The organism is Salipiger pallidus, from assembly GCF_014643635.1.
In the GTDB taxonomy this organism is placed as follows: domain Bacteria; phylum Pseudomonadota; class Alphaproteobacteria; order Rhodobacterales; family Rhodobacteraceae; genus Salipiger; species Salipiger pallidus.
Genome location: NZ_BMJV01000008.1, coordinates 1 through 110,664, shown reverse-complemented (window position 1 = coordinate 110,664; position 110,664 = coordinate 1). Strand labels below are relative to the sequence as shown.

At 65.8% G+C, this 110,664-nt stretch carries 108 protein-coding genes, 2 tRNA genes and 3 pseudogenes (1 of these 113 only partly in view); 68 read left to right on the top strand and 45 right to left on the bottom strand.

Translation table 11 applies throughout. The annotated features are described in order from the left end of the window. Window positions 1-372 carry the 3' portion of a hypothetical protein gene (locus tag IEX41_RS17605; RefSeq protein WP_188791629.1) on the top strand. The gene continues 51 nt to the left of window position 1, outside the view, so the window shows 372 of its 423 coding nt (coding positions 52-423); the start codon falls outside the window, past its left edge; the stop codon is at window positions 370-372. A 131-nt stretch (window positions 373-503) separates the two neighbouring features. On the opposite strand, the gene IEX41_RS17600 is transcribed toward IEX41_RS17605, so the two are convergent. Then, on the bottom strand, window positions 504-1,748 hold the full coding sequence (locus tag IEX41_RS17600; protein ID WP_188791628.1) for a sarcosine oxidase subunit beta family protein: 1,245 nt from the start codon (window positions 1,746-1,748) through the stop codon (window positions 504-506). Between the two features lie 189 nt (window positions 1,749-1,937). Between IEX41_RS17600 and ccmI the strand changes: the two genes are divergently transcribed. The 3 genes from ccmI to IEX41_RS17585 all read left to right on the top strand — a co-directional run bounded on the left by ccmI (window position 1,938) and on the right by IEX41_RS17585 (window position 3,977). Further along, window positions 1,938-3,170: a c-type cytochrome biogenesis protein CcmI gene (gene ccmI, locus IEX41_RS17595; protein ID WP_188791627.1), complete on the top strand. Its 1,233-nt coding sequence runs from the start codon at window positions 1,938-1,940 to the stop codon at window positions 3,168-3,170. A 97-nt stretch (window positions 3,171-3,267) separates the two neighbouring features. Beyond that, window positions 3,268-3,744 carry a Holliday junction resolvase RuvX gene (gene ruvX / locus IEX41_RS17590; protein WP_188791626.1) on the top strand — a complete coding sequence of 159 codons (477 nt, stop codon included), beginning with the start codon at window positions 3,268-3,270 and terminating at the stop codon, window positions 3,742-3,744. Next, entirely contained in the window at window positions 3,741-3,977 is a 237-nt protein-coding gene (locus tag IEX41_RS17585) for a DUF1289 domain-containing protein (protein WP_188791625.1), read from the top strand. Before ruvX ends, IEX41_RS17585 begins: the two co-directional genes overlap by 4 nt. A gap of 501 nt (window positions 3,978-4,478) precedes the next feature. Here IEX41_RS17585 and dusA read toward each other — a convergent pair. Further along, window positions 4,479-5,477, bottom strand: a complete 999-nt coding sequence (gene dusA / locus IEX41_RS17580) for a tRNA dihydrouridine(20/20a) synthase DusA (protein ID WP_188791624.1) — start codon at window positions 5,475-5,477, stop codon at window positions 4,479-4,481. Between the two features lie 501 nt (window positions 5,478-5,978). Between dusA and IEX41_RS17575 the strand changes: the two genes are divergently transcribed. The 3 genes from IEX41_RS17575 to IEX41_RS17565 all read left to right on the top strand — a co-directional run bounded on the left by IEX41_RS17575 (window position 5,979) and on the right by IEX41_RS17565 (window position 9,062). Further along, window positions 5,979-6,962 (top strand): TRAP transporter substrate-binding protein, encoded by a 984-nt coding sequence (locus tag IEX41_RS17575; protein WP_188791623.1) that lies wholly within the window; start codon window positions 5,979-5,981, stop codon window positions 6,960-6,962. A 128-nt stretch (window positions 6,963-7,090) separates the two neighbouring features. Then, window positions 7,091-7,639, top strand: a complete 549-nt coding sequence (locus IEX41_RS17570; protein WP_188791622.1) for a TRAP transporter small permease subunit — start codon at window positions 7,091-7,093, stop codon at window positions 7,637-7,639. 127 nt (window positions 7,640-7,766) lie between these two features. Beyond that, a complete protein-coding gene (locus tag IEX41_RS17565; protein WP_188791621.1) occupies window positions 7,767-9,062 on the top strand; it encodes a TRAP transporter large permease in 1,296 nt (431 codons plus the stop codon). A gap of 459 nt (window positions 9,063-9,521) precedes the next feature. Here IEX41_RS17565 and IEX41_RS17560 read toward each other — a convergent pair whose 3' ends face one another. The 8 genes from IEX41_RS17560 to pxpB are packed head-to-tail and all read right to left on the bottom strand — an operon-like array spanning window position 9,522 to window position 16,421. Beyond that, window positions 9,522-9,935, bottom strand: a complete 414-nt coding sequence (locus tag IEX41_RS17560; protein ID WP_188791620.1) for a VOC family protein — start codon at window positions 9,933-9,935, stop codon at window positions 9,522-9,524. Window positions 9,936-9,955: 20 nt separating this feature from the next. Continuing rightward, window positions 9,956-11,125: a M24 family metallopeptidase gene (locus IEX41_RS17555; RefSeq protein ID WP_188791619.1), complete on the bottom strand. Its 1,170-nt coding sequence runs from the start codon at window positions 11,123-11,125 to the stop codon at window positions 9,956-9,958. A gap of 3 nt (window positions 11,126-11,128) precedes the next feature. After that, entirely contained in the window at window positions 11,129-11,758 is a 630-nt protein-coding gene (locus IEX41_RS17550; RefSeq protein WP_188791618.1) for a GntR family transcriptional regulator, read from the bottom strand. Next, window positions 11,755-13,029 carry a hydantoinase/carbamoylase family amidase gene (locus tag IEX41_RS17545; protein ID WP_188791617.1) on the bottom strand — a complete coding sequence of 425 codons (1,275 nt, stop codon included), beginning with the start codon at window positions 13,027-13,029 and terminating at the stop codon, window positions 11,755-11,757. Before IEX41_RS17545 ends, IEX41_RS17550 begins: the two co-directional genes overlap by 4 nt. Further along, window positions 13,026-13,979, bottom strand: a complete 954-nt coding sequence (locus IEX41_RS17540; protein ID WP_188791616.1) for an NAD(P)-dependent oxidoreductase — start codon at window positions 13,977-13,979, stop codon at window positions 13,026-13,028. The genes IEX41_RS17545 and IEX41_RS17540 overlap by 4 nt, the downstream gene beginning before the upstream one ends. Next, entirely contained in the window at window positions 13,976-14,650 is a 675-nt protein-coding gene (locus IEX41_RS17535; RefSeq protein WP_188791615.1) for a GntR family transcriptional regulator, read from the bottom strand. Before IEX41_RS17535 ends, IEX41_RS17540 begins: the two co-directional genes overlap by 4 nt. Then, on the bottom strand, window positions 14,647-15,675 hold the full coding sequence (locus tag IEX41_RS17530) for a 5-oxoprolinase subunit C family protein (RefSeq protein ID WP_188791614.1): 1,029 nt from the start codon (window positions 15,673-15,675) through the stop codon (window positions 14,647-14,649). Before IEX41_RS17530 ends, IEX41_RS17535 begins: the two co-directional genes overlap by 4 nt. Continuing rightward, window positions 15,672-16,421, bottom strand: a complete 750-nt coding sequence (pxpB, locus tag IEX41_RS17525) for a 5-oxoprolinase subunit PxpB (protein WP_188791613.1) — start codon at window positions 16,419-16,421, stop codon at window positions 15,672-15,674. Before pxpB ends, IEX41_RS17530 begins: the two co-directional genes overlap by 4 nt. Window positions 16,422-16,543: 122 nt before the next feature. Here pxpB and IEX41_RS17520 point away from each other — a divergent pair, with 122 nt between their 5' ends. The 3 genes from IEX41_RS17520 to IEX41_RS17510 are packed head-to-tail and all read left to right on the top strand — an operon-like array spanning window position 16,544 to window position 19,441. Then, window positions 16,544-17,329: a LamB/YcsF family protein gene (locus IEX41_RS17520; protein WP_188791612.1), complete on the top strand. Its 786-nt coding sequence runs from the start codon at window positions 16,544-16,546 to the stop codon at window positions 17,327-17,329. Continuing rightward, window positions 17,326-18,210: a D-amino-acid transaminase gene (locus IEX41_RS17515; RefSeq protein WP_188791611.1), complete on the top strand. Its 885-nt coding sequence runs from the start codon at window positions 17,326-17,328 to the stop codon at window positions 18,208-18,210. Before IEX41_RS17520 ends, IEX41_RS17515 begins: the two co-directional genes overlap by 4 nt. Before the next feature lie 16 nt (window positions 18,211-18,226). Then, window positions 18,227-19,441 (top strand): pyridoxal phosphate-dependent aminotransferase, encoded by a 1,215-nt coding sequence (locus IEX41_RS17510; protein WP_188791610.1) that lies wholly within the window; start codon window positions 18,227-18,229, stop codon window positions 19,439-19,441. A gap of 159 nt (window positions 19,442-19,600) precedes the next feature. Here the strand turns inward: IEX41_RS17510 and tal are convergent, their stop codons facing one another. Both tal and IEX41_RS17500 read right to left on the bottom strand, forming a co-directional pair. After that, entirely contained in the window at window positions 19,601-20,539 is a 939-nt protein-coding gene (gene tal, locus IEX41_RS17505) for a transaldolase (RefSeq protein ID WP_188791609.1), read from the bottom strand. Continuing rightward, window positions 20,536-21,192, bottom strand: a complete 657-nt coding sequence (locus IEX41_RS17500; protein WP_188791608.1) for a nucleoside/nucleotide kinase family protein — start codon at window positions 21,190-21,192, stop codon at window positions 20,536-20,538. The genes tal and IEX41_RS17500 overlap by 4 nt, the downstream gene beginning before the upstream one ends. A gap of 444 nt (window positions 21,193-21,636) precedes the next feature. Here IEX41_RS17500 and IEX41_RS17495 point away from each other — a divergent pair. After that, a tRNA-Thr gene (locus IEX41_RS17495) sits at window positions 21,637-21,712 on the top strand. Window positions 21,713-22,097: 385 nt separating this feature from the next. On the opposite strand, the gene IEX41_RS17490 is transcribed toward IEX41_RS17495, so the two are convergent. The 3 genes from IEX41_RS17490 to IEX41_RS17480 form a co-directional block, all read right to left on the bottom strand. Beyond that, on the bottom strand, window positions 22,098-23,999 hold the full coding sequence (locus tag IEX41_RS17490) for a propionyl-CoA synthetase (RefSeq protein ID WP_188791607.1): 1,902 nt from the start codon (window positions 23,997-23,999) through the stop codon (window positions 22,098-22,100). Window positions 24,000-24,510: 511 nt separating this feature from the next. Beyond that, window positions 24,511-26,790: an NADP-dependent malic enzyme gene (locus tag IEX41_RS17485; RefSeq protein ID WP_188791606.1), complete on the bottom strand. Its 2,280-nt coding sequence runs from the start codon at window positions 26,788-26,790 to the stop codon at window positions 24,511-24,513. A 99-nt stretch (window positions 26,791-26,889) separates the two neighbouring features. Continuing rightward, window positions 26,890-27,087, bottom strand: a complete 198-nt coding sequence (locus IEX41_RS17480) for a DUF3072 domain-containing protein (protein WP_188791605.1) — start codon at window positions 27,085-27,087, stop codon at window positions 26,890-26,892. A 178-nt stretch (window positions 27,088-27,265) separates the two neighbouring features. Between IEX41_RS17480 and IEX41_RS17475 the strand changes: the two genes are divergently transcribed. From IEX41_RS17475 to IEX41_RS17450, 6 genes are all read left to right on the top strand, one after another. Beyond that, the gene (locus tag IEX41_RS17475) at window positions 27,266-28,186 is read left to right on the top strand and encodes a manganese-dependent inorganic pyrophosphatase (RefSeq protein ID WP_188791604.1); all 921 of its coding nucleotides are present in this window, start codon (window positions 27,266-27,268) and stop codon (window positions 28,184-28,186) included. Window positions 28,187-28,400: 214 nt separating this feature from the next. Next, a complete protein-coding gene (locus tag IEX41_RS17470; RefSeq protein ID WP_188791603.1) occupies window positions 28,401-29,273 on the top strand; it encodes an aldose 1-epimerase family protein in 873 nt (290 codons plus the stop codon). A 62-nt stretch (window positions 29,274-29,335) separates the two neighbouring features. Beyond that, the gene (locus IEX41_RS17465; RefSeq protein ID WP_188791602.1) at window positions 29,336-30,208 is read left to right on the top strand and encodes a TIGR01459 family HAD-type hydrolase; all 873 of its coding nucleotides are present in this window, start codon (window positions 29,336-29,338) and stop codon (window positions 30,206-30,208) included. A gap of 147 nt (window positions 30,209-30,355) precedes the next feature. Continuing rightward, the gene (locus tag IEX41_RS17460) at window positions 30,356-30,799 is read left to right on the top strand and encodes a MaoC family dehydratase (RefSeq protein ID WP_188791601.1); all 444 of its coding nucleotides are present in this window, start codon (window positions 30,356-30,358) and stop codon (window positions 30,797-30,799) included. 68 nt (window positions 30,800-30,867) lie between these two features. Beyond that, a complete protein-coding gene (locus tag IEX41_RS17455) occupies window positions 30,868-31,746 on the top strand; it encodes a 50S ribosomal protein L11 methyltransferase (RefSeq protein WP_188791600.1) in 879 nt (292 codons plus the stop codon). A 102-nt stretch (window positions 31,747-31,848) separates the two neighbouring features. Beyond that, window positions 31,849-32,196, top strand: coding sequence for a hypothetical protein (locus tag IEX41_RS17450; protein WP_188791599.1), 348 nt, complete (start codon window positions 31,849-31,851; stop codon window positions 32,194-32,196). 156 nt (window positions 32,197-32,352) lie between these two features. Here IEX41_RS17450 and IEX41_RS17445 read toward each other — a convergent pair whose 3' ends face one another. After that, on the bottom strand, window positions 32,353-32,640 hold the full coding sequence (locus IEX41_RS17445; RefSeq protein ID WP_188791598.1) for a DUF1127 domain-containing protein: 288 nt from the start codon (window positions 32,638-32,640) through the stop codon (window positions 32,353-32,355). 331 nt (window positions 32,641-32,971) lie between these two features. Here IEX41_RS17445 and ruvC point away from each other — a divergent pair, with 331 nt between their 5' ends. From ruvC to ruvB, 4 genes are read left to right on the top strand one after another with little or no spacing between them, the layout of a single operon-like run. After that, the gene (ruvC, locus tag IEX41_RS17440) at window positions 32,972-33,460 is read left to right on the top strand and encodes a crossover junction endodeoxyribonuclease RuvC (RefSeq protein WP_188791597.1); all 489 of its coding nucleotides are present in this window, start codon (window positions 32,972-32,974) and stop codon (window positions 33,458-33,460) included. Then, complete coding sequence (gene ruvA, locus IEX41_RS17435) at window positions 33,457-34,131, top strand: Holliday junction branch migration protein RuvA (RefSeq protein ID WP_188791596.1); 675 nt, start codon at window positions 33,457-33,459, stop codon at window positions 34,129-34,131. The genes ruvC and ruvA overlap by 4 nt, the downstream gene beginning before the upstream one ends. 4 nt (window positions 34,132-34,135) lie before the next feature. Beyond that, on the top strand, window positions 34,136-35,017 hold the full coding sequence (locus IEX41_RS17430; protein WP_188791595.1) for a GIY-YIG nuclease family protein: 882 nt from the start codon (window positions 34,136-34,138) through the stop codon (window positions 35,015-35,017). A gap of 8 nt (window positions 35,018-35,025) precedes the next feature. Then, window positions 35,026-36,066, top strand: coding sequence for a Holliday junction branch migration DNA helicase RuvB (gene ruvB, locus IEX41_RS17425; protein ID WP_188791701.1), 1,041 nt, complete (start codon window positions 35,026-35,028; stop codon window positions 36,064-36,066). A gap of 60 nt (window positions 36,067-36,126) precedes the next feature. On the opposite strand, the gene IEX41_RS17420 is transcribed toward ruvB, so the two are convergent. Then, entirely contained in the window at window positions 36,127-36,366 is a 240-nt protein-coding gene (locus tag IEX41_RS17420; RefSeq protein ID WP_188791594.1) for an Lrp/AsnC family transcriptional regulator, read from the bottom strand. A 177-nt stretch (window positions 36,367-36,543) separates the two neighbouring features. On the opposite strand from IEX41_RS17420, the gene hisB reads away from it, so the two are divergent. Then, the gene (hisB, locus tag IEX41_RS17415; protein ID WP_188791593.1) at window positions 36,544-37,131 is read left to right on the top strand and encodes an imidazoleglycerol-phosphate dehydratase HisB; all 588 of its coding nucleotides are present in this window, start codon (window positions 36,544-36,546) and stop codon (window positions 37,129-37,131) included. Here the strand turns inward: hisB and IEX41_RS17410 are convergent. After that, window positions 37,128-38,129 carry a P1 family peptidase gene (locus IEX41_RS17410; protein ID WP_188791700.1) on the bottom strand — a complete coding sequence of 334 codons (1,002 nt, stop codon included), beginning with the start codon at window positions 38,127-38,129 and terminating at the stop codon, window positions 37,128-37,130. The two genes, hisB and IEX41_RS17410, sit on opposite strands and share 4 nt — an antisense overlap. Window positions 38,130-38,243: 114 nt before the next feature. Here IEX41_RS17410 and msrC point away from each other — a divergent pair, with 114 nt between their 5' ends. Both msrC and IEX41_RS17400 read left to right on the top strand, forming a co-directional pair. After that, window positions 38,244-38,708 carry a free L-methionine (R)-S-oxide reductase MsrC gene (gene msrC / locus IEX41_RS17405; RefSeq protein WP_188791592.1) on the top strand — a complete coding sequence of 155 codons (465 nt, stop codon included), beginning with the start codon at window positions 38,244-38,246 and terminating at the stop codon, window positions 38,706-38,708. A gap of 24 nt (window positions 38,709-38,732) precedes the next feature. Further along, window positions 38,733-39,380 (top strand): pseudouridine synthase, encoded by a 648-nt coding sequence (locus IEX41_RS17400; protein WP_188791591.1) that lies wholly within the window; start codon window positions 38,733-38,735, stop codon window positions 39,378-39,380. Between the two features lie 667 nt (window positions 39,381-40,047). Here IEX41_RS17400 and IEX41_RS17395 read toward each other — a convergent pair. Beyond that, window positions 40,048-41,487 carry an aldehyde dehydrogenase family protein gene (locus tag IEX41_RS17395; protein WP_188791590.1) on the bottom strand — a complete coding sequence of 480 codons (1,440 nt, stop codon included), beginning with the start codon at window positions 41,485-41,487 and terminating at the stop codon, window positions 40,048-40,050. Window positions 41,488-41,666: 179 nt separating this feature from the next. Between IEX41_RS17395 and IEX41_RS17390 the strand changes: the two genes are divergently transcribed. Then, the gene (locus IEX41_RS17390) at window positions 41,667-42,320 is read left to right on the top strand and encodes a redoxin domain-containing protein (RefSeq protein ID WP_188791589.1); all 654 of its coding nucleotides are present in this window, start codon (window positions 41,667-41,669) and stop codon (window positions 42,318-42,320) included. Between the two features lie 60 nt (window positions 42,321-42,380). Here the strand turns inward: IEX41_RS17390 and IEX41_RS17385 are convergent, their stop codons facing one another. Beyond that, complete coding sequence (locus IEX41_RS17385) at window positions 42,381-44,018, bottom strand: MFS transporter (RefSeq protein ID WP_373285660.1); 1,638 nt, start codon at window positions 44,016-44,018, stop codon at window positions 42,381-42,383. Between the two features lie 405 nt (window positions 44,019-44,423). Continuing rightward, window positions 44,424-45,719: a serine hydroxymethyltransferase gene (glyA, locus tag IEX41_RS17380; protein WP_188791588.1), complete on the bottom strand. Its 1,296-nt coding sequence runs from the start codon at window positions 45,717-45,719 to the stop codon at window positions 44,424-44,426. Window positions 45,720-45,904: 185 nt separating this feature from the next. Between glyA and IEX41_RS17375 the strand changes: the two genes are divergently transcribed. Together IEX41_RS17375 and IEX41_RS17370 are read left to right on the top strand one after the other, a co-directional pair. Next, on the top strand, window positions 45,905-46,666 hold the full coding sequence (locus IEX41_RS17375; RefSeq protein WP_188791587.1) for an NAD kinase: 762 nt from the start codon (window positions 45,905-45,907) through the stop codon (window positions 46,664-46,666). Between the two features lie 121 nt (window positions 46,667-46,787). Beyond that, on the top strand, window positions 46,788-46,991 hold the full coding sequence (locus tag IEX41_RS17370) for a CsbD family protein (RefSeq protein ID WP_188791586.1): 204 nt from the start codon (window positions 46,788-46,790) through the stop codon (window positions 46,989-46,991). 208 nt (window positions 46,992-47,199) lie between these two features. Here IEX41_RS17370 and IEX41_RS21945 read toward each other — a convergent pair whose 3' ends face one another. Beyond that, complete coding sequence (locus IEX41_RS21945) at window positions 47,200-47,541, bottom strand: 2Fe-2S iron-sulfur cluster-binding protein (protein ID WP_373285659.1); 342 nt, start codon at window positions 47,539-47,541, stop codon at window positions 47,200-47,202. A gap of 54 nt (window positions 47,542-47,595) precedes the next feature. Continuing rightward, window positions 47,596-47,790 carry a (2Fe-2S)-binding protein gene (locus IEX41_RS21940; protein WP_373285658.1) on the bottom strand — a complete coding sequence of 65 codons (195 nt, stop codon included), beginning with the start codon at window positions 47,788-47,790 and terminating at the stop codon, window positions 47,596-47,598. 275 nt (window positions 47,791-48,065) lie between these two features. On the opposite strand from IEX41_RS21940, the gene IEX41_RS17360 reads away from it, so the two are divergent. Further along, window positions 48,066-49,091, top strand: a complete 1,026-nt coding sequence (locus IEX41_RS17360) for a hypothetical protein (RefSeq protein ID WP_188791585.1) — start codon at window positions 48,066-48,068, stop codon at window positions 49,089-49,091. A gap of 74 nt (window positions 49,092-49,165) precedes the next feature. Here the strand turns inward: IEX41_RS17360 and IEX41_RS21585 are convergent, their stop codons facing one another. The 8 genes from IEX41_RS21585 to IEX41_RS17320 form a co-directional block, all read right to left on the bottom strand. Beyond that, window positions 49,166-50,842 carry an SPOR domain-containing protein gene (locus IEX41_RS21585; RefSeq protein ID WP_229673337.1) on the bottom strand — a complete coding sequence of 559 codons (1,677 nt, stop codon included), beginning with the start codon at window positions 50,840-50,842 and terminating at the stop codon, window positions 49,166-49,168. Window positions 50,843-50,909: 67 nt separating this feature from the next. After that, the gene (gene upp / locus IEX41_RS17350; RefSeq protein WP_188791584.1) at window positions 50,910-51,542 is read right to left on the bottom strand and encodes a uracil phosphoribosyltransferase; all 633 of its coding nucleotides are present in this window, start codon (window positions 51,540-51,542) and stop codon (window positions 50,910-50,912) included. 70 nt (window positions 51,543-51,612) lie between these two features. After that, window positions 51,613-52,644 (bottom strand): adenosine deaminase, encoded by a 1,032-nt coding sequence (locus IEX41_RS17345; protein ID WP_188791583.1) that lies wholly within the window; start codon window positions 52,642-52,644, stop codon window positions 51,613-51,615. Then, window positions 52,623-53,825, bottom strand: a complete 1,203-nt coding sequence (locus tag IEX41_RS17340; protein ID WP_188791582.1) for a phosphopentomutase — start codon at window positions 53,823-53,825, stop codon at window positions 52,623-52,625. Before IEX41_RS17340 ends, IEX41_RS17345 begins: the two co-directional genes overlap by 22 nt. Continuing rightward, the gene (locus tag IEX41_RS17335; RefSeq protein ID WP_188791581.1) at window positions 53,822-55,111 is read right to left on the bottom strand and encodes a thymidine phosphorylase; all 1,290 of its coding nucleotides are present in this window, start codon (window positions 55,109-55,111) and stop codon (window positions 53,822-53,824) included. Before IEX41_RS17335 ends, IEX41_RS17340 begins: the two co-directional genes overlap by 4 nt. Further along, window positions 55,111-55,503 carry a cytidine deaminase gene (locus tag IEX41_RS17330; RefSeq protein WP_188791580.1) on the bottom strand — a complete coding sequence of 131 codons (393 nt, stop codon included), beginning with the start codon at window positions 55,501-55,503 and terminating at the stop codon, window positions 55,111-55,113. Before IEX41_RS17330 ends, IEX41_RS17335 begins: the two co-directional genes overlap by 1 nt. A gap of 416 nt (window positions 55,504-55,919) precedes the next feature. Further along, complete coding sequence (locus IEX41_RS17325; protein ID WP_188791579.1) at window positions 55,920-56,597, bottom strand: DsbA family protein; 678 nt, start codon at window positions 56,595-56,597, stop codon at window positions 55,920-55,922. Between the two features lie 49 nt (window positions 56,598-56,646). Continuing rightward, a complete protein-coding gene (locus IEX41_RS17320) occupies window positions 56,647-57,156 on the bottom strand; it encodes a DUF721 domain-containing protein (RefSeq protein ID WP_188791578.1) in 510 nt (169 codons plus the stop codon). An 87-nt stretch (window positions 57,157-57,243) separates the two neighbouring features. Between IEX41_RS17320 and mutY the strand changes: the two genes are divergently transcribed. From mutY to IEX41_RS17280, 8 genes are all read left to right on the top strand, one after another. Continuing rightward, window positions 57,244-58,341, top strand: coding sequence for an A/G-specific adenine glycosylase (gene mutY / locus IEX41_RS17315; protein WP_188791577.1), 1,098 nt, complete (start codon window positions 57,244-57,246; stop codon window positions 58,339-58,341). Between the two features lie 258 nt (window positions 58,342-58,599). Further along, complete coding sequence (locus IEX41_RS17310) at window positions 58,600-59,742, top strand: alkane 1-monooxygenase (protein ID WP_188791576.1); 1,143 nt, start codon at window positions 58,600-58,602, stop codon at window positions 59,740-59,742. 323 nt (window positions 59,743-60,065) lie between these two features. Continuing rightward, window positions 60,066-60,740: an SURF1 family protein gene (locus tag IEX41_RS17305; protein WP_188791575.1), complete on the top strand. Its 675-nt coding sequence runs from the start codon at window positions 60,066-60,068 to the stop codon at window positions 60,738-60,740. Next, window positions 60,741-62,129 carry a threonine synthase gene (gene thrC, locus IEX41_RS17300; protein WP_188791574.1) on the top strand — a complete coding sequence of 463 codons (1,389 nt, stop codon included), beginning with the start codon at window positions 60,741-60,743 and terminating at the stop codon, window positions 62,127-62,129. Further along, the gene (locus tag IEX41_RS17295) at window positions 62,126-63,388 is read left to right on the top strand and encodes a M16 family metallopeptidase (RefSeq protein ID WP_188791573.1); all 1,263 of its coding nucleotides are present in this window, start codon (window positions 62,126-62,128) and stop codon (window positions 63,386-63,388) included. Before thrC ends, IEX41_RS17295 begins: the two co-directional genes overlap by 4 nt. After that, a complete protein-coding gene (locus IEX41_RS17290) occupies window positions 63,388-63,972 on the top strand; it encodes a GNAT family N-acetyltransferase (protein ID WP_188791697.1) in 585 nt (194 codons plus the stop codon). Before IEX41_RS17295 ends, IEX41_RS17290 begins: the two co-directional genes overlap by 1 nt. Window positions 63,973-64,297: 325 nt before the next feature. After that, the gene (locus tag IEX41_RS17285) at window positions 64,298-65,077 is read left to right on the top strand and encodes an MBL fold metallo-hydrolase (protein ID WP_188791696.1); all 780 of its coding nucleotides are present in this window, start codon (window positions 64,298-64,300) and stop codon (window positions 65,075-65,077) included. A gap of 118 nt (window positions 65,078-65,195) precedes the next feature. Next, a complete protein-coding gene (locus IEX41_RS17280; RefSeq protein WP_188791572.1) occupies window positions 65,196-66,617 on the top strand; it encodes an FAD-binding oxidoreductase in 1,422 nt (473 codons plus the stop codon). On the opposite strand, the gene IEX41_RS17275 is transcribed toward IEX41_RS17280, so the two are convergent. Beyond that, window positions 66,610-67,449: a lytic transglycosylase domain-containing protein gene (locus tag IEX41_RS17275; RefSeq protein ID WP_188791571.1), complete on the bottom strand. Its 840-nt coding sequence runs from the start codon at window positions 67,447-67,449 to the stop codon at window positions 66,610-66,612. The two genes, IEX41_RS17280 and IEX41_RS17275, sit on opposite strands and share 8 nt — an antisense overlap. A gap of 356 nt (window positions 67,450-67,805) precedes the next feature. Between IEX41_RS17275 and IEX41_RS17270 the strand changes: the two genes are divergently transcribed. The 15 genes from IEX41_RS17270 (at window position 67,806) to IEX41_RS17200 (ending at window position 81,105) form a co-directional block, all read left to right on the top strand. Then, complete coding sequence (locus IEX41_RS17270; RefSeq protein ID WP_188791570.1) at window positions 67,806-67,988, top strand: hypothetical protein; 183 nt, start codon at window positions 67,806-67,808, stop codon at window positions 67,986-67,988. Between the two features lie 103 nt (window positions 67,989-68,091). Next, window positions 68,092-68,289: a hypothetical protein gene (locus IEX41_RS17265; RefSeq protein ID WP_188791569.1), complete on the top strand. Its 198-nt coding sequence runs from the start codon at window positions 68,092-68,094 to the stop codon at window positions 68,287-68,289. Window positions 68,290-68,608: 319 nt separating this feature from the next. Further along, window positions 68,609-69,472 (top strand): Flp pilus assembly protein CpaB, encoded by an 864-nt coding sequence (gene cpaB / locus IEX41_RS17260; RefSeq protein ID WP_188791568.1) that lies wholly within the window; start codon window positions 68,609-68,611, stop codon window positions 69,470-69,472. A 244-nt stretch (window positions 69,473-69,716) separates the two neighbouring features. After that, the gene (locus IEX41_RS17255; RefSeq protein ID WP_188791567.1) at window positions 69,717-71,135 is read left to right on the top strand and encodes a type II and III secretion system protein family protein; all 1,419 of its coding nucleotides are present in this window, start codon (window positions 69,717-69,719) and stop codon (window positions 71,133-71,135) included. A 23-nt stretch (window positions 71,136-71,158) separates the two neighbouring features. Next, window positions 71,159-71,818: an OmpA family protein gene (locus IEX41_RS17250; RefSeq protein ID WP_188791566.1), complete on the top strand. Its 660-nt coding sequence runs from the start codon at window positions 71,159-71,161 to the stop codon at window positions 71,816-71,818. Between the two features lie 207 nt (window positions 71,819-72,025). Further along, entirely contained in the window at window positions 72,026-73,282 is a 1,257-nt protein-coding gene (locus IEX41_RS17245; RefSeq protein WP_188791565.1) for a CpaE/TadZ family protein, read from the top strand. Window positions 73,283-73,299: 17 nt separating this feature from the next. After that, window positions 73,300-74,763 (top strand): TadA family conjugal transfer-associated ATPase, encoded by a 1,464-nt coding sequence (locus IEX41_RS17240; protein ID WP_188791564.1) that lies wholly within the window; start codon window positions 73,300-73,302, stop codon window positions 74,761-74,763. Window positions 74,764-74,769: 6 nt separating this feature from the next. Then, window positions 74,770-75,735 (top strand): type II secretion system F family protein, encoded by a 966-nt coding sequence (locus tag IEX41_RS17235; RefSeq protein WP_188791563.1) that lies wholly within the window; start codon window positions 74,770-74,772, stop codon window positions 75,733-75,735. A 13-nt stretch (window positions 75,736-75,748) separates the two neighbouring features. After that, the gene (locus IEX41_RS17230) at window positions 75,749-76,720 is read left to right on the top strand and encodes a type II secretion system F family protein (RefSeq protein WP_188791562.1); all 972 of its coding nucleotides are present in this window, start codon (window positions 75,749-75,751) and stop codon (window positions 76,718-76,720) included. 3 nt (window positions 76,721-76,723) lie between these two features. Next, window positions 76,724-77,284: a tetratricopeptide repeat protein gene (locus tag IEX41_RS17225; RefSeq protein WP_188791561.1), complete on the top strand. Its 561-nt coding sequence runs from the start codon at window positions 76,724-76,726 to the stop codon at window positions 77,282-77,284. A 28-nt stretch (window positions 77,285-77,312) separates the two neighbouring features. Next, window positions 77,313-78,161, top strand: coding sequence for a tetratricopeptide repeat protein (locus tag IEX41_RS17220; protein ID WP_188791560.1), 849 nt, complete (start codon window positions 77,313-77,315; stop codon window positions 78,159-78,161). A gap of 18 nt (window positions 78,162-78,179) precedes the next feature. Continuing rightward, complete coding sequence (locus IEX41_RS17215; protein WP_188791559.1) at window positions 78,180-78,677, top strand: prepilin peptidase; 498 nt, start codon at window positions 78,180-78,182, stop codon at window positions 78,675-78,677. A gap of 390 nt (window positions 78,678-79,067) precedes the next feature. Beyond that, window positions 79,068-79,250, top strand: a complete 183-nt coding sequence (locus IEX41_RS17210; protein ID WP_188791558.1) for a hypothetical protein — start codon at window positions 79,068-79,070, stop codon at window positions 79,248-79,250. Between the two features lie 334 nt (window positions 79,251-79,584). Then, the gene (locus IEX41_RS17205) at window positions 79,585-80,892 is read left to right on the top strand and encodes a DUF8689 domain-containing protein (protein ID WP_188791557.1); all 1,308 of its coding nucleotides are present in this window, start codon (window positions 79,585-79,587) and stop codon (window positions 80,890-80,892) included. A 136-nt stretch (window positions 80,893-81,028) separates the two neighbouring features. Further along, a tRNA-Met gene (locus IEX41_RS17200) sits at window positions 81,029-81,105 on the top strand. A 506-nt stretch (window positions 81,106-81,611) separates the two neighbouring features. On the opposite strand, the gene IEX41_RS17195 is transcribed toward IEX41_RS17200, so the two are convergent. Further along, complete coding sequence (locus tag IEX41_RS17195) at window positions 81,612-82,943, bottom strand: NAD(P)/FAD-dependent oxidoreductase (protein WP_188791556.1); 1,332 nt, start codon at window positions 82,941-82,943, stop codon at window positions 81,612-81,614. A gap of 828 nt (window positions 82,944-83,771) precedes the next feature. Here IEX41_RS17195 and IEX41_RS17190 point away from each other — a divergent pair. Beyond that, on the top strand, window positions 83,772-84,626 hold the full coding sequence (locus tag IEX41_RS17190) for a DeoR/GlpR family DNA-binding transcription regulator (protein ID WP_308421516.1): 855 nt from the start codon (window positions 83,772-83,774) through the stop codon (window positions 84,624-84,626). On the opposite strand, the gene IEX41_RS17185 is transcribed toward IEX41_RS17190, so the two are convergent. Next, complete coding sequence (locus IEX41_RS17185; RefSeq protein ID WP_188791555.1) at window positions 84,623-85,510, bottom strand: LysR family transcriptional regulator; 888 nt, start codon at window positions 85,508-85,510, stop codon at window positions 84,623-84,625. The two genes, IEX41_RS17190 and IEX41_RS17185, sit on opposite strands and share 4 nt — an antisense overlap. Window positions 85,511-85,610: 100 nt before the next feature. Here IEX41_RS17185 and IEX41_RS17180 point away from each other — a divergent pair, with 100 nt between their 5' ends. Both IEX41_RS17180 and IEX41_RS17175 read left to right on the top strand, forming a co-directional pair. Continuing rightward, window positions 85,611-86,810 carry an acyl-CoA dehydrogenase gene (locus IEX41_RS17180; protein WP_188791554.1) on the top strand — a complete coding sequence of 400 codons (1,200 nt, stop codon included), beginning with the start codon at window positions 85,611-85,613 and terminating at the stop codon, window positions 86,808-86,810. Beyond that, window positions 86,803-87,957 carry a CaiB/BaiF CoA transferase family protein gene (locus IEX41_RS17175; RefSeq protein ID WP_188791553.1) on the top strand — a complete coding sequence of 385 codons (1,155 nt, stop codon included), beginning with the start codon at window positions 86,803-86,805 and terminating at the stop codon, window positions 87,955-87,957. Before IEX41_RS17180 ends, IEX41_RS17175 begins: the two co-directional genes overlap by 8 nt. Here the strand turns inward: IEX41_RS17175 and IEX41_RS17170 are convergent. Continuing rightward, a complete protein-coding gene (locus tag IEX41_RS17170; protein WP_188791552.1) occupies window positions 87,954-89,603 on the bottom strand; it encodes an ABC transporter permease in 1,650 nt (549 codons plus the stop codon). The genes IEX41_RS17175 and IEX41_RS17170 overlap by 4 nt on opposite strands. Window positions 89,604-89,685: 82 nt before the next feature. Between IEX41_RS17170 and IEX41_RS17165 the strand changes: the two genes are divergently transcribed. Beyond that, window positions 89,686-90,567 (top strand): hypothetical protein, encoded by an 882-nt coding sequence (locus IEX41_RS17165; RefSeq protein WP_188791551.1) that lies wholly within the window; start codon window positions 89,686-89,688, stop codon window positions 90,565-90,567. 365 nt (window positions 90,568-90,932) lie between these two features. Here the strand turns inward: IEX41_RS17165 and IEX41_RS17160 are convergent. After that, window positions 90,933-91,148 (bottom strand): annotated as a pseudogene (locus IEX41_RS17160) (aldehyde dehydrogenase family protein); the annotation flags it as partial. Further along, window positions 91,146-91,295, bottom strand: a pseudogene (locus IEX41_RS21935) (aldehyde dehydrogenase family protein); the annotation flags it as partial. The pseudogenes IEX41_RS17160 and IEX41_RS21935, both read right to left, overlap by 3 nt. Between IEX41_RS21935 and IEX41_RS17155 the strand changes: the two are divergent. Together IEX41_RS17155 and IEX41_RS17150 are read left to right on the top strand one after the other, a co-directional pair. Next, entirely contained in the window at window positions 91,289-91,510 is a 222-nt protein-coding gene (locus tag IEX41_RS17155) for a type 2 periplasmic-binding domain-containing protein (protein ID WP_188791550.1), read from the top strand. The pseudogene IEX41_RS21935 and the gene IEX41_RS17155 sit on opposite strands and share 7 nt — an antisense overlap. A gap of 128 nt (window positions 91,511-91,638) precedes the next feature. Next, window positions 91,639-91,869, top strand: a pseudogene (locus tag IEX41_RS17150) (LysR substrate-binding domain-containing protein); the annotation flags it as partial. A gap of 47 nt (window positions 91,870-91,916) precedes the next feature. Here IEX41_RS17150 and IEX41_RS17145 read toward each other — a convergent pair. Continuing rightward, window positions 91,917-92,177, bottom strand: coding sequence for a DUF2312 domain-containing protein (locus IEX41_RS17145; protein ID WP_188791548.1), 261 nt, complete (start codon window positions 92,175-92,177; stop codon window positions 91,917-91,919). Between the two features lie 284 nt (window positions 92,178-92,461). Here IEX41_RS17145 and IEX41_RS17140 point away from each other — a divergent pair, with 284 nt between their 5' ends. Beyond that, window positions 92,462-92,677: a hypothetical protein gene (locus tag IEX41_RS17140; RefSeq protein ID WP_188791547.1), complete on the top strand. Its 216-nt coding sequence runs from the start codon at window positions 92,462-92,464 to the stop codon at window positions 92,675-92,677. Window positions 92,678-92,730: 53 nt separating this feature from the next. Here the strand turns inward: IEX41_RS17140 and IEX41_RS17135 are convergent, their stop codons facing one another. Both IEX41_RS17135 and IEX41_RS17130 read right to left on the bottom strand, forming a co-directional pair. Continuing rightward, window positions 92,731-94,737 (bottom strand): enoyl-CoA hydratase-related protein, encoded by a 2,007-nt coding sequence (locus tag IEX41_RS17135; protein ID WP_188791546.1) that lies wholly within the window; start codon window positions 94,735-94,737, stop codon window positions 92,731-92,733. A gap of 99 nt (window positions 94,738-94,836) precedes the next feature. Further along, complete coding sequence (locus IEX41_RS17130; protein WP_188791545.1) at window positions 94,837-95,061, bottom strand: hypothetical protein; 225 nt, start codon at window positions 95,059-95,061, stop codon at window positions 94,837-94,839. A 336-nt stretch (window positions 95,062-95,397) separates the two neighbouring features. On the opposite strand from IEX41_RS17130, the gene IEX41_RS17125 reads away from it, so the two are divergent. The 4 genes from IEX41_RS17125 to IEX41_RS17110 are packed head-to-tail and all read left to right on the top strand — an operon-like array spanning window position 95,398 to window position 97,602. Then, entirely contained in the window at window positions 95,398-96,261 is an 864-nt protein-coding gene (locus tag IEX41_RS17125) for an MBL fold metallo-hydrolase (RefSeq protein WP_188791544.1), read from the top strand. A 34-nt stretch (window positions 96,262-96,295) separates the two neighbouring features. Continuing rightward, entirely contained in the window at window positions 96,296-96,721 is a 426-nt protein-coding gene (locus IEX41_RS17120; protein WP_188791543.1) for a YeeE/YedE family protein, read from the top strand. Between the two features lies 1 nt (window position 96,722). Further along, on the top strand, window positions 96,723-97,160 hold the full coding sequence (locus IEX41_RS17115; protein WP_188791542.1) for a DUF6691 family protein: 438 nt from the start codon (window positions 96,723-96,725) through the stop codon (window positions 97,158-97,160). Between the two features lie 10 nt (window positions 97,161-97,170). Beyond that, a complete protein-coding gene (locus tag IEX41_RS17110; RefSeq protein WP_188791541.1) occupies window positions 97,171-97,602 on the top strand; it encodes a protein tyrosine phosphatase family protein in 432 nt (143 codons plus the stop codon). Window positions 97,603-97,605: 3 nt separating this feature from the next. Here the strand turns inward: IEX41_RS17110 and IEX41_RS17105 are convergent, their stop codons facing one another. From IEX41_RS17105 to IEX41_RS17085, 5 genes are all read right to left on the bottom strand, one after another. Further along, a complete protein-coding gene (locus tag IEX41_RS17105) occupies window positions 97,606-98,778 on the bottom strand; it encodes a flagellar motor switch protein FliM (protein WP_188791540.1) in 1,173 nt (390 codons plus the stop codon). Between the two features lie 98 nt (window positions 98,779-98,876). Continuing rightward, a complete protein-coding gene (locus tag IEX41_RS17100) occupies window positions 98,877-101,558 on the bottom strand; it encodes an ATP-binding protein (RefSeq protein WP_188791539.1) in 2,682 nt (893 codons plus the stop codon). Further along, a complete protein-coding gene (locus tag IEX41_RS21780; RefSeq protein WP_308421515.1) occupies window positions 101,555-102,085 on the bottom strand; it encodes a hypothetical protein in 531 nt (176 codons plus the stop codon). The genes IEX41_RS17100 and IEX41_RS21780 overlap by 4 nt, the downstream gene beginning before the upstream one ends. Beyond that, complete coding sequence (locus IEX41_RS17090; protein ID WP_188791538.1) at window positions 102,082-102,465, bottom strand: response regulator transcription factor; 384 nt, start codon at window positions 102,463-102,465, stop codon at window positions 102,082-102,084. Before IEX41_RS17090 ends, IEX41_RS21780 begins: the two co-directional genes overlap by 4 nt. A gap of 146 nt (window positions 102,466-102,611) precedes the next feature. Further along, window positions 102,612-103,919, bottom strand: coding sequence for a helix-turn-helix domain-containing protein (locus IEX41_RS17085; RefSeq protein WP_188791537.1), 1,308 nt, complete (start codon window positions 103,917-103,919; stop codon window positions 102,612-102,614). Window positions 103,920-104,159: 240 nt separating this feature from the next. On the opposite strand from IEX41_RS17085, the gene IEX41_RS17080 reads away from it, so the two are divergent. From IEX41_RS17080 to IEX41_RS17055, 6 genes are all read left to right on the top strand, one after another. Next, complete coding sequence (locus IEX41_RS17080) at window positions 104,160-105,506, top strand: substrate-binding protein (RefSeq protein WP_188791536.1); 1,347 nt, start codon at window positions 104,160-104,162, stop codon at window positions 105,504-105,506. A 128-nt stretch (window positions 105,507-105,634) separates the two neighbouring features. Beyond that, the gene (locus IEX41_RS17075) at window positions 105,635-106,666 is read left to right on the top strand and encodes a branched-chain amino acid ABC transporter permease (protein ID WP_188791535.1); all 1,032 of its coding nucleotides are present in this window, start codon (window positions 105,635-105,637) and stop codon (window positions 106,664-106,666) included. 4 nt (window positions 106,667-106,670) lie between these two features. Beyond that, window positions 106,671-107,888 carry a branched-chain amino acid ABC transporter permease gene (locus tag IEX41_RS17070; protein ID WP_188791534.1) on the top strand — a complete coding sequence of 406 codons (1,218 nt, stop codon included), beginning with the start codon at window positions 106,671-106,673 and terminating at the stop codon, window positions 107,886-107,888. Between the two features lie 10 nt (window positions 107,889-107,898). Then, window positions 107,899-108,654, top strand: a complete 756-nt coding sequence (locus IEX41_RS17065) for an ABC transporter ATP-binding protein (RefSeq protein ID WP_188791533.1) — start codon at window positions 107,899-107,901, stop codon at window positions 108,652-108,654. A gap of 83 nt (window positions 108,655-108,737) precedes the next feature. Next, window positions 108,738-109,493 (top strand): ABC transporter ATP-binding protein, encoded by a 756-nt coding sequence (locus IEX41_RS17060; RefSeq protein WP_188791532.1) that lies wholly within the window; start codon window positions 108,738-108,740, stop codon window positions 109,491-109,493. Window positions 109,494-109,650: 157 nt separating this feature from the next. Beyond that, window positions 109,651-110,664, top strand: a 1,014-nt coding sequence (locus IEX41_RS17055) for an AMP-binding protein (RefSeq protein WP_188791531.1), incomplete at its 3' end; no start/stop codon positions are given.

Below are 110,664 nucleotides of genomic sequence, written 5' to 3'. Positions count from 1 at the left end.
CCCGTGGAACTGTTTTCCACCGACACGGACTTCACCGGCACACCCGCCGTCTACCTGTTCCTGCGCATGCCGCAGGGCCGATCGCTGCAGGCCCAGGTGCTCTACGTGGCGCACAGCAACGACCTTGGCCGCTGCATCGACGACGACCGTGGCCCCGGCGGCATGCTGACCCGGGCCGAGGCCCTTGGTTGCGATGCCATCGGCGGCCTGCCCCTCGCCAGGGAGGAGGATCGCGTCACGGTCGCGCGCGAGTTCATCGACAGCTGGAATCCCGCCCTCAACGAAGGCCATGGGGCGCTTGCGGGGATGATCGGTCTGGCCTCCCCTGCTCCGATGCTGCCACCAATGCGGCGCAGCATGGTCGGGAAGTAAGCCTCCGGCCAGCTCAGCGCAGGACCGGCCCAGACGTATGCCGGGCCTGCCTGAGCGTGGAACCATGCACGCTTCGCGGCTCATCAGTGCGCCACACCAGCGGCTCATCAGTGCGCCACACCAGCGGCTCATCAGTGCGCCACACCAGCGGCGACGCTCTCGTCGATGAAGCGCCCCTCGCGGAACCGGTCCAGCCCGAATTCAGCAGTCAGCGGGGACTGCCCCGTCGCCATCAGCTCGGCAAAGCCCCATCCCGAGCCCGGAATCGCCTTGAACCCGCCGGTGCCCCAGCCGCAGTTGATGAAACAGCCCTCGAGCGGCGTTTTCGACAGGATGGGCGAGCGGTCCCCGGTCACGTCCACGATCCCCGCCCATTGCCGCAGCATCTTGAGCCGCGAGATCATCGGGAAGGTCTCGACCAGCGCCCGCACGGTTTCCTCGATATGCTGGTAACTGCCACGCTGCGCATAGTTGATATAGCCGTCGGTGCCGCCCCCGATCACCATCTCGCCCTTGTCGGACTGGCTCATGTAGCCATGCACCGTGTTGGCCATGACAACGACGTCCATGCAGGGCTTGATCGGCTCGGACACCAGCGCCTGCAGCGACACGGATTCCAGTGGAAGGCGGAAGCCAGCCTTCTCGGCCATGACGCCGGAATGCCCGGCCACGACGATCCCCAGCTTGTCGCAGGCGATGTCTCCCTTGGTGGTGGACACGCCCGACACGCGCCCGCCCTCGCGTTGCACGGAGGTCACCTCGCACTGCTGGATGATGTCCATGCCCATGTCCGAACAGGCGCGCGCATAGCCCCAGGCCACCGCATCGTGACGCGCGGTGCCGGCCCGTGCCTGCCAGAGCGCGCCCAGCACCGGGTAGCGGGGGCCGTCGATGTTCATGATCGGGCACAACCGCTTGACCTCGCGGGGCGAGATCATCTCGGTATCGATGCCCTGCAGGCGGTTGGCGTGTACCGTGCGCTGGTAGCCCCGCAGCTCGTGCTCGGTCTGGGCCAGCATCATGACGCCGCGCGGGCTGAACATGACGTTGTAGTTCAGATCCTGGCTGAGCCCCTCATAGAGCGACCGCGCCTTCTCATAAAGCGCCGCAGACGGATCCTGCAGGTAATTCGAGCGGATGATCGTGGTGTTGCGGCCGGTGTTGCCACCCCCAAGCCAGCCCTTCTCGATGATTGCCACGTTGCGGATCCCGAAGTTCTTGCCAAGGTAGTAGGCGGTGGCGAGCCCATGCCCCCCGGCCCCGACAATGACCACGTCGTAGCGTTTCTTCGGCTCGGGTCTGCCCCAGGCACGCCCCCATCCGGTGTGATAGCGAAACGCCTCTTTGGCGACGGCGAAGGCGGAGTAACGTGTCATCGGACCTCGAATCCGGGACGGGACTTGTCCCTTGCTGAAGCAAATTCAGCATAGATGTAGACATCATCGCAACCGGATCAATCTTCGGCATTTGCGACTTGTGCATGGCTTGCGCCCGTTTGGGGTTTTTTCCCCGCGCCGTCGCATATACATCCGGTCCGAGTTTGGCGAAGGTGGACCGAAGACAACATGACCCTGTTCTGGATCCTCGCGGCGGCGGCAGCCCTTGTCGTGGCAGCCCTTCTTGGCCTCGCTCTCCTGCGCGGACGCAGCGGCCCGCTCACCAGCGGCGACTTCGACATGAAGGTTTACCGCGACCAGCTGCGCGAGATTGAGCGCGACGCCGCGCGCGGCACCATCGCCCCCGAGGAAGCCGAGCGCCTACGCACCGAGATCGCCCGCCGCATCCTCGCCGCCGATGCCCGTGGCGAGACGACCGCCGACACCCCGTCCCGTGGCGCGCCCTCGCTGGTCATGATAGCGCTCATTGCCCTCGTTCTGACCGGCGGCAGCCTGTGGCTTTACACCTCCCTTGGAGCGCCGGGCTACGGCGATCTGGGCCTCAAGGACCGCATTGCCGCCGCCGAGACCTTCCGCCAGAATCGTCCCGCCCAGGCCGAGGCCGAAGCCCAGGTGCCGCAGCAGCCCCAACCGGAGCTGCCGCAGGATTACATGGAACTGGTGACCCGCCTACGCACGGCCGTGGAAACCCGCCCCGACGACATCCAAGGCCACGCGCTGCTGGCACGGTCCGAGGCAGCCTTGGGCAATTACCGCGCCGCCTACGAGGCACAATCGGCGCTTCTGGACCTCAAGGGCGACGCGGCAAGCGCCACCGAATGGGCCGACCTCGTGGACATGATGGTGCTCGCCGCCGGCGGCTACGTCTCCCCCGAGGCCGAACGCGCCCTCGAGCAGGTGATGCGCCGGGACGAGGATAACGGCGTCGGGCGCTATTATGGCGGCCTGATGATGGCCCAGACCGGCCGCCCAGACGCCGCCTTCCGGATCTGGGACCGGCTGCTGCGCGACAGCGCCGCCACCGATCCATGGGTGGGCGCCGTGCGTGAACAAATTCCCGACCTCGCCTTCGCCGCCGGTATCGACGACTACCAGCTCCCCGAAGGCGCCGCACCCGCCCTCGCCGGCCCAAGCCGCGAAGACGTGGAGGCCGCCGCAGACCTCAGCGACGAGGACCGCGCCGACATGGTGCGCGGCATGGTCGACCGGCTCGGCGCGCGCCTTGCCACCGATGGCGGCTCCCCGCAGGAATGGGCGCAGCTTATCTCGGCCCTGGGCGTACTGAATGAGACCGACCACGCCCGCGAGATCTGGACTGAGGCGCAGGAGATCTTTGCCGACAGCCCCGAGGCCCTCGCCCCGATCCGCGCCGCCGCCGAAACCGCCGGGGTCACGCGATGACCCCCTCGTTTCCTTTGACCCGTAAATATCCCGGGGGAGTCCGCGCCCCGCGGACGGGGGCAGAGCCCCCTCCCCCTTTCCGCCAGGAACCACGCCCGTGATCCACGACCAGATCGAAGACTTCGCCGCAGAGCTCACCCCGATGACCGCCATCGCCGGGCTCGACCTCGGCACGAAAACCATCGGCGTCGCGGTCTCCGACCGGCTGCTCACCGTGGCCACTCCGCTTGAAACCATCAAGCGCAAGAAGTTCACCGAAGACGCCCGCCGCCTCGCGGAGATCCTCAAGGCGCGTGAGATCGGTGGCATCGTTCTGGGCCTGCCACGCAACATGGACGGCTCGGAAGGGCCGCGCTGCCAGTCCACCCGCGCCTTCGCCCGCAACTTCCGCCAGCACTGGGATAGCCCGATCACCTACTGGGACGAACGCCTGTCCACGGTGGCTGCCGAACGCGCTCTGCTCGAGGCGGACACCAGCCGCGCCAAGCGTGCCGAGCTGATCGACCACGTTGCCGCATCGTTCATCCTGCAAGGCGCACTCGACCGGCTGCGCCATCTGCGGAGCGCCCTTTGACCGACGACATCTGGAAACGCGACGAGATCGAAAGCCCCTGCATCAAGATCTGCGTCATCCACCGCGATTCCGGGCTCTGCACCGGCTGCCTGCGCACCCGCGATGAAATCGCCGTCTGGTCCACTCTGACCACCGATCAGCGCCGCGCTATCATGTCGGACCTGCAGAACCGCGCCGGAGAGCTCGCCCGACGCCGCGGCGGCCGCAAGGCGCGGCTGAACCGCCGCGCCTGAAACCTGCGCCTTAGACCTGCGTCGCGCTCAGTCGGCGGCGAACCCGGTGATCATCACGTCACCCACGCTGGCGGCCACACCGTCCACTGCAAGCACATAGGTCTGGCCTCTGGCGTCACAGTGACGAGGGCTTCAGGAAAATCCTCGTTCCTCTCCACTGGCGCGGACGCCCGAGCGTCGGCTACGTCCTTCACTGGCAGCTCGAGCGCGAGGCGATCCTTGGAGGGGGTGTCATCCCGCACCTTGCGCACCGAAACGTCCGGCGCGCTGGCCCCGTGTCGTCGCCATCATCGCCGTCACCACCGAAGGAGGCTGCGTCAACGTCCCGAGCGCGCACGAGAAAGCAAATCCATTCACGCCTATCCAATCCGAAACCAATACCCCGTCGCCCTGCATGCAAACGGCGAAATTCAACGGTGGCTCGCCTGTTGAAACGAGTTTGTGGTCACGAATTGAAAAGCCCAGCCCGAATTGAAGATCCCGCCCGCCATGGGGTGTCGTTCAGGCCGGTTCGGTCAGCTGCGACAGGGCCAGCTCGACCACCTCGGTACCGGCTCCGTCGCGCGTCGCACGCTCGGACAGCACCCGGCGCCAGCCGCGGGCGCCCGGACGCCCCGCAAACAGCCCCAGCATATGTCGGGTAACCTGATGCAGCCGCCCGCCGGCGCTTAGGTGCGCCTCGATGTAGGGAAGCATCTCCTGCACCGCCTGCTCGGCCGACAGCCCGTGGTCGGTGCCATAGATCGCACGGTCGGCCTCCCCGAGAATATCCCAAGGGCGGTGGTAGGCCGCGCGCCCGATCATTACACCGTCCAGTCCCTGCGCAAGGTGCTGCTGCACCTCGTCAAGGCTCTCGATCCCGCCGTTGATCGAGATATGCAGATGCGGGAACGCCGCCTTCATCTCGTGCACGAGCGGATAATCGAGCGGCGGGATATCGCGGTTCTCTTTGGGGCTGAGCCCTTTGAGCCACGCCTTGCGGGCGTGGATAACGAACCGGCTGCAGCCGGTGGCCGAGACGGTTTCGAGGAAGTCGGGAAGCACTTCGCGCGGCTCCTGCTCGTCGACGCCAATCCGGCATTTCACGGTGACCTCGATGTCCACCGCCGCGCGCATGGCGGCGACGCAATCGGCCACGAGTTCAGGCGAGCGCATCAGCACCGCGCCGAAGGTCCCCGATTGCACCCTGTCGGACGGGCAACCGCAGTTGAGGTCGATCTGATCGTACCCGGCCTGCGCGCCCAGCCGCGCGGCCTCGGCCAGCTCTGCTGGATCCGAGCCGCCAAGCTGCAGCGCCACGGGACCATCGTCGCTGTGGTCAAGCAGATGCAGCGCGCCGCCCCGTACCAGCGCCGGGGCGGTGACCATCTCGGTATAGAGCAGGGTATCACGGGACAGCAGACGGTGAAGCGCCCGGCAATGACGGTCAGTCCAGTCCATCATCGGCGCCACGCTCAGGCGGGCAGCTCTCGAAAGATCCCGGTTTGCAGGGCTCGTCATGACGACATCTCCAGTCTCGCGCGTCTGTCGGCGCCCATGGGAGGGCGGTCGGGTCAGGGGATTGATCCGCCAGCTCCGCAAAGGCACCGCCGCAAGCGCCTCCCGAGGAAGCACCAAAGCCAGCTGCCCGGGGCCGACAGGGCGATGCTCTAACCGCCCGACCCGCTCATTTCAACTGTTCCCTCACCCGGGCCCCTGCAGGGCCGCGCGACATCCATGGTCCGAGTCGGCACCGCCATTGCGGTCGCCGGGATCAGCGGTTCCGGAGTACCATAGCGAAGGATTCTGCAGGCCACGCCTCGCCACGGCCAGTTTTCAGATCGACGCGAAACTACGCTAAAGCGGCCTCCCCCCTGCATCTTTGGTGAATGTTTAATCATCTCGCGGATCAGAGCCCCTAAAATTTGCCCCTCCCCTTTAATGGATACTGATGGTATACTGAAATACGTCCAAGCCGCTCGAAACGCCGGGGGGCGCCCACCAATCCAAGGGACCAATAAGATGAAACAGGGAATTATGCTTGCCACCACCGCACTGGGCCTGACGCTGGGCAGTGCTGCTGCCGCGCAGACCATGTGGGACATGTCGGTGGTCTGGCCGGAAGGCAACTTCCACACCCAGAACGCCATGACCTTCGCCGAGACCGTGAACGAGGTCACCGACGGCGACGTGCAGATCACCGTGCACTCGGGCGGCGCTCTGGGCATCCGTGGCCCGGAAGGCATGGCCGCCGTGCGTGACGGCCTCGTGCCAATCGCCGACATTCTGATGAGCCAGCAGGTTGGCGAAAACCCGGCGCTGGGTGTCGAGACCCTGCCCTTCCTCGCCCCGACCCTCCCGGACCTTGCGCTGTTGCACAAGTTCTATCGCCCGATGATCGAAGACATCGCCGAGGACATGAACCAGAAGCTGCTCTACATTGTGCCGTGGCCCGGCCAGGCCGTGTACTCGCCCGAGCCCATCGAAACCGTCGAGGATCTCGAGGGCCTGACCATCCGCGTGGTCGACGCCAACGGCGACTCCTTCTTCGGCGCGCTGGGTGCTGCACCGCTTCAGATGCCTTGGGGTGAAGTCGTTCCCTCGCTCGCGGCGGGCACCATCGACGGTGTGACCACCTCGTCCTCCTCGGGCGTCGACGGCTCATTCTGGGAGTTCATGGGCAACATGAACCGCTTCAACTGGCAGGCATCGTCGAACATCGTGACCGTGAACCTTGATGCCTGGAACGCGCTGGAAGCCGAAGATCAGGCGGCCATCGAATCCGCCGCGGCCGAGCTGGAAGGCTCCTTCTGGGAGAACTCCGCCGACGAGGACGCCGCCAAGATCGCGACTCTGGAAGAGAATGGCATGACCGTCACCTCGCCGTCGCCGGAACTGCAGGACGCGCTGCTCGACGCCGCGATGCCGCTGTGGGACGCCTTCAAGGAGCGCGTGCCCGAAGCGGCCCCGGTTATCGACAGCTACCTCGCGGTGCGCGGCGAGTAATCGCCGCCCCCGACCGGGCGGTACCCGTGGTACCGTCCGATGGCGCGGCCGGAAGATCCTCTTCCCCCCCCGGTCCGGCCGCGCCATTCCTGTTTCAAGACCGCTCAGCGGCCCAAGAGAGGGACACCATGACACACGCAGACGCGCAGCCAGGCACCAGCCGTCGTTTCGATAGCCTGATCGGCCCGATCGACGCGCTGACCCGTGCCGCCAACCTCGTGGCCGGACTCGCGCTGCTGGTGATCTTCGTCCTCATCAGTGCCGAAATCTTCGCCCGCAACGTGCTGGGCCATTCGCTTCCCTACTCATGGGACTTCTCGGCCTATGCCATGGGCACCGCCTTCATGATGGGAGCCGGCGATGCGCTGCGCCGCGGGGCACATGTGCGCGTGACCGCAGTGCTCGAAGCGGTGCCGCGCCCGGCCGCCCGTGCCCTTGAGTGGGCCGCATGCCTCGTGGGCATCGCCGCCTGCGGCGTGCTCGCCTGGGCGCTGATCGATATGGCATGGCTGTCCTTCGACCGAGGCTCCACCTCGTCGACCGTCGTGCGCACGCCGCTGTGGATGCCACAGGGTCTCGCCGCCACAGGTGCTGCCCTGCTGACGCTGCAATGCGTCGGACAGGCCCTGCGTCTTGCCCGCGGTGAGACGCTGGCCGTTGCCGAAGCGATCGACTGAGACCGCATTGGATTTCCCCCCCGAGGAACGCCGCAGGCGCCTCGCCCCACACGCGGCGCCAGCCAGCGCCTTCCGCCCTCAAGGGGTGCCCAAGCGCCCCGGCCCCCTTGCCTGAAAGGACCCCCGAATGACCAATATCGCCACCTCCCTTGTCGGCGTGATGGCCCTGCTGCTGGGTTCCGGCCTGTGGATCGGCCTCGGCCTGATTGCCACCGGCGTGGTCATGATCAGCCTTTTCCGCCCCGCGATGCCCGTCTCCAAGCTTCTGGCGCAGCAGGCGTGGAACGTTCTGTCCTCGCCTGAACTTCTGGCCCTGCCCCTGTTCATCCTGATGGCCGAAGTGCTGGTACGCACCGACATCTCTCGCGCGCTGTTCACCGGCCTGACGCCATGGCTGCGCCGGGTGCCCGGGCGGCTGGCCCATGTCAACGTGCTGGGCTGCACCATGTTCGCGTCGGTCTGCGGCTCGTCCGGCGCCACCACCGTCACCGTCGGCCGCATCACCGCGACCGAACTGCTGAACCGCGGCTATGACCGCTCGCTCGTGATCGGCTCGCTGGCCGGGGCCGGCACGCTGGGTTTCCTGATCCCGCCGTCGACCATCATGATCATCTACGGCGTGATGGCCGAGGAATCGATCCTGCGCCTGTTCATGGCCGGCATCCTGCCCGGCGCGCTGCTCGCCGTGGCCTACATGGGCTACATCGGCCTGCGCGGCATTCTCAAGCCCGACGCCATCGGAGAAGTGCCGCCCAAGACCACCCTGCGCGAGAAGCTGTCGGCTCTGAAGGAACTTGGCCCACTGCTGATGCTGATCCTCTTCGTCATCGGCTCCATGTACGGCGGCATCGCCTCCCCGACCGAAGCGGCCGCCGCCGGGGTCCTCGGCGCCATCGTCATCGGCGTGGCACAGCGCAAGCTGGACCTGCGCGGTCTGATCGCCGCCGCCCGCCAGGCGGCCGAGAACAGCGCGATGATCGGCCTCATCATGGTCGGCGCGATGTTCCTGTCCACCGCCATCGGCTACCTCGGCCTACCGCGCTACATCGCCGGCACGATCAATGCATGGGGTCTGTCGCCCATCGCGCTCATCGCCGTGCTGCTGGTGTTCTACATCCTGCTCGGGATGGTGATGGAGGGCCTCGCGATCATCGTCATGACCCTGCCGATCACCCTGCCGCTGGTCGAGGCCGCGGGCTACGACAAAGTGTGGTTCGGCATCTTCCTCGTGATCGTGGTGGAGATGGCGCAAATCTCGCCGCCCGTCGGCTTCAACCTTACGGTGATCCAGCGTCTTACCGGCGACAGCATCGCCAAGGTGACCCGGGCGACCATGCCGTTCTTCCTTATCATGGCCGCCTTCGTCTTCCTGATCGCCGTCTTCCCGGGCACCGTCAGCGTCGTCCCCGACATGCTGCGCTGAGCCTTCTTTCAAGCTGCTCCTTGTCGCCCCCGGCCCTCGTGGTCGGGGGTTTTTCATGCCATCCGAAATAGAGCGCGGCTCCCGGCGCGGCATAGCGCAGGCACCGGGTCTCTGGACTCGAGGCACTTTCCACCGGACGCATAGTCCAGTTCTTGGTCTCAGCCCGGCTAAGGTATGTCCATGCTCTCTGCTCGCAGGTGCCAGCTCTCGCTCTCCTCCCTCCAGCCGCACGACCCGAGCCCCTGCGACGGCAGTTCTCAGGCTGCCGGACGCACATTTGGCACCGTGCCGCATCTGCAGTCATGCCCAAGTCGCGCCCGGTACCGTTCCGCAGCCCTGCACTCCCACTTACTTGGCTACGGACAGCGCCACCCCGAAATGGAATACATGAAAAACCCCCGGCCACGAGGACCGGGGGTTTGCGTGCAAGGCGCCTGCCCCGCGTCATGTGCTGCCGGATCAGGCGGCGAAGAGGCCTTCGAAATCTGCAAAGCCCTTGATCTCGATCGGGTTGCCCGCGGGGTCGAAGAAGAACATGGTCCGCTGCTCGCCCGGCTCGCCCTCAAAGCGGATGACCGGCGGGATGTCGAAGGTGACGCCCGCGTCTTCAAGGCGCGTGGCCAGCGCCTTCCAGTCGTCAAGACGCAGCACGGCACCGAGGTGGGGCATCATCACCATGTGATCGCCGACCTTGCCGGTGCGGGTCACCGGGAAGGGCTCTCCGAGGTGCAGCGACAGCTGGTGGCCGAAGAAGTCGAAATCAACCCAGGTCTCGGTCGAGCGGCCCTCGGCGCAGCCAAGCACGCGGCCGTAGAAATCACGGGCGGCCTCGAGATCGGTGACGTGATAGGCGAGGTGGAAGAGAGATTGCATCTTTCAGGTCCTTTCGAAAGTCAGCAGATGGACAGGGCGCGCGGCAGCCGCGACAGCGGCTCGGCCCCGGTTTCGGTGACGATCACGGTTTCCGACACACCGACGGTGTAGCGGCCGTAATCGCGCAGCGTGATCGGCAGGTGGAACACCATGCCGGGCTGCAAGGGCGTCTCGACGCCTGTGAAAAGCGACAGGATCCCGCCCTCGCCCCAGTCGGGGGCAAAGGCGACGCCCATGGAATAGCCCGCCCGCTTGCGGAAGGCGGCGGTGTGGCCTGCGTCGTCGATGACTGCCTGCGCCGCCTCGTGCGGGGCGGCGCAGGGCGCGCCGGGACGGATTGCCCCGAGCGCGGCATCAAGGCCCCGCAGCGCGGTATCCATCATGTGCCGCGCCGCCTCTGGCGGCTGGCCGATCCAGGCGGCCCGCATCAGCGCGGCGTGGTAGCGATCATGACTGGCGGCCAGTTCAAGGAACACGCCGTCCCCGTCCTCGAGCGTCCGCCGCCGCCAGGTGGCGTGCGGAATGCCCGAGCGCGGACCGGACGAGACCAGCGGCTCCATCGCCATGGCCTCGGACCCGGCTGCGATGGCAGCCGAGGTCATCGCTGCGGCGATGTCGTTCTCGGACGCCCCGGCGCGGCAGGCCTCGAGCGCGGCGGCCATGCCGGCATCGGCGTAACTGCCCGCAAGGCGCATCGCCGCCAGTTCGGCGGGGGATTTGACCATGCGTGCCGCTTCGGCCCAGCCAGATCCGTCCATCAGCGTCACGTCGCCAAGCGCGGCAATCATGGCGTCCGACAGCGCCGGACTGACAAACCAGCCGGTGCGCTCCATGGCAATCCGGCCCAGCTTCAGCGACGCGATGAGCTTGCCCAGCACGGCAGCCGGGTCCTGCCCGTCCTGCCAGGTGCGGATATCGTCGAGCCAGGTGCCTGCGCGGGCCGAGGTTTCCTCGAGCTGGCGTACCAGCAGCACCGGTGCGCCGGTGGCGGGCACCACGAGGGCCTGGAAGGCGAAGTATCCGGCGGTCTGGCGGCCGGTGGCCCAGTAGATGTTCTCGGGGCCGGTCAGCAGCAGCGCCTCGGCACCGCCCTCGCGGATGCGTGCGCGCAGCCGGTCCAGCCGCCGGTCGTATTCCGCCGCCGGAAAGGTCGCTTCCGACCCGGTAAGCGTTGCGGTGGTGTCCTTCATGCCTCAGCGTCCCTTGAAGGTGCCCAGGAAACGGTCCTGGACGTGTTCGAAATGGCCCTGCATGAGGGCGGTTGCAGCGTCTGCGTCACCGGCGGCGATGGCGTCGGCGATCTCCACGTGTTCGCGCGCCTGCTCGGTGAAGGTGTCGTAGGTGCGCGTCAGGGTGCAGCGCCGTGCGATGGCGCGGTGATCGTCAAGGATGTTTGGCAGCAGGCGCAGCCCGGCAGCTTCGGCTACCGCCTTGTGGAACGTCCCGTCGGCCACCCAGAACGCGTCAAAGGTGACCTCGGCGCCGTCCGCGAGGCGCGCCATGGCATCGCGCAGTTCGGTCAGCCGCGCGGTGGTGCCGCGCTGCGCTGCGCGCCCGGCAGCGGCGCCCTCGAGGCGCTGGCGCAGCTGCACGATCTGCAGCAGCTGCTCGACCGTCACCGACCGCACGAGGATTACCCCGTTGGCCAGCCGGTCGACCATGCCATCCCGCTCGAGCCGCCCGAGCGCGGTGCGCAGTGGGGTGCGCGACACCCCCAGCACCTCCGTCAGGCCACGCTCGGACAGCACCGTCTCGGCGGCGATGCGCCCGGTGACGATGTCCTCGCGCAGGCGCAGGTAGGCATTGTCCGCCAACGTGCTCATGCGACCTCCGCCGCGATGGCATGCACCACGGCAGCGACGGCGCGGCAAAGGTCTGCCTCATCCATGGCCTCTTCGGGACAGTGGCTGCCGTTCCAGTTGCGGATGAAGACCATCACCGCGTCCCAGCCCGCTGCCGAAAAAGCCGCGGCATCGTGCCCGCCGCCCGACAGCATCCGGCGGGGCGCATCGCCCTGCGCCGTCGCGCCGCCCGCGACCATCGCCGCCATGCTGGACGAAAGGCGCGCCGGGGCAGACCGGCTCTGGGTGCCAAGATCGAAGCGGATGCCGGGGCGCGCGGCCTCGATCCGGGCGATCTCGGCCCGCAGCACCTCGTCCGCGGCCTCGAGCGAGGCCACGTCCGCCGAGCGCATGTCGAGCACGAAGCCCACATGCCCGGCGACCTTGGCCATGGCGTGCTGGGGTGTGGCGGCATCGACCTTGCCGAAGGTGACGGTAAGGTCGTGGCCTTCGGCGGTGAGCCGGGTCCAGGCGCTGTCCATGGCGCAGATCAGTTCGGCCATGGCCAGCATCGCGTCGGCGCGGTGGTTCTGCGGCACGCCACCCGAATGGGCCCATGTGCCGTGCACCTCGGCGGCGCGGTAGCGCAGACCGCCGCGCACCGCCTCGACGATGGCGTAAGCTTCACCGGCCTCGTCGAGGATCGGGCCCTGTTCGATGTGGAACTCGAGGAACCGCGCCGGGGTCGGCGGTGTGATGTTCCGCACCGCGTCCGGGTCAAAACCGGCTTCGGCCATGTGGTCGGCAAGGCTGCGCCCGGTGTCGGCGCGCGGGGCGTCGAAATCCTCCGGCGCCAGCCGCCCCATCCCCGCGCGCGAGCCGGCGTAGGACACGGGGAACCACACGCTTTCTTCCGCGCGGGTGACCGTCAGAACGATGTCGGTGGCCGGGGTCAGCCCCATGTCGCGCAGTGCGGTGATCACCGCGAGGCCGCCCATCACACCGGCCTGCCCGTCATAGGCCCCGCCCTGGCTCACGGTGTCGAGATGCGAGCCAATGTGCAGCGCCCGTTCCGGCGCGCGGTCGCGGCCCGGCAGCGTGGCAAAGAGGTTGCCCGCCGCATCGCGCCGGATCTCGAGACCAAGGGCGACAGCTTCCTCCTCGATCACCGCGTGGGCTTGCGATTCAAGCGCGCTGTAGGACGGGCGGGTCCAGCCGGGGCCACCTTCGGAGATGGCGTTCACGCGCGACAGCCCGCGCGAGATCGTCTTGGCAATGAGAGCTTCGGGAATGCGGATCGTGGTTTCGGTCATGCGCTTTGCTCCGCGGCCTGAACCGGAGTCAGCGTGGTGGCGGGGATGCCGCCCTGCAGCGCGGTGACCACGTGGCCGGCGGCGCCCATGGCGACGCGGCGCAGCGCCTCTTCCGTGGTGGCACCGAGGTGGGGCGTGAAGATCACGTTAGCGCACTCCGCCAACGGCCCCTGCGGCGCGGCCTTGCTGTAGACGTCCAGAGCGGCACCGGCGATGCCGCCCGCGGCCAGCACCTCGGCCAGCGCCTCTTCGTCCACCAACTCGGCACGGGCGACGTTGACCAGCACGGCGCCGGGCTTCATCACCTGCAACCGCGCGCGGTTGATGAGGTGGTAGGTGTCGGGCCGCGCCGGGGTGTGCAGCGTCACCACGTCGGCACGGGCCAGCCCCTCGTCCAGCGTCTCGACACGGGTCGCACCCTCGATGGAGGTGGCGCGGGGGGAATAGGCCAGCACCTCGCAGCCGAAAGCAGCCCGCATGATGGCACCGACGCGGGCGCCGATGGCGCCCCAGCCGACCACCAGCACGGTCTTGCCCGCAAGCTCGATGAACGGCATCGACTCGCGGAAACCGGCACGGCCGGAGCGTTCGGCCCGGTCCGCCGCGGACATGCCGCGCAGCGCGTCCAGCGCAAGGCCCACGGTCAGCTCGGCCACCGACTGGGCGTTGGCCCCCGGCGTGTTGGCGACCAGCGCGCCGTTGCGGATGGCGGCGTCCTTGTCGACGGCGTTGTGGCCGGTGCCATGCACCACCACGGCGCGCAGGCGGTCAGCGGCGTCGAAAGCTTCGGCCGGGAAGCCGGCGTCGCGGGTGATCACCGCGTCACAGCCCATGACCTCGCGCGCAAGGGTCTTGGTGTCGGTGGCAGGGCAGATGACGGGAGTGATGCCGTTCTGGCGCAGCAGGTCTAGCCCGGCGTCATGCACGGGCTGAACGATCAGACATTTCATGTGCCTGCGGTCCTTTCTGTGATGTCGGTCGCGGCGCTGTCGGCGCCGGCAAGATGCGTGACGATGGCGTCGCGCGCCTGTGTCAGGTGGGCCGTCATGAGCGCTTCGGCTCCTGCCCCGTCACCGGAGCGGACCGCCTCGATCAGGGCGAGGTGTTCGGCGCAGCCTTCGGCAAAGCGTTCGGGCACGACACGGTGATCATAGATGCAGGTGCGGCGGTGCAGCTCGGCGATGACCCGCACCATGGGCGCGTTGCCCGACGCCCCGGCAAAGGCCAGGTGCAGGTCCTGGTCCACGTGCCATTGCAGATCGTCCTGCCCCGGCCCCGACTCGAGCAGCGCGCGCACGGCCACCTCCAGCGCATGCAGCCGCGCCACGTCCATTCGTCCAGCAGCGTTACGGGCGCAGGCCGGCTCCAGCGCGAGCCGCAGGAAGAAGATCTCATCAATCTCCTCGGCGGTGATGCGGCGGACCCGGAAAAAGCGCCCCTTCTGTTCGGCCAGCCCATCGCTGTCGATGCGCCCGATGGCCTCGCGCACCGGGGTGCGCGACATGCCGAGCACCTCGCAGAGCTTGACCTCCTGCAGGGTGTCCCCGGGCTTCAGCTGCCCTTCAAGGATCATGCGGATCAGCTCGCGGTAAGCGGTCTCCGCAAGGCTGGTGCGACTCATTCGAGGTCCCCCATGACCGCCGCCGGGTCGGCGACACCGCCGGCAAGGTTGCACGACAGCAGGAATTCCGAGCTTAGCGCCGCGCGGCCCGCAGGGATCAGCCCGGCCAGCACCTCACGCAAGCGAGCGCGTTCGGCGATGGCCAGATCCTCGGCCCGGTCGCGACTGACCAGCTCGAAGCGGAAGGTGGCTCCGGTGGGCAGTTGCGCGAGGCGCGGCAGGTCCACCGAGGCGACGGTGGCGATCTTGGGGTAACCGCCAGTGGTCTGGGCGTCGGCCATCAGCACCATCGGCCGCCCCGAGGCGGGCACCTGTATGGCGCCGGGCACGATGCCGTCGGACACGATGTCGTGGCCCTGCGCGGCGCGCAACTCCTGCCCGTCGAGCGCCATGGCCATGCGGTCGCGCTGCGGTGACACGGTGAAGACCGCCGAGGTCAGCAGCGCCAGCGTGTCGGCGTCGAAATAGTCATCCTGAGGGCCCGCCACGATGCGGATCGGCAGCTCGGCCGAGGCCGGCGCAGGCACCTCGCGGGGGCGCAGGCCGATGCCTGGCTCAGCCTCGCCCACGGGCAGGGTGTCGCCCGCCGCAAGGGGGCGGCCGTCGATGCCGCCAAGGGCGAAGCGCAGATGGGTTGCCCGCGCGCCAAGCACCTGCGGCACGTCAATGCCGCCCGCCACGGCCATGTATCCCCAGACCGCGCCGCGCAGGGCGCCGATGCGCAGGGTATCACCGGCGCTGACCCGGAACGATTCATATGACGGGACGGTCTTGCCCTCTACGGTGATCTGGCACTCACCGCCGGTGACGGCGCACAGCATGTCCGCCCCGGCCCGGAACGTGCCGCCAAGTCCGGTGAATTCCAGCGCTGCCGCCTCGGGAGCGTTGCCGCACAGAGCGTTTGCAAGGTCCAGCGCAGGCCGGTCCATGGCCCCCGCCGCCGGCACGCCAAAGCGCTTGTGCGCATGGCGGCCATGATCCTGGATCGAGGTCATCGGTCCCGCCTGAAGCACGTCCAGACTCATGACAGGTTCTCCTGTTCGGGACGGGGGCTGGCAAAGGCCCTCGCCTCGTCCTCGGTGACAGGGACGAAGCGCACGCGGTCACCGGCGGCGAACAGGAACGGCTCCGCCCGGTCCGGATCGAAGGCGCGCCACGGGGTCTGCCCGATGAAGCGCCAGCCTGAAGGCCCTGCGACCGAGTTGATGCTGGCCTGCTGGCCACCGATGCCGATGGCACCTGCGGGAATGTCGAGGCGCGGAGTCGACAGGCGCGGTGTGTGCAGCGCCTCCGGCAGACCACCAAGATAGGTAAAGCCCGGCGCAAAGCCGATCATGTAGACTCGGTATTCCGCATCCGAATGCATCTTGATGAGCGCCTCGGGGGACATGCCCTTGGCCTCGGCCAATTCCTCGAGGTCAAGCCCCGCAGCACCGCCATAAACCACCGGCACCCGCCACAGCCGCCCCGGCGCCGCGCCGGTATCTAGCCCGTCCAGCAGCCCGTGCAGGTGGCGCTCAAGCGCCGCGCCGCGCAGGATCTCCGGATCGTAGCTCACCAAAAGGGATCGATAGGTAGGCACGGTTTCCAGCAGTCCGTCGGGGGCCGCCGAGCGCAGCGCTTCGGCAAGAGCGATCACGCGGCGGTTGACTTCCTCGTCCACCACCTCTCCAAACTGGACCGTCATCGCCGTGTCGCCGACGGGCAGAATCCGTACCGCCCCCGAGTGATCGTCTGTCGCCCCATTTTCGGGCGTTGTGCCGCTGTTCATTGCCAACCTTCGCTGCCTTGCTTGCTTTTTCAGTATACCAGCTGTATCCGAAAAACAAGACAGGCCACTTTGGACCCCGGCTCCAAAGCCTCGAAAAAACCTTCGATGATGAAAGGATAGGCATGACACGCACATTGGATCTCAATTGCGATATGGGTGAGAGCTTCGGCGCCTGGACCATGGGTGACGACGCCGAAATGCTGAAGATCGTGACCACCGCGAACATCGCCTGCGGCTTCCACGCCGGCGATCCCGCGGTCATGGCACGCACCATCGGGCTGGCCCGCGACGCCGGTGTGGCCATCGGCGCGCATCCCTCCTTCATGGACCTCTACGGGTTTGGCCGCCGCCGCATCAGTGGCGAGCGCCCCGAGGATCTCGAGGCGCAGCTGGTCTACCAGATCGCCGCGATGCGCGGCATGGCCGAGATCGCCGGCCACCGCATGACCCACGTCAAGACCCACGGCGCGCTGGGGAACATGGCCGCCGTCGATGCCGACCTCGCCGCACTCTGTGTGCGGGCGGTGAAGTCGGTGGACCCGAAGCTGACCTACGTGTCCCTGCCCTACTCGGAAACCTATGCCGCCGCCGAAAAGGCCGGCTTGCCGGTCGCCTGCGAAATCTACGCTGACCGCAGCTATACCGACGCGGGCGAGCTGACCCCGCGCACCCAGCCCGGCGCGGTCATCCACGACATCGCGCAAAGCACCGATCAGGTGCTTGAGATGGTGCTGAACGGCCACATCCCCACCACCGGCGGTAAGCGCCTTCCGGTGGAGCCCGCAACCCTGTGCATCCATGGCGACACCGCCGGCGCTGTCGAGATCGCGCGCAACCTGCGCACCAACCTCGAGGCAAACGACGTGACAATCGCCCCCTTCAATACCCCCGGAAAGGACCCGGCATGAGCCGCACCATCTATCTCGACGGCCAGTGGTTGCCCGAAGCCGAAGCGAAGGTGTCCGCCTTCGACCGCGGCTTTCTCATGGGTGATGCCATCTACGAAGTGACCTGCGTTCTGGATGGAGCGCTGCTGGATTACCCCGGCCACGCCGCCCGCCTGCGCCGTTCCGCCGCCGAACTGCAGCTGACCCTGCCGCTGGACGATGACGAGTTGCTGGCACTGCACCACGAGATCGTGGCGCGCAACAACATGTCCTCGGGCATGATCTACCTGCAGCTGTCGCGCGGTGCCGCCGAGCGGGACTTTGCCTTCCCGCCCGAAGGCACGCCGCCGACGCTGTTCCTGTTCACGCAGGAAAAGGACGTGCTGGTGAATCCCGCCGCGGACAAAGGCATCTCGGTCGCGCTGGTGCCGGACCTGCGCTGGGGCCGCCGCGACATCAAGACGGTGCAGCTGCTCTACCCGTCCATGGCGAAGATGGAGGCGAAATCCCGCGGCGCCGATGACGCGTGGCTGGTCGAGGACGGCTTTGTCACCGAAGGCAGCGCTGCCACCGCGCATATCGTCAATGCCGACGGCGTGCTGGTGACCCGCGATCTATCCGCCGCGCTGCTCCCCGGCGTGACCCGCGCCGCGATCCTCGAGCTGGCCGCCGAACATGGCGTGACCATCGAGGAACGCGCCTTCACCCCCGACGAGGCCCGGGCGGCGCGCGAGGCCTTCATCACCTCGGCCACCAACTTCGTGGTGCCCGTGGTGAAGATCGACGGCGAAACCATCGGCAACGGCATCCCCGGCGATCTGACCCGCGCCATGCGCGCCGCCTATATCGAAACCCGCCGCACTACCGCGCTGGCCCCCACCAAGCCCGTGGCCACCGCCTGACAGGACCCCTCATCCGATGACCGAATATCTCTCCAAGCGGCTGTCCGCCGTGCGCCCGCCCCAGACCATCGCCCTGGCCCTCAAGGTCCAGCAGATGAAGGCCGAGGGGCATGACATCATCTCGCTCGGCCAGGGCGAGCTGGACTTTGCCACCCCCGAGCACGTGGCCGAGGCCGGCATCAAGGCCATCCGCGACGGCCAGACCAAGTACACCGCCGTTGCCGGCACGCCCGAGCTCAAGGCCGCCATCGCGCGCAAGCTCAAGCGCGACAACGGGCTGGATTACGAGCCCGCGCAGATCATCGCGGGCACCGGCGCCAAGCAGCTGGTGTTCAACGCCATGATGGCGACCGTGGACGCCGGCGACGACGTGGTGATCCCGGTGCCCGCGTGGGTGTCCTACCCCGACATCGTGCGCCTTGCGGGCGGCAACCCGATCCTCGTGCCGATGACTGCCGCCGATGGCTGGAAGCTGACGCCGGATGCGCTGGCCGCCGCCCTCACCCCGGCGACCAAGTGGGTGATGCTGAACTCCCCCGGCAACCCCACCGGCGCGCTCTACACCGCCGAGGAACTGGCGGCGCTGTGCGACGTGCTGCGCGATCACCACGCGCTGATCATGGCCGACGACATCTACGAGCTGATCGTGCACGAGGGCAGCTTTGCCACCCCCGCCGCCGTGGCCCCCGACATGGTGGACCGCATCCTGACGGTGAACGGCGTGTCCAAGGGCTTTGCCATGACCGGCTGGCGCCTTGGCTACGCGGCCGGCCCCGCGTGGCTGGTGCGCGCGATGGACATCCTGCAATCGCAAAGCACCTCCAACCCCTCGACCATCTCGCAGGCCGCCGCCGCCGCCGCGCTCGACACCGACCCGGCCGAGCTGCAGCCGCGCCTGACGCGCCTGACCGCGCGCCGTGACATGGTCATGGAGGCGATCGCGAAGATGCCCGGCGTCGAGGCGGCAACGCCCCCCGCCAGCTTCTATGTCTTCCCCTCGGTCGAGGGCCTCATGGGCGCGCGGACGCCCGAAGGCGGCGTGATCGAAAACGACATGGATCTCAGCAACTACATCCTTGCCGCCGCACGGGTCGCCGTGGTGCCGGGCAGCGCCTTCGATATGCCGGGCCACCTGCGGCTGGCCTACGCCCTGAGCGAAGACCGCCTTGCCGAGGCGATGGACCGCATGGTCACCGCGCTGAGCGCGCTGGAGCTGCCTGTCAGCGCCTGAGCCAGCTGACCCGCGCCATCGCGGCGCAAAGGAAAGGGCCGGATGCAGCGTGCATCCGGCCCTTTTTGTTCATCATGACCTGCCGCTCATCGGGCCTGCCCTTGCGCCTTCGTCCGGGCCTGCATTTGGCAGGCCCGTCCGGTCATGACGCATGGCTGATCAGCGGTCGGCGATGAGGTTGATCAGCTTCTTGTGGTCCGCGTCAAAGTTGCGAATGCCCTCGGCCAGCTTCTCGGTGGCCATGGCGTCGGCGTTCATCTCCCAGCGGAAGGTCGCCTCGTCCATTTCGCGCTTGGCCACGCCGCTTGCCATGTCCGGCGACAGCTTGCGTTCCAGCGGCGCATCTTCGGCGTCCATTTCGTCCAGCAGCTTGGGCGAGATCGTGAGGTTGTCACAGCCCGCAAGCGCCTTGATCTGGTCGGTGTTGCGGAAGGACGCGCCCATCACCACGGTCTTGATGCCGTTGGACTTGTAGTAGTCGTAGATCGCGCGCACGGATTTGACGCCCGGATCCTCGTCGGGGGCGTAGCTGTCGACACCGTCGGCCTTCTTGTACCAGTCGGTGATGCGGCCCACGAAAGGCGAGATCAGGAAGGCGCCCGCGTCGGCGCAGGCAATCGCCTGGGCCATGCTGAACAGCAGCGTCAGGTTGCAGTCGATGCCCTCTTTCTGAAGCACTTCCGCCGCGCGGATGCCTTCCCAGGTGGAGGCCAGCTTGATCAGCACGCGGTCCTTCGGGATGCCCCGCTTTTCATAATCGGCGATGATTGCACGGCCACGGGCGATCGATGCGTCGGTGTCAAAGGACAGGCAGGCATCCACCTCGGTCGAGACACGGCCCGGCACCAGTTCCGTGAGCGCCGCGCCCACGGCGACGGTCAGGGTTTCGACGATCTGATCGGGGCTGAGTCCTGCGGCCTTGCCGGCGTCGATTTCACGAACGATCATCTCTTCGGATGCCGGATCCTTGAGCGCCGCAAGCACCAGCGACGGGTTGGTGGTGCAGTCGATCGGCTTGAGCCGCTTGACGGAGGCAACTTCGCCGGTGTCGGCGACCACGACGGTCATGTCGCGCAGTTGAGAAAGAACCGAAGTCATGTCTGGTTTCCTGTGGTCTTGGGTGAAAGGGTATCAAGTGTCAGGTCAGCAGGGCCGCTCCCCTCGAGGACCAGGCGGGCGTTGGGCAGATCGTTCTCCTCGACCTTGGCACGGGCCATTGCCGCGGGAAGGTGGGCCCAGCGGGTTTCGAGCCGAGCGCGAAGGATTTCGAGCGGCACGTCCAGCATGACGCTGAGATCGAACCTCGCCCGCAGCGGCATCCATGCCGGGTCGTCCAGCAGAAGGTAATTCCCCTCCACCAGGATCACTCTCGCGGACGGCTCTATGATGCGTGCCGCGGCGCGGCTGATCTCGAGGGTGCGGTCGAACACCGGAACGGCCACGGGGCGGTCCGCCGGAGCAAGCCGGTCAAGCGTGGCGGCAAGCCCGTCTGAATCGAAGGTATGGGGTGCACCCTTGCGTTTCAACCAGCCCCTGCCGTCCAGCAGGCCATCATCGTAGTGAAAGCCATCCATGGGCAGGATCGCGGCCCTCCCGGGAGACACGGCCTCGACCGCGGCGTGGAGGGCATCGGTGAGTGTGCTCTTTCCTGCCCCTGGCGCGCCGACGATGGCAACGAATGCGCGGCTTGGGCCACCGGCGAGTGCCAGAAGCCGATCCACCAGCCCATCTATGTCAATCCGCGCTGTCATCGACGTGATGCCTAGCAGCAGCCGCTAACGCTATCAACCTTCCGTGGCATGGACCTGCCCGTGAGACATCTCCGGCCCAGGAGGCGCGGCAGGTGGCGTCTGCGGAGGCGGCCCCTGCAAAGGTCGGGCCAGCCCCGCGTGTGACAAGGTGAACCGGGGCCATTTGTGCCGATCTCTGCGGTGCGTCCCCCTTGCGGTGCCAGCGGCGCGGCGCACCCCCGCTGGCCAGACGTTGCACAGGTCTAAGAGGCGGGAGGCGACGCTGCCCCTGCCTTCAGCCCCCCCGGCGTATTCTCAAAGAGATTAACAGGGGGAGCACCGTCCCATGCCAGTGCGGGTTCGATTTCAGATCACTTCTTGTCAGATTTAAGCAGGTTTTGAACCGTCAGGGCGCGCTGGCGCATTGCGCAGCCTAAACGGATCGGCTAAACGACAAATCGCACCGCCCCTATAGCTCAGCTGGTAGAGCGCTTGATTTGTAATCAAGATGTCGGGAGTTCGAGTCTCTCTGGGGGCACCACAATCTCGGTTAAGCCACTAGTCTTTAACGGATTTTCGCAGCACCCTGAAACCGTTGAGCATGTCGGAGACACGCCTGATCGTGTTCATCGCGGTGATCGCTGCGAGTGTCAGCCTCAGGCATCGGGCAGTTGCGATCCGCAGGTTCTCAGCACTTTCCCGGCAGTGCCGCCCCTTGGAGACCGAAAGCCGCTGCAGTCAGAGATGGCGTGTGCCCGGCCGACAGGATCGTCAGACCGAGGTTCAGCTGTTTGCAGGGCCTGAAGCACTGCCGCGGCGGCTATCGAGCTGCTTCTCGGCGCTGCCCCTTTCGTCACCTTCCGCCCGGCATGACGCGTTGAGAGATTCAATGTGCCGCCCCGCACGGGACGGCACGTCCGGTCTGGTCAGGCTGGGACCTTGGACGCATAACCAAGCCCTTCGAGCGCCGTGCGGATCTCGTCAAGGATGGCCGGGTCGTCGATGGTGGCGGGCATCTTGAAGGTTTCACCATCGGCAATCTTGACCATGGTGGCGCGCAGGATCTTGCCCGAGCGCGTCTTGGGCAGGCGGTCCACCACAGTGCAGAGCTTGAAGGCGGCCACCGGGCCGATCTTGTCACGCACCAGCTTGACGCATTCGCGCACCACTTCCGCATGCTCGCGATCCACACCAGAGCTGAGGCAGATGAACCCCAGCGGCAGCTGGCCCTTGAGCTCGTCCGTCACGCCGATCACAGCGCATTCGGCCACGTCGGGATGCGAGGCCAGCACCTCTTCCATGGCGCCGGTGGACAGGCGGTGACCTGCCACGTTGATGACGTCATCGGTGCGCGACATGATATAGAGATAGCCGTCCTCGTCCTTCATCCCGGCATCGCCCGTCTCGTAATAGCCGGGGAACTGAGTGAGGTAGGATTTGCGGAACCGGTCCTCGGCCTGCCACAGCGTCTGCAGCGTGCCCGGCGGCAGCGGCAGCTTGATGGCGATGGCGCCAAGTTCGCCCGGGGGGACCTCGTGGCCTGCCTCGTCGAGGATCTGCACGTCGTAGCCCGGCATCGGAACCGAGGGCGAGCCGAGTTTCACGGGAAGCTCTTCGACCCCCAGCGGGTTGGCAGCGATCCCCCAGCCGGTTTCGGTCTGCCACCAGTGGTCGATGACCGGCACGCCGAGGTGCTTCTGCGCCCATTCGATGGTGCTAGGATCGGCCCGCTCACCGGCAAGGAACAGCGCCTGAAGGTCGTGCAGCTTGTAACGGCGGATCCATTCGCCGTCCGGATCGGCACGGCGGATGGCACGCAGGGCGGTGGGCGCGGTGAAGAAGGATTTCACCCTGTGGTTCTGGATGATGCGCCAGAAGACGCCCGCGTGGGGCGTGCCGATGGGCTTGCCTTCGAAGACGATGGTCTGCGCGCCCGCCAGCAGTGGGCCGTAGCAGATGTAACTGTGGCCCACGACCCAGCCCACGTCCGAGGCGGCCCAGAAACGGTCGCCCGCCTCGATGTTGTAGATGTTCTTCATCGTCCACTGCAGCGCCACGAGATGCCCCGCCGTCGAGCGAACGACTCCTTTGGGCTGGCCCGTGGTGCCGGAGGTATAGAGGATATAGCAGGGGTGGTTGCCCTCGACCGGAACACACTCGGCAGGCTTCACGCCATACTGGAAGCCGTGCCAGCTGAAATCGCGGCCCTCGATCAGCTTGGCGACCTCCTGCTCGCGCTGGAATATGACGCAGAACTCGGGCTTGTGGCTGGCGATCTCGATGGCCTCGTCAAGCAGCGGCTTGTAATGCACCACGCGCCCCGGCTCGAGCCCGCAACTGGACGCGATGATCGCCTTGGGGGTGCAATCGTCGATGCGCACCGCCAGCTCGCTTGCCGCGAAGCCACCGAAGACCACGGAATGCACCGCGCCGATGCGGGCGCAGGCCAGCATCGCCTCGAGCGCCTCGGGGATCATCGGCATATAGATGATGACGCGGTCGCCCTTTTCCACGCCGCGCATCTTCAGCGCGCCGGCAAGGCTTGCCACTCGGTCGCGCAGTTCGCTGTAGGTCAGGCCCTTGGTGGCGTGGGTGATCGGGCTTTCGTGCATGATGGCGATCTCGTCGCCCCGGCCCGCCTCGACATGGCGATCCACCGCGTTCCAGCAGGTGTTGACCATGCCGTCCGAGAACCATTCGTACATGTCGCCGCCCTTGTCGAAGAGCGCCTTTGACGGTTTCTCGACCCAGTCGATCGCCCCGGCGGCCTCCATCCAGAAGGCTTCGGGATCCGATTTCCACGCGGCGTAGACATCCTTGTAACCCATGAGACAAGCTCCTCCTCTCGCTCTTGGGAAAAACTATGTGGCAGCACGCCCCAAGCGGGCAAGCATGTTACCGTATGGCAGGGCAGAATATCGCGGATGTTTGCGAAAACGGGCCCCCGAAGGCTTGCAAATTTTTGCAAACCATCCAAATTTTCCCTGAAATATGCGAAGAAATCCATGATTTGCAAAGTGGCAAACTTTGCAACATGCGGTTTGGCGGGCCTGAGTCGCGCGCCTTCGGGAAGCATTCTGTGGTTCACATTGGCCCCGGGCCGGGGGGCCGATGCAGGTTGCCGCAGTGCCGGACGGGATCGCTTTCCGCGCAAGCGCGTTCAGCAGATATCACCGTCAGCCCCGGGTTGGCCACGACCTCCCGCGGGCCAATTGCCCAGCCCACAGCAGCCCCTCTGCCCGCCGGTTACCCCATGGCGCAGGTCCGGACAGCACCCTGCATACGCCGCGCTCACGCGGCAGCGAGGGCGACCGTAACGGCCGCCCCGCCACGGCCATATCAGCTGTAGCTGGCCACCGGCGTACCTGCGATGGCTGCCATGTTCAGCAGCCCGCGTGAGGTGATCGACGGCGTCACGATATGCGCCCGGTTGCCGAGCCCCATGAGCACCGGCCCCACTTCAAGCGCGTCCGCCTTGAGACGCAGGATGTTGCGCACCCCGGATGCCGCATCCGCCTGTGCGAAGATCAGCACGTTCGCCGGACCATCAAGCCGGTTGTCGGGCATCAACCGCCCGCGCAGATCGGGGTCGAGTGCGGTGTCCACGTGCATCTCGCCCTCGTAGACGAAATCGCGCGGTTCGCGGTCGAGGATCTCGAGCGCGGCGCGCATGCGCGGGCCGGTGCCGTCCGCCTGGTTGCCGAACTGCGAGCGCGAGCACAGCGCCACCCGCGGCACAAGGCCGAAGCGCCGCACGTGGCGGGCCGCGCCGATGGCGCTGGCGGCAATCTGCTCGGGCGTGGGTTCTGTCCAGACCTGCGTGTCCGCTAGGAACAGTGGCCCGTCCTCAAGGATCATCAGCGACAGCGCGCCCTGCGGGTCGGCGCCGTTTCCGCCCAGCACCTGGGTGATGTAGTTCAGGTGCCAGCGGTATTCGCCGAAGGTGCCGCAAATCATACTGTCGGCCTCGCCGCGCTGCACCATGATGGCGGCAATCGCGGTGGTGTTGGTGCGCAGGATGGCCCGCGCCAGATCCGGCGTCACGCCCTGGCGCGCCATCAGCCGGTGGTAGGTTTCCCAGTAATCGCGGTAGCGCGGATCGTCCTGCGGGTTGACGATATGGAAATCGCGCCCTGGCCGGATCTCGAGGCCCAGCCGCTCGCAGCGCATCTCCAGCACGTCAGGACGGCCAATGAGAATCGGCTGCTCGGTGGTTTCCTCAAGGATGGCCTGAGCGGTGCGCAGCACGCGCTCGTCCTCGCCTTCGGCGAAAACGATCTTGCGCGACGCGGTGCGCGCGGCATCGAAGACCGGGCGCATCAGCAGGGCGGATTTGAAGACGCTCTGGTTCAGGCGCTCTTTGTAGGCCTTGAGATCCTCGAGCGGACGCTCGGCCACCCCGCTATCCATCGCCGCCTTGGCAACCGCCGAGGACACGATGGAGGACAGACGTGGATCGAACGGCTTCGGGATCAGGTAGTCACGCCCGAAGGTCAGCTGTTCGCCATGGTATGCCGCGGCGGCCTCGGCGCTGGTTGTGGCGCGGGCAAGGGCCGCGATACCCTCGACGCAGGCCACCGCCATTTCGTCGTTGATCTCGGTCGCGCCGACATCGAGCGCGCCGCGGAAGATGAACGGGAAGCACAGGACGTTGTTGACCTGGTTGGGGTAATCCGACCGGCCCGTCGCCATGATCGCATCCGGCGCGACCTTGCGCACCTCCTCGGGCATGATCTCGGGGTTGGGGTTGGCGAGCGCGAAGATGATCGGCGCCTCCGCCATCCGCGCCACCTGCTCGGGCTTGAGCACGCCCGGACCCGACAGGCCAAGGAACATGTCCGCCCCGTCGACCACGTCATCAAGCGTCCGTTTGTCCGTTGCCTGGGCAAAGCAGGCCTTCTGCGTGTTCATGTCCTCGGCCCGGCCTTCGTAGACCAGCCCATGAATGTCGCACAGCCAGATGTTCTCGCGCTTGACCCCAAGCTTCACCAGCATGTTGAGGCAGGCGATGCCCGCCGCGCCGCCGCCGGTGGACACGATCTTGATGTCCTCGAACGCCTTGCCGGCGATCTGCAGGGCGTTGGTCGCGGCAGCGCCGACCACGATCGCGGTGCCATGCTGGTCATCGTGGAAGACGGGAATGTTCATCCGCTCGCGGCAGATCTTTTCGACGATAAAGCAGTCGGGGGCCTTGATGTCCTCGAGATTGATGGCACCGAAGGTCGGCTCCATGGCGCAGACGATCTCGGCCAGCTTCTCGGGATCGGACTGATCAAGCTCGATGTCGAAACAGTCGATATTAGCGAACTTCTTGAAGAGGACGGCCTTGCCCTCCATCACAGGCTTCGACGCGAGCGGGCCGATATTGCCAAGACCAAGCACGGCACTGCCGTTGGACACCACCGCCACGAGGTTCCCGCGCGAGGTATAGCGGGCGGCATTGGTGGGGTCGGCCTTGATCTCGAGGCAGGCTTCGGCAACGCCCGGCGAATAGGCGCGGCTCAGGTCACGCCCGTTCGCCAGAGGCTTGGTCGCCCTGATCTCGAGCTTCCCCGGCTTGGGATTCTCGTGGTAAAAAAGCGCCGCCTGGCGCAGGCTTTCCTGTGTGGTATCCGACATGTCCAACCTCGCCTATGAAATTAGTTCAATACTGAACAATCTGCTGAGAGCGAGATAGCAGCTGGGCAACAAGCCGTAAACGGAAAAGGCGGCAGAGGCTCAGTAGACGACCGCCTCAAGCAGCTCGATCCGTTGCGCGGCCTCCTGCACCGTAAGATCGGTGACAGTCTCTTCGCCAGCACGCTCGGACAGTTCGCGCAGGCGCTCTTGCTGAACGGCGGTCATCGGCTCGCGAGGGTCGGGGGGCACATCGAGGGCGGCGTCGATCTGTGCGGGGTTGCTCGTCTGCGTGGTCATTCGATCATATCCTCCTGTGTGGCCTGCAAACGCATTCCACCCGGCGCATGTTCCATTCCCGCACCGGAAACGCTCGCGCAAGCCGCCCGTTGCACCTTGCTTCATGGGGTGACAAGGCAATCCCGCAGGGCTAGAACGCCTGCGAATTGCATCACGCAGCCTTAGGAGTTTTCCTGATATGACCACTCTGGTTTTCGGCCACAAATCCCCTGACACCGACAGCACCGGCAGCCCGATCATCTGGTCGTGGTACCTCAACGAGGTAAAGGGCGTCGCGGCCCAGCCCGCCCTGCTCGGCGAGCCCAACACGGAGGCAGCCTTCATGCTGACCCACTGGGGCCTCGACAAGCCGCAGATCATTTCGGACGTGGCCGAGGGCGCGCCGGTGGTCATCGTCGACACCAACAACCCCGCGGAACTGCCCGCCTCGATCAACGCGGCGGACATCCAGGGCATCATCGACCACCACAAGCTGGTTGGCGGGCTCGAAACCAAGGGCCCCATCGACATCACCGTGCGCCCGCTGGCCTGCACCGCCACCATCATGATCGACCTCATGGGCGATGACGCGGCCAAGATGCCGAAGGAAATCAAGGGCGCTGCCCTGACCTGCATCCTGTCGGACACGCTCGAGTTCCGCTCGCCCACCACCACCGACCATGACAAGGCAGTGGCCGAAAGCCTCGCCGCCGATCTGGGCCTGAACATCACCGATTTCGCCGCCGAGATGTTCGCTGCCAAGTCCGATGTGTCTGCCTTCTCGGACGCCGAGCTCATCCGTATGGACAGCAAGGAATACGAAGTCGGCGGCACCAAGTTCCGCGTCTCTGTCCTCGAAACCACCGCTCCCGAGATCCCGCTGGGCCGCAAGGACAGCCTGATGGAGACCTTCAAGACCGTGGCCGCCGAAGACGGCGTCGACGAAGTGCTGCTCTTCGTGGTGGACATCCTCAAGGAAGAAGCCACCCTGCTGGTCCCGAACGAGCTGGTGAAGGGCGTGGCGGAAAAGAGCTTCGGCGCGACCGTCTCGGGCGACACCGTGGTCCTGCCTGGCGTCATGAGCCGCAAGAAGCAGATCATCCCGAACCTCGCGGTCTGATCGCGCAACGCCGAACCGACTGTAACAAGAGGGGCGCCTACCACCGGGCGCCCCTTTTCCGTTGACATACCGCGCCGGACCGCCGGCCCATGCGGCACCCCGGCCTTCTTCTCTTTCCAAGTACGAAAAATCCGGCCGCGCCAAAGGCGCCCACTCTGGCAATCCGTGCGCCCTCTGCGCCACCGCCCCCGAAAGCCGCAGAAAGGCACCGCCCATGACCGCCTCCCCCGTCCGCATCGCCAGCGACGCCCTGAGCGCCACCATCGCCCCCATGGGCGCCGAGCTGCAGACCCTCACGACCGGCGACGGCGCGGAACTGCTCTGGAACGGCGATGCCGAGTGGTGGACAGGACGGTCTCCGCTGCTGTTCCCCATCATCGGACGCGCCCCCGAGGACCGCATCGCCATAGGGGACTTTACGGCTCCCATGGCGCAGCACGGCTTTGCCCGCCGCACCGCATTCGAGCTTGCGGGCACCACTGCCACCTCCTGCCGCCACATCCTGCGCGACAGCGAGGCGACCCGCGCCGTCTACCCCTTCGCCTTCGAACTGGCCCAGACCCACGCGCTGGACGGAGCCACGCTTTCGGTCACCACGAAGGTCACCAACACCGGCACCGATCCCATGCCCTTCGGCCTCGGCTTCCACCCGGCCTTCGCATGGCCCCTGCCCGGCGCCGCAGACCAGCCCCATGCCATCACGCTCGACAATGGCGCCGAGCCTGTGCTGGCCCGGATCGAGGACGGCCTGCTGCCCGACAGCCGCCTGCCCTCGCCCTTCACGAACGGAGACCTGATGCTCTCGCACGATCAGTTCGAAGCCGATGCGATGATCTTCCCCGAAGGAGCGGGCAATGGCCTGCGCTACGGCCCCAAATCCGGCCCTGCCCTTCAGTTCACCTTCGAGAACCTGCCCAACCTCGCCCTGTGGCAAAAGCCCGGCGCACCCTTCCTCTGTGTGGAGCCGTGGCACGGCATGGCCGCGCGCAAGGACGCCGGCCACCAGATCACCGACCGGCCCGGCACCCTGACGCTTGCCCCCGGCACCGCAGCCCGCTTCAGCTGGTCCGTCACCTGGCGGGCCTGAAGGGGTGGCCCCGAGGACGCGCGCCCCATATCAAGGGGCAAACGCATCCAACTGAGGCCATCATGACCCGGATCATTTCCAACCTTTCCGACATTTCGCAGGACTACGACGCGCTGTTCGTCGACCTGTGGGGCTGCCTGCACAACGGCGTCACCGCCTTTCCCGATGCGGTGAAAGCGCTTCAGGACTACCGCGCAGGCGGCGGCGTGGTGGTTCTTGTCACCAATTCCCCCCGTGCTCGCGCCGAAGTCTACAAGCAGCTCGGCCACTTCGGCGTGCCGGACGACGCATGGGACACCATCGCCACCTCCGGCGACAGCGCCCGTGCCGCGATGTTCGAAGGGGCCGTGGGCGACCGGATCTTCTTCATCGGCTCCGACGCGGAGCTGTCCTTCTTCGAACCGATGAAGCTCATCGACGCACCGGCGCAGATCACCCGCGTGCCGCTCGACGAGGCCAACGGCATCGTCTGCACCGGCCCCTTCGATGCGCTGGCCGATCCGTCGGTGCTGCGCCCGCAACTGCTGCTGGCCAAGCAGAAGGGCCTGAAGCTGCTCTGTGCCAATCCTGACATCATCGTCGACCGCGGCGAGGCGCGCGAATGGTGCGCCGGTGCGGTGGCCAGACTCTATACCGAGATGGGGGGCGAAAGCCTCTACTTCGGCAAGCCCCATCCGCCGATCTACGACCTGGCCCGCCGCCGCCTTGCGGAGGTCGCGCCTGACCTCGACGCGCCGCGCATCCTTGCCATCGGGGACGGCCCGAAGACCGACATCGAGGGCGCCATGGGCGAAGATCTCGACTGTCTCTTCGTGACCGGAGGCCTTGCCGCCGAAGAAACAAAGACGACCACGCAGCCCGAAGAGGCCGCGCTGGTGGACTACATCGCCCGCGAAGGCATCAACCCGACCTTCTCCATCGGCTTCCTGCGCTGAAACCCGCCCGGCTGCGGCACTTTCGTCGCAGCCGGCACATCGCCTCTTGATTTTCTGCGCTCGCGAAGTAATAAAATTACGCATCATGTATGTCTGCATGGCGATTTATTACCGGCCCGACACAGGCCGACGTTCACGGAGGCTGAGATGTTGGACAACTTCCCGCGCGGCACGATCTGCATCGAAGACATCGAGATGGGCATGACGCGCCATCTGCGCAAAACCGTCACCGACCGCGATATTGAGCTCTTTGCCGAGGTCTCGACCGACCGCAACCCGGTGCATCTTGACGATGCCTATGCCCACGACACCATTTTCGAGGGGCGCATCGCCCACGGGATGCTTACCGCCGGGCTGATCTCGGCGGTCATCGGCGAACAGCTGCCCGGCCACGGCAGCATCTACCTTGGCCAGTCGCTGAAGTTCCTCGGCCCCGTCCGACCCGGCGACACGGTGCTTGCCGAAGTGACGGTGACGGACATCGACATCGCCAAGCGCCGCGTGACGCTGGATTGCGTCTGCACCGTGGACGGCAAGAAGGTACTGGCCGGCGAAGCCCGCGTACTTGCCCCGTCGCGCAAGTTCGACTGAAGGCCGCAAAGCCTTTCCCAAGGGCGGGAAACAGGGTATCGGGCGGCGATCATTGTCGGAGACACCACATGCCCAGGACCTGGACCGCCTTTACCAAGCTTGACTCCAAGGATGCCGCCGAGGCCCTTGGCGAGGCCATGGAAGACCTCGAACCGGAACCCACGGGCGTCGGCGTCTTCGAGATCGAGGACGGCTCAGGCACCTGGGAGGTCGGCGGCTATTTCATCGAGCCTCCGAACGACATCGAGCTGACGCTTCTGTCCACCGCCTTCTCGGCCGCGCCCTTCGTGATCTCCGAAGTGCCTGACCAGGACTGGGTCGACAAGGTGCGCCGCGAGCTGACCCCGGTCGAGGCTGGGCGGTTCTTCGTCTACGGCAGCCATGACGCGGACAAGATCCCCGAAGGGGCCGAGCCCCTGCTGATCGAGGCCGCAATGGCCTTCGGCACCGGTCACCACGGCACCACCCTTGGCTGCCTGCGGGCGCTTGACCGGCTGGCCACGGAAGGCTTTGTCGGACGAAAAGTTGCCGACATCGGCTGCGGCACCGCCGTGCTTGGCATGGGCGCCGCCCGCATCTGGCCTGAACAGGTCGTCGTCGCTGACATTGACGAGGTCGCCGTGGAGGTGGCCGAGGCGAATGTGCGGGCGAACAACCTCGAAGGCCGGGTCGCCTGCTATGAATCCGCCGGTTTCGACAATCCCGAGCTGTCGGCACGCGGTCCTTTCGACCTCGTGTTCGCCAACATCCTCATGCAACCCCTGATTGACCTTGCCCCCGACATGGCGCGGCACATCAGCCCGGATGGTTACGCTATTCTCTCTGGAATCCTGACCCGTCAGGCGGACGAAGTAGTCGAAGTTTATGCCGAGAACGGCATCAATCTTGTTAAGCGGGATGAGATTGGTGACTGGGTGACACTGACACTTCAGCGAAAAACGTTCTAACGGCCGCATTTGAAGTGAAGTGAGGGCGAACGCCTCAGATTCGCCCTATTTTGTCGGCACTGCTTGATTCAACCGGTGGGGGCCGGTCGTGACGAGGTCGCCATGGATAAGGCATACGAAGAATTTGATCGGCGCCAGCGCAAGGTGGCGTCGAAACACAGCAAACTGGCACAGGGGTACGTCACCCGCTTGAACCCGAAGAATGGCACGATCGAGCATCAGCCGATCCGCCGCGTTCCCTTCGTGTCGATGAAGGGCTTCGCGCTCGCCACGATCGGGTTCTTCTGTTTCAAGGCAGTGCTGGTGGCAAAGCTCGGATTGGAAGACTATGCAGCCCATCTGGACCACCTCTCCAATGGCACTCTCTTGGAACGAATGGGTGCATGGGTCATGAGCACCGATCCCGCCACGTTCTGGATCGCCTCCCAGCTTGGCAGTTACATCACCTGAAGAATCCCTTGGCCGTGGGATATCGGCCGCTCTCTACTCTCTCACAGTTCTCCGTAGAGCACACGTCTGACGAGTACCTGAACGCGTAAAAAGGCCGCGCCTTCCATCTGGAAGACGCGGCCGTTCTTTTACGTGCCGTGCGTGTTGGGGGGGGCCTCAGTGGCCGCGAGCGACTGCTTCGATGTCGCCGCGGGTCAGGCCGATATCGTCAAGCTCGCGATCGCTCAGACCCGACAGGGCCTTGCGGGTGTCGCGAACTTCTTTCCATTCCGCGATCGTGTCGAAGACCGTGGTCACGAAGCGACCGATTTGGGTCGCGATGACGACAGACGCAGACGCGCTGCGTTCGGGGGCGGCGCCGAAGCCCGAGATGAGGACAGAGCCGATGTTGCCAGCCAGGCCGGCAGCACCGTTCTGGGCGCGATAGGAATCATATGCCGACATGGGTCATTGTCCTTGGTCAGAGTTTTCAGAATGCCTTGTTTCTAAGCGAGCAGATAGTCACACGGGCATGTTCGGGCAATCGGTATTCCTGCAAGGGTCCCATGCAGTTTTCACATGGCTCAAAAATTAGGAAAACGTTGATTTTTAAGCTTAATTATTGAGCCAAAAAGTGTCGGTTTCCGACACGGGAGTGTCGCGAAACAGCTCCTCTGCCCGCTCCGCAGGCGACATTACGGCAACGAGTTTCCGGCGGCCCGAACCGGCCCCCTTGGCGGATGTTCGCGTTTCGTGCTATCCGCAGGCAAGAACAATGGAAAAAGGCAGGGCAGGCATGAGGATTCTGGGCATTGATCCGGGCCTGAGACGACTCGGTTGGGGGGTCATCGAGGCGAGCGGAAGCCGTCTCAAGCATGTGGCGAACGGCGTCTGCGAATCCGGTACCGGCGATCTTGCACCGCGCCTTCTGAGCCTGCACATCCAGCTGACCGAGGTGTTCAACCGCTACCTGCCCGACTGTGCCGCGGTCGAACAGACCTTCGTCAACAAGGACGCGGTCGGTACGCTGAAGCTAGGCCAGGCGCGGGGCATCGCTCTGCTCGTGCCCGCCCAGTTTGGGCTCGAGATCGGGGAATATGCCCCCAACGCCGTCAAGAAGACCGTGGTGGGCGTCGGTCACGCCGACAAGAAGCAGGTGGACCACATGGTCCGGATGCAGCTTCCCGGTGTCTCCATCGTCGGCCCCGATGCCGCCGACGCCCTTGCCATCGCCATCTGTCATTCCCGCCACATGGGTGGCCGCAACCTGAGGCTTACCGCATGATCGGACGCATTGCCGGACGCATCGAATACAAGGCCGAGGATCACGTTCTGATCGACGTGCGCGGGGTCGGCTACGTCGTCTGCTGCTCTGAACGGGTGCTGGCGTCCATGCCCCGTGCGGGCGAGGCCACGGCCCTCTTCACGGACCTTCTGGTGCGTGAGGATCTGCTGCAGCTTTTCGGCTTCCCCAGCCTTGTGGAGAAGGAATGGTTCCGCCTGCTGCTGTCGGTGCAGGGGGTGGGCGCCAAGGCGTCGCTTGCGATCCTCGGGGCGCTGGGGCCGGACGGCACCAGCCGCGCCATCGCGCTGGGAGACTGGAACGCCATCAAGGCCGCCAAGGGCATCGGCCCCAAGACCGCGCAACGCGTGGTCAACGAACTGAAGGACAAGGCCCCCACGGTCATGGCCATGGGCGCAGGCCCCGTCGCCAGCGCCGAGGACGTGGTGATCGACGACGATGCGCCCACTCCCGCGCCCCCCAAGACGCCCAAGCCCGCCCCTGCCCCGCAGGCCGTGCCCGCCCAGACCGAAGCACTGTCGGCCCTGACCAACCTCGGCTACTCCCCTTCGGATGCCGCCTCTGCCGTGGCGCAGGCGGTGGGCGACGAGCCCGAGGCGACCACCTCGGGCCTCATCCGCGCGGCGCTCAAGCTGCTGGCACCGAAGTCCTGAGTGCATGCTGTTTCAGGATTTTCTCAGGCTTCACGCCCTACCTGAGGGCGAAGTTGCGCTGTGCCTTCACAAGTCCAATGATCCGGTTCGGCGCAAGGCCCTCGCCATTCTCGCAGAAGAACGGCCTGACCTTTTCGACGCGTTCCAGTCAACGCATGCTCCTGGTCCAGAGGCCACACTCCGGGCCAGGCCCTACCTTGCGTCATTCCTGTCCGCTCCAGATGGCGATGCGATATTTCTGGGAATGTTTTCCCGAGAGGCGGGGCCAGTCCTGTCGTTGAAAGAGTGGCAGGAGGACCCATTGCTGTGCGAGATGCGCGAGCGTATCGATGGGCACTTGGCACCGGCCGAACAAGGGGTTGATCGCCTCGTGGGCCGCACGCGATTTGACCTCAATCGCCTAGCGCGTTTCAGCGACTTGGAAAAGCGCCTCATCTGCCGCGACCCCGGTGGACGGGCGTACATGCGCCTTGCCGAAACGACCCCCTTGCAGGTGCGCGAGTTGCGCAGACACGCTCACGTCGCGCCACCAATGCCAGACTGGACCGAGCTCAGCCTGACACGATCCGACATCACAACCCTTCCCCGACAATGGGCTGCGACCCTGCGCCACTGGCGCGGAATCTATCTGATCGTGGACGAGAGTGACGGACAAAGATACGTAGGCTCGGCCTATGGTGCCGAGAACCTGCTTGGACGCTGGCAGCGACATGTTGCCGGAGATGTTGGAGTGCCTGTGGAGTTGCGGCCCCGCGATCCGTCCCGGTTCCGCTTCTCCATACTCGAACTCATGGCCCCAACGGCACTGGTCGAAGACGTCGTTGCATGTGAAAATAGCTGGAAGCTCCGCCTCGATACGCGTCGCAACGGCCTGAACGAGAACTGACCATGAGCATGGACCCCGATCCCACCCTGCGCCCTGCCCCTCTGCCCGAAGACGAAGGCCGCGCCCTGCGTCCGCAGATGCTTGATGATTTCGTGGGGCAAGCCGAGGCGCGGGCCAACCTCCGGGTGTTCATCGCTTCGGCCCGGCAGCGCCAGGAAGCCATGGACCACACGCTGTTCCACGGCCCCCCCGGCCTTGGCAAGACGACGCTGGCGCAGATCATGGCGCGCGAGCTTGGGGTCAACTTCCGCATGACCTCGGGGCCGGTGCTGGCCAAGGCGGGCGATCTGGCCGCAATCCTGACCAACCTCGAACGCAATGACGTGCTCTTCATCGACGAGATCCACCGGCTCAACCCGGTGGTCGAGGAAATCCTCTACCCTGCGATGGAAGATTATGAGCTGGACCTCGTGATCGGCGAAGGCCCCGCCGCCCGCACCGTGCGGATCGAGCTTCAGCCCTTCACGCTGGTGGGCGCGACCACGCGGCTTGGCCTGCTGACGACCCCCCTGCGCGACCGTTTCGGCATCCCCACGCGGCTGCAGTTCTACACGGTGGAGGAGCTCAACAGCATCGTCACCCGTAACGCCGAAAAGCTCGGCGTGCGGGCCGAGCCCGATGGCGCACGCGAGATCGCGCAGCGCTCGCGCGGGACACCGCGGATCGCCGGGCGGCTCCTGCGCCGGGTGGTGGATTTCGCGGTGGTCGAGGGCAACGGCGTGGTGACGCAGGAGCTGGCCGATGGCGCGCTGACGCGGCTGGGGGTGGATGCGCTTGGACTCGACGGGGCCGACCGGCGTTACCTGCGGCTGATCGCCGAGCATTACGCCGGCGGCCCCGTGGGGATCGAGACGATCTCGGCCGCACTGTCGGAAAGCCGTGATGCCATCGAGGAGGTGATCGAGCCGTACCTGCTTCAACAGGGCCTGATCCAGCGAACGCCGCGCGGCCGGATGATCACCCAGAGATCCTGGGATCATCTCGGGATGCCCGCCCCGAAGGCTCCGGGACAGGCGAGCGGGCCGGGACAGGCGACGCTGTTCGACTGAGGCCCCGTTCGCCCGAGGCCCCGTCGGACTAAGCTATGGGCACCCGAAATCCGAGCGCGCTCAGAACGCCTTGAAGGTCAGCGTGGTGAGCGTGCGCTCGATCCCTGGCACGTCGGCCAGCTGCTCGTTGATGTAATGGCCCACGTCTTTGCCTTCGGGGATGTAGAGCTTGACCAGAAGGTCCCATTCGCCGGACGTGGAATAAAGCTCGGAATGGATCTCGCGCAGCGCAATGTCCTCGGCGACCTTGTAGGTGGTGCCGGGGGTACAGCGGATCTGGACGAATACGCAGGTGGTCATGGTGCAGTCTCCTTTGGCGCGGACGCTGGCACAACCGCCCCGCCGCCGCAAGCTGCCGCTTGGCCCCTGCCCCGGCGCGCCCTATAAGCGGCCCCAAACCGCCGCCGCCGGAACGCTTCGGCGCGGCCCCAGTACAGCCCGATATCAGCCCGGGTCCGCCCCGGACAGGAGACCGCCATGCGCAAGGCCACCATCACCCGCAAGACCGCCGAGACCGGGATCGAGGTCACCGTCGACCTCGACGGCACCGGTGTCTACGACAACCAGACCGGCGTGGGCTTCTTCGACCACATGCTCGACCAGCTGTCGCGCCACTCGCTCATCGACATGACGATCCGTGCGGACGGCGATCTGCACGTCGACGATCATCACACGGTCGAGGACACCGGCATCGCCATTGGTCAGGCGCTGGTGAAAGCACTTGGGGACAAGCGCGGCATCCGGCGCTATGGCTCGTGCCTGCTGGCCATGGATGACGCACTGGTGCGCTGCGCGCTGGACCTGTCGGCGCGGCCCTTCCTCGTATGGAACGTCGATCTGCCGTCAGAAAAGATCGGCAGCTTCGACACCGAGCTGGTGCGCGAGTTCTTCCAGGCACTGTCGACCCATGGCGGCATCACCTTGCACATCGACGCGCTGCACGGCGTGAATTCGCACCACATCACCGAGGCCGCGTTCAAATCCGTCGCCCGCGCCCTGCGCGAAGCGGTCGAACCCGACCCCCGCAAGAGCGACGACATCCCCTCGACGAAGGGCGCGCTCTAACGCCCCAGTTCCTGCCGCAGGGTGGGCAGGGTGTCGCCCTCTGCGGGCGTCGCCTCCCAGACCGCGCGTGCGATGGCGCGGGCAAGGCAGACGCTGGCGGCATGGCCGATCTCGGCCAGCTGCATCGCCGGGGCGACCAGCTCCTGCACGCCGGTGGAGGCCGCAAAGACCAGATCCCCGTCCATCGGTGAATGGGCGGGGACAATGGCCCGCCCCATGCCGTCATGGGCCGCCACCGCCGTGCGGTGACACTGCCCCTTGTCGAGCCTTGCATTCGTCGCGACCACGGCGATGGTGGTGTTCCCGAGGCCCGCCATCGCCTGCACCTTGCGGCTTTCGGGCAGCGGCGCATAGCCCGCCGGGTCGACCCCGAGGCCGCCGAATTCGTCGCCGATCTCGAAGGGCGCCGCCCAGAAATGCCGTCCCGAGGGGGTCGTGGGGCTGCCCATCGGGTTCACCGCCACCAGCGCCCCCACCGTGATGCCATCGGCGAGCCGCAAGCTGGCCGAGCCAAGCCCGCCCTTGTGCTGCGCCGTCTGCGCCCCGGTGCCTGCGCCGTATGTACCCAGCTCGAACCGTGTCCCCGCCGCCGCCAGCGCCGCGCGGCCTAGCACGGGGTAAGGGTTCTCGGTCCACTCCTTGTTCCCACCGTTCAGAAGGTCGAACAGGATCGCCGCGGGCACGATGGGCACCCGCGCGGACAGCACCTGGAAGCCACGCCCCGCACCGTGCAGCGCGTCCATGACGCCCTGCGCCGCGGCGAGACCGAAGGCGCTGCCGCCCGACAGCACCAGCGCATCCACCCCCGGCGCGGTCTTGTCCGGCGCCAGAAGGTCCGTCTCGCGCGTGCCGGGCGCGCCGCCCATGACGGCGACCGAGGCCACCATCGGCGCATCACTGGTCACGACGCTGACCCCGGATTTCAGGCCGTCATCCTGCGCATTGCCGACCTTCAGGCCGGGAACATCGGTGATGAGGTTGAGTGGCCCCGGCTGCATCGGCATGTCTCCTGTCCTGCTGGCTCTGACTGTCCGGCAGCCGCCGGGGGGATGCAATGGGGGATGCAATCCCCGCGCCGTCATGCGACCCTCTGCCCGACACCGGAGACCACCATGCCTGATTACACAGACCTTGCCCGCACCATTGCCGCGCTCACCGAGGGCGAGACCGACGCGGTCGCCCTCATGGCCACCCTCGCCTGCGAGATCCATCACGCGGACGAGCGCTTCGACTGGACCGGCTTCTACCGGGTGACCGCGCCGCAGCTGCTGAAGATCGGCCCCTATCAGGGTGGCCACGGCTGCCTCGTCATTCCCTTCTCACGCGGTGTCTGCGGTGCCTGCGCCCGCACCGCGACGGTTCAGCTGGTCCCGGACGTGGAGGCCTTCCCCGGCCACATCGCCTGCGCCAGCTCCACCCGCTCGGAGCTGGTGCTGCCGGTGTTCGATGCGGCGGGCGAGGTGATCGCCGTGCTCGACATCGACAGCGACCGGCCCGATGCCTTCACGCAAGTGGACGCCGAGGCGCTGCAAACCATTGTCGACGGCGTTTTCCGCCATCCGGACCTTGTGCGCTAGCGCCGCCTGCGGCACAGGGGGCGCATGAGCGACATCTACAATCCACCCATGGGCGAGATCCCCATCCTGCACGCCGATCACGAGCTTCTCGTGGTCGACAAGCCCGCGGGCCTGCTGTCCGTGCCCGGCAAGGGACCCGAACTGGCGGATTGCCTGCTCACCCGGCTGGAAAAGGCTTTCCCCACGGTGCGCCTCGTGCACCGTTTGGACCGGGACACGTCGGGAGTGATGGTCTTTGGGCTGACGGCCCACGCGCAGCGCCACCTCGGGGCACAGTTCGAGGCGCGCAAGACCAAGAAGACCTATATTGCCCGCGTGGCCGGCCGGCTCGAGTCGAAAACCGGCACGGTGGATCTGCCGCTGATCGTGGACTGGCCAAACCGGCCCAAGCAGATGGTCTGCCATGAGACCGGCAAGCCGTCGATCACCGACTACAAGGTGGTGAAGGCATCAGACGAGGAAAGCCGCGTGCGGCTCTTTCCTCAGACAGGCCGTAGCCACCAGCTGCGGGTGCACATGCTGGCGCTTGGCCATCCGATCCTTGGAGATCCGTTTTACGGCCCCGAAACCGCGGGCCAGTACCCGCGCATGATGCTCCATGCCGAAGAGTTGCGTCTGAACCACCCTGACGGCGGCCTCAGCCAGAAATTCCGCGCCAAGGCTCCCTTCTGACGAACAGCCTGCCGCGGCGGTCGTGCCTCGCGCCAGTCAGGCCGCTGATTCAGGCCTGCGGCCTCCGGCTCTAGCTCCGCCCGGCGGCCGGCCCGCCACCTGAACCTTTGCATCAAGCCCGGCCAGCGCCTGCACACTTGGGTTCCGGACCAGCTGCGCCATCCACCCACCTGATTTGTCCCCCTTCCTCACAGCCTGCGCAGCACAGCCGCCCAACATCTGATCTACATCCGCCAGACTTGCGCTTGACGATTAATGAGAGTTTCCGACCGCAGTGTAATTGCCACGCCTGGATGCGCCCATGCCCGGCGCTTGACCGGCCACCGAGGTCGTCAATGTGCCCAGGTGCTCAGCAAGCCCTTGTGACGTAGGTAGCCTCGTCTCAAGCGACATCTTCCTCACAATGGAAGCTATTCGAGCTGATCTCCAGCCAAGAGCCGAAACGGATCTCGCGACGATTGCGCCACGCAATCAGCCCCCCCAAGACGCTCAACCGCCTGCCCACCAAAGTCCGGCCCCCTGCGCACCTCGATCAAGCAGACGTATTTGGGAAAAGAAGACGGCAAGGGTGCCTCCCTGCCCTTCTTCTCTTTCCAAATACGCGAAAGCCGATCCTTGCCAGAAAGATCGAAGAGGGGGCACTCCGGGCGCCCCCTCCTCAAGAAGTTTACTCCGCAGCCCAGCCGCTCACAGCCTTGATCTCGAGGAAATCATGGATCCCGAGGATCCCCGCCTCGCGGCCATTGCCCGACTGTTTCATGCCACCGAAGGGCGCACCCGGCGCACGGCTTTTGCCGTTCATCTCGACCATCCCCGACCGAAGCTGCCGCGCGAGCCGGTGACGGCGCTCGGTGTCACCGGACTGCACGTAGTTGGTCAGGCCATAGGGTGTGTCATTGGCCACGCGTACGGCTTCTTCCTCGGTCTCGAACTTCATGATCGACAGCACCGGACCGAAAATCTCTTCGTTCGCGATGGTCATGTCGGGGGTCACGTCGGCAAAGACCGTGGGGCGCACGTAGAAGCCCTTGTTGAAGCCCTCGGGGCGGCCCGGGCCTCCCGCGACAAGGCGGGCGCCCTCGGAGATGCCCTTTTCGATCAGCGCCTGGATCTTGTCGTATTGTACGGCGTTCACCACCGGGCCGATATGCGGGCCGTCCTCGGCAGGGGAACCGACCTTCGTGGATTTTGCCACCTCGGTGGCCTCGTCGACCACACGATCATAGATCCCCGCCTCAACCATCATGCGCGAGGGCGCGTTGCAGCTCTGGCCTGAGTTCTGCATCATGTGAGCGACGCCGCGTTTCACCGCCTCGTCGTCCGCATCGGCGAAGATCAGGTTCGCGCCCTTGCCCCCAAGCTCGAGGTGCACACGCTTGAGCGTCTCGGCCGCGGTCTTGGAGATCAGCCGGCCCGCGCGGGTGGAACCGGTGAAGCTCACCATGTCCACGTCCTCATGCGCCGACAGCTGGGTGCCGACCCCAACGCCATCGCCGTTCACGAGGTTGAACACCCCCTTGGGGAAGCCCGCCTCGTCCATGAACTCGGCAAACAGCATCGCCGAGAGCGGCGATTCCTCGGACGGCTTCAGCACCATGGTGCAGCCCGCGATTGCGGCGGCGCCGACCTTCAGTGTCACTTGGTTCATCGGCCAGTTCCATGGCGTGATGAGCGCGCAGACCCCCACCGCCTCGTGGATCATCCGGGTGTCGGGATGGGCGTCCGAGAACGGCTCTTCGAACGAAAACCCCTTGGCGGCGTCAATGAAGTTCTGCAGGTGAAACAGCCCCGCGCCGACCTGGCTCGACCGCGACAGCGCAATGGGCGCCCCCATCTCGAGGGTCATGGCCTGGGCCATCTCCTCGGCGCGGCGCTTGTAGACGGCCAGCAGCTTTTCGACCAGCGCGATGCGCTCGGCCGCCGGGGTCGCCATCCAGCCCGGCAGCGCGCGCGAGGCGGCGGCCACGGCAGCGTCAGTGTCCGCCTGATCGCCGAGGGATATGACGGCGCAGGGCTCTTCAGTGGCCGGGTTGATGACCTCGTGGTCGCGGGCGGTGGCCGCGTCGACCCAAGCTCCGTCGATGTAGAACTGGCGTTTCTCGATCATGTCTTCGCTCCTGCAAGAGGGTTCGGATTGGGATCTGCGGGGATTTGATCAAATTCCCGATCTCGTTGACACTCTGGCACCACGCCCCCTGCCCCGCAAGCCGCCTCTTTACATCGTGGATTCTGATTGTACCTAAGAAGGCAGCCGATCTTCATGCACCGGAAAAGGGAGCAACCGACATGGCACTGCGCATCAACGACGAAATTCCGAACCTTCACGTCAAGACCGACCTTGGCGAATACGATCTGCACGACTGGATCGGAGACAGCTGGGCAATCCTGTTCTCGCACCCCAAGGATTTCACCCCCGTCTGCACCACCGAATTCGGTGCCGTCGCGCAGCTGGCCGATGAATGGGCCAAGCGCGGCACCAAGGTGATGGGCATTTCGGTGGACGGCGTGGCCGAGCACGAGAAATGGAAGGGCGACATCGAGACCGTCGCCGGTGCCAAGGCCGGTTTCCCGATCATCGCCGATGACGGGCTCGAGGTCGCCAAGGCGCTCGACATGCTGCCCGCCGACGCCTACCTGCCCGACGGCCGCACCCCTGCCGACAGCGCCACCGTGCGCTCGGTCTTCATCGTGGCGCCGAACAAGAAGGTGCAGCTGATGATGACCTACCCGATGTCCGTCGGCCGCAACTTCGCCGAGGTGCTGCGCGCCCTAGACGGCCTGCAGAAGACCTACGGCGCGCCGCTTGCCACGCCCGCCAACTGGGAAACGGGCCAGGACGTGATCGTCGCCCTGTCGCTGGACGATGCCGCCGCCGCCGAGAAATACGGTGAGCTGGACATTAAGCTTCCCTACCTGCGCTTTGCGAAAGACCCGGCATAATCCAGCTGCCAGAACCACGAAGGCCCGCCCCTCATGGCGGGCCTTTTTCATTCGCTCAGCTCAGATGTCGAACCGGTAGACCCCGCCGCGTCCCCGGGCCAGCGAATGCCTCTCGATCATCCGCCGCGCCTTAGGCGGCTCGGCCCCTCGGTGCAGCCCCTGAAGTCGCTCGAGGCTCTCGCGATCGGCCACCGTGCGCCGCGTGTTGTGGCGGATGTACTCGACCCAAGTCGGCACGTGGTAGGTCTCCTGCCAGATCCGGGGGCTTTCCAAATCGCGCATGAGAACCCAGTTCTGCGCCCCGTCGCGGATGCGCACCCGCCGCCGTTCGGCCATCACCTCAAGGAAAGCGTCCACGTCGGCGGGATCGATCTCGTATGAGATCTCGACCACCACGGGCCCGCTGCGCGGCTGGATATCAAGCCGCAGCATCGGCTCGCGGAACAGGCCCAGCGGCGACAGATCGAGGCTGCCGTATTCCGGCAAGGGACGATGCAGTCCCACCAGCCCCGCAAGCACCAGCGTCACCGCCGCGCCTCCCAGCGCAATGGCGAGCGTCTGCCCATCCGACACCGCCCCCCAGAGCCAGCTGCCAAGCGCCATGCCCCCGAAGCTGGCCGACTGGTACAGCGCAATGGCCCGGCCCACCACCCAGCGCGGGGTTGACAGCTGCACCGTCACGTTGAACAGCGACAGCGCGATGACCCAAGAGGCCCCCGCCACCAGCAGCGCCGGCAGGCACAGCCAGATCACCGGCGCAAAGGCCAGCAGCAAGGTCGCCCCTCCTCCAGCGAAGGCGGCAGCGCGGCAGATATGCTCGTTGTCCATGGCCGCGCGCAGCTTGGCGTTGAAGAAGGCGCCAAAGATGGCCCCGACCCCGAAACACCCCAGCAGGATGCCGTAGGTGGTGGCATCGCCGCCCAGCCGCTCATGGGCCACCACAGGCAGCAGCGACAGCACCGCGACTGCGCCAAGGCCGAACAGGAATGCCCGCCCCATCACGTTGACGAGGTTCGGCGACATGGCAACGTAGCGTAGCCCAGACTGCACCGCGAGGCGCAGCGGCTCGCGCGGCAGGCTGCGGTCTGGCAGCGGCGCCTTCCAAAGCCACAGCGCGATGATCATCGCCACGTAGCTTACCGCGTTCAGCGCAAAGGCTGCCGCCGCCCCCGCCACGGCGACGATGATCCCGCCGATCGCCGGCCCGACCGAGCGCATGGCGTTGAATCCCATGGAATTTAGCGCCACCGCCGAAGGCAGCTCGGACCGCGGCACGATGTCCCCCATGGACGCCTGCCAGGACGGGTTGAAGAAGGTCGATCCGGTGCCGATCAGGAAGGTCAGGCCCACGAGCAGCCACGGCGTCATCAGCCCCACCCAGGCCAGCACCGTCAGAAGCACCGCCGAGGCCATCATGAACAGCTGCGCCCCGATCATCACGATCCGCCGGTCGTGGCTATCGGCAAGCGTACCCGCGAAGACCGCGAACAACATGGTAGGCACGGTCACCGCCCCCTGCACGAGGCCCACCATGGCGTCGCTGTCGGAAATCTGCGTCATCATCCAGCCCGCCCCCACGGACTGCACCAGCGTGCCGAGGTTGGACACGAGCGAGGCGCCCCAGCGGTTGCGGAACGCGGGAATGCGCAACACCGACAACGGGTTCGAGGACGAGGAACTGGAGGCAGACATGGGCATGGAAGGATCCGGAGCTTCGGCAACCGCCGGACCGCGGGCCTTGCCTCACACTGGCACAGGTCCCGCCAGCGTCAAGCCCCTGCCCCGCAGGCACTCGTCTGCCCGCGCTCCGCATCGCGTGCAATGAGCAGACACCCCCAGAACGCCCGACCACCGCGCAGGCCCGCAATCTGAAAAAAGCGCCCCGCGATACCGCGCCGCCCCCCCGCTTCCTTTGACCTGAAATATCCCGGGGGGCCGGGGGCAGAGCCCCCGCCGCGCGCAGCGCGCCCGGTGCGCAGTTCTTCGACAGCACACCGCAAAGGGCTGCAAAAAACGCCAAAAGCAGCCGCACCCAAAAAACCACACGAAAAAGGGGCCGGCGCGATCCGCACCGGCGCCTCTTGGAACATCAGCTCCTGAAATTTACAGCGTCGGGTAGATCGGGAAACGCTTGAGGAACTCGGTGACTTCACCGCGCACCTTTTCCTCGACCTCGGCATTGCCTTCTTCGCCATTGGCCGCGAGCCCATCGACCACTTCGATGATCCAGTCGGCAATCTGGCGGAACTCTGCCTCACCGAACCCACGGGTGGTGCCTGCGGGCGACCCAAGGCGGATGCCGCTGGTCACCGTCGGCTTTTCCGGATCGAACGGCACACCGTTCTTGTTGCAGGTGATGTGCGCCCGGCCGAGCGCCTTCTCGGTGGCGTTGCCCTTCACACCCTTGGGGCGCAGGTCGACCAGTACCACGTGGGTGTCGGTGCCGTGAGTCACGGTGTCGAGCCCGCCCTTTATGAGCTGGTCGGACAGCGCCTGCGCGTTGGCCACCACGTTCTTGATGTAGCCCTTGAACTCGGGGCGCAGCGCCTCGCCGAAGGCCACGGCCTTGCCGGCGATGACATGCATCAGCGGGCCGCCCTGGATGCCGGGGAAGATGGCCGAGTTGAACTTCTTGGCCAGCGCCTCGTCATTGGTGAGGATCATGCCGCCACGCGGACCGCGCAGGGTCTTGTGGGTGGTGGTGGTCGCCACATGCGCGTGCGGGAACGGCGAGGGATGTTCGCCCGCCGCCACGAGACCGGCAAAGTGCGCCATGTCCACGTGCAGGTAGGCACCAACGGAATCCGCGATCTCGCGCATCTTGGCAAAGTCGATCTGGCGCGGAATGGCCGAGCCGCCGGCGATGATGAGCTTGGGCTGGTGTTCTTTCGCCAGCGCCGCGACCTCGTCGTAATCGAGCAGGTTGTCCTGCTTGCGCACGCCGTATTGCACGGCGTTGAACCACTTGCCCGACTGGTTCGGCTTGGCGCCGTGGGTCAGGTGGCCGCCCGCGTCGAGCGACATGCCGAGGATGGTGTCACCCGGCTGCAGCAGCGCGGTGAACACGCCCTGGTTCGCCTGGGAGCCGGAGTTCGGCTGCACGTTGGCGAACTCGCAGCCGAAGAGCTGCTTGGCGCGGTCGATGGCAAGGTTTTCGGCCACGTCCACCCAGTCGCAGCCGCCGTAATAGCGCTTGCCCGGGTAACCTTCGGCATATTTGTTGGTCATCACCGACCCCTGCGCCTGCATCACGGCGCGGGATACGATGTTCTCGGAGGCGATCAGCTCGATCTCGTCGCGCTGGCGGCCGAGCTCGCCGGTGATCGAGGCAAAGAGCTCGGGGTCGCGGTCGGAAAGCTCTTGGGTGAAGAAGCCGTCGTCGCTGGGCGTGGCGGTCATGAGGCAGGTCTCCGGTGTCAAGGATTCGTCATGTGGCGCCTGAGTATAAGAAACCGCCGCCGGGGCAAAGTATCCAAAGCGTCATATTGACCCGATGCCGCGGCATGTCTGGCGGTACGGGAAAACTTGTGCTTGTTTCGGAACGTCCCGCCCCGTGGGGGAAACACCGCCAGCCGCAGGAAACCATGTCTCTCAAAATCGCCTTCTGCGCCTCGAACGCGCCCATCGCGCAGGCCGCGCTCGCCGGGCTGACCCGCCGCTACGGCAACCACGCCGAAGAGGGCGCCGACGTCATCGTGGCGCTGGGGGGCGACGGCTTCATGCTGCACACCCTCCACCGCACCGAGGCGCTGGCCGTGCCGGTGTACGGTATGAACCGCGGCACCGTTGGTTTCCTCATGAACGAATACTCGGAACATGCGCTTGAGGAGCGGCTGGGGGCTGCCGAACGCGCGATGATCAACCCGCTTTCCATGCGCGCACACCGCAGCGACGGCACGACCCACGTGGCACTGGCGATCAACGAGGTATCGCTCTTGCGTGCAGGACCGCAGGCGGCGCGGCTGGCAATCCATGTGGATGGCAAGCTGCGCATGCCGGAACTGGTCTGCGACGGCGCGCTGCTGGCCACCCCCGCCGGCTCCACCGCCTACAACTACTCGGCCCACGGCCCTATCCTGCCCATCGGGGCCGAGGTGCTGGCCCTCACCGCCGTCGCGGCCTTCCGCCCGCGACGCTGGCGCGGGGCGCTGCTGCCCAAGCCCGCCGAGGTTACCTTCGAGGTGCTCGATCCGGGCAAACGCCCGGTGATGGCCGAGGCTGACAGCCAGTCCGTGCGCGATGTGGTCCGCGTCGACGTCCGCTCAGAACCGTCGATTTCCCACAGCGTACTGTTCGACCCCGGCCATGGCCTCGAGGAACGGCTGATCCGCGAACAGTTCGTCTGACGATCCAGACAAGTTCGGATTGCCGAATACGTCAGGGCGGATGGAACCCGAGCCGGGCCGAGCGGGTTCTCTTTCCGAACCCCGCGACAATGCGGGACAAGCCTGACGAAAGGAGATTCCGATGAACTGGGATGTTATCGAAGGCAAATGGAAACAACTGAAGGGCGACGCCAAGGTCCAGTGGGGCAAGCTCACCGACGATGACCTTGACCGCGCCGAAGGCAACCGTGACAAGCTGATCGGTGTCGTGCAGGAACGCTACGGCATTGAAAAAGATCAGGCCGAGCGCGAAGTTGATGAGTTCTACAACAAGCATTCCGCTTGATGCATAGAGCCTGACAAGACCAGCCTGACCGCACATCAGGCTTATGCACGTACCGGCCCCGGGTTCCCTCCCCGGGGCCTTCGTGTGTCTGGGGGTATGATATGCCCTGAACGCTGCGATTTACCTGCAATGTAGTCGGACGCTCTTGCTTGCTACAGGCAACGGGACAGCACCGCGGCGGACTGGCCGGGGGAGCCATGTCGCATGGTCAGGTTTGCTGCTCGGCCACCTCGGTGATTGCTGCAAGGATGTTGGCGTAGGCACCGCAGCGGCAGATGTTGCCGGACATGCGCTCGCGGATCTCGGCCTCGGTGAAGGCGATGGTGGCGGTCAGATCGCCGGTCACCTGCGAGGGGATGTTGGCGCGGATCTCCTCGACCACCGCCTTGGCCGAGGCGACCTGCCCCGGCGTGCAATATCCGCACTTGAAACCATCGTTGTCCACGAAGGCGCGTTGCATCGCATCAAGGTTGCCCGGCAGACCGATGCCCTCGATTGTATGCACCTCGTCACCGTCATGCATGACCGCAAGCGTGAGACAGGACAGCACCCTCTTGCCATTGACCGAACAGGTGCAGGCCCCGCACTGACCATGATCGCAGCCTTACTTGGCCCCGGTCAGGCCCAGTTCCTCGCGCAGCGCATCAAGCAGCGTGACCCGGTTGTCCGCCGTGAGATCCCGGCGTTCTCCATTGACTGTGAGGCTGATGCCCGTGCGCGGCACACTGCCGCCGCCACCTTCGGCGGCGGGCGACATGAGGATGCGGCGACCGGGGTTTTGGAACATGTGAACTGGCATGAAGGCCTCCCCTTGGCTTCCGGCGGCGGCCCCCGGTGGCAGCGCCACGTGCTGACTAACCTTACCACCTATGCCGCGCCGCGCCGTTGGCCATGACGGTGCTCGCCAAGACTTGCCCGGCGGGTCGACCCTGCCTCAGGTCATTCGAGCGCCATGGCATCCGGGCCGTGAAGACGCCCTGATGACACATCTGCGGACAGCTGGGGAAACAGGCCGCATTGTTCTTCGCGGTTGGCCGCGCTATCGTCCCTTCAAAAGAGGCAGAGCAAGCCCGGATGACGGCACTCAAGAAGTATCAGCGACTGGAAGCATCGGGTCTTTGGCGTCCCGAACCCGACGCACAGCGGCGCGAGGTCGTCGTGTCGCTGGGGGATGCGTCGCTGACCATTTCCGAGTTCTCGGGGCGGCCGCTCGCCCACTGGTCGTTGGCGGCGGTACGCCGTGCCAATCGCGGCCAGATCCCGGCGATCTACCATCCCGACGGCGATCCCGGCGAAACCCTCGAGCTGCCCGAAGACGAGGTCACCATGACCGAGGCGATCGACCGCCTGTTGCGGGCCATCGAACGGCAGCGTCCCCGCCCGGGCAAGCTGCGGGTCTTTATGATTTCAGCGATTGCGGCGGCAGTGGTGGGCATTTCTGTGTTCTGGCTGCCGAACGCGCTGCTCGGGCACACCCGGGCCGTGGTACCCACGGTCAAACGTGACGAGATCGGCGAGGCCTTGCTGCAGCGCCTCACCCGCGTCACCGGACAGGTCTGCATGACCGATGAGGCCCGCCTGCCCCTGCGTCGTCTCGCCCTGCGCGTGCTGGGCGAAAACCGCATGGACGACCTGCGGGTGGTGCCGGACGGCGTGCGCGACACCGCCCACCTGCCCGGCGGGATCATCCTCGTGAACCGCCGCGTCCTCGAGGATCACGAGGATCCCGACGTCGCGGCGGGCTATATCCTTGCGGAATCGCTGCGGGCCCGGCGGTCTGACCCGCTGGGCGATCTGCTCGACAGCACTGGTCTGTGGTCCGCGCTGCGGCTGCTCACCACCGGGCGACTGCCGGCGGGATCGCTCGACACCTATGCCGAGACGCTGCTGACCCGCGCCGCCGATCCCGTGCCTCAGGATGCGCTGATCAAAGCCTTCTCTGCGGCGCAGCTGCGCTCCAGCCCCTACGCCTATGCCCGCGATCCCACGGGCGAGAGCACCGTCGGCCTGATCGAGGCAGACCCGCGCGCCACCGAAGGCAGCGCCCAGGTGCTGCCGGATTCGGACTGGCTTCGCCTGCAGGGCATCTGCGACGGCTGACAGCCCCCTTCCCCAAACGAAAAAGGCCCCGCCGTCGCGGAGCCCTTCGCAATTATCTCGACCCTTCGCGCAGCTTAGCGAAGGTAGGCCTGCGTGTAACCAGTGGCCCGCACCCGGCGCAGCGCGGATGACAGGCTCTCGGCACTGGCATAGGGGCCTACGACAACCCGGCGCAGGCCGTCCGCTGCCGGTCCAAATTTGACTGGAAGTCCGGCCCCGCCAAGCCGCGCAGCGGCGGCATCGGCCTTGGCCTTTGTGGTGAAGACGCCAATCTCCACGTAGGAGCGGCGTGCAGGCGTTGCCTCGGCTTCGGCAGTGGACCGGGTCGAGACAGCGGGATCGCGGAAGCTCAATGAGCGGGTCGGCGCGCGGGCCTCGCCATGACCGCTGCTGGCAATCACCGGCTTGTAGCCGGTGCGCGCGGCGCGGACCGGCCGCACCGGGCGCGCATCGGCCCGATAAAGCAGCACCGGATCGCGCAGCTCGCGCCGCTCGAGCGAATTCACCCGCGGCACAGTATTGGTCCAGCGCTTCTGGGTGGCGTAATAGCCGTCGACGGTCTGCCAGGCACGGTAGGCGTTCAGCCGGTCGTCTTCCCAAGCGGGCCGGTAGCCCGCGGGCACCACCGGCGGCTCGACCGACCGGGCCTCCCAGACATGCTGAGGCACGATGCGCTCATTGCCCGACCGGACCGCGCCGGATGCGGCAACAGAGCTGACCTGCGCCACCGGATCGTCCAGCTCGAGCGCGCTGTCGTCCCAGCTGCCGACACCGCCACGCTGGTTATAGTAGACGTTCTTGCCAGCGCTCGGTGCTTCGCCGCGCCGGACCTCGCTCACATAGGGGTTGGCCTGCGCGCCGCAGCGCACGGCGAGACCGCCGCGCACGGCGTTGCCGGTATAGCCCGGCGGGCAGCCCTGACCGGGTTGCAGCTGAACCACGCGGTTGCCGCCGGCGGAGGGCGTTGGCGGAACCTGCCGTACCACGGTACGGGGTGGCGGGGCCGAGGGCGGCTTGGAAGCCGGAGCGCGCACCACTTGCCGCGGGGCCGGAGCCGCCGCCGGAGCGCTGCGGCGCACCACCGGCTTGGAGGCCACTGTCTCTAGGGGGCGACCACTACGGGCCTGCGATGCGTTGCGCGACGACGACGGCACGCGCGTGGTGGAGGTGCGGGTCCGGTTGGCCTGTGCGGTGGCAGCCTGCTGTGCGGCTTGCGCTGCTCGCGCCCGATCCTGCGCGGCGGCCCGTGCGGCAGCCTGAGCCCGTGCCTCAGCCTGCTCACGTGCTTCCGCCTGAGCGCGCGCCTGAGCCTGTGCCTGTGACTGAGCCTGAGCCTGAGCCTGAGCCTGTGACTGAGCCTGAGCCTGAGCCTGAGCCTGAGCCTGAGCGCGGGCCTGGGCCTCGGCACGGGCGGCCGCCTGCGCGCGCTCGGCGGCTTGCGCCTCGGCCCTTTCGGACGCGGCAGCGCGTGCCGTGTCAGCGGAGCGGTTGCCACCCGCAAAGGTGGGCGTGAACCCGCAGACCTGATCGCGGTCGCGGGTCACTCGCGGCACCCAGACCACGGCCTCGTCCACGCCGGCCCGCACGAAGACGCAGCCACGACTGTCGGCAAATTGCCGGCCCGTGAAGCTGGCCGGCGGAAGCTCGGACGGTGTGTCGATGGTGGTGACGCCCTGCGCCATGGCCGGCACGGCACCAAAGCCTGCGCAGGCGGTGGTCAGAGCGAGGATCGCCAGTCTTTTCAGTCGCATGAAGGCCCCCAAAGGCAGTTGGGGGAATCATGCAACATCGCTTTGCCCCTGTAAAGCGGCAGGCGGCCTATTTTGTGCCAAACATCCGGTCGCCCGCATCCCCTAGTCCCGGAACGATGTAGCCCTTCTCGTTCAGGTGGCTGTCGAGAGACGCGGTGATGACCGGCACATCGGGGTGCGCTTCCTTCATGCGCTCCACCCCTTCGGGCGAGGCGAGAAGGCACAGGAAGCGGATGTCCGTCGCCCCCGCCTGCTTGAGCAGATCGATGGCCGCAACCGAGGAATTGCCCGTCGCCAGCATCGGATCGACAGCGATCACCGTGCGATCCTCGAGCGACTTGGGCACCTTGAAGTAATACTGCACCGGCTGCAGCGTTTCCTCGTCGCGGTAAAGCCCGACGAAACCGACCCGCGCGGCGGGGATCAGCTCGAGAATGCCATCGAGCAGCCCGTTGCCCGCCCGCAGGATCGAGATCAGCGCCAGCTTTTTGCCGTCGATCATCGGCGCGTCCATCTCGCACAGAGGCGTCTGGATGGTAACGTTGGTTACCGGCAAGTCCGAGGTCACTTCATAGGCCAGCAGGTGCGAGATCTCGCGCAGGAGCTGCCGGAAGGAGGCGGTCGACGTCTCCTTGTTGCGCATGATGCTCAGCTTGTGCTGCACCAGAGGGTGATCGACGACGGTAAGATGCTGCTTCATGGCCCCGGTGCCTCCTGTTTTGTCCGGTGTCCTCTGTAATGGCGCAGGCGGCGCGCCGCAACGTTGCCGCTCAGTCCGATGTGGTCTCAAGCCGCTTCAACAGTCTGTCGCGGGTGGCGACGTCGCAGAACGCGGCGTTCGCAGAGGTGCGGGCGATGTCCATGAACACCTCCTCGTCCCAGCGGAAGGTCCGGGCAAGGCCCTCGTACTCGTCCTTCATCGTGGTGTGGAAGAACGGCGGATCATCGGTGGACACCGTGACCTTCACGCCCCGCGCGCGCAGCTTTTCAATCGGATGCGCCGCAAGATTGCGGCACACCCCGAGCGCCACGTTGGAACCGGGGCAAACTTCAAGGACAATCCCGTTTTCCACAAGCTTGTCCACAAGCGCGAGATCCTCAATCGCGCGCACCCCGTGGCCGATGCGCTCGACCTTCAGGTCGGTCAGCGCATCCACCACCTCGGACGGGCCGCGCCATTCCCCCGCGTGGGTGGTCAGCCGCAGCCCCGCCTCGCGCGCCATGTCGAAACTGTAGGCAAAATCGCGCTGCTTGCCGGCGTTCTCGTCACCGCCCATGCCGAAGCCGGTGATCCAGTCCCCCGCCGTCTCGGCGGCGCAAAGCGCGGCGCGCTTGGCCTTGTCGGGGCCGAAATGCCGCACACAGGTGACGATGCCGCGCAGGGTGATGCCCATGGAACGCTCCGCCTCGTCCGCCGCCTCGCGGATCGCGGCAAGGTATTCGCGCCACGCGCCCAGATCGCCGCCACCGCAAAAATCGGGGCTGATGAAGCTTTCGGCATAGATCACACCGTTCTTGGTGCATTCCTCCAGCACGGCGGTAGTGAGGCGCGCGTAATCCTGCGGGCTTTTCAGCACCGAGGTCGCGCCTTCATAGACTTTCAGGAATCCGAGGAAATCGTCATAGGCATAATGGCCACGCTCGTCGAAGACACCATCCAGACGGATGTTCTTTTCCTGCGCCAGCCCGCGGATGAAGGCAGGCGGCGCCGCCCCTTCGTGGTGCAGGTGCAGCTCGACCTTGGGCAATTCGCGGATCGCCTCGAGGCGTTCCTCGTCGATTACAGGAAGCTCTTCCCGCATGTGTCTGACTCCACTTTCAGATGAGCCGCCACGCTGGCGGCAACGTCGGCAAAGCCGATCTGACCGATGCTCCCGGCCCCGCGCCCGGCGACCAGCACCGGCACCCGTTCGCGGGTGTGGTCGGTGCCGGGCCAGGTGGGATCGTTGCCGTGATCGGCGGTAATGACAAGGATATCGCCTTCCTGCAAGCGCGGCAGGATGTGCCCCAGCCCCTCATCGAACCATTCCAGCGCCCGGGCATAGCCCGAGACGTCGCGGCGGTGCCCGAAAAGGCTGTCGAACTCGACGAAATTGGCAAAGATCAGCGATCCGTCCTCAGCCTCGTCCACCAGGCGGCCAAGGTGGTCCATCAGCGTGGCATCATCGCCTTTGTGCAAGTGGTCGATGCCCTCCATCGACAGGATATCGCCCAGCTTGCCCACCGCGTGCACAGGGTGTCCCGCCTCTTGCACCCAGTTGGTGAGGATCGGCTGCGGCGGGCGGATGGCATAGTCGTGCCGGTTGCCCGTCCGGGTGAAGGGACCCTCCCCCACGAACGGCCGCGCGATCACCCGACCCACCTTCATCTCGTGCACCAGCGGCGCCACCGCCTCGCACAGCGCCAGAAGGCGATCGAGGCCGAAATGCTCTTCGTGGGCGGCGATCTGAAAGACGCTGTCGGCAGAGGTATAGCAGATCGGCCAGCCCGTACGGATGTGCTCGGCCCCGTACTGGTCGAGCATCACGGTGCCCGACCCGTGGCAATTGGCGAGCGTGCCTTCGGTGCCGGCCAGCCGAGCCACCTCGGCCATCAGGTCCCGCGGGAAGGCAGGCTGCTCGTCCGGGAAATAATGCCAGTCCCACGGCACCGGCACCCCCGCCAGCTCCCAGTGGCCAGAAGGCGTGTCCTTGCCGCGCGAGGTCTCGGTGGCCGCGCCCCAGAGGCCCGTCGGCTCGGCCCCAAGCCCTGGTGGAAGCGTGCCCCCGGCCAGCGCGCAGGCCCGCCCGAGGCCGAGGCTGTCCAGAACCGGCAGGCGCAGGGGGCCGCTGCGGCCCTGCTCGGCGCGGCCCTCGGCGCAGGCTTCGGCGATATGCAGCAGCGTATTGGCGCCGGTGTCCGGCAGGCCGTCGTTGAAATACTCGGCCGCATCCGGCGCGCCGCCGATGCCCACCGAATCCATGACCACGAGGAAGGCTCTCACCCGATGCGCTCCTTGATGAGGGATCCCGGCGCGCCCGCCGCGCCAAGGCTGATTGCCCGCTGCACCACCGCCACGGCGGCATCCGCCTGATCCTCGCGGGCGGCGTGGACGCGGGCGAGCGGCTCTCCGGCGCTGATCTGCTGTCCGATGCGCACCACCGACGACAGGCCCACGGCTGGGTCGATCATGTCGGTCTCGACCGTGCGCCCGCCCCCCATGCGCACCACCGCAAGGCCGAGCGCCTCACCGTCGATGCTCGTGACATGGCCGGAGGCGGGGCTTGGCACTTCGCGGATGACCGTGGCCTCGGGCAGGTAGCCCGCCCAGGCCTCGACGAAATCGGACGGCCCGCCAAGGCCCTGCACCATGCGCCCGAACCGCTCGGCCGCTGCGCCGGTGGCCAGCGCCTGTCGCAACGCCTCCTCGGGTGCGGCGATCCCTGCCCGCTCGAGCAACGGTGTGCCCAGCGCCAGCGCCATGGCATGGAGCGGCCCTTCCTCGAGGCCGGTGAGCACCCGCATCGCCGCCGCCACTTCGACGGCGTTGCCAAGCGCGTCGGCGATTGGCTGGTCCATGTCAGTGATAAGCGCGGTGGTCGGACAGCCTGCCGCGTTGGCGGTGGACACCAGTGCCTGCGCCAGCGCGCGCGCGTCCGCAAGCGTCTTCATGAAGGCGCCCGACCCAAGCTTCACGTCCAGTACGAGGCCATCAAGCCCCGCCGCCAGCTTCTTGGAGAGGATCGACGAGGTGATGAGATCGAGGCTTTCGACCGTAGATGTCACATCCCGCACCGCGTAGAGCCGTCGGTCCGCGGGCGCGATCTGCGCCGAGGCCGAGACGATGGCGCAGCCCGCCTCGCCGACCACGCGGCGAAACAGCGCCTCCTCGGGGTCCACTTTGTAGCCCGGAATGGCATCGAGCTTGTCGAGCGTGCCGCCGGTGTGGCCAAGGCCGCGCCCCGAGATCATCGGCACGAAGACCCCGCAGGCCGCCAGCGCCGGGGCAAGGACGAGCGAAACGCAATCGCCCACGCCGCCGGTGGAGTGCTTGTCCACCACCGGCCCGCCGAGGTCCCAAGACATCACCTGCCCCGAATCCCGCATTGCCAGCGTCAGCGCAACACGGTTCTCGTCAGAGAGCCCCCGCACGCAAACCCCCATGGCAAAGGCCCCTGCCTGCGCATCGCTCACCGACCCGTCCGCCAGCCCGGCGGCAAAGCCGCGCAACGCCGCGGTGCCCGGCTCCCCGCCGCGCCGCAGGGCCGCGATCACCTCGCGGGCCGCCATCAGGCGCGGTCCATGTCGTCCGGACGGAAGGCGCCGGGCAAAAGCTCGGCCACCGTGGTGACAAGCGTCTCTCCGGTCAGCGTGGCAAGGGTCACCGTGACCCCGCCCCGCGCAAACTCCGAGATCTTCTGGCGGCACCCCCCACAGGGCGGCACAGGGCGCGGGCTGTCGGCAACGACATAGACCTCGGAAATCTCAGTCTCACCCGCCGCGACCATGGCAGCGATGGCACCGGCCTCGGCGCAGGTTCCCTCGGGATAGGCGGCATTCTCAACGTTGCAGCCGGCATGAACGGCACCAGAACGTGAGCGCACTGCGGCCCCGACCTTGAAGTTGGAATAGGGTACATACGCATTCTCGCGCACCGCGCGGGCGGCCTCTTCGAGTGTCATGCCTCAATCTCCTGCCTCTTCGGTCCCTGCATGTTTGAAGCCCGCTCCCGGCGAATGCAAGGCCCGCCCATGGCCCGGGCAGGATGCCTCCTGAGAGGATATTCGTAGCAACTGGAAATATTGCTGGTAACGCCGGACGCGCTCTGAACTTCCATTTGCCGCGAAGTATCCCGGGGTGAGGCCGAAGGCCGCGATGGCAGTCCCCCTACAGGGCGTTCTTCCCGCACCTAACACCATGCCGAAGACAAAAGCCCACCCTCAAGCGGTCTTTTGCAGACATGCGCCGACCTGAGCGGCCAAAGCCCGCCGCGTCAGGTTCACCCCTAAACGGCATCGCTCCGGCGCAAAAACGCCGCCCCGGGACAGGGCGGCGTTCTTGGCATCTTGAAAGCATGGGGTCAGTTGCCCATCACCGATCACTCGGCGGCGGAGACTTCCTCATCCAGCAGTTCGGAGAATTCCGAGTAGGGCATGTTGCTGTGCAGTTCGCCGTTGACCACGAAGGACGGGGTCGAACTGAAGCCATCGGCCTCCACGTTGCCCTGATACCATTCCACCAGCGATTTCAGCTGCTCGCCGTCCTGCATGCAGGCATCGAGCGCATCTTTTTCGATCCCGGCCTGCAGGCCAATCTTGCGGATGGCGTCGGCGACATCGGCTTCGGAGGATTGGCGGGCCCATTCGTTCTGGGTCGAATAGATCATGTCGACGATGCCGAAATACTTCATCTCGCCGCCGCAGCGCGCCATCAGCGACGCCCACATGTCATACTTATTGAAATAGGCTTCGCGGAAGATGAACTTCACCTTGCCGGTGTCGATGTAATCTTCCTTGATCTGCGGGAAGACCTCGGTTTCGAACGCGGCGCAGTGCGGGCAGGTGAACGAGCCGTATTCGACCACGGTCACCGGCGCGTCGGCCTGGCCCAGCACCATGTCGGTGACTTCTGCGGTCTCGGGGGCGGTCTCAGTCGCGGTCTCGGGGGCGGCCTCGGTGCTGTCTTGCGCCATGGCAGCGCCGGACTGGGTGACGAGGGTGCCGGTACCGGCGGCCAGAAGGGCCGCGAGCGCTGCGGTGGTCAGAACACGGTTCATGGATCTTCCTTCGTTCAAAGCATATCGCGGCCCCATCAGGTCCCGCGGATCAACGTTGCGATTTAGATATGACATTCGCCCCGAGCCGCTCCAGCGCGGCCCTCAGCCCGTCGTCCGCCACTCCTTCGGTGGCGGTGTGGGCCTCGGCACGGAATTTAGGGGCGGGTTCGGCGGGGGCATGGCGCTTCTGGCGATGCTCGAAGGCGACCTTGCCGTCAGCAAAGCCGGTAGCGGCGGTCTGGGTCACCCGAATGGCCGAGATCGCGGCATAGCCGTAGATCGCGTTGACCTTGTCCTTGAGCGCGGCCTTTTGCATCTCGAGCACGGGCGCATTGGCCCCGGTGGTGAGCAAAGTAAGCGTCGCACCAAGGCCGCCACGGCCATAGCGCACCTCGACAGGGCGCGAGATGGCGGCGATGTCGGGCCCCGCGATCTCTTCCCAGTGGGTCAAAAGGCGCGATTGCGCGAAGCCGCGGCTTTCGCTGGCGCGGCGGATGTCGCCCTTCATCAGGCCCGAGGCCTGAGCAAAGCCGTATGTGGAACTGCCGCGCTTGCGCATCTTGAATCCTTCCCCTTGAGCCTATCTTAGTGGCCGCACCAGCGGACGCCAATCCGTATCGACCCGATGAAGGATAAGTTCAACAGAATGTCAGACGCCCGTGACACATCCTGTGACCCCGCCGGTGCCTCCGGTCAGCCGGGCCGCGTCGGTCTGGCCAGCGATCTGCTCGATTGGTACGATCGCCACGCCCGTGCGCTCCCCTGGCGCATCCCGCCTCTTGCGCGCGTGGCAGGGGTCAAGCCCGACCCCTACCGCGTCTGGCTGTCCGAGATCATGTTGCAGCAGACCACCGTTCCGGCGGTAAAACCCTATTTCGAGAAGTTTACCACCCGCTGGCCCACGGTCAGCGATCTGGCCGCCGCCGAGGATGCCGATGTCATGGCCGCCTGGGCTGGACTTGGCTACTACGCTCGCGCCCGGAACCTGCTCAAATGCGCCCGCGCGGTGGCATCGGATCATGGCGGGATCTTCCCGCAAAGCTACGAGGGGCTGCTGTCGCTACCGGGTATCGGCCCCTACACGGCAGGGGCCGTGGCGGCCATCGCCTTCGATCTGCCCGCCACGGTGGTGGACGGCAACGTGGAGCGGGTGATGGCCCGCCTGCACGATGAGCACACACCGCTGCCCGAGGCCAAGCCCATCCTTACCGAAATGGCAGCGTCCCTGACCCCGCAGGCCCGCCCCGGCGATTACGCGCAGGCGGTGATGGACCTTGGCGCGACGGTCTGCACGCCCCGCAACCCGGTCTGCGGGCTTTGTCCGTGGCGCCGGTCCTGCGCCGCATGGGATGCGGGCACCATGGCTGAATTGCCGAAGAAAACCCCGAAAAAACGCAAGCCCACCCGCCACGGCATAGCCTACCTTGCCCGCCGCATCGACGGGGCATGGCTGCTCGAAACCCGGCCCGAGAAAGGGCTTCTGGGCGGTATGCTCGGCTGGCCCGGCAGCGAGTGGAGCGACGATCCGCAGGAGGCGCCACCGATCCGCGCCGAATGGAAGACCGTGCCTGGCGAGGCGCGCCACACCTTCACCCATTTCCATCTGCGCCTGACGGTGAAGACCTGCCTCGTGCCCTTTGACCGCCCGCCCGAGCGCGGCACCTTCGTCGAGGCCGACACGTTCGACCCCGAAGACCTGCCCACGGTGATGCGCAAGGCCTTCAGTCTGGCGCGGGGCGGCTGATTTCGGCACGCCCCGCAGCGGCCGCACCAGCGCCCTCCGTGTCCGGTCGCGACGTCGCCGTCGGTTTGCCGATGGCCTGTCACTGATGCGGCGCCAACCATGCGTCCACAAGCCGCGTGACAGTACGGGCGCAAGAAGGCTAGCCTTCCGCCCAGCCAGGTCCTGGCGTATCCCACGCGGACCGGGCTAATGCCCTCCGTTCCTGCCCTGCAGGGGCGGGGGGCACCCTCCGGACCGGTGCAACGAAAGAGGCGACAGATGATCCCGTCCGACAAGGTGGCGCGCGTGACCGCCGCATTGCCCTTCTGGCTGACCTACATCCTGCCGCCGCTGGTGGTGCTGGGGGCAGTACTGGGCGGGCTTTGGGTGCTGCTGCCGCCCCTGGCCACATGGTACATGTTCTCTGCTCTCGATGCCGCGCTCGGCCTCAACACGCAGAACGCGGACCCGCAGACCGAGAATCGGCATCTTGTCTGGTATCGCCTCGGCGTGGTGCTATGGGCGCCGGTGCAGTTCGTGACGCTGTTCGGCGTGATTTGGTATCTGGGTCAGTCGGACCACCTGAACGGTTGGGAGACCTTCGGCGTGATGTTCGGCACCGGGGTGATGACCGGCTCGGTCGGCATCGTCTACAGCCACGAGCTTCTGCACCAGCGCAACCGGCTCGAACGCAACCTCGGGGACTGGCTTCTGGCCATGGTCCTCTATTCGCATTTCCGCTCCGAGCACCTGCTGGTGCATCACCACTACGTGGGCACTCCGCGCGATCCCGTGACGGCGCGCTACAACGAGGGCTTTCACCGCTACTACCCGAGGGTGCTACGCGATTGCCCCCGGTCCGCCTTCCGCGCCGAGGCGGCGCTGCTGAAACGCCGTGGCCTGCCGTGGTATCACCGGCGCAACCCGTTCTGGAAATACGCAGCCCTGCAACTGGCGATGCTTCTGCTGTCGGTGATCGTGGCCGGATGGTCGGGGCTGGTGTTCTTCGCCGTTCAGGCCGGGGTGGCGATCTGGCAGCTGGAGCTGACCAATTACGTCGAACATTACGCACTGACGCGCCGCTATCTCGGGGACGGGAAGTACGAACACGTGCGCCCGCACCATTCGTGGAACGCGGCCCACACGGCCACCAACTGGCTGCTCATCAACCTCCAGCGGCATTCAGACCACCACTACAAGCCTGACCGCCGCTTCCCACTTCTGCAGACCTACCACGAGACCGAGGCCCCGCAACTACCCTACGGCTACCCGGTAATGACCATGGTGGCCATGGTGCCGCCGCTCTGGCGGCGGATCATGAACCCCAAGGTCCGGGAATGGCGCCGCACATGGTATCCCGATATCAAGGACTGGGGCCCATACAACCGCGCAGAGACCCCCCTGCCACGCAGCGTGAGCTGACGCAGGGCAAGGGCGGGCCCAGCGGTGGCATCAGGTGCGGACCGCACGGCCTGGCGTGCGTTTCGCCTTTGCCCAGCGACCGCAGCATGGGAGCGGACCAAGGGCCCGATAGGCGCACGGGGGCGCTGCCCCCCTTGGCCTGCGGCCAATTCCCCCCGGCGTATTTGCGAAGAGAAGAAACTGCGGGCTGCGCCCGTTCCACACCTGACCGCACGCCCCGGGCCGTGCCGGGCGAAGCGGGACAGGCGCCGCGGGACAAGCGGCTTGCTCCTCCCCTGCCCTACACGATAAAGCGGGCCGCAGAGTTTTCCTGCGGAGTCCGCGTGAGCCGTTACCTTGCCCCATTGCTGTTTGGCCTGATCGGAGCCGGCATCCTGTGCTGGCTCGGGGTCTGGCAATTGCAGCGACTGGACTGGAAGGAGGGTGTGCTGGCCGACATCGAGGCGCGCATCCACGGCGCCCCCCAGCCACTGCCGGTGATGATCTCCCCCGAAGAGCAGCGCTATCAGCCGGTGGCGCTCGAGGGCGAGATCCTGCCCGGTGTGCTGCGGGTGCTGGTGAGCACGCGGAGTGAGGGCGCGGGCTATCGCATCGTCTCGCCCTTCCGCAGCGGTGACCGGGTGGTGCTGCTGGACCGCGGATACACGCCGACGCGGCTCAAGGACGCGGACCGCTACACCGGGCCCGCGACGATCACCGGCAACCTGCACTGGACCGACGAGCGCACCTCGTCCACCCCTGAGAACGATATCGACGGCAACATCTGGTTCGCCCGCGACATCGCCCCCATGTCCGAGGTGCTGGACACCGAGCCGTTGCTGGTGGTCGCCCGAGAGGTGAGCCCCGGCGATCCCACGATTGAGCCCCTGCCCGTGGACACCGCGGGCATCCCGAACGATCACCTTCAATATGCCGGCACATGGTTTTCGCTTGCCGTGGCCTGGCTTGTCATGACCGCCTACTACATCGTGCGGCAACGCAAGACCGGAGAGACCTGAATGCGCTACATCTCCACCCGCGGCAAAGCGCCCGCGCTGAGCTTCGAAGAGGCCATGCTGTCGGGCCTTGCCCGTGACGGCGGCCTCTATGTCCCCGAGACCGTCCCGACCATGTCCGAGGCCGAGATCCGCGCCCTGCGCGGCCTCAGCTACGAAGAAGTTGCCTTCCGTGTCATGCGGCCCTTTGTTGGCGATACCTTCACCGACGAAACGTTCGGTGACCTCATCGCCAAGGCCTACGCTGGCTTCGGCCACGCCGCCCGCGCGCCACTGGTGCAGCTGGCGCCGAACCACTTCCTGCTGGAGCTGTTCCACGGGCCGACGCTGGCGTTCAAGGACTTCGCCATGCAGCTGATCGGGCAGCTCTTCGAAGAAGCGCTGACCCGGCGCGGCGAGCGGGTGACCATCGTCGGCGCCACCTCCGGCGACACCGGATCGGCGGCGATCGAGGCGTTCAAGGGCCTCGATGCGGTGGATGTGTTCATCCTCTTCCCCCATGGCCGGGTGTCCGAAGTACAACGCCGCCAGATGACCACGCCCACCGAGGACAATGTCCACGCACTGGCGATCGACGGACATTTCGATGACGCGCAGGCGCGGCTCAAGGACATGTTCAACGACTTCACCTTCCGCGACGACGTGCGGCTGGCGGGCGTGAACTCGATCAACTGGGCGCGGGTTCTGGCGCAGGTGGTCTACTACTTCTCGTCCGCCGTTTCGCTTGGCGCGCCGGACCGCAAGGTCAGCTTTACCGTGCCCACCGGCAACTTCGGCGACATCTTCGCCGGCTACATCGCCAAGAAAATGGGCTTGCCCATCGACCGGCTGGTGGTGGCGACCAACCAGAACGACATTTTGCACCGTTGCCTGTCCTCCGGTGCCTACAAGACCTCGGAAGTGCACCCGTCGATCTCGCCTTCCATGGACATCCAGGTCAGCTCCAACTTCGAGCGGGCACTGTTCGACGCCTATGGCCGCGACGGCAACGCCGTGGGCCAGCTCATGGACGAGCTGAAGGCGGGCGGCTTCAATGTCAGCCAGGGCGCGCTTCAGGCCCTGCGCGAGCATTTCGAAAGCGGCCGCGTCTCCGAAGACGAGACCCTCGCCACCATCCGGCAGGCCAAGGCCACCATGGGCGAGCTGCTCTGCCCCCACTCCGCCGTGGGCGTGAAGGTGGCCGAGGATCACCGCAGCACCGAGGTGCCGATGATCACGCTTGCCACCGCCCACCCCGCGAAATTCCCCGACGCGGTGGAAAAGGCCAGCGGCATCCGCCCGCCCCTTCCCGCCCGCATGGCCGACCTCTTCGACCGGCCCGAGCGGATGACCCGCGTGCCCAACGACCTCGGGGCCCTCGAAACACTGATCCGGGAGCGTATCGCCAAGTGACAGTTGAACTCACCACCCTCAAGAACGGCCTGCGCATCGTCTCCGAGCGCATGGACGGCCTGCAATCGGCGTCCATCGGCGTCTGGGTGACCGCAGGCGGGCGCAACGAGCGCATCGAACAGAACGGCATCGCCCATTTCCTCGAGCACATGGCGTTCAAGGGCACGAAAACCCGCACAGCCCTGCAGATCGCCGAGGCGATCGAGGACGTGGGCGGCTACATCAACGCCTACACCTCGCGCGAGGTGACCGCCTACTACGCCCGCGTGTTGGAAAACGACACGCGGCTGGCGCTGGACGTGATCGCGGACATCCTGCTCAACCCGGTCTTCGACACCCGCGAGATCGAGGTGGAGCGCGGCGTCATCCTGTCCGAGATCGGCCAGGCGCTCGACACACCCGACGACGTGATCTTCGACTGGCTGCAGGAACGGGCCTATTCCGACCAGCCGCTGGGCCGCACCATCCTCGGCGAGGCCGCCAACGTGCGCGGCTTCGGGCGCGAGGATCTCGAGACCTTCGTGAAGGAGCAATACGGCCCCGAGCAGCTGATCGTCTCCGCCGCGGGCGCCGTCGATCACGCGGCGCTGGTGGAACAGGCCGAGGCGCTGTTCGGCGGCATGGCCTCGCGCAAGGCCGCCGCCCCCACGACGGCACATTTCACCGGGGGCGAAATGCGCCGGGAAAAGAAGCTTGAACAGGCGCATTTCGCGCTCGCCTTCGAAGGCCCGGGCTATCAGGATCCCGATTTTTACACCGCGCAGATCTATTCCATCGCTCTTGGCGGTGGCATGTCCTCGCGGCTGTTTCAGGAGATCCGGGAAAAGCGCGGCCTGTGCTACACGATCTTCGCGCAGAGCGGGGCCTACTCGGACACCGGCCTTACCACCATCTACGCTGGCACCAGCGGTGATGAGCTGGCGAGCCTCGCGGGCATCACCATCGACGAGATGAAGCGCGCCGCTGACGACATGTCCCCCGAAGAGGTCGCCCGCGCCCGTGCCCAGATGAAGGCCGGGCTGCTCATGGGTCTTGAAGGGTCCTCCAGCCGGGCCGAGCGCATGGCCCGCATGGTGCAGATCTGGGGCAACGTTCCCCCGATCGAGGATACCGTGGCCAAGATTGACAACGTTACCACGGGCGACGTGCGGGTCTTTGCCGAACAGGCGGTGCTGCGAGCCCCGGCGGCACTGGCGCTCTACGGGCCGGTCTCTGGCGCGCCGGACCTGGCCAGCCTGCAGGCAAGACGCGCAGCATGATGCTGGGGCGGCGGCGCAGGTTCAGGCTCGACACGGAGCGGCTGATGCTGCGCCCGCCAGCCCACGGCGACTTCGTCGGCTGGTCGGCCCTGCGGGTGGAAAGCCGCGACTACCTGACCCCGTGGGAGCCGTCCTGGGCCGCCGATCACCTCAGCCGCCGCGCCTTCACCAACCGTGTCTATTGGGCCGCCCGCTCCATCGCCGCGGGCACCGCGGTGCCATTGTTCATCTTCCGCCGCGAGGACGAACGGCTGGTGGGCGCCATCACCCTCGACAACGTGCGCCGAGGACCGGCCCAGTCGGGCGTGCTCGGCTACTGGACAGGCCAACCTTATGCCCGCCAGGGCTACATGCGCGAAAGCATCGAGGCGCTAGTCTTTCACGCATTCGAGCGCCTGGACCTCAGCCGAATTGAGGCCGCCTGCCTGCCGGAAAACGCCGCCTCCCGTGGCCTGCTCGAACGCTCGGGCTTCAAGTTCGAGGGCGTCGCGCAAAGCTACCTGCAGATCAACGGCCGCTGGCGCACCCATGTGCTCTATGCCAGCCTGCGCGGAGACCGCCGAGGCCGCACCGACGTGGGCTGATCCACCGGCTGATCCACGGGGCGCATTGCCCAACCGTTCCTTGCAACCCGGCCCTTCTTCTTTTTCCCAATACGCACGGCACGCCCCCTCCACCCTAATGGCGCCGGAGAAACCGCGTGCCCTGACCACCGCTGCGCAGCATTGCGGCAAGCGGCCCGCCTCCGGCCCGCAAAAGCTCCGAACCGGCACCACTTACGAAAATGTCAGAAGGCCATCCGGCGATTCGCGTGAACACTGTTCACCGTGTTCCAGCCGGAGACCGCCCATGCCGTATCGCATCGCCACGCTTCTCGCCGCAGCCAGCTTCACCCTCCCGTCGTCCTTCATGCCCGCCGCCGCGCAGGAGGCTCGCCGCCCGTCCCACTGCATCGCCATCGCCGACGCAGCCCCCGGGATCACGTACCTGCACAAGGCCGCCTGGACGCAGCCGGTGCCGCAATACTCCGTGCGCCTGCACTACATCGGCCACGCCAGCTACATGATCCAGACGCCGGGCGGGCTTTCGGCCATCACTGACTACAACGGCTACATTGGTCCCACGACGATGGTCCCCGACATCGTCACCATGAACCACGCTCATGGCACCCACTGGACCGCCAATCCCGACCCCGCGATTCCAAATGTGCTCGAAGGCTGGGGCGAGTTCGGCATGGGGATCGAACATCACCTCGATCTCGGAGAAATGCTGATCCGCAACATCTCCACCGACATCCGCTCTGCCTACGGCGGCAGCGAGGATCACGGCAATTCCATCTTCGTCTTCGAAGTCGAAGGGCTCTGCATCGGGCATCTCGGCCACCTGCACCATGAACCCAATGATCGGCAATATGCCGCGCTGGGGCGGCTCGACGTGCTTATGGTGCCGGTGGACGGCGGCTACACCATGGCGCTCGATGCGATGGTGCGGGTGGTGGAGCGGCTGCGCAGTTCGATCATCCTGCCCATGCACTGGTTTTCGGGTCATTCGCTGGAACGCTTCCTCGCCGATGTGTCGGACCCCTTCGCAGTGCAGCGCCTCGACGGGCCGGAGCTGACGGTCAGCCTGCGCGACCTGCCCTCGCGCCCCACGGTCATGGTGCTTCAGCCCGAGTGGCTCACCGACTGACCCGCCCGACGCCAAATTCCTTCCAAGGAATTTGCGCCTGACGCAGCCGTCTCGCGCCGCCTCCCTTGGCAATCCCGCCGTTTCGCATCAGTCTCCGCCCCGCAACAGGAGACCGCGCATGCCACTCAACCCCGCCGATGACGCCTTCGCAGGCACCCTTGCACAGCACCTCCCCGAGGACACGCTCCGCCGGGCCGAGCCGCGCTATCTCGAGGAACCGCGCGGCCGCTGGCAGGGCAGCGCACTCTGGGTGGCCCTGCCCCGCAGCACGGACGAAGCCGCGATCATCGTGCGCGCCTGCAACGACGCCTCGGTGGCCATCCTGCCCTACGCCGGCGGCACCGGCCTCGTGGGCGGACAGATCACCGAGGACGGTCCGCCGCCCCTGCTGGTCTCGCTCGAGCGCATGAACGCCGTGCGCGAGGTCTTCCCACGCGAGAACGTGCTTGTGGCCGAGGCCGGCGCCATCCTTGCCGAGGTGCAGGCCGCGGCGCTGGAGCATGGCCGGCTGTTCCCCCTCTCACTGGCCTCTGAGGGCACCGCCCGCATCGGCGGGCTGCTGTCGACCAACGCCGGCGGGCTCAACGTGCTGCGCTACGGCAATGCCCGCGACCAGGTGCTGGGCATCGAGGCGGTACTGCCCGACGGCTCCATCCTCAGGGGACTGAAACGCCTGCGCAAGGACAACACCGGCTACGACCTGCGTCATCTGCTGATCGGCGCTGAAGGCAGCCTCGGTCTCATCACCGCCGCCGCGCTGAAGCTGTCCCCGGTGCCCGCCGGCACCGGCACCGCCTTCTTCACCGTGCCCGGCCCCTCCGCAGCGCTCGACCTGCTGGCCCTGGCCCGCGAACAGATTGGCGAGGGCATCAGCGCCTTTGAGCTGATCTCGCGCACCGGCCTCGATTTCCTGACCGAAGCCATCCCCGATCAGCGCCAGCCCTTCGACACACCGCCCGAGTGGTGCGTGCTGATCGAGCTGGGCCTCGCCAAGGGTCTTGACCCCGCCGAGGCGCTGCAGACGCTCTTCATGGAGGCCTTCGACAGGGGTATCGTCGAGGATGGGCTGGTGGCCCAGTCGGAACAGCAGCGGCAGGATTTCTGGGCGATCCGCGAACGCATCCCCGAGGCCAACCGCGTAATCGAGGCAATCTCGTCGCATGACATCTCGGTGCCGCTGGGCCTCGTGCCCGAGTTCATCGACCGCGGCGCCCCCCTGCTTGCGGCGATCGGGCCCTACCGGATCAACTGCTTTGGCCATCTCGGCGACGGCAACCTGCATTACAATGTCTTCCCCCCCAAGGGCGGCCGGCGTGAGGACCACTACGATCAGCGCGAGGCCATCAAGCGCACGGTGCACGACCTCGTGGCCGAGCTGAACGGATCGGTCAGCGCCGAACACGGCGTTGGACGGCTCAAGGTGGATGATCTGGAACGCTACGGCGATCCCGCCAAGCTTGCCGCCATGCGCGCGATCAAGGCGGCGCTGGACCCCAAGGGCATCTTCAACCCCGGCGCGGTGCTGCGCTCGGTCAGTTGATCCCCGACACCCGGAAGACGCAGCCGTCCGAGACCAGTTCGGGCGGCGTCAGGCACAGGCCTCGCGCCACGCTGAAGGCGGCCAGCACCTTGGGCACGTAGTCGCGCGTTTCGGAATAGGGCGGCACGCCCTTGTGCTTGGGGATCGAGTTTTCGCCCGCGTTGTAGCCGGCAAGCACCATGATGGGATCACCGTCGAAAGTCTCCATCAGGAAATCGAGGAATCGCACCCCGCCGGCGATGTTGTCCGCCGGGTCGAAGGCATTGGTCACGCCGAAGCGCGCGGCGGTGGCGGGCATAAGCTGCATCAGCCCCTGCGCCCCGGCGCCGCTCAGCGCATCGGCACGGCCAGCCGATTCCACCGACATCACCGCAAGGGCCAATGCCGGCGACACGCGGGTGCCCACGGTGGCTTTCAGCAGCTCCACCCCGTGCGCGGCCGCCATGGCCTGCAGATCCTGCAGCCGCGGCGCCGAAACACCGCGCCCCTGTGGTTGGGTCTGAAGCTTGATCAGCGCCGGTTCCAGCCGCCCCGGACCACTCAGATCTAAGGAGGGCGAGATCGCCTCCCAGAACCACGGGTAGGATCCGATTCCCTCGGCCCGTCCGGAGGGCGCCGCAGCCGCGGGCGCGGACGGCGCGGCGGGCGGCGGCGCCATGGCGGCCATCTGTTCCTCGGGATCAATCTGCACCGTGATGCGCCGTTTCGTCCCCGGCTTCGGGGGCGTCACACGCTTGGCACTGAACTCAGGGAAGGATGAAGGCTGTTCCGCGCTGACGGGAACAGTGCAAAGAGCAGCCGCAAGGGCCGCACATCCGAGAAGACGGAACATTGCTCGACCTGCCTGTGGTCATTGTCGTTGATGCGATCCTCGCATGAAAGCGTCGACATGCATACCAAGCCGTCACAATTGGCCGACTTGCGTGCCATTTTGGCCCGGCTTGCGGGGCAAACCAGCGTGCTCTTGCGGGAAAGACAGAAAATTACAGATCAGAGACAATGAGTTAGGTCGGTAATTCTCAAAAATCGATGTGTCACGAAAAACGCACGAGTTCCGTCAAAATGATGCCCGAATCCAAAGGCTATAACTGCCTATACCGCAGCGGAACGGGGCAATGAGAGAGGCCCACAACGAACTGCAGCGGTGACGTGAGCAACTGAAGACCACATCATCCTACGGAGAGAGACATGCTTAACTTCATCAAGAATTTCCGCAACGAAGAAGACGGCGCAGTGACCGTTGACTGGGTCGTGCTGACCGCAGCAGTTGTGGCCATGGCAATCGGCGCCCTGTCGACCATCGATACTGCGGCCAGCGACATGATTGCCGACATCTCCACCGGCATCACGACTGGCGCGATGCCCGACTAAGGCTTTTCGGGAAGTTCGGCTTTTGCCCGCCTGATATCTGATTTGCTTCATCAGGCCGTTTTTTGCGGCCTGGTGTTCTTACTTGTGTGAGAATGGTGATCTGATGCGTCGAGTTTTGATAAATTTCGTCCTCGATGAGACGGGCGCCGTCACCTTGGACTGGCTGCTGCTGACCGCCGCGATCGTCAGCTTTTCGGTAATCGGTCTGGCAGAACTACGGGAAAGCGCAGCCGAAGTCGAAAGCTCTACTGGCGCCGCCATCGCCGCCTACGGCGAGGAGCTGAACGGACACGCCGACTGAAGCGACATTCAGATCATCGCTTCAGCAGAATGGCTCGCCCGTAACACGGGGCCCCTGAAGGCTGAGCCTCCAGCTGTCTGCCGGGTCATGCGTGAAAGCCCGGCTGCGACAGAACATCAAATCCCCTCGCTCCAACGATGCCCTGTCACAATCCGGCAGAAAACCCACGCTCCTTGAACGGGCGGCGTCGTTACATCGCCACAAAGCGCCTCGGAACCTGACGCTCAGAGGCATGATGCGGCCACAATCATCTGTCAAAACACTTCATAAGCGCCCATCCTGACCTGGGTGCCCCGAGGCAGACATTAAGAGGTAATCCATGCGACTGGTATTCGGACTTGTGCTCATTGCAGGCATCGGCCTTGCGGGCCTTGCGGTTCACATGGCGCAGCAGCAGATCGGGGCCTACGAAGCCGCCCTCGACCAGGAGCGTCAGAAAGCCGTCACGGCCATCCCCACCACCATGGTCTACGTTACCGCCAAGCCAATTCCGCACGGCGAAACCATCAAGAGGGAGGACGTCAAGCTGGCGCCCTGGCCCACCGAGATTCTGCCCGAGAACGCCTTTACCGAGGCAAACCCCTTCTTCGAGGACGGCAAGCCACTGCGGGTCAGCCTGCGTGCACTGGACCAGTTCGAAGCGCTCATCCCCGGCCGCGTGAGCGAACCGGGCGGCGACGCGGGCCTTATCACCACGCGCCTCAAGCGCGGCGAACGGGCCTTTGCCATCAAGGTGGACGTCGCGTCGGGCGTGTCGGGTTTCCTACGGCCCGGTGACCGGGTCGACGTCTACTGGACCGGCCGCATGCCGGGCAATGATCCGAACCTGCCGCAAGGCGACGTGACCAAGCTGATCGAAAGCGGCGTGCGCCTCATTGCCGTTGACCAGACTGCCATTGCCAGCTCGGACGCCACCATCGCCCGCACCGTCACCGTGGCCATCAGCCCGCAACAGGTCGCCGGCCTTGCCCAGGCCCAGAGCACCGGGCGCCTGTCCCTTTCGCTTCTGGCCGCCAATGACGATACGGTCGCCGATGCCATCGAGGTGAGCCAGCGCGACCTGCTGGGCATCGTCGCACAGCAGCAGCAGGAAGCGGTCGTGCAGGTAACCCCCGAAGTCTGCAGCACCCGGGTGCGTCGCGGCGCAGAAGTGGTCGACATCCCGATCCCCTGCACCAACTGACCTCGCGCTGCCCCTCTGCTCCGGGGCGTGCCGACGGCAGGTCAGGACCGCCTGACCTGCCGCCCCACCATTCCGAGGGTCAGCCTCCGGGAGACCCGGGTAAACTTCCGCTCATGTTGCGGGATCTCCACATAAACCTCCGGTCCAAACCCGTTGTTTATTGCAAAAAAAGCCAAACTGACGCAGGCTTCGTGAAAAGGCAGGCGCAAGACCTGAATCCGAGGCGTGGCAAGAGGCAGGTCACATGACATTCGACAAGTACATCAAGGCAGCCCTCTTCGGGCTGACCCTGAGCGTCGGCCCGATGGCCGTGACCGCTCAGGCAGAGGCACTTCGCGTCGTCCAGACCGGCACCGAAAGCGTCCTTAACGTTCCGATGAACCGCGCGGTGGTGGTCGAAAGCGACCGGCCCTTCGCGGAACTTTCCATCGCCAACCCCGCCATCGCCGACATTTCATCGCTGTCGGATCGCACCATCTACGTGCTGGGCAAAACGCCGGGCACCACCACGCTGACGATTCTCGACGGCAACGGGCGGCTGATCACAAACGTCGACGTGCGCGTCGCTGCCGATGTCACGGAGTTCAAGGAACGCCTGCGCCAGATCCTTCCCAACGAGAAGATCGAGGTCCGCACCGCCAATGACGGCATCGTGCTGTCGGGCACTGTTTCCAGCTCGCAGAAACTGCAGCGCGCGCTTGACCTTGCACAGCGCTATGCACCCGAGCGGGTGTCGAACCTGATGTCCGTCGGCGGCGTCCAACAAGTCATGCTCAAGGTCCGTTTCGCCGAAATGCAGCGCACCGTGGCCAAGAACCTGCGCAGCTCGCTCAGCTTTGGCGGTCCGATCTTTGGCAACAACGAGATCACCGTCGGATCTGAAACCGGAACGTGGCTTGATGGCAACAACAGCTATGGAAGCCCGGTTGAAACCGCAGACGGCACCGAAGGCGCCTTCCTCCTGGGCTTCAACGGCGCCATCCAGGTGGGCGTTCTGCTCGAGGCGCTGGAACGCAAGGGCATGGTCCGTACGCTGGCCGAGCCGAACCTGTCGGCCCTCTCGGGGCAGGAGGCAAGCTTCCTCGCGGGTGGCGAATACCCCGTTCCGGTCAGCCAGGAAGACGGCACCCTGTCGGTCACCTACAAGCCCTTCGGCGTGGAGCTGAACTTCATCCCAACCGTGGTCGATGGTGATCTCATCAACCTGCAGCTCGAGGCAGCGGTGTCCTCCATCGACAGCGCCAACGGCATCACCACGGGCGGCATCACCATCGACGCGTTCCAGCGGCGCGAAACAAACACGACCGTGGAAATGCGCGACGGCGAAAGCTTTGCCATCGCTGGCCTGCTTCAGGACGACTTCACCGACCTCAACGCCCAGGTGCCGTGGCTCGGCGATATCCCGGTCCTTGGCGCGCTGTTCCGCAGCGCGGAATACGAACGCCAGCAGTCGGAACTGGTCATCATCGTGACACCGCATCTCGTCACTCCCGTCAGGGGCGATGCGCTGGTGCTGCCCACGGACCGCGTCCGCGCCCCGAGCGAGAAGGACCTGTTCCTCTTCGGCAAGACAAGCTCGGACGAACGCCGTCCCACCACCGGCGCCGCGGCAGAGGTTGCGAAGCAGGACTTCACGGGCTCTTATGGCTACGTGATGGACTGAAGCGGACAACAAGAGCGGAACTCATGAAACATATCGTCATTGCAGGGCTCGGCCTTGGTTTTCTGTCCGCCTGTGGTCCGTCCAGCGACCCCACGCTCAACCAGTTCTACGAAGAGGCCGGGTCCGTCGCGGATACCGGCAACTTCGGCAATGCCAACATGATCAACACCCAGATCATGAACGGCGATCGTAGCTACGTGCTCGACCTCGGCCAGCGCTTCGCCGAGGAAGTGCCCAGCATGGTCAACTTCGCCTTCAACAGTGCCGCGCTCGACGCCGGTGCCCGGGACACCCTGCGCGAACAGGCCGGCTGGATCAGGCAGTTCCCCGAGGTGCGCTTCCGCATCTACGGGCATACTGACGCGGTGGGCTCTGCCAGTTACAACAAGGCGCTTGGCATGAAGCGGGCCCAAGCAGTTGTCGGCTACCTGTCCACCCTCGGCATCTCGCGCTCGCGGCTCGAGGCGGTGGTGTCCTTTGGGGAAACCCAGCCTCTGATCAACACAGATGGGCGCGAGCGGCGCAACCGCCGCACGGTCACGGAAGTGTCCGGGTTCGTGGCGGGCCACCCCACCGTGCTCGATGGCAAGTATGCCGAGGTGATCTACCGCGAATACGTCCGCAGTGCACAACCGACGAGCAGTCTGCGCGGCACAACCACCGGTGCAATCGGCGGAGAATGACGTCCCGTTTGCGGGTTTGATCGTCCAAAGAAATCGTACAATTACGGTTTTTCGGCCCAAATGTCGCCCCGTTTTCCCGCGATCCTGACACCTGTAGGGAAGCCCTGACCCGACCGAGTCGGGCCAGGCTGACCGGAGATAGCAGAAGCATCCATCACTGCTTTTGCCCCCTCCGGATCTTCCCCAATAGGTAGAGGACGTGAGGCAATGACGAGTACGACTGCCCAGCATGATACAGCAAGCCCGATCGTGGCCTGCACGATCAGCCGGAATGTGCAGAACTTCGACCTTCTCATCGAGGACATGGAAGACATGCTCGGCGAGGGATGGGGAGACCTGGGCTTCGGTGAAGCCCTTGCCTTCCTGAACCAGCCTGACGCCGCCAGCCTCGAGTTCGTGGCCATTGCCATCGACGAGGACGACGAGGACCACCTTGGCCTGCTCGCCGAGGTGATCTCCGCCGCCCGCAAGCGCGATGTGAAGGTGGTCCTGATCGCCGAAGACGTAACGCCTGCCGCGCTGCACCAGCTCTTGCGCGGCGGTGCCAATGAATTTGTCCCCTACCCGCTTCCCGAAGGCGAGTTGCGCGCCGCGGTCGAACGCATGCGCCGCGCCTCCCTGCCCGTGCAGGTCGAGGCGCCGCACCGCGGGCGCCGCACCGGGGACAATGTCCAGCTGGACGGCGGCCGGGATGGCGTGCTGATCGGTGTGCAGGGGCTGGCGGGCGGTTGCGGTGCCACCACCTTCTCGGTGAATCTCGCGTGGGAACTGGCCAATGTTACAAAGGACAACCCGCCCCGGGTCTGCCTTCTGGATCTCGACCTGCAGTTCGGGTCGGTGGCGACCTACCTCGATCTGCCCCGGCGCGAGGCGGTGCTGGAACTGCTGAGCGATATAGAAACCATGGATGGCGACAGTTTCGGCCAAGCCCTCGTCAGCTTCCAGAACAAGCTTGAGGTTCTGACCTCGCCCTCAGACCTGGTGCCCATGGACCTGATCAGCTCCGAGGATGTGAAGGTGCTTCTGGATGTGGCCCGCGAGCATTTCGACTTCGTCGTGGTGGACATGCCCTCCATTCTCGCCAACTGGTCCGAGGTGGTGCTGAACGAAACGCAGATCTTCTTCGGCATTGTCGATCTCGACATGCGCTCGGCGCAGAACGCCCTGCGCCTGAAGCGGGCGCTGCTGGCCGAGGAACTGCCCTTCGAAAAGATCCGCTTTGCGCTGAACCGCGCTCCGAAGTTCACCGACCTGCAGGGCAAGAGCCGCGCCAAGCGCATGGCCGAAAGCCTTGGCATCCGGATGGACCTGCAGCTGAGCGATGGCGGCAAGCCCGTCTCCGTGTCCGGGGACCATGGTGTGCCCCTGTCCGAGCAGGCCCCCAAGAACCCCCTGCGCAAGGATATCGCCAAGCTCGCGGCCGAACTGCATGCCATCGGCCTGTCCGATGCCGAAGCCGCCTGACAAAAGGTTAGTTACCGATGTTTTCCCGTTACAAGAAGTCCGCAGGCAAGGCAGTGGAAAAGGCCGCAGACAAGGTGGCCGCCCCCGTGGGCGCCGGGCCGTCTGCCATCCCGATGCCCGCGCCCACTCCCGCACCTGCCAAGAGCATGCGCAAACCCAAGCCGGCCCGCCCGGCCGAGGCTGCGCCACAGAACAAGGAAAAGCGGCGCAAGGAGCGGCTGGGCGAGATCAAGCTGGAACTCCACCGCGCACTTCTGGACAACCTGAACCTTTCCGCCATCGACCAGGCCTCGGAGCGCGAACTGCGCGACGAGATCGGCTCCATCGTGACCGAATCCCTGTCCGAGAAGGGCATCGTCCTGAACCGCGAGGAACGCACCACCCTCAACCAGGAGCTCTACGATGAGGTGAAGGGCCTCGGCCCGCTCGAGACGCTGCTCAAAGACGAAAGCGTATCGGACATCCTCGTCAACGGGCCGCACCAGATCTTCGTGGAACGCGCCGGCAAGCTGGAGATGTCGGACGTGACGTTCAAGGATGAACGCCACCTGATGCGCATCATCGACAAGATCGTCTCGGCCGTGGGTCGCCGTGTCGATGAATCCAACCCCTATGTCGACGCCCGCCTTGCGGACGGCTCGCGCTTCAACGCCATGGTGCCGCCGATCGCGGTGGACGGCAGCCTCGTTTCCATCCGGAAGTTCAAGAAGGACAAGCTGTCCATCGACGACCTGGTGAGTTTCGGCGCGTTCACCGAGGAAATGGCCGTCTACCTGCAGGCCGCTGTGGCCACCCGCCTCAACGTCATCGTGTCGGGCGGGACGGGCTCGGGCAAGACCACCACGCTCAACGCCCTGTCCTCGTTCATCGACGACAGCGAACGCATCCTGACCATCGAGGACACGGCGGAACTTCAGCTGCAGCAGTCCCACGTGGGCCGCATGGAAAGCCGCCCGCCCAACGTTGAGGGCAAGGGCGCCGTCACCCCGCGCGACTGCCTCAAGAACGCGCTGCGGATGCGCCCCGACCGCATCATCGTCGGCGAGACCCGCGGCGAAGAGGTCATCGACATGCTGCAAGCCATGAACACCGGCCACGACGGGTCGATGACCACGATCCACGCCAACAACGCCCGAGACGGCATCTCGCGCCTCGAGAACATGATCGCCATGGCGGGCATCGAGATGCCGCTGAAGGCCATGCGGTCTCAGATCTCGTCGGCGGTCCACCTGATCGTGCAGGCCAGCCGCCTGCAGGACGGCTCGCGCCGCATGACCTCGATCACCGAGGTCACCGGCATGGAAGGGGACGTCATCTCCATGCAGGAAGTGTTCCGCTTCCAGCGCGTGGGTCTCACGCCCGACAACAAGATCATCGGCCACTTCACGGCCACCGGCGTCCGATCGCATTTCTCGGAGCGTTTCAAGATGTGGGGCTATGATCTGCCACCGTCGATCTACGAACCCTTCCGCCCGGAGTAACCGCTCATGCTGTCCGCAGAACTCATCGTATACGGCCTGATCTTCCTTGGCGTGCTGGTGCTGGTCGAGGGTGTCTACCTGGTGGCCTTCGGCAAATCCATCAGCCTGAACAACAAGGTGAACCGCCGCCTTCAGATGCTGGACAAGACCACCAGCCGCGAAGAGGTGCTTGCCAAGCTGCGCAAGGAGATGGACCAGCATCTCGAGAACCGGGGCATTCCGCTTTACTCCATCCTTGCCGATCGGGCACAGAAGGCAGCGATTGCTTTCACCCCGAACCAGCTTCTCATGATGATGGTCGGTCTTTGCGCCTTTGCCTTCGTCGGCCTGTCCATCGGCACCGAGGCCGCCCTGCCCGTCCGCGCCCTCATGGCAGTGATGATGGGCGTCGGCGGCGTCTTCATGTGGGTCAACAGCAAGGCCAAGAAGCGCCTTGCCCTGATCGAGGAACAGCTGCCCGACGCGGTGGAACTGATGGTTCGCAGCCTGCGCGTCGGCCACCCGTTCAGCTCGGCCATCGCCGTGGTGAGCCGTGAGCTCAAGGATCCGCTGGCCACCGAGTTCGGCATCATCTCGGACGAATCCACCTATGGCCGCGACATCGGCGAGAGCCTCAAGCACATGGCCGAACGGCTCGACATGCAGGATCTGCGCTTCCTTGCCGTTGCCGTGTCGATCCAGCAGCAGTCGGGCGGCAACCTTGCCGAAATCCTCGAAGGCCTCGCCAAGGTGATCCGCGCCCGCTTCCGCTTGTTCCGCCGGGTAAAGGCGATCACCGCCGAGGCTCAATGGTCGGGCAAGTTCCTGTCGGGCTTTCCGGTGGCCGTGCTGCTCGTCATCCAGCTGGCCGATCCTCATTATTACGACGAGGTACTCGATCACCCGTGGTTCATCCCCGCCTGCTTCGTGGTGGCGGTCTTCCTGGCAGTGAACCTGATCGTGATGCGCATGCTCGTGAATATCAAAGTCTGAGAGGGACCGACCCATGTTCGATACACTCAACACGATGCTCGTTGACATGTTCGGCCCCACCGGCCCGCTTATGGCAATCGTTGGACTGGCCCTCGTGCTGATCCTCGCCTCCATCCCGCTGCTGCTGGGCCAGAAGCCCGATCCCATGGACAAGCTCGCCAAGAGCGGCCGCACCAAGATCGACTCCGAAACCAAGGCGATCCTGCGAGACACCCGGCGTAACGCCAAGCTCAACAGGTATGCGCAGTATCTCGAACCGAAAAGCGAGGAAGAGCTGGGGGCCGTCCGCCTCAAGCTGCTTCAGGCGGGTTACCGGTCGCGAGATTCCGTGCGGCTCTACTACCTGTCGCAGATGGTTCTCGGCCTCGGGCTGCTGGGCGCGGGCATGATCTATTACTTCGTGGCCATCGACGGGCCTGACGCAACCCTCCAGCAGCAGATGATGTACATGGTCGGGCCCGGCGCGATCGGTTACATGGCTCCCAAGTACTGGATCAAAAAGCGCGTCGAAGAGCGCAAGCAGCAGATCGAGGATGGTTTTCCCGATGCCCTCGACATGATGCTTGTCTGCGTCGAGGCGGGCCAGTCGCTCGACCAGTCCATCGTGCGCGTGGGCTCGGAACTGAGAGCCTCCTACCCTGCCCTCGCGGACGAGTTCGACATCATCAGCCACGAAATGAAGGCCGGCAAGGACAAGTCCGTCGTGCTCAACGACATGGGCGAACGCTGCGGCGTGCAGGACGTGGCCTCCTTCGTCACCGTGCTGAACCAGGCGGCCAGCTTCGGCACCTCGATCGCCGACGCGCTGCGGGTGTTCTCGTCCGAGATGCGTGACAAAAGGGTCATGCGGGCTGAAGAAAAGGCAAACAAACTGCCGACAAAGATGACTTTGACCACTATGATGTTCACGGTGCCACCGCTTCTGATCATCCTTGTTGGTCCGTCGATCGTGAGCATCAGTGAACTCGGTAGTATGGGCAATTAACACATGCTTCCACCGCGGTCCGCCGCACTGTGCTTGACCTTGGTCCTGGCCGCCTGTTCTTCGGGCGGCCTTGAGCCGTCTGAGATACCCGTTTACGCCCCCGCCCTCGACCCGGGCGGTGAGGCGGTGGATGGCCTCGTCGTCGGTCATCGGCTGATGGCCGCGGGCCAGTACGAGCTGGCGCTCGACGCCTTCACCCGCGCCTCGGGCCGGCATGGCCTCACCCCCGAAGTCCTGAGCGGGCTTGGTGCCGCCAATCTGTCGCTGGGCCGGCTGCACCAGGCCGAACCCCAGATGCGCCGTGCCGTCGCCGAAGATCCCGACTGGGCCGAGGCCTGGAACAACCTCGGCGTGCTGCTGATGGAAAAGGGCGAGGTGGCTGAAGCCTCGGAGGTCTTCCGCCGGGCCTATGCCGCGGACAACGGCGAAAGTGACGCGATCCGCGACAATCTGCGCTTGGCGCTCGCAAAGATGGAAAATTCCGGCTATGCTGACGCTCAGGAAGAAGAATATGCGTTGGTGCGCCTGGGTGGCGGCAGCTACCTGATCAAGCGCGCCTTCTGAAGAGGCAAGAGCAGTAAAAGGACGCAAAATGCGCCACCCTATCCTTCTGGCCCTCTGCGCCGCAGGGGCGCTTGGTCTTTCCGCATGTGACAGGTCCATCGACAAGGACGCCATCGACAAGGAGTTCGCAGAGGTGAACGCCATCGACGGCAGCGGCCTCAACAGCCTGATGCTGACCGCCGGAGACCCCGACGAGGCGGTGGCATATTTCCAGCGCGCAGAAGGCATCGAGCCGGGCCGGATCGACCTGATGCGCGGTCTTGCCAAGTCGCTCGTCCGTGCCAAGCGCAGCACCGAGGCAGTATCCGCATGGCAGCGTGTCACCGCCCACGAAGCCTCTACCGCCGAGGACAGCGTAGAATATGCCGACGCGCTGATCCGCAACAACGAATGGCCCCGCGCCGAAGAGGTTCTGAACGCCGTCCCCCCCACCCACGAGACCTACCAGCGCTATCGTCTCGAGGCGATGATCGCCGACGGTAACAAGGAATGGAACAAGGCCGACAGCTTCTACGAGATCGCCGTGGGCCTGACCACCAAGCCGGCGCCGGTGCTCAACAACTGGGGCTATTCCAAGCTGACCCGTGGTGATTACGCCGGTGCCGAAAAGCTGTTCTACGAAACGCTGCGCCACGATGGGTCCATGTTCACCGCCAAGAACAACCTCGTTCTCGCCCGCGGTGCCCAAGGCAACTACACGCTGCCGGTGCTGCAGATGACCCAGACCGAACGGGCCGAGCTGCTCAACACCCTCGGCCTTGCCGCGGTCAAGAGCGGTGACGTGGAGATCGGGAAGGGCCTGCTGCGCAACGCCATCGAAACCCACCCCCAGCATTTCGAGTCCGCCGCCACCGCGCTGGCCGCTCTCGAGGGCTGAGCCGGACCGACCGGGGCGATGCTGTCCATATCCTCCTCGGCAGCCATCTGGTTCGCACCCTTCGTGCTGCCGGTGTGCCTGTATGTCTGCTTCAATGACATGCGCGAGCTGCGGATCTCCAATGCCACCAACATGGTGTTGCTGGCGATCTTCGTGCTGGTGGGCCTGATCGCCCTGCCCTTCTCCGACTATCTGTGGCGCTACGTTCACGTGGCGGTGGCACTGGTGGTGGGGATGGCGCTCTATGCCGGCAGAGCCATGGGGGCCGGGGATGCCAAGTTCCTGCCCGCTGCAGCGCCGTTCATACACCTTGGAGACGTGCGTTTCCTTGTGGCGCTTCTGGCTGCGGCGACCCTCGCCGCTTTTCTCAGCCACCGCGTCGTGCGCTGGACCGGCCTGTGGAAGCTGGCCCCCGGCTGGAAAAGCTGGAACAGCGGCAAGCGCTTCCCCATGGGCCTGGCGCTTGGCGGAACCTTGGCGATCTACATCGTGCTGGGGATTATCTACGGCAGCTAGGCCCCACTGGTAGCGGTCGACACGAAACCTTGACCATTTTGACCTCAGCTTGGGCCTGCGCACCGCTACCCCAGGCGGGGATCTGTCTCAGAGCGGCTTGAATGTTGATCAGACCGCTTGTCCTGTTCGCGCTCGCCGTGACGCCGACTTACACGGGGGCGCAGGCTCCGGCAGAAGCGCCCGCATCCTGCTGATGGGCGGTTCCTGTTTGTCACCGACCAGTCCTTTGCCGCTGCGTTCAAGGCAGCGCTTGGGCTGGAGGTCATCGACCGCTCGGTTGGAGGGGCGCGGATGATATACGCCCTGCCACCAGCGGTGCGGCGGGCCTCGACATCGAGAGACAATACCAGCCCGAACGCTGGGGCTGAGTTGCGCTCAACGGTGGCGACAATGACCCGTTGGTGGGCTGCGGCCGCAACCTTTTGCGACCCCAGGCTCGAGCAGAAGATCGAGGGCGATGGCACCATGGGGGCGATCCCCGCGACCGTCGCGCCGCTTTGGGCCGAGGGGGCAAGGGTGGTCTACGCCGGCGACCTGCGCAGCCCCGGGCACAGGCGCGGTGATCGGCAGTGACTGGCGGATACACTCACGCGCGACTTGACTTGATGGCAGGGCGGGACCAAAGCGTGGCATTCATCTCCATGGCTAACCTCGTGCCCCATGGCGACCGGTCCTTCCATGGCCCTGACCTTGCCCCCCGTCGCCCAAGGGCAGTGCGCCCAAGGCGCACGGGATCACCGCGCAGATCATAGGCGAGATCCCCGGGCAGACCGCCGTGTAGAAGGTCGGCAGGGTCACCGGCGCCATGCCCTGTCTGCCACGCCGCCGGTTTTCCCAAGTCCCTCCCCAACCGCGCCACAAAGATGCTGTTTCCTCTGCTGACACAAACCCCGAGAGGCGAGCAGAGATGAACATGGAAACCAGCGGCGTTCTGGCCCCGCCGCCGCCAAAGCGGATAGAAGAGCTGCAGCTGCCGCAGGTGTTCATGCGTGACATCGCGCTGAAAACCATCTTTCGCAAGAACGCCAACACCGCCAGCTATCTGGCAAAGGCCATCTGCCTGCCGATCGGCATCACCCAGGAGCTGATCGACATCGCCCGCTCCCAAGGCCTGCTCGAGGCGATGGGGACGCTCAACGCCAATGCAGGCGGCGAGATGCCCTACCATCTTACCGACAGCGGCCGGGCGCGCGCGCTCGATGCGCTGTCGCAGTCCGAGTACTTCGGCGCCATGCCCGTGCCGATGCACGTCTATGCCGAACAGGTGAAACGCCAGTCGATCCGTAACCTTCAGATCAGCCGTGAGCAGTTGCTGCGCGCCATGGGCCACCTCGTGCTGCCCGAGCACCTCATCTCGCATCTCGGCCCTGCGGTGGGCGCGGGCCGCTCGATCCTCATGTACGGGCCGCCGGGCAACGGAAAATCCTCGATTTCCAACGGCATCCGCGATGCCATGGGCGACAAGATCTACGTGCCCCGCGCGGTGGAGTACTCGGGCCAGGTGATCTCGGTTTACGACCCCATCGTGCACAGCGCCGCCGAGGAAGTGGCTGAGAACCCCACCCAGCTGCGCAGGAACACGCGGTTCGATCCTCGTTACGTGCTGTGCCAGAGACCCACGGTGATCACCGGGGGCGAGCTGTCGTTGAACATGCTCGATCTTGTCTACAACCCCACGGCCCGCACCTACCAGGCGCCGCTACAGTTGAAATCGACGGGAGGCATCTTCATCGTAGACGACCTTGGCCGTCAGGCCGAGCCGCCGCAGAAGCTGGTGAACCGCTGGATCGTGCCGCTCGAGGAATCCAAGGACATCCTCTCGCTGCAATCGGGCGAGAAGTTCGAGGTCCCCTTCGACACTCTGGTGATCTTCTCGACCAACTTCCATCCGAACGAAATTTTCGATCAGGCAGCGCTGCGGCGGATTTTCTTCAAGATCAAGATCGACGGCCCCAACCAAGAGGATTTCCTCAAGATCTTCGCGCTGGTCGCCCGAAAGAAGAAGCTGCAGCTCGACGAGGGGTCGCTGGTCCACTTGCTCAAGTCGAAATACCCGACAGTCAACAACATCTACGCCAACTACCAGCCGGTGTTCCTCGTGGACCAGATGCTGGCGATCTGCGACTTCGAGGGCTGGCCCTACCGGATGACCCCCGAGCTGGTTGATCGGGCCTGGGCAAACATGTTCGTCAAGGATGAGCTCATCGTTAAATGACCCATTCAGGCGGGCCGAAACGGCCCGCCCGACCCGCCTTTGGCAGGCTAAAGAAGCGGTGGCAGTACCGTGTGAAAAAACGTGATTTTTCCGCTTGACCCCGACCGCCCGTCACCGTAATCACCGCCCACGGTTTGGCGGAGTAGCTCAGTTGGTTAGAGCAGCGGAATCATAATCCGCGTGTCGGGGGTTCAAGTCCCTCCTCCGCTACCAAACCCCCCCTCGATACAATGACCTGATCGACACCGCTGTGACGGCGCTCATCGCGGTCTTTGGCGCTCGTTTGACACGCTCGCCTTTGACCCAGCCTTGCGTTTCAGGAATTTTCCGTGGCAGCGACCCGCCTCCCTTGAGAGCTTGCTTCCACCATCGCAGACCTGACGCCGTTGACGTCCTACGCGGTGAAGCGCCCGCATCGTCAACGCAGCCCCGCATCAGCGCGCGCTACGCCCCGAGGCGTCCAACCAGCTAGCCTAGGGGTGAATGGGTCTCTCAGCCGCAAGGCCGCGCCGCATGTCCGCAAGGCGGCCGGCAAACACACGCGGCCTGATAGGACCGGCAGCATGGAAAAGGCCACAGGATCTTGCCCTTTCCGGTACAGAAGCCCTGAAAGAGGCACCCTCAGACAGAGCGGCATCCTGCAGGCCACCATCGTGGATCATGCCCCCTTGAACGGGTCAGAAAGGCCCCACGCCACCATCGCGGCGCAGGGCAATAGCTCAGGCTGCGCCGCCGGGGCGCAGGCCCTTTTTCTTGAACCGCTCGAGGCTGAACGGTGCGGGATCGAAGGTGGGGGTGACGCCGCGCACGAGGTCCGACACCAGCTGACCGCCGCCCGGGCCCGAACCGAAGCCGTGGCCCGAATAGCCCGAGGACAGGAAGAGGCCCGGCACTTCGGAAACCGGGCCGATGGCCGGGATCGCGTCGGGAGTCGCGTCGATCATGCCTGCCCACGTGTGGGTCAGCTTCGCTGTCTTGAAGACCGGGAAGGCGCGAGCAAGGTTCTTCAGCGCATGGCGGTTGTAGTTGTCCATGGGCTGCGGGTCGAGCGTGCGATTCGCCTCAAAGACGCCCGGTGTGTCGAGACCCCACTTGCGGGGCATCGAGACCTCTTTCATGAACTCGCCGTTGAGGCGGATCTGGATCTCGCGCCAGCTCGACATCAGGGTCGGCAGGTAGGTATTCAGCAGGCGGAAGCTGTCGGGCGTGATCGAGGCCACGTTCCAGTTGCGCCGCGCCACCGTGTAGCCGCCATCGAGCCGCTTGCGGAACGAGAAGTCGCCGCCGCCCACGGGCATGTCGCCTGCATCGCCGTCGATCTCGACCCGCGCCACGGTGCCATGCAGTTTCAGCTGCGGGAAATTGACGCCCTTGTTGCCGAGGAACATGCGCGACCATGCACCGCCCGCGAGGATGGCCCGCTCCGTGCGGATAACGCCCTTCTCGGTCACCACCTCCGACAGGTGCCCGGCGCTGGTTTCTACACCGCGCACGGCGCAGTTCTCAACAATGACGGCGCCCAGTTTGCGCGCTGCCATGGCCATCTGCGGCACAGCACGCCACGGCTCGGCGCGGCCGTCGTTGCTGGTGTGCAGGCCAAACTTGAAGTAATCCTTGGCGATGCCCGGCAGTTTGCGTGCGAGACCCGCAGGATCAAGCCGTTCCGACGCCATGCCGATGCGGTCAGCAAGATCAGCCCAGTCGGCGAATTCCTTCACCTCGCGCGGGGTGCGGCAGACATAGGTGATGCCCGTTTCGCGGAAGCCGGTGTCGATGCCGAAGCGCTTGTCGAGCCCGCGCCAGATGTCGAGGCTGCCCATGGTGAGCGGAAGTTCGACCGGGTCGCGGCCCATCTGACGGACCCAGCCCCAGTTGCGGCTTGATTGCTCGCCGCCGACCACGCCCTTTTCGCACAGCACGACCTTAAGGCCAGCCTCCGCAAGGAAAAGCGTCGCGGTCACGCCTGCGATGCCGCCGCCGATGATGACCACGTCCGCCGCTTCGGGGGGCTGCGCGTCAGTTTCGATGCGCTGGATCACGTCGAGTATCATTTGGTAGGTCCGTTCCTGTATTCGGCCATGCCCATCGGGGCACCGCACATTGACGACTCAATGGTTGCTCTTTTGCGATAGAAAGTGAAGCATTTTCAGAGCTAATCCCCTATAATGCGCGGAAACATGCACATAAAATCACTAATTTTGCGCAGAAACCTCCGGATTTGGATTGAACAGCGTTCGGACACGCTTTCAGAGCCAGTCTACTTGGCCGTTTCAGCCTTGAGGCGGCACGCAAGGGCCTCGGCTGACCGAAACACCGCATCATATTGGCGTTTCGTGCATCAAACTTCCATGATGGCGCATGATGGCGCCATAACAGGATCTGACACCGACCGTATCCCGCTGCAGCGTCCTGCGTGGGAATGCGGGTGGCGGGGCAGTCTCCGCCCCTTCTGCGCCGTCGCCCCTGCGCCGGGGCCTGACCAACGAATTCCGCGCCCAGTCGGCTGCAGGCAATGCAAGGATTTTCCTCATTGAAACCGTGATCTGCGTGGCCGGTGTTTCAGATGGGAATTGCTTTCCACAGCTCAGGCGCGGATGGGCAGTCATCTTGCCCGATACCGGCATGGCCCCCCAAAGCATCTTTGGCTTGGGCCTTGCCCCTCTTCTGGCGCAGGGGCGGACCGGCAGCCTAACGCTTTGGCGTCACAGCGCCCGCCATGGCTTTCAGCCAGCAGGCGCGGTGACCTGAAGCGGGCGCGTGAATCTTCAGCGGGCTGGGTGTGGCGATGGTGACCCCAAGACCGTTGGCCGGGAATTGTATTGTGGTTGGCCGATGCACTATGATCGAATGTCAAGGCGCGCCAAAGGCATGGCACGTCCATGAACAGAAAGACCCCCAACTTGGCCGATCAAAGCCCGTCCGAAATGCCCCTGTCCGACGAGATGCTTCCTGCACAACGCAGGGAGCATCTGATTGAGTGGTTCGAAAACAATCACGCCGCTTCCAGTCAGGATCTGGCGCGGATGTTCGGCATCTCGGTGTCCACCGTCCGCCGCGATCTTGATCTGCTAGCCTCTGAAGGGCTGGTCAAGCGCACCCACGGCGGCGCGGTGGCCCTGCGCAACCGGTCGACATGGGAGCCGACCACCGACGAAGCCCGCATCACCGCAGCCGAGGAAAAGCAGGCCATCGCCCGCGAGGCGCTGACCTTCGTGAAACCGGGACAGGCGCTTTTGATAGACACCGGGGGTGTGGTCTGCCACCTGCTGGCGGACGAACTTGCCAAGCTGAACATTCCGCTGACCGTCATCACCAACGACCTCTACGTTGCCAACGCCCTGACTTACCGCGAGAATATCGCGCTGCACGTCCCCGGCGGCGCGCTCCGCTTTGGCAGCTACAGCCTGCTGGGGTCACCGGGCGAAGAGTTCCTCAAGGACATCCGCTGCGACATTTTCTTCATGTCCGCCGCCGCCGTGGACGAAACCTGCGTGTCGGAAACCGTGCTTGAACTGAGCCAGCTCAAGCGCGCCATGGTCGATGCGGCGCGCGACGTGATCTTGCTGGCCGACAGCGCGCGGTTCATGGAACGCGCCCTGCACCGTACCGTACCGATCGAGCGCATCAGCCGCATCATCACCGACGACGGGCTGACCGCGAAAAGCCGCGAGCGGTTCCCCTCGCCCTCGCCCGCATTCCACATTGCCCCGATGCAGCCCCAAGACCGAGCTTAACGCGCCGCCTCTTGTGCCAGCCACAGGCGCAGCGCGGTGAGCGGCGCGTGATCCATCCGGTCGGACGGCCACACCAGCCGATACGATCCGCGCACCGGCACCGATGGCGTCAGCACCGGCACCAGCCGCCCCTCAGCGATCTCGATCCTTGCGAGGTAGTCAGGCAGCAAGGCCACCCCAAGGCCGGAAATCGCGGCCTGGATCATCATGGAGAACTGATCCATCAACATCGCCCCGCGCCCGGCGGGTTCGGCCCCCTGCCCCCGGAACCAGTCCGCCCAGGCCGTGGGCCGCGACTGCAGGTAGAGCATCGGCAGCCGCGCCAGATCCTCGGGCGTCCCAAGCCTGTGTCTTGTGGCGAAATCGGGCGACACGCAGGCGGTGGCCCGTTCGTCGAACAGCTTCAGGTGATGGTCCCGCGCGGGTTCATCCTCGCCGAACAGCACCTGCGCGTCGAACATGTCAGACCCGAAATCCACAGGCGCGATCCGCGTCGACATGTTGAGTGAGATGCCCGGATGCGCCGACAGGAAGCCCCCCAGCCTCGGCCCCAGCCAGCGCGCCGCGAAAGTCGGAAGCACCGCCAGCGACAGCGTGCCGCCCTCGGGGTTGGCGACCACCGCCATGCTGGCCCGCTGCACTATATCGAGCGCCCGCGCCACGTCGCGCTGGTAGGCCAGCCCCGCCGCATTGGGCACCAGCCGCCGTCGCTCGCGGGTGAAAAGCTCACGCCCCAGCTGCTCCTCCAGCGACAGGATGAGGCGGCTTACGGTGCTTTGCGTCAGGTTCAGCTCTTCCGCCGCCGCCGTGACCGAACGCAGCCGCACCACCGCGTCGAAGGCCAGCAGCAAGCGGATGGAGGGAAGAAACCGACGTGGGCGCATATCATTCCGTTTCCGAATGGTTTCATGAGGGAATGCTGGTACTTTATGCGAAACTGCGCTGATATACAGACCCCAAACGCATGAACGCACCGGAGGATACATGGCCACCACCTCGCACAAGGGCATCGCCTACAACTGGGAAGATCCCTTCCTGATCGATGACCAGCTGACCGAAGACGAACGCATGATCCGCGACGCGGCCCGCGCCTTTGCCGCCGACAAGCTCGCCCCGCGCGTGGAAAACGCCTACCTCAACGAAGACACCGACCCCGAGATCTTTCGCGAGATGGGCGCTTCGGGCCTCCTCGGCGTGACCGTTCCCGAAGAATACGGCGGCGTCGGCGCGTCTTATGTGGCCTACGGCCTCGTCGCCCGAGAGGTAGAGCGCATCGACAGCGGCTACCGCTCCATGATGTCCGTGCAGTCGAGCCTCGTGATGTTCCCGATCCAAGCCTATGGATCGGAAGAGCAGAAGATGAAGTACCTGCCGAAACTGGCATCGGGCGAATACATCGGCTGCTTTGGCCTGACCGAGCCCGACGCGGGCAGCGATCCCGGCGGCATGAAGACCCGCGCAATCAAGACGGACGGCGGCTATCGCCTCGTCGGGTCCAAGATGTGGATCTCGAACGCGCCCATCGCCGATGTCTTCGTGGTCTGGGCCAAGTCCGAGGCGCATGACGGCAAGGTGCGCGGCTTCATTCTGGAAAAGGGCATGAAGGGGCTGTCCGCCCCCAAGATCGGCGGCAAGCTGTCCCTGCGCGCTTCCATCACCGGCGAGATCGTCATGGACAACGTCGAGGTCGGCGAGGACGCACTGCTGCCGGAAACGCAGGGCATGGGCGGACCGTTCGGCTGCCTCAACCGCGCGCGCTATGGCATCAGCTGGGGCGTGATGGGCGCGGCCGAGGATTGCTTCTTCCGGGCGCGGCAATACGGGCTTGACCGCAAGCAGTTCAACCGGCCCCTCGCGGCGACGCAGCTTTACCAGAAGAAGCTCGCGGACATGCAGACCGACATCGCCATGGGGCTTCAGGCCTCGCTGCGGGTCGGGCGGCTGTTCGACGAAGGCCGCTTTGCCCCCGAGATGATCAGCCTTATCAAGCGCAACAATTGCGGCAAGGCGCTGGATATCGCGCGCCACGCCCGCGACATGCATGGCGGCAACGGAATCCAGATCGAATATCAGGTCATGCGCCACGCCGCGAACCTCGAGACGGTGAACACCTACGAAGGCACCCACGACGTGCACGCACTGATCCTTGGCCGTGCCATCACCGGGATCCAGGCCTTTGGCTGAGGCACCGCTCAAGGGGCTGAAGGTTGTCGAACTGGCCCGCATCCTTGCGGGCCCGTGGATCGGCCAGACGCTGGCCGACCTTGGCGCCGAGGTCATCAAGATCGAGGCGCCCGAGGGCGACGACACTCGCCGCTGGGGGCCTCCGTTCATCGAACGGGGCCTGCCCGACGGTGGCAGCGAAACCGTGGCCGCCTATTTTCATGCGGCCAACCGGGGCAAGCGGTCGGTGACCTGCGATTTCTCGGACGCGAAAGATCTTGCGCAGCTGAAAGAGCTGATCGCCGGGGCCGACGTGGTGATCGAGAACTTCAAGGTCGGCGGGCTTGCAAAGTTCGGCCTCGACTACGCCAGCCTGTCGCAGCGCAACCCCGCGCTGGTCTATGCCTCGGTCACCGGCTTCGGGCAGGACGGGCCAAGGGCAAAGCAGCCCGGCTATGATTTCATGATCCAAGGCATGTGCGGGATCATGGACCTGACCGGCGATCCCGAGGGCGAGCCGCAGAAGGTGGGCGTTGCGTGGATCGACATCTTTACCGGGCTATACGGTGTCATTGGCGTGCAGGCGGCGTTGGCGGAACGGGCGCGATCCGGCAAGGGACAGCATGTGGACCTGTCGCTGCTCGATTGCGGCGTGGGGGTGCTGGCCAATCAGGCGGCGAACTTCCTTATCGGCGGGACGGTGCCGCAGCGGCTGGGCAACGCCCATCCCAACATCGTGCCCTATCAGGTGTTCCCCGCCTCGGACGGCCACCTCATCATCGCCTGTGGCAATGACCGGCAGTTCAAGGCGCTGTGCGCTGTGCTGGATCTTGGGCCGCTGTTCGAGGATGCCGCCTATGCCACCAACCCCGCACGGGTCGCGAACCGCGAGGCACTGTGTTCGATGATTGCCGAGGCCACGGCGCGCCATCCCAAGGCCGCGCTGATCGACGCGCTGGCGGCGGCGGGCGTGCCCGGCGGGCCGATCAACACCGTGGCCGAGGCGCTGTCAGATCCGCAGATCGAGGCCCGCGCCATGGCCGTCGCCCCCGAGGGCATCAAGGGCCTGCGCACGCCGCTGAAGTTCTCGCGCAGCCCTCTGGCACTGGACCTTGCTGCGCCGCGGCTTGGCTCTGCACCAATGGGCTGGGGCACCGAAACGGACTAGCGGTTGGCCCGCGCCAGAAGTCCCACCGCAAGCAGCCCCGTGGCGATGACCAGCATCGCCGCGGGCGCCGCCTCTCCGAGGTTCTCGAGCGCGGCCTGATCATGCACCCGCGTGGCGAGCGTGTCGTAGTTAAAGGGCCGCAGCAGCAGGGTCGCGGGCAGCTCCTTCACGCAATCCACGAAGACCAGCAGCAGCGCCGAGGCCAGCGAGGCCCGGATCAGCGGATAGTGGATTTCCGCCAGCGTCTGCCCCCGGCTCCGCCCCAGCGACCGCGCCGCCAGTGCAAGGTTTGGAGAGACCCGCCCCATGGCCGCATCCGCCGCCCCCTGCGCGATGGCGAAGAAGCGCACGCAATAGGCCAGCACCAGCGCAAAGGCAGAGCCGGTCATCACGAGGCCAATGTCGATGCCCGTGGCGGCCTCGACACCGTCTGCGAGCACATGGTCGAGCGCGGCAAGCGGGATCAGGATGCCGACCCCCAGCACAGCGCCCGGCGCGGCGTAGCCGATGGTCGTCACCGGCAGCAAAAGGCGCGGCAGGCTGCGGCCCGACAGGCGCACGCCGTAGACAAGGAACACGCCGCCCAGCACGGTCAGAACCGCCGCGATGCCGCCGACGCTTAGCGTGTGCAGCGCTGCCTGCCAGAGGTCGGGATCGGCCCAGACCTCGGCATTGCGCAGGGCATGTCGCAGGATCACCCCGGCGGGCAGCACGAAGCCCATGGCAAAGGGTATCGCGCAGAGCACCAGCGCCAGCCAACCCGCCCCGCCGGGCAGGCGGGTGCGGTTCACCGGGCGGTGGCGGCTCGAGAGGTTGAAGAACCGCATCCGGCGGCGCGAGCCACGTTCAAGCAGGACCAGCACAATGACCAAGGCAAGCACACAGGAAGCGATCTGTGCCGCGCCGCCCGCGTTATTGCTTTGCAGCCAGACGGAAAAGATGCCGGTGGTCAGGGTCTGCACGGCGAAATAGTCGACAGTGCCGAAATCGTTCACCGCCTCCATCATCGCCACCGCCATGCCCGCGGCAATGGCAGGACGCGCCAGAGGCAGGCCAACGCGCCAGAACCGCCCCAGCGGCCCCGCCCCCAGAGACTGCGCGACCTCGTCCGAGGTAGCAGATTGCTCGCGGAACGCGTTGCGGGCCAGCAGGTAGACGTAAGGGTACAGCGCCGCGCTCAGCACGACGATGGCGGCGCCCATGGACCGGATCTCGGGGAACCAGTAGTCCCGCGCGGTCTGCCAGCCGAACATCTGCCGCAGCGCGCCCTGCACGGGCCCGGCGTATTCCAGCAGATCCACCAGCGCATAGGCCCCCACGTAGGCCGGGATCGCCAGCGGCAACAGCAGCAGCCATTCCAGCCAGCGCCGCCCCGGAAAATCATAGCGCGCCACCAGCCAGGCAGCGCCCGCCCCCGACGCGCCCGCCAGAAGCCCCACCCCGGTCATCAGAATGAGCGTGTTGCTCAGGTAGCGCGGCAGGGTCGTCGAAATCAGATGTGGCCAGATGTTCTGGGCCGGGAACATGGCGATCCAGATCACCGACAGGATCGGCGCCACCACCAGCGCCGCGATCAGCGCCGCCCCCACGGACCATGGGCTGAGCCGCATGCGGCGGCCCGCTTGGCTGTGTTCTGCAAGGCTCATCGTGGTCCTTTCGAGGCCGGGCGGTTTTCCTCTTGGCGAATGGCCTTATACTGCGGCACCCGCGCAACCGAAAGAGCAGGCCATGCAGATCATCCTTCATCTCGGCGTCCATTGCACCGACGAGGACCGCCTGCTCAAGGGACTGCTGCGCAATGCCGAGGATTTCCGCAAGGACGGCGTCGCCATTCCTGGACCCAGCCGCTACCGCGCATTGCTGTCGGAAGCGCTCAACAGCCTCGGCGACGGCGAGCCCGCGCCCGAGGCGCGCGAGGTGTTGCTGGACACGATCCTCACTGAGGACCCCGAGCATGTGCAGCGCCTGATCCTCAGCCACGAGAACCTGCTCACGGTGCCCAAGCTGACGCTGGCGGGCGGGCGGCTTTATCGCAAGCTGGAACAGAGGCTGACCGGGATGCGCAAGCTGTTTCCCGGGGATGAGATGGAGGTCTGCCTCGGTCTGCGCGACTTCGCCAGCTTCCTGCCGGCGGTCTACCGCGCCACCCCGGTGAGCAGCTTCGACGAGTTCCTGAACGGCGTCGACCCCATGCACCTGCGCTGGTCGCACGTCATCACCCGCATCCATGAAACCCTGCCCGATGCCGGGGTCACCGTCTGGTGCAACGAGGACACCCCGCTGGTCTGGGGCGAGGTCATGCGCGAACTGGCGGGGATCGAGCTGTCGCGCAAGATCATCGGCAGCTTCGACATATTTTCCGAGATCGTCAGCCCCGAAGGCATGAAGCGCTTCCGCGGCTTCCTCAAGGAAAACCCCAAAATCAACGAGATGCAGAAGCGCCGGGTGATGCTGGCGATCCTCGACAAGTACGCGCTCGAGGGAGCCATCGAGGAAGAGCTGGACCTGCCCGGCTGGGATGACGCCTACGTTGAGGCGCTTACCGCGCGTTACGAGCAGGACGTGGAGCGTATCGGGCAGATGCCCGGCGTGACGCTGATCGACCCCTGAGAGCCATCGCCTTGACCGCCCCACTCGGAGGGCGTCTGCCCGAAGCGGCCCATCGAAAGCGCCTGCCCGACCACCCCAGCGGAGCGGCCTGAGCGCCCTTGCACGATGGGCGCCCAGCACGACGAGGCCCGCGCGATGAGGTCCCCTGCCCACACAAGCCACCCGGCCAGAGAATGGACGGCGCCATCCAGACCAGCCCGGAGGAGATACGAAACACCGCCGGGGGGCCGTCGATCATCTAAACAAGATACCCCGGGCGGCCCGCCGCCATGCTACCACGCAAAAGCCCGCCCATGCGGGGCACCCGGACGGAACGGCCTGAAGGCGGGCGTCAGCACCGGGCATGAAACCCGGCAGCTCCGGCCTCAGTCGATGTCGAACTCCCCGCCCTGTTCCAGTGGCAGCTCGCGGCTGTCGTTGATGGCGTTGGGCGCGCGGCGCATGTAGCCCTTCCACGCGTCCGAGCCGCTTTCACACCCACCATTGATCTTCTTCTCGCCCCCGAAGGCTCCTCCGACCCCGGCGTCCGAGTTGACGATGGAAATGCCGCAGTCAAAGCCGCGTGCGGAGCGGAAGGTCTCCTTCACGTCACCCGCGCCCTCGGGCGTACACTTGCCCGCCTCGACCGACACCAGCTTGCCGAGCATCTCCTTCGCGGCGCGCAGTTCCTCGTCCAGAAGGCGCACCAGCTCGCCGAAGCGCGGGGCGGGCACGTCGTGCCATGGTCTTGGCCAACGCGCTGGTCTCAGGCGTGCCCTTCACCACGTCCGAACCGAGCGTGGCACTGACCCTGGACTCCCGTGACCGCCCGTTCAGCTTCGAAGATGAGAGCTTCGATCTTGCCATCCACTACGGCCAGCCCCGCGGGCCCGGCGCCGTGTCGACCTACCCGTGCAACGAGATCGTTTTGCCCGTGGCCGCGCCCTCGGTCTGGATCCCCTGAAAGCGGCCTGCGCGATGTGCCACGCCTGCAGATGACCACGCGGCCACGCATCTGGCAGGACTGGTTCGACATGGAGGGGGGAGGGGCGGCGCGCGCAATGCCTTCGACGGGCTGCGCTTCGACCAGTCTCGATGCTGAGCTCGGCGGCTATCGCCGGGATGGGCGTGGCTTTGCCGCCCAGGTATCTCACCGAGGACGAGCTGGCGCGCGGCCAGCTGGCGCCGGTGTCGGGCGGGTCCATGCCCACCGAGTTCAGTTATTATTCCGTGCAGCCGGAGGCAAAACGCACCAGCGCCGCGGCGCTGACCTTCCAGTCCTGGCTGCTGGGCCAGGTCAGCGGGGCGCAGCCCGCCACCTGACGGCGCACGGCCCCCACCCCGGACGGGGCACGGGGGCCGCGACGCGCTCAGACCATGTTGAGCGCGGCCTTGTACATCTCCAGCACCGCCTCTTCTTCAGCGATGTCGTCCTTGTCGCGCTTGCGCAGGGCGATGACCTTGCGCATGACCTTGGTGTCGTAGCCACGGCCCTTGGCCTCGGCCATGACCTCTTTCTGCTGATCGGCCACTTCCTTCTTCTCGGCTTCGAGGCGCTCATAGCGCTCGATGAAGCTGCGCAGCTCGCCTGCCGCGACGCCGTAGCTGTTGTCCGAGGATTCGTCCTGCATGGTGCCATCTCCTGCCTGCTTCGAAGCCCTGATCTATCCCAAGCCGCCGCGCGGCGGCAAGGGCGAAGCCAGCCCACGCATGCCGCCGCCTGCAGGCGTGGCAAAGCTGGCCCGGAACAGACGGGCCCCGGCGCGTTCGGCAGCGATGGGAGCGCCGTTTGCTGCAGCAGCATGGCGCGGGCCTTCGGCAGCGGCTCGTCCCCGACACTTGCGGCACCCCAAGGGATGCTTTACCTCGCGTGGCGGCTGAACGATCACGGCCGGGCGATCACGGGAGACGCGAAATGGAATGGCTTGTCTGGGTTGGAGCGGGCGTCTCGATTGTCGGGCTGCTTGGCCTGATGGGATGCATCTTCAAGGTCTGGAGCTCGCGCCGGAAGGGCATGACCGACGACCAGCTGCGCGAGGTGGTGCGCAAGGTGGTCCCGCTCAACATGGGCGCGCTGCTGTTTTCGGTGCTGGGCCTGATGATGGTGATCCTCGGGATCTTCCTCGCCTGAGCGCAGCCCCCGGGCGATGCACCGCGCACCGCCCGGGGGCTGCGAAGGGCCTCTCAGGCGGCCCGCCCGTCGAGGCTGTCAAAGCTGCGGCCATTCTTGATGAGCTCGGCAAAGATCGGCTCCGGGGTCCAGAACGGGCGGTCCGGGTGCTCAAAGCTCTCGAGTGCCCGGCGCACGGACAACAGGCCCATCGCGCCCGCAAGATGCATCGGCCCACCGCGCCAGCGCGGCATCTCGAGCGCGTGGAGCGCCACGAGGTCGATCTCGGACGGGGCCGCGACCATCCCCGACGACAGCATCCGCGCGCCTTCGTTGGCCATGGCGCCAAGTACCAACCGGACAATCGCCTCTGCTGCAAGAGGCGCGGCGGCGGGGCGCAGATCCGACACCAGTGCCCGCAGCCCGGCATCCTCGGCAGGCTTCGAAGGCTGTGCTGTCCAGTCATAGACCCCCTTGCCAGAAGCCCGGCCAGACCGCCCCGCTTCCAGCAGGACCGCCGACCAGTTCCGCGCGCCCTCTGCCCTGGGGTGTCGCGCGAGCCCCGCAAGGCCCAGCACATCGCGGGCCATCAGTGGCGGGCGCAGCCACCCCCAATCAAGGAACGCCCGGTCGATGGCGTAGGGGTCCTGCCCAGCGTCGATCAGTGCATCCACCGCCCGCTGGCACACCGCCAACAGCCGCGAACCCACGGTTTCAGCCGACGAATTCACCCGAACGCCGACCTTGCCAAGCCGCGCCACCAGCGTGCGCGCCACGGCCAGCTCTGTCACGGTTACGTTAGGCCCGGCCATGACCTCGACCAGGCGGGCAGACGGGACCGGCTGGGCAAAGCGCAACCCCAGCGCTTCCACACGGCTTCCCGGAAAGATCGCAGCGCGCGGGACATCTTGCGGCGCCGGCACGTCGCCCTGCCCCTTCGCCGCATGCAGGATCAGCTGGGCGTCCCCCGTCATTGCCGCACTGTCACCGACCCTCAGCGAGGCCATGCGCTCCTGCGCCTCATCAGTACCGATTGTCCCGCGTGCGACCCCGTCATCGAAGGCATCGCGAAGGCGCGGCACCCCGTCCAGAAGCTGCGCGGGGTCGCGGGTTCCCCAGTTCACCGCGATCCCTGCATTGAGCAGGGTGAACGTCACCTGCACCGCCAGCGCGCCGCCTCCCAGAACCGCCACCCGGTCCAAGGCCGGGCGCGGCACATCGGCTTCAAGCCCCAGCCCCCGCGCCCTGCGTTCTGCAAGAAAGGCTGCGCGCAACGCTGTCGCCTGTGCCGATGCCCGGCAGGTTTCTGCCGCATCCGCTTCGAAGGACAGCCCCGCCTCGAAGGGTAGCAGCATGGCGGCCTCGACGGCGGCAATGATCTCGCGCGGGGCCTCTTCGGACCGGCGCCCGGCCTGTCCACGGTGATGCGCGACGGTCTTCTGGTAGCCTGCGGGATCGGCAAAGCCATCGGTGCGAAGGGAACTCGGCCGCGCCCCCTGCCCCGAGGCGATGACATCGCGCAGGAAAGCTTCGGCGGCTGACAGCAGGTACCCTTCGGCAATGCTGTCCACGATGCCGCGCGCCGCCCCTTGATCCACCGGATGCATGCCGCCACCCAGCATCATTTCGAGCGCGGCATCCGCACCGAGCAGTCGCGGCAGGCGCTGCGTGGTGCCGCCGCCCGGAACCAACCCAAGCTTGACCTCGGGAAGACCGAGCCGCGTGCCTGCGGCGGCAATGCGGTAATGCGCGGCAAGCGCAAGGCCGACCCCGCTGCCAAGGACCAGCCCGTGCAGCGCTGCGACGACCGGCTTCGGGCAGGTTTCGATCTGCTCGAACAGCCCGTTCAGGGCATCCGCGCCGCAAACCGGCCCGCAGGGATCGTCACCCCCCGAAAAGCTGCGGCCTCGCGCATGCAGCAGCACGCCGTCCACTTCGGGGTCCGAGGCGGCACGCTTGAAGGCGGCGTGCAGCGCCTCGCAAAGGTGTGGTGTCACCGGGTTTGAGGGCGGGGACGCCAGGGTAAGGATGGCGACTCCGTCCCGCGCGGACCATTCCACCACCTCGTGCCGATGTGCCATTCGCCCGCCCCCAAGCTTTTGCCGTTCACGCTTTTGCGCGCGTTTGCCGCATATTAGACGGCAAACGCCTTGCCAAGACAAGGGATCGGGAGAATGCGGTCAGACCGGCATATTGTCGAAGCTGTCCTCGATATCCGCATCGACATGCCCCCGCACGAGCGACACGGCAAGCACGGGCACACAACCGCCCCGTGCCTCGAGCTCCTGCACCTTGCGCACGAGCCGCGACATGCGCTCGGCGCGAAAGCCCGCATCCGTTCGCGGGTCAAGATCGCGGATCTCTTCCGCGAGGGTCCGGACATGTATCCTGAGTGTCTCAATCATGGCGGCAGCCTCCTCCTACCCAATGGCCGGCCCTTCCGGCCTAAGTGTCCGGGCACCGCGTCGGTGCAGGCGGTGCCGGAGCACGGGGCATATCGCAAGCATCGTACCATGCAGCACCTCGCCCCCCGCAGGTGCCTTTTGCATGGTCGCCCGCCCGACGGTCACGCCGTCCTGCCTGCCTGGACAGAGCAAGCGGCAACGGTCCGGCGATCCTGCACGCCCCGCGCAACCTCAGGATGATCCCCAACGCGCCGTCACGCAATGATTCAGATCAAGGACGCCCCTTGAAGTCACATTCACCTTTCTCTATGTGTAAAAACTATGGAGGACAGAGCCATGTCACCGGACGTCACAGCTTTCTTCGACAACGCCACCAACACCATTTCCTACGTGGTCCGCGACCCGATGGGGTCGGCCTGTGCGATCATCGATTCCGTGCTGGATTTCGACTATGCGTCGGGGCGCACCGACACCCGGTCAGCCGATGAGATCATCGCCTTCGTGACGGCCAATGACCTTCATGTCGCGTGGCTGCTGGAAAGCCATGTCCACGCCGACCACCTGTCTGCCGCGCCCTATATCCAGAAGGCCGTCGGCGGTCAGATCGGCATCGGCGACAACATACGCATCGTGCAGGACACCTTCGGCAAGGTCTTCAACGAGGGCACCGAGTTCCAGCGCGACGGCTCGCAGTTCGACAGGCTCTTCATCGAGGGCGACAGCTTCGTGATCGGCCAGCTGCGCGGCGACGTGATGCACACGCCCGGCCACACGCCCGCTTGCCTGACCTACGTGATTGGCGATGCGGCCTTCGTGGGCGACACGCTTTTCATGCCAGATTTCGGCACCGCGCGCTGCGATTTCCCCGGCGGCTCCTCCGGGACGCTGTTCGCATCGATCCAGAAGATCCTCGCCCTGCCGGACGACACCCGGATCTTCGTGGGCCACGATTACAAGGCTCCCGGCCGTGACACCTACGCTTGGGAAACCACCGTGGGCGAGCAGAAGGCCGCCAACATCCACGTGGGCGGCGGAGCCACTCGCGATGCGTTCGTGCAGATGCGCGACAGCCGCGACGCCACGCTCGCCATGCCGAAACTCATCATCCCGTCGCTTCAGGTCAACATGCGGGCCGGCCAGATGCCCCCCGCCGATGACAACGGCGACGTCTACCTCAAGGTGCCGATCAACAAGCTCTGAGCTTTCGCGGCATCCCCCAAGCGGAACGACACACATGGACATCGACTGGGTCTGGGGCCTCTTCGGAGGCCTCCTTATCGGCATGGGCGGGGCTGTCTTCCTGCTCTTCAACGGGCGCATCATGGGCGCTTCGGGGATCATCGGCGGGCTGGTGGACCGCTCTGCCGGGCGCAGCTGGCCCGAACGTGTGGTGTTCCTTGCCGGGGTCGTGCTGCTGCCGGTACTGCTGTGGCCGCTGAAGCCCGGGACCGACACGCATATCACCGGGAACATCGCGCTGCTGTTGATCGCCGGGCTTCTGGTGGGGGTCGGCACGCGGCTTGCCAACGGCTGCACCTCCGGTCACGGGGTCTGCGGCATGTCGCGCCTGTCGGTGAGAGGCATCGTCGCCTCGCTAAGCTACATCGGTGCCGGGGCGATCACTGTTGCGCTACTGCGCCACCTGCTGGGAGTGATCTGAGATGCAGCGATTTGTGTTCGCCTTCATCGCCGGCGGCCTGTTCGGCGCCGGGCTGTTCCTGTCGGGCATGACCGACACGGACAAGGTGCAGGGGTTCCTGGACTTCTTCGGAGCATGGGATCCGACGCTGGCCTTCGTGATGGGCGGCGCCATGCTGCCCATGGCCATCGCCTGGCGGATCGCGAAGCGGCGCGAGAGCGCGGTGCTCGGGAATGCCCTGCCCGGCCCGGCCTCAGCCCGGATCGATGGCAGTCTGATCGCCGGATCGGTGATGTTCGGCGCGGGCTGGGGCCTCGTCGGAATCTGCCCCGGACCGGCTATCGCAAGCCTCAGCTACGGTGGGCCGATGCTGTTCTTCTTCATCGCGGCGATGCTGGGCGGCATGGCACTTGCACCGAAGGTGCGGGAACGTCTGGACAAGTGGGTGCCTGCGGAGTGATCTAGCGCCCATGCAAATCACACAGCTCACCCCCGCCTATCACGTCTCGCCCCAGATCTCCGTCGAGGATGTGCCTGCCATCGCGCAGGCCGGGTTCTCGATGGTGATCTGCAACCGGCCCGACACCGAAGTCCCCGACAGCCACCAGAGCGCCGCACTGGAAGCGGCGGTCAAGGCCGCTGGCATGGAGTTCGCCTACCTGCCCATGACCATGGAAACCCTCGGCGAGGACACCATCACTGTGCAGTCCGAGCTTCAAGCTGCTGCCACCGGCCCGGTCTTGGCCTACTGCCGTTCGGGCACCCGCAGCTCGGTGCTCTGGGCGCTTGGCAAAGCAGGCGAGATGCCCACCGACGAGATCCTCGAGACCACCGCCAAGGCCGGCTACCAGCTGGACCAGATCCGGCCCGGCATCGAATCGCTGGCCAGCCAGAAGGGCTGAGCCCTAGCTCTCGTCTGGCTCCATGGGGGCGGCGGCGAAGTCGAAATCGAACTCGCCGCCCTCTGCCCCTCCAAGCCCCTCGGCATCGAAGCTGAAATCGCCCATATCGAATTCCGGCGACGGCAGATCCGGCAGCCCGACCATCATGTCCGCGGGGGCCATTTCCCCGGCCCCTTCGGGCGCAGGTTCGGGGTCGGGCATCATCGCAGGTGCTGCGGCGATCGCAGCCGGGGCGGCAAGGTCATCCTGTGCGGCCGCCGCGTCCATGAAATCAAGGGGCGGCGAAGCCTGCGGTGGCTCTGCCGCTTCGGGCCACATCAGACGCACGGCGCGCATGCCGTTCATCTGGCCAAGCCGCCCCCCCGCGACCGCATCCCCCGACCCGGCAATGAATTCCACCACGTCCAGTGCTTCGGGAGGTAGCGGAATGAGATCGCCGGGCTTGAGCTTCTGCGCCTCGCTCAGCGGCAGGCTGACGGAACAAAGCACCGCGTTCATCTGCACCGGCAATAACTTGAGCTCGCGTTCATGCGGCCCGGGCGCATCGGCCGACGCGCCTGCGGCTTCTGCACTGTCGGTGTTGGGCCGTTCTGGCAGGATGATCAGCATCTCGCCCTTGCGGCGACCCAGCGCGAGGTCGATGGACACACGGAGCGTCCGATAGCTGGATGCGTCCAACAGCAGGCCGGCGGTACGCGCATCCTCGACCATGGCGCCGAATCTGTAGCCACTGAACTGCGGACGCAGCGGATGCCCGTCTAGATACCGTTCGAACCGTTCCAGCGTGCCGTCCAGCAGCGGCGCCATCATCGCCGCATCCGTCTGCGTCAGGGGGCGGTTCTCCACCGGCATCTGGGTGACCTGAAGGATGGTCTGCACCTCGATCATGCCGGTCATCAGTTCACGATCGATCATCGCGATACCAAGGCCGCCATCAGACCCATCAAGCAAAAGCAAAAGATGGTTCGGTGGCAGCATGTCGACCACGCCGTCCTGGTCGGCCATCTCTTGGCTGACGCCGTGCGTCACGAGCGCGAGATCCCACAGGACGTCGGCGGTGCGCGATAGCGCGCGGCGCAGGGCCTTGGTCGGCGACATCGCGCGTGCCTCGAACGCACGCCGCGCGGCGCTGGCCTTCTGGCCCAGTACATCATCCTGTCTGAGGGGATCTCCCATGGATACTCTTGCCTGTTTCCCGGCGAACTCGGCCCCCTGTATGGGGCGATAAGGTTACCAAGCGCTTTAAGGCAGACGGCATTCTGCAACGCAGCGCCCTACTGTGCTGCCATGGCGAGGTCAGCGGGCAGCACCACACGGAACGCGGCCCCGCCCTGCCCAGGCAAGTACGAGATCCCGCCGCCGAGCCGGGTCATGATCTGCCGACAGATCGCCAGCCCCAGCCCGGCGCCGCCTGCCTTCTGATCACTGATACGGCTAAACTTCTCGAAGATCACATCCTGCGCCTCGGGCGTGATTCCCGATCCGTTGTCGATGAAATCCACGATCAGCCGCTGATCGTGCCGCACGCGGATCTCGAGCCGGGGGGCCTCCGCGTCGCAGTATTTCCTCGCATTTGCCACGAGGTTTATGAAAACCTGGCTCAGCCGGTCGAGGTCGGTGTTGAGCATCACCTGCTCCGCAGCAGCATCGCGCACGATGCGCAGCCGCGCGCCCTGTTCGTCCGCCGCAGCCGCCGCGACGGCGCGATCGAGCACCTCGGACAGCAGCCCTTCGCGCAGGTTGAGGTTCACCTGTCCATTCTCGAGCACCGACAGGTCCAGCAGGTCATCTAGCAGCCGGGTCAGGCGGATCGCCTCGTCGTGGATGATCGAGGCGTAACGGGACTTGTCCTGCCGGGCGAGGCCTTCGGCATCGCGCAGGATCTCGGAGAAGGCGCGGATCGAGGTCATGGGGGTGCGCAGCTCGTGGCTGATCTGGCTGAGGAAAGCGTCCTTCTGTACCGACAGACGCGTGAGCTTAGCGTTTGCCTCGCGCAGTTGGGCGGCGGTGCGGGCCAGCTCCTGAGACTGCGCCTCAAGCCGGGCGGAGTATTCCATGAGCTGTGCGGTCTCGTCCGCCACGGCCATCAGGTCCTCGACCGACACCGACATGCCGCCGACGATCTGCCCCACCATGGCATGGGCCGTCGCTGCGCCCACCGACCCCGCCAGTTCGCGCTCGAGCGCACCAAGGAACCCCGGCGTGGGCGCGGGCAGGCTGCCTGACGCGCCCTGCCGCTCGGCCTCGCGTTCGAACAGGGCACGGGCGTCGGCGGCCCCGAGGATGCGCTGCGCCATGATCATCAGGTCCTCGGTTTCCGCCACCCGGCCGGTCCAGCTGCGCGGGGCGGTGGAATGTTCGAAGACGTTGATGAACTGTGCCCCCTGAAGGCGCTCCAGCGGGCCGGGGAAGCTTGCGAGCGAGGCCAGCACGAAGCCCAGCGCATTGAGCGCCAGCGACCAGAACACCGCGTGCAGCAGCGGGTCCACGCCGCTGATCCCGAACAGCGCCGTGGGCCGCAGCCAACCGATGCCAAAGGGGCCGTCCAGCAGCCACGCATCGGGCATGATCACGCCGGCCCCGACGCTGGGCAGCAGCAGCGTGTAGCCCCAGCAGCCAAAGCCCAGTGTCAGCCCGGTCAGCGCCCCCACCCGCGAGCCTCCTCGCCAGAAGATGCCGCCCAGCATGGCCGGCAGCACCTGCGCCACCCCCGCAAAGCTAACGAGGCCGATCTCAGAAAGGGCCTCGCCGCCGCCGGAGAGGCGGTAATAGAGGTACCCCAGCATCACCACGCCGATGATCGACAACCGCCGCGCCAGCAGGACCACGTGGCGCACATCGCCCGAGACCATGGCCCCCCCCCCTGCAAGGCGCAGCCACAGGGGCATCACCACGTGGTTCGACACCATGGTCGACAGGGCAATGGCGGCAACGATGACCATGGACGTGGCCGAGCTGAACCCCCCGAGGAAGGACAGCACCGCCAGCCCGTCGCGCCCTTCGGCAAGCGGCACGGTGAGCACGAAGAGGTCGGGGTTCGACCCCTCCGGCAACCGTTCAAGCCCGGTGACGGCGATGGGCACCACGAAGAGGCTCATGAGCCCAAGGTAGAGGGGGAAGGCCCAGCTTGCGGTGCGCAGGTGGCTTTCGTCGTCGTTCTCGACGACCAGCACCTGGAAGATGCGCGGCAGGCACAGGAACGCCGCCGCCGACAGCATCATCAGCCCCGCCCAGCGCCCGCCATCGATCTGCCAGTCGCCAAGGCTCGAGGCGTCGATACGTTCGAGCGTGCCCGAGATGCCGCCCGACAGGCCCCAGACCACGAAGACCCCCACCGCGAGCAGGGCAAAGAGCTTGACCACCGCCTCGACCGCGATGGCCATGACCACGCCGTTGTGCCGCTCGTTCGCATCGAGGTTGCGGGTGCCGAAGATCACCGTGAACAGCGCCAGCCCCGCCGCCACCCAAAGCGCGGTGTGGCCGTCTTCTTCGCCCCGTGTCAGATCGCCAACGCCGAAGACCTCGAAGCTGAGGGTCACGGACTGAAGCTGCAGCGCGATATAGGGTGTGGTCCCCACCACGGCGAGGATGGTCACCCCCACCGCCAGCAGGTTGGACTTGCCGTAGCGCGACGAGATGAGGTCGGCCACCGAGGTGATGCGCTGCGAGCGGCCGATCCGCACCAGCTTGCGCAGGATCCACCACCAGCCCACAAGCACCAGCGACGGGCCCAGGTAGATGGTGAGGTACTCGAACCCAGTGCGCACCGCGCTGCCGACGGCGCCGTAGAAGGTCCAGGCAGTGCAGTAGATCGACAGAGACAGGGTGTAGACCATGGGCGAGCGCAGCCAACGCGCGTAGCCTCGCAGCGCTGCCCGTTCGGCCGCGAAGGCCACCGCGAAGAGGAACAGCGCGTAAAGGCTGCACACCGCGACAAGGGTGTTAAGCATGGTCATGGGCGCGTGCCCTGCCTGCCACCTGTTGGCGCAAGATGTTTGGGCTCCGAGCGGCCCGGTTCATGATCTGCAAGCCCATGATCCCGTCGCCCCGGATCTTCCGCAATGCAATCTCCTGCCCCCGGTCCCGTTGGCTCTATATCTTCCGGCCTCGGATCGACGGCCCCATGCTGTGTCTGTCCCCGAGCGTCCCGCCCGGTGGGAGGTTCAGCGGGATGCACAGTAGAGTGCCCGGCGGCATCCTGCGCCCGGCCATCGGTTTCGCGGGCATGGGCCGACAGGCGCAGGGAGAGGCCCAGAGCGCCCAGCACCAGCACCGCCCAGACGCCGAAGAGATAGAGGATCGCGCTCGAGGACCGGACCGCTTCGCCGCCGTCCGCCTCCGGCCAGAGCAGCGGCACCAGCCAGCCCACCAGACCGATGAAGGGCAACACCCGCACCGCATCGACCATCCGGCGGCGGCGGTAGGAGTGCCGCTCGAGAAAGACCGGAGGCCGCCCCCGGCGCGGTTCGTCCTCGTCCGTCATGCGGCTCCGGCCATGAGGGCGCGCACCTGTTCGAGCATCTCGGCGTTCGAGAACGGCTTGCGCATGAAGGCGGACACTCCGGCCCGCTCGGCCATCTCCCGGTCGCGGGTCTGGCCCCGGGCGGTCAGCATCAGGACAGGCAAGGTAGCGGTGGCGGGATCTTCGCGCAGCTCGCGCAGGATGTCGTAGCCGCTCTTGCCCGGCAGCATGACGTCGAGGATCAGAAGGTCCGGCAGGGCTTGGCGCAGCTTGTCATTGGCCGTTGCCCCGTCGGAATGGGTCTCCACCGCCAGCCCCTCGCGCGACAGGATGAAGCTGATCGCTTCGATAATGTTCGGCTCATCCTCGATCAGCAACACGCGTTTGGACGTGCTCGACATCGCGCTCCCTTCCCTTCGCAAGGGCGCAGCCCCGACGAAAATCCTCCCACGGGAATGTTATCGCCAAACCCGGGGCGAGTGTCAAAACATCATGACCACCGCCCCGCAATGCCTGCCGCGTTCTGCCTGATCTGGGCCGTCTGGCCCTAGAACCCCTGCTCGCCTGCATCCCCAAGCAGCGAAGGCTCGCGCCGCGCCGGACAGTTGCTGCGCGGGCAGATGCGGCAGGTGATCCCCACCTCCTCGGCCCCCTCCCCGCCGGCGCGGGTGGGGAAGATCAGCATATGTGCCTCAAACACCGGCTCACGGTTGATCTGTGGCGGCCCCGAGGGCTGGGCAAAGGCGATGGCATCCACCGCCCCGCTCTGGCGTCCTGCCGCGTGCAGGCCGCGGCTGAGCACCGACATCGGGCGCGACAGGGCCGCGAACAGCGGCCAGAGCGGGCAATCCGCCCCGAAGCGCGGGATCGGAAAATCGGGCAGAGGGCGGCGGTAGGTGAACACCCCCGACGCATCGCAGATGGCAAGCCCCACCGGCCCGCAGGCCGCCCCGGAGGGCAGGCTCGCCAGCCTCCGCATGGCCCGCGCGGGATCCGTGCCGAAGCGTTCTGCCAAGGCCAGCGGATCGGTGCCCGTGGTCTTCACCGCCTCCATCACCGGCCCCAGCGGCATTGCTGCGGCATCCGCAGCATAGCGCTGGAAGGCCCGGCGCAGCAGCGCACGGGCTGTGGGGGACATGGCGGTGCCCAGCTCTTCTGCGGCCTCTTCGGGCGCGCGCCCTTCGTCGAGCGCGGCGATGTGGTAGTCTGCCGCTTCGAGCAGGGCCTCGACTTCTTCCTGCGGCGTGCCGCTTTTCGCCGCCGCCTCGCCTTCGGCCTCGAGGTAGGATGCCAGTGAACGGCTGCTTTCGGCAAGCCGAGCACTGTCCTCGTAGATGTTGCGGTGGAAACGGCGCTGCCATTCGGGGTCGATATCGCCCGGCTCGGCCAGGATCGACGCGGCGGAGCGGATCGCCGTCACCGTCGACAGCATCTCGTGCAGCGCGTCCGCGAGCTGGGGGTCATGCGCCAGGCGGTCGGTGAGCGCCTCGACGCTGCGCTCCAGCGTCTCAATCCGGCTGCGGCTGTCCGCCAGAAGCCGTGCCCAACCGGGGAAGCGGCCCGCAAATTCATCCAGCCGGTCGATCTCGGCTCCGCTGGCGGGCGCGGTCAGCGCCGCCTCGCGCAATCCGGCGATGAGCGCGGCCTCGGCCCCTTCAGTCAGCGAAGACGGCTCGACCCCAAGAATCTCGGCCAGATCCAGCAGCAGCTTTCCGCCGATTCTGCGCCGATTGTGCTCGATGAGGTTAAGGTAAGAGGCCGAGATTTCAGCCCGCCGCGCCAGTTCCGCCTGCTTCAAGCCAAGGATCACCCGCCGTTCGCGGATGCGGGTGCCTGTCAACGTATCGCGAGCCATTCAGCGCTTTTCCCGTCGTTTCAACGTCTTTCCGCGGCGCAACATAAATTCATTTACAGAATACCACGGGGCACAGTTCAGTTCTTCACAAAAATATCTTTTCCTGATGCGCGGTTGTTGCGCAATTTTCAATGCCCACAAATACTGAGTTTGCACGGACCCGTTACCGGATCCGTCCCTCAGGCAGCAAAGGGAAGAGGAGCCCGTTGCCGCCGCTTCGGAAAATTTGGGAGGAACTTCATGTCCAAGACGATTCTGTCTCGTCGAGGGTTGCTGAGGACTGGTGCCATCGCTGGCGCTGGTCTGGCGGTACCGACGATCTTCACCGCAAGCTCGGCCCGCGCTTTCACCAACGCCCCCTCGGGAGGGGCAGTGACGCTGGGCTTCAACGTGCCACAGACCGGCCCCTATGCCGACGAGGGCGCCGACGAGCTGCGTGCCTACGAGCTGGCGGTCGAACACCTCAACGGTGGTGGCGACGGGGGGATGCTCGGCACCTTCTCGTCTAAAGCGCTCGAGGGCACCGGCATCAACGGTCACAAGGTCGAATACGTCACCGGCGACACGCAGACGAAATCCGACGCCGCCCGCGCCTCGGCCAAGTCGATGATCGAGAAGGACGGCGCGATCATGATCACGGGCGGCTCGTCGTCGGGCGTCGCCGTTGCCGTGCAGGGCCTTTGCCAAGAGGCGGGCGTGATCTTCATGGCCGGCCTCACCCATTCCAACGACACCACAGGCAAGGACAAGAAGGCCAACGGCTTCCGCCACTTCTTCAACGCCTACATGTCCGGCGCGGCGCTGGCACCGGTGCTGGGCGACCAGTACGGCACCGACCGCAAGGCTTACCACCTCACGGCCGATTACACCTGGGGCTGGACGCAGGAAGAATCCATCAAGGCCGCTACAGAAGCGCTTGGCTGGGAGACGGTGGAAACCGTCAAGACCCCCCTCGCACAGACCGATTTCTCGTCCTACATCGCGCCGGTCCTGAACTCGGGCGCGGACGTGCTTATCCTGAACCACTACGGCGGCAACATGGTCAACTCGCTGACCAATGCCGTGCAGTTCGGCCTGCGTGAAAAGCAGGTGAACGGCAAGCAGTTCGAGATCGTGGTGCCGCTGTTCTCGCGTCTCATGGCGCGCGGGGCGGGGGAGAACGTCAAGGGAATCCTCGGCTCGACCAACTGGCACTGGTCGCTTCAGGACGAGGGCAGCAAGGCGTTCGTCAAGAGCTTTGGCACCAAGTACGGCTTCCCGCCCAGCCAGGCGGCGCACACCTGCTATGTGCAGACGCTGCTTTACGCGGACGCGGTGCAACGGGCAGGCAGCTTCGATCCCTGCGCTGTCGCCGAGGCGCTCGAGGGCTACGAGTTCGACGGGCTCGGCAACGGCCCCACGCTCTACCGCGCCGAGGATCACCAGTGCTTCAAGGACGTGCTCGTGGTGCGCGGCAAGGAGAACCCGACATCGGAATTCGACCTGCTCGAGGTGGTCCAAGTGACCCCCCGCGGGCAGGTGGAATACGCCCCCGACCACCCGATGTTCGCGGGCGGTGCGCTGGGGTCGTGCAACTCCGGCGCCTGATCCAGGCCCGACGTTTCCAGGCAGACGGCGGCGCGTGACCCGCGCCGCCCATCGCTCCAGCCCTTCCGGCCCCGCCGGAAGGGCATGGCATCCGTTTGACCGATCAAGCCGCGATCAAAGGCAGGACCATGGACGCAATCATCCTTCAAATTCTCAACGGGCTGGACAAGGGATCGGCCTATGCGCTGATCGCGCTCGGGCTCACGCTGATCTTCGGCACGCTCGGCGTTGTCAACTTCGCCCATGGCGCGCTGTTCATGATCGGGGCCTTCTGCGCCGTCACCTTCAGCCGCCTGCTCACCCTGTCACACCAGGTGGTGGACGAAACCCGCACGGATTTCCTCGGCAACCCGCTCAAGGTCGACGTGCCCTACATGCACGACCTCTTCGGAGAGGGCACGGGTGCCGCAATCATCGACTGGGCGGTGCCGCTGTCGATCCTGTTCTCGATCCCCGTCATGATCGCCATCGGCGTCATCATGGAACGCGGCCTCATCAAGCATTTCTACAAGCGCCCCCATGCGGACCAGATCCTTGTCACCTTCGGCCTCGCCATCGTGCTGCAGGAGGTCATCAAGCAGGTCTTCGGCGCCAACCCGATCCCCACCCCCGCGCCCGAGGTGTTCCGCGGCTCACTGGATTTCGGGGTGCTGCTGGGCTTTGATCCCAACGCGATCATCTACCCCTACTGGCGGCTCGTGTACTTCGGTTTCGCCGCCGTGATCATCGGCGCGGTCTTTGCCTTCCTGCAGTTCACCACCTTCGGCATGGTGGTCCGTGCCGGCATGGCCGACCGTGAGACCGTGGGCCTCCTGGGCATCAACATCGACAAGCGCTTCACCATCATGTTCGGTCTGGCGGCCGCCGTCGCGGGCCTTGCCGGGGTCATGTACGCGCCGATCAATTCACCCAACTACCACATGGGCATGGACTTCCTCGTGCTGTCCTTCGTGGTCGTGGTGGTCGGCGGCATGGGGTCATTGCCCGGCGCGGTTCTGGCGGGTTTTCTGCTGGGTATTCTCGAAAGCTTCGCTTCGATGAACGAGGTGAAATCCATCCTCCCCGGCATCGACCAGATCATCATCTACCTCGTCGCCATCATCATTCTGCTGACCCGTCCCCGAGGCCTCATGGGCCGCAAGGGCGTGATGGAGGACTAAGCCCATGCTCAAGCTCGGCAAGAAAGACTTTACCCTCTTCCTCGTGGTGGCGGTGCTCGCGATCTTCGCGCCGTTCATCCTCAACCCCTTCCCCACGGACAGCGCCATGGCGCAGTTCAACGCGGGCTACCCGGACCTGATGCAGCGCTTCGTGATCTTCGGGATCCTCGCCATCGGGTTCAACATCCTCTTCGGCCTCACCGGCTACCTATCGTTCGGCCACGCCGCCTTTCTCGGGGTCGGCAGCTATTCGGCGGTGTGGATGTTCAAGCTGCTGAGCATGAACGTCATCCCGGCAATCGTGCTGTCGATGATCGTCTCGGGCCTCTTTGCGGTGGTCATCGGATATGTCTCGCTCCGGCGGTCGGGTATCTACTTCTCGATCCTCACGCTGGCCTTCGCCCAGATGAGCTACAACCTCGCCTACTCGGTGCTTACCCCCATCACCAACGGCGAAACCGGGCTGCAGATCACCCTCGACGATCCCCGCATCCTTGGCATCACGGCCACGGCGGACGGAGGCATTCCGGTCACAAACCTGTTCGGCCTCGAGATGCGCAGCTTCGAGACATGGAACGTCGGGCCTTGGGCCTTCCAGTTCTCGGTCGGCTACTACGTCGCCGCGATCATCATGCTGGTGTCCTTCTACGTGGCAATCCGCATCTTCCGCTCACCCTTTGGGATGATGCTGCGGGCGATCAAGTCGAACCAGAACCGCCTCTACTACACCGGCCTCAACGCGCGGCCCTACACACTCGCCGCCTTCGTGATCTCGGGGATGTACGCGGGGCTGGCCGGCGGGTTGCTGGCCTGCATGGACCCGCTGGCCGGGGCCGAGCGGATGCAATGGACCGCCTCGGGCGAAGTGGTGCTGATGACCATCCTCGGCGGCGCGGGCACCCTGATCGGCCCGGTGCTGGGCGCGGGCTTCATCAAGTATTTCGAGAACATCTTCTCGAAGATCAACGATCAGGTGGTGCATGGCTGGGTTTCCTTCCTGCCCGACGGGCTAGAGGATGTCGTCGTCGCCATCATCCATCCCTTCGTCGGCAAGGGCTGGCACCTGACGCTGGGCCTGCTGTTCATGCTGATCGTCATCTTCCTGCCCGGCGGGCTGGTAGAAGGCGGCAAGCGGATCTCGGCCCTGGTGTCGAGCCGCCGCAACCACAACGCGGGCGATGCCGAGGCACAAGCTGCCCGGCAGCAGCCCCCGGCAGAATAAGGAGAGCGTGATGGGCATTCTCGAAGTCAAGGACGTGGGCAAACGCTTCGGCGGCTTGCAGGCACTGTCGGACGTGACCCTGTCAGTACAGGAGAACACCGTGCACGCGATCATCGGGCCGAACGGTGCAGGCAAGTCGACGCTGCTCAACTGCCTCGTGGGCAAGCTGATCCCGGACACCGGGTCGGTGATGTTCGACGGCCAGTCGGTACTGGGGCGCAAACCCTTTGAGATCAACCAGATGGGGATTTCCCGCGTATTCCAGACCCCCGAGATCTTCGGCGATCTTACGGTGATGGAGAACATGATGATCCCGCTTTTCGCCAAGCGTGACGGGATTTTCCGGCTGCATGCGATGCGGTCGGTCGGATCCGAGGGTGATCTCATCACCCGCGCCGAGGAGATGCTGGCGGACGTCAACATGCTCGACAAGCGAAACATGCATTCGGCGTCGATGTCCAGGGGGGACAAGCGGCGGCTCGAGATGGCCATGTGCCTCGTGCAGGAGCCGCGGCTGCTACTGCTGGACGAGCCCACCGCCGGCATGGCGCGCGCGGACACCAACAACACCATCGACCTGCTCAAGGAGATCAAGGCCAAGCGCCCTATCACCATGTGCATCATCGAACACGACATGCACGTGGTGTTCTCGCTGGCCGACCGGATCACCGTGCTGGCCCAGGGCACCCCTCTGGTCGAGGATGTGCCCGAGAAGATCAAGGGCCATCCCAAGGTGCAGGAAGCCTACCTCGGCGAACACGCCTGACCGCTCCAACGCGGCCCCGGACCTGTTTCGGGGCCTCCAGCCACGACGTCCCCGATCAAGTCAGGGACAGGAGGATCACGAAGATGAACGTCAGACCGGATTTTTCCAAGAACGCCAACCACGCGGAAACCGCGCCCGCCTTCCTGTCGGTGTGGGACATGCACTCTTACTACGGCGAAAGCTACATCGTGCAGGGCATCAGCTTCAACGTGCACGAGGGTGAGATCCTGGCCCTTCTGGGCCGCAATGGCGCGGGAAAGACCACGACGCTGCGCTCGATCGCCCGGATGGACAGCCCACAGGTGAACAAGGGTGAGATCTGGCTCGACCACCAGCCGCTGCACCGCATGTGCTCCTATCAGGCGGCGATGGCGGGGCTTGGTCTCGTGCCCGAGGACCGTTGCATCATTCCCGGTCTCACGGTCGAGGAGAACCTGCAACTTGCTCAGATCGCCCCACCTATCGGCTGGTCCATCGACCGTCTCTACGATCTCTTCCCCCGCCTCGGCGAACGGCGCAAGCAGGAGGGTATTACCCTCTCGGGCGGCGAGCAGCAGATGCTGTCCATTGCCCGGGCGCTGGCGCGGGACATCAAGGTGCTCCTGCTCGATGAGCCCTACGAGGGCCTCGCCCCTGTGATCGTGGACGAAATCGAAAAGACCCTGCGCCACATCAAACAGCAGGGCATGACAACGATCCTCGTGGAACAGAACGCCGTGCGTGCGCTGCAGCTGGCGGACCGCGCGATCATCCTCGACACCGGCTCCATTGTCTACGACGGCAGTGCCGCCGAGGTACTTGAGAACGCCGAGCTGCGGGCAGAATACCTCGCGATCTGAATGGGTTGCCGCTGCGGGCCTACCAGGGCCCGCAGTACCGGCGAAAGATGTGCAATATTTCAGCGCCCGCTGCTGAAACATTCCACCAAATGCCTATTGCCTTCCCCTTGCCCGGCGTTTCCTATTGCCCTCAAGTTCCGAGGAGGAGGATTTCCAGATGACAGACACCACCTATCCGCCGAGCGCCGATTTCGCGGCAGACGCCCTTGTCGGTGCCGAGCAGTATGACGAGATGTACGCGCGCTCGATCAGCGATCCGGACGGGTTCTGGGCCGAGCAGGCGCAGCGGCTCGAATGGATGGCGCGGCCGACGAAGATCAAGGACACCTGCTTCGACTTCGGCAAGGTCGACATCAAGTGGTTCGAGGACGGCGTGCTCAACGTCGCCTACAACTGCATCGACCGCCACCTCGCCACCCGCGCCGACCAGACCGCCATCATCTTCGAGCCCGACAATCCCGAAGATCCGGCCCGCCACATCACCTATGCCGAGCTTTACGACAAGGTGAACCGCATGGCCAACGTCCTGCTCAGCCAGGGCGTCATGCGCGGTGATCGCGTCGTCATCTACCTGCCGATGATCCCCGAGGCCGCCTATGCCATGCTGGCCTGCGCGCGCATCGGGGCCATCCACTCCATCGTCTTCGCCGGCTTCTCGCCGGACGCGCTGGCCAACCGGATCAACGATTGCGGCGCCAAGATCGTCATCACCGCCGACACCGCCCCCCGGGGCGGGCGCCGCACCGCGCTCAAGTCCAACACCGACGCAGCCCTCCTGCACTGCTCGGACAAGGTGCGCTGCCTCGTGGTCAAGCACACCGGTGACCAGACCAGCTGGATCGACGGCCGTGACGTCGACCTCAACTACCTCATGGAGCACGCGGCCCCCGACTGCCCGCCCCGCCCCATGAACGCCGAAGACCCTCTGTTCATCCTCTACACCTCGGGCTCCACCGGAAAGCCCAAGGGGGTTGTGCACTCAAGTGGTGGATATTTGGTTTACGCCGCCCTCACCCACGAGATCGTCTTCGATTACCACGAAGGCGACGTCTACTGGTGCTCCGCTGACGTGGGCTGGGTGACGGGCCATTCCTACATTGTTTACGGGCCCTTGGCGAACGGCGCCACGACCCTGATGTTCGAGGGCGTGCCCACCTATCCGGACGCCAGC

What these genes read in the sequence shown, in the direction of transcription:
- IEX41_RS17600 (WP_188791628.1), bottom strand. Translation starts at nt 1,748, where the DNA reads ATGACACGTTACTCCGCCTTCGCCGTCGCCAAAGAGGCGTTTCGCTAT.
- ccmI (WP_188791627.1), top strand. Translation starts at nt 1,938, where the DNA reads ATGACCCTGTTCTGGATCCTCGCGGCGGCGGCAGCCCTTGTCGTGGCA.
- dusA (WP_188791624.1), bottom strand. Translation starts at nt 5,477, where the DNA reads ATGACGAGCCCTGCAAACCGGGATCTTTCGAGAGCTGCCCGCCTGAGC.
- IEX41_RS17575 (WP_188791623.1), top strand. Translation starts at nt 5,979, where the DNA reads ATGAAACAGGGAATTATGCTTGCCACCACCGCACTGGGCCTGACGCTG.
- IEX41_RS17570 (WP_188791622.1), top strand. Translation starts at nt 7,091, where the DNA reads ATGACACACGCAGACGCGCAGCCAGGCACCAGCCGTCGTTTCGATAGC.
- IEX41_RS17565 (WP_188791621.1), top strand. Translation starts at nt 7,767, where the DNA reads ATGACCAATATCGCCACCTCCCTTGTCGGCGTGATGGCCCTGCTGCTG.
- IEX41_RS17560 (WP_188791620.1), bottom strand. Translation starts at nt 9,935, where the DNA reads ATGCAATCTCTCTTCCACCTCGCCTATCACGTCACCGATCTCGAGGCC.
- IEX41_RS17555 (WP_188791619.1), bottom strand. Translation starts at nt 11,125, where the DNA reads ATGAAGGACACCACCGCAACGCTTACCGGGTCGGAAGCGACCTTTCCG.
- IEX41_RS17550 (WP_188791618.1), bottom strand. Translation starts at nt 11,758, where the DNA reads ATGAGCACGTTGGCGGACAATGCCTACCTGCGCCTGCGCGAGGACATC.
- IEX41_RS17545 (WP_188791617.1), bottom strand. Translation starts at nt 13,029, where the DNA reads ATGACCGAAACCACGATCCGCATTCCCGAAGCTCTCATTGCCAAGACG.
- IEX41_RS17540 (WP_188791616.1), bottom strand. Translation starts at nt 13,979, where the DNA reads ATGAAATGTCTGATCGTTCAGCCCGTGCATGACGCCGGGCTAGACCTG.
- IEX41_RS17535 (WP_188791615.1), bottom strand. Translation starts at nt 14,650, where the DNA reads ATGAGTCGCACCAGCCTTGCGGAGACCGCTTACCGCGAGCTGATCCGC.
- IEX41_RS17530 (WP_188791614.1), bottom strand. Translation starts at nt 15,675, where the DNA reads ATGAGTCTGGACGTGCTTCAGGCGGGACCGATGACCTCGATCCAGGAT.
- pxpB (WP_188791613.1), bottom strand. Translation starts at nt 16,421, where the DNA reads ATGAACAGCGGCACAACGCCCGAAAATGGGGCGACAGACGATCACTCG.
- IEX41_RS17520 (WP_188791612.1), top strand. Translation starts at nt 16,544, where the DNA reads ATGACACGCACATTGGATCTCAATTGCGATATGGGTGAGAGCTTCGGC.
- IEX41_RS17515 (WP_188791611.1), top strand. Translation starts at nt 17,326, where the DNA reads ATGAGCCGCACCATCTATCTCGACGGCCAGTGGTTGCCCGAAGCCGAA.
- IEX41_RS17510 (WP_188791610.1), top strand. Translation starts at nt 18,227, where the DNA reads ATGACCGAATATCTCTCCAAGCGGCTGTCCGCCGTGCGCCCGCCCCAG.
- tal (WP_188791609.1), bottom strand. Translation starts at nt 20,539, where the DNA reads ATGACTTCGGTTCTTTCTCAACTGCGCGACATGACCGTCGTGGTCGCC.
- IEX41_RS17500 (WP_188791608.1), bottom strand. Translation starts at nt 21,192, where the DNA reads ATGACAGCGCGGATTGACATAGATGGGCTGGTGGATCGGCTTCTGGCA.
- IEX41_RS17490 (WP_188791607.1), bottom strand. Translation starts at nt 23,999, where the DNA reads ATGGGTTACAAGGATGTCTACGCCGCGTGGAAATCGGATCCCGAAGCC.
- IEX41_RS17485 (WP_188791606.1), bottom strand. Translation starts at nt 26,790, where the DNA reads ATGTCGGATACCACACAGGAAAGCCTGCGCCAGGCGGCGCTTTTTTAC.
- IEX41_RS17480 (WP_188791605.1), bottom strand. Translation starts at nt 27,087, where the DNA reads ATGACCACGCAGACGAGCAACCCCGCACAGATCGACGCCGCCCTCGAT.
- IEX41_RS17475 (WP_188791604.1), top strand. Translation starts at nt 27,266, where the DNA reads ATGACCACTCTGGTTTTCGGCCACAAATCCCCTGACACCGACAGCACC.
- IEX41_RS17470 (WP_188791603.1), top strand. Translation starts at nt 28,401, where the DNA reads ATGACCGCCTCCCCCGTCCGCATCGCCAGCGACGCCCTGAGCGCCACC.
- IEX41_RS17465 (WP_188791602.1), top strand. Translation starts at nt 29,336, where the DNA reads ATGACCCGGATCATTTCCAACCTTTCCGACATTTCGCAGGACTACGAC.
- IEX41_RS17460 (WP_188791601.1), top strand. Translation starts at nt 30,356, where the DNA reads ATGTTGGACAACTTCCCGCGCGGCACGATCTGCATCGAAGACATCGAG.
- IEX41_RS17455 (WP_188791600.1), top strand. Translation starts at nt 30,868, where the DNA reads ATGCCCAGGACCTGGACCGCCTTTACCAAGCTTGACTCCAAGGATGCC.
- IEX41_RS17450 (WP_188791599.1), top strand. Translation starts at nt 31,849, where the DNA reads ATGGATAAGGCATACGAAGAATTTGATCGGCGCCAGCGCAAGGTGGCG.
- IEX41_RS17445 (WP_188791598.1), bottom strand. Translation starts at nt 32,640, where the DNA reads ATGTCGGCATATGATTCCTATCGCGCCCAGAACGGTGCTGCCGGCCTG.
- ruvC (WP_188791597.1), top strand. Translation starts at nt 32,972, where the DNA reads ATGAGGATTCTGGGCATTGATCCGGGCCTGAGACGACTCGGTTGGGGG.
- ruvA (WP_188791596.1), top strand. Translation starts at nt 33,457, where the DNA reads ATGATCGGACGCATTGCCGGACGCATCGAATACAAGGCCGAGGATCAC.
- IEX41_RS17430 (WP_188791595.1), top strand. Translation starts at nt 34,136, where the DNA reads ATGCTGTTTCAGGATTTTCTCAGGCTTCACGCCCTACCTGAGGGCGAA.
- ruvB (WP_188791701.1), top strand. Translation starts at nt 35,026, where the DNA reads ATGGACCCCGATCCCACCCTGCGCCCTGCCCCTCTGCCCGAAGACGAA.
- IEX41_RS17420 (WP_188791594.1), bottom strand. Translation starts at nt 36,366, where the DNA reads ATGACCACCTGCGTATTCGTCCAGATCCGCTGTACCCCCGGCACCACC.
- hisB (WP_188791593.1), top strand. Translation starts at nt 36,544, where the DNA reads ATGCGCAAGGCCACCATCACCCGCAAGACCGCCGAGACCGGGATCGAG.
- IEX41_RS17410 (WP_188791700.1), bottom strand. Translation starts at nt 38,129, where the DNA reads ATGCAGCCGGGGCCACTCAACCTCATCACCGATGTTCCCGGCCTGAAG.
- msrC (WP_188791592.1), top strand. Translation starts at nt 38,244, where the DNA reads ATGCCTGATTACACAGACCTTGCCCGCACCATTGCCGCGCTCACCGAG.
- IEX41_RS17400 (WP_188791591.1), top strand. Translation starts at nt 38,733, where the DNA reads ATGAGCGACATCTACAATCCACCCATGGGCGAGATCCCCATCCTGCAC.
- IEX41_RS17395 (WP_188791590.1), bottom strand. Translation starts at nt 41,487, where the DNA reads ATGATCGAGAAACGCCAGTTCTACATCGACGGAGCTTGGGTCGACGCG.
- IEX41_RS17390 (WP_188791589.1), top strand. Translation starts at nt 41,667, where the DNA reads ATGGCACTGCGCATCAACGACGAAATTCCGAACCTTCACGTCAAGACC.
- IEX41_RS17385 (WP_373285660.1), bottom strand. Translation starts at nt 44,018, where the DNA reads ATGCCCATGTCTGCCTCCAGTTCCTCGTCCTCGAACCCGTTGTCGGTG.
- glyA (WP_188791588.1), bottom strand. Translation starts at nt 45,719, where the DNA reads ATGACCGCCACGCCCAGCGACGACGGCTTCTTCACCCAAGAGCTTTCC.
- IEX41_RS17375 (WP_188791587.1), top strand. Translation starts at nt 45,905, where the DNA reads ATGTCTCTCAAAATCGCCTTCTGCGCCTCGAACGCGCCCATCGCGCAG.
- IEX41_RS17370 (WP_188791586.1), top strand. Translation starts at nt 46,788, where the DNA reads ATGAACTGGGATGTTATCGAAGGCAAATGGAAACAACTGAAGGGCGAC.
- IEX41_RS21940 (WP_373285658.1), bottom strand. Translation starts at nt 47,790, where the DNA reads ATGCCAGTTCACATGTTCCAAAACCCCGGTCGCCGCATCCTCATGTCG.
- IEX41_RS17360 (WP_188791585.1), top strand. Translation starts at nt 48,066, where the DNA reads ATGACGGCACTCAAGAAGTATCAGCGACTGGAAGCATCGGGTCTTTGG.
- IEX41_RS21585 (WP_229673337.1), bottom strand. Translation starts at nt 50,842, where the DNA reads ATGCGACTGAAAAGACTGGCGATCCTCGCTCTGACCACCGCCTGCGCA.
- upp (WP_188791584.1), bottom strand. Translation starts at nt 51,542, where the DNA reads ATGAAGCAGCATCTTACCGTCGTCGATCACCCTCTGGTGCAGCACAAG.
- IEX41_RS17345 (WP_188791583.1), bottom strand. Translation starts at nt 52,644, where the DNA reads ATGCGGGAAGAGCTTCCTGTAATCGACGAGGAACGCCTCGAGGCGATC.
- IEX41_RS17335 (WP_188791581.1), bottom strand. Translation starts at nt 55,111, where the DNA reads ATGGCGGCCCGCGAGGTGATCGCGGCCCTGCGGCGCGGCGGGGAGCCG.
- IEX41_RS17330 (WP_188791580.1), bottom strand. Translation starts at nt 55,503, where the DNA reads ATGACACTCGAAGAGGCCGCCCGCGCGGTGCGCGAGAATGCGTATGTA.
- IEX41_RS17325 (WP_188791579.1), bottom strand. Translation starts at nt 56,597, where the DNA reads ATGAACCGTGTTCTGACCACCGCAGCGCTCGCGGCCCTTCTGGCCGCC.
- IEX41_RS17320 (WP_188791578.1), bottom strand. Translation starts at nt 57,156, where the DNA reads ATGCGCAAGCGCGGCAGTTCCACATACGGCTTTGCTCAGGCCTCGGGC.
- mutY (WP_188791577.1), top strand. Translation starts at nt 57,244, where the DNA reads ATGTCAGACGCCCGTGACACATCCTGTGACCCCGCCGGTGCCTCCGGT.
- IEX41_RS17310 (WP_188791576.1), top strand. Translation starts at nt 58,600, where the DNA reads ATGATCCCGTCCGACAAGGTGGCGCGCGTGACCGCCGCATTGCCCTTC.
- thrC (WP_188791574.1), top strand. Translation starts at nt 60,741, where the DNA reads ATGCGCTACATCTCCACCCGCGGCAAAGCGCCCGCGCTGAGCTTCGAA.
- IEX41_RS17290 (WP_188791697.1), top strand. Translation starts at nt 63,388, where the DNA reads ATGCTGGGGCGGCGGCGCAGGTTCAGGCTCGACACGGAGCGGCTGATG.
- IEX41_RS17285 (WP_188791696.1), top strand. Translation starts at nt 64,298, where the DNA reads ATGCCCGCCGCCGCGCAGGAGGCTCGCCGCCCGTCCCACTGCATCGCC.
- IEX41_RS17280 (WP_188791572.1), top strand. Translation starts at nt 65,196, where the DNA reads ATGCCACTCAACCCCGCCGATGACGCCTTCGCAGGCACCCTTGCACAG.
- IEX41_RS17275 (WP_188791571.1), bottom strand. Translation starts at nt 67,449, where the DNA reads ATGTTCCGTCTTCTCGGATGTGCGGCCCTTGCGGCTGCTCTTTGCACT.
- IEX41_RS17270 (WP_188791570.1), top strand. Translation starts at nt 67,806, where the DNA reads ATGCTTAACTTCATCAAGAATTTCCGCAACGAAGAAGACGGCGCAGTG.
- IEX41_RS17265 (WP_188791569.1), top strand. Translation starts at nt 68,092, where the DNA reads ATGCGTCGAGTTTTGATAAATTTCGTCCTCGATGAGACGGGCGCCGTC.
- cpaB (WP_188791568.1), top strand. Translation starts at nt 68,609, where the DNA reads ATGCGACTGGTATTCGGACTTGTGCTCATTGCAGGCATCGGCCTTGCG.
- IEX41_RS17255 (WP_188791567.1), top strand. Translation starts at nt 69,717, where the DNA reads ATGACATTCGACAAGTACATCAAGGCAGCCCTCTTCGGGCTGACCCTG.
- IEX41_RS17250 (WP_188791566.1), top strand. Translation starts at nt 71,159, where the DNA reads ATGAAACATATCGTCATTGCAGGGCTCGGCCTTGGTTTTCTGTCCGCC.
- IEX41_RS17245 (WP_188791565.1), top strand. Translation starts at nt 72,026, where the DNA reads ATGACGAGTACGACTGCCCAGCATGATACAGCAAGCCCGATCGTGGCC.
- IEX41_RS17240 (WP_188791564.1), top strand. Translation starts at nt 73,300, where the DNA reads ATGTTTTCCCGTTACAAGAAGTCCGCAGGCAAGGCAGTGGAAAAGGCC.
- IEX41_RS17235 (WP_188791563.1), top strand. Translation starts at nt 74,770, where the DNA reads ATGCTGTCCGCAGAACTCATCGTATACGGCCTGATCTTCCTTGGCGTG.
- IEX41_RS17230 (WP_188791562.1), top strand. Translation starts at nt 75,749, where the DNA reads ATGTTCGATACACTCAACACGATGCTCGTTGACATGTTCGGCCCCACC.
- IEX41_RS17225 (WP_188791561.1), top strand. Translation starts at nt 76,724, where the DNA reads ATGCTTCCACCGCGGTCCGCCGCACTGTGCTTGACCTTGGTCCTGGCC.
- IEX41_RS17220 (WP_188791560.1), top strand. Translation starts at nt 77,313, where the DNA reads ATGCGCCACCCTATCCTTCTGGCCCTCTGCGCCGCAGGGGCGCTTGGT.
- IEX41_RS17215 (WP_188791559.1), top strand. Translation starts at nt 78,180, where the DNA reads ATGCTGTCCATATCCTCCTCGGCAGCCATCTGGTTCGCACCCTTCGTG.
- IEX41_RS17210 (WP_188791558.1), top strand. Translation starts at nt 79,068, where the DNA reads ATGACCCGTTGGTGGGCTGCGGCCGCAACCTTTTGCGACCCCAGGCTC.
- IEX41_RS17205 (WP_188791557.1), top strand. Translation starts at nt 79,585, where the DNA reads ATGAACATGGAAACCAGCGGCGTTCTGGCCCCGCCGCCGCCAAAGCGG.
- IEX41_RS17195 (WP_188791556.1), bottom strand. Translation starts at nt 82,943, where the DNA reads ATGATACTCGACGTGATCCAGCGCATCGAAACTGACGCGCAGCCCCCC.
- IEX41_RS17190 (WP_308421516.1), top strand. Translation starts at nt 83,772, where the DNA reads ATGAACAGAAAGACCCCCAACTTGGCCGATCAAAGCCCGTCCGAAATG.
- IEX41_RS17185 (WP_188791555.1), bottom strand. Translation starts at nt 85,510, where the DNA reads ATGCGCCCACGTCGGTTTCTTCCCTCCATCCGCTTGCTGCTGGCCTTC.
- IEX41_RS17180 (WP_188791554.1), top strand. Translation starts at nt 85,611, where the DNA reads ATGGCCACCACCTCGCACAAGGGCATCGCCTACAACTGGGAAGATCCC.
- IEX41_RS17170 (WP_188791552.1), bottom strand. Translation starts at nt 89,603, where the DNA reads ATGAGCCTTGCAGAACACAGCCAAGCGGGCCGCCGCATGCGGCTCAGC.
- IEX41_RS17165 (WP_188791551.1), top strand. Translation starts at nt 89,686, where the DNA reads ATGCAGATCATCCTTCATCTCGGCGTCCATTGCACCGACGAGGACCGC.
- IEX41_RS17155 (WP_188791550.1), top strand. Translation starts at nt 91,289, where the DNA reads ATGGTCTTGGCCAACGCGCTGGTCTCAGGCGTGCCCTTCACCACGTCC.
- IEX41_RS17145 (WP_188791548.1), bottom strand. Translation starts at nt 92,177, where the DNA reads ATGCAGGACGAATCCTCGGACAACAGCTACGGCGTCGCGGCAGGCGAG.
- IEX41_RS17140 (WP_188791547.1), top strand. Translation starts at nt 92,462, where the DNA reads ATGGAATGGCTTGTCTGGGTTGGAGCGGGCGTCTCGATTGTCGGGCTG.
- IEX41_RS17135 (WP_188791546.1), bottom strand. Translation starts at nt 94,737, where the DNA reads ATGGCACATCGGCACGAGGTGGTGGAATGGTCCGCGCGGGACGGAGTC.
- IEX41_RS17130 (WP_188791545.1), bottom strand. Translation starts at nt 95,061, where the DNA reads ATGATTGAGACACTCAGGATACATGTCCGGACCCTCGCGGAAGAGATC.
- IEX41_RS17125 (WP_188791544.1), top strand. Translation starts at nt 95,398, where the DNA reads ATGTCACCGGACGTCACAGCTTTCTTCGACAACGCCACCAACACCATT.
- IEX41_RS17120 (WP_188791543.1), top strand. Translation starts at nt 96,296, where the DNA reads ATGGACATCGACTGGGTCTGGGGCCTCTTCGGAGGCCTCCTTATCGGC.
- IEX41_RS17115 (WP_188791542.1), top strand. Translation starts at nt 96,723, where the DNA reads ATGCAGCGATTTGTGTTCGCCTTCATCGCCGGCGGCCTGTTCGGCGCC.
- IEX41_RS17110 (WP_188791541.1), top strand. Translation starts at nt 97,171, where the DNA reads ATGCAAATCACACAGCTCACCCCCGCCTATCACGTCTCGCCCCAGATC.
- IEX41_RS17105 (WP_188791540.1), bottom strand. Translation starts at nt 98,778, where the DNA reads ATGGGAGATCCCCTCAGACAGGATGATGTACTGGGCCAGAAGGCCAGC.
- IEX41_RS17100 (WP_188791539.1), bottom strand. Translation starts at nt 101,558, where the DNA reads ATGACCATGCTTAACACCCTTGTCGCGGTGTGCAGCCTTTACGCGCTG.
- IEX41_RS21780 (WP_308421515.1), bottom strand. Translation starts at nt 102,085, where the DNA reads ATGACGGACGAGGACGAACCGCGCCGGGGGCGGCCTCCGGTCTTTCTC.
- IEX41_RS17090 (WP_188791538.1), bottom strand. Translation starts at nt 102,465, where the DNA reads ATGTCGAGCACGTCCAAACGCGTGTTGCTGATCGAGGATGAGCCGAAC.
- IEX41_RS17085 (WP_188791537.1), bottom strand. Translation starts at nt 103,919, where the DNA reads ATGGCTCGCGATACGTTGACAGGCACCCGCATCCGCGAACGGCGGGTG.
- IEX41_RS17080 (WP_188791536.1), top strand. Translation starts at nt 104,160, where the DNA reads ATGTCCAAGACGATTCTGTCTCGTCGAGGGTTGCTGAGGACTGGTGCC.
- IEX41_RS17075 (WP_188791535.1), top strand. Translation starts at nt 105,635, where the DNA reads ATGGACGCAATCATCCTTCAAATTCTCAACGGGCTGGACAAGGGATCG.
- IEX41_RS17070 (WP_188791534.1), top strand. Translation starts at nt 106,671, where the DNA reads ATGCTCAAGCTCGGCAAGAAAGACTTTACCCTCTTCCTCGTGGTGGCG.
- IEX41_RS17065 (WP_188791533.1), top strand. Translation starts at nt 107,899, where the DNA reads ATGGGCATTCTCGAAGTCAAGGACGTGGGCAAACGCTTCGGCGGCTTG.
- IEX41_RS17060 (WP_188791532.1), top strand. Translation starts at nt 108,738, where the DNA reads ATGAACGTCAGACCGGATTTTTCCAAGAACGCCAACCACGCGGAAACC.